Source organism: Nocardioides sp. T5 (assembly GCF_048161455.1).
Classification (GTDB): domain Bacteria; phylum Actinomycetota; class Actinomycetes; order Propionibacteriales; family Nocardioidaceae; genus Nocardioides.
Genome location: NZ_CP182415.1, coordinates 615,810 through 729,258, shown reverse-complemented (window position 1 = coordinate 729,258; position 113,449 = coordinate 615,810). Strand labels below are relative to the sequence as shown.

Sequence of the window (113,449 nt, the reverse complement as noted above, 5' to 3'; positions counted from 1 at the left end):
GCGCGACCTCCAGCGCATGGGGATGCCGTCGGTCGTGCCGCAGGGCGTCGTCACCGGGCGCCAGAACAGCGCCGGCGAGGACCTGCCCGCGGCCCTGATCACCCACCACCTCCGGTTCTCGCTGCCCTACCGCAGCCTGTTCAGCCGCGGGATGGACGCCGAGCACGTGCCGACGCTCATCGACGCCATCGTCGTGCTGCTGGTCCGGCTGCACCTCGCCGGCTTCTACTGGGGCGACGTGTCGCTGTCCAACGTGCTCTTCCGGCGCGACGCCGGCGCGCTCGCGGCGTACCTCGTCGACGCCGAGACCGGTGAGCTGCACGAGGCCGTGGGCGACCGGTTGCGGGACTACGACATCACGGTCGGGTGCGAGAACATCTTCGCCGAGCTGATGGACCTCAGCGCGAGCGGCGCGGTGCAGCGCCCCATCGACGGCTTCGCGATCATCGAGCACCTGCGCTCACGCTACGAGGCGCTGTGGCGTGAGCTGACCGACCTCGAGGAGTTCGGCGCCGACGAGATGTGGCGCATCGAGCGTCGCGTGGAGCGGCTCAACGACCTCGGCTTCGACGTCGACGAGCTCGACATCGTCACCGACCTCGGCGGCGACACGATCCGCATCCAGCCCAAGGTGGTGGACCTCGGCCACCACACCCGCGAGCTCCGCGACCTCACCGGCATGACCGTCGAGGACAACCAGGCGCGCCGGATCCTCAACGACATCGCGTCCTTCACCGCCCACTACGACCTCGGGCGCGAGGACCGCCACGTCGTGGCCAGTCGCTGGGTGCACCAGATCTTCGAGCCGATCATGGCGATGATCCCGCCCGACGCCACCGGCAAGCTCGAGCCGGCCGAGGTCTTCCACGAGATCCTCGAGCACCGCTGGTACCTGTCCGAGCAGGCCGGCCACGAGGTCGACATCCACGCGACCGCCCGCGACTACATCGACCGCTTCCTCACGACCAAGCCCGACGAGGCCATCACAGGTCAGGAGTGAACGACGCAGGGGCGATCGGCTCCCAGGCACCGACGCGCCACGATCCGTCGGTGCGCAACCGCACCCACTGCAGGCCGGTGGGTCGTCCGTCGGCGTAGGTGATCAGGCTGACATCGGCATTGCGACGAGGCTTGCTGCCCAGGGCGATGGCGTACGCCGCTCCGCCCGTCGTCCCGTTGGTCCATCGGTAGCCGATGGAACCGTCGTCGCCGACGACCGGGTCGGGCCCGGACTGGACGTGGGTGTGGCCGCCGACGACCAGGTCGACGCACCCCCGACTGAGTGCCTCCCGGCCGAGGTTGGCGTCGTGGACGAGCACCGTGCTCACGCGCTCGCCGTCCTCGGCCGCCGCGCAGGCCGAGTCGGCGAGCCGGGTCTCGACCTCGCCGAAGCTCAGGCCGGTCTCGTCGCGCCAGCTGCCCAGACCACTGCTCCGGGGGTCGTCGACGCCCAGCAGCGTCCCGCCCCAGGGTGCGTCGACGACCGAGCCGTCGAGCATGGTCCACCCGAGGTCGGCGAGGTAGGTGCTGACGAAGTCTCCGTGGTCGTGGTTGCCGGCGACGCCGATGCGCTCCCAGTCCTCGAACGCTGCGTGCAGCGAGTCGAGGCTGAAGGCCTCCCAGGGCTGGCCGGTCGAGGTGTCGTCACCGGCGTCGAGCACGACTGTCGCCCCTGCAGCCTCGCCGATGGCCCGCGCGACACGGTCCATGCCGATGTTGTCGTGGCGGTCGCTCACCAGCAGCGCGACGGTCTCGCCGTCCTCGGGCTGCCGCAGGCCGAGGTCCGCGGCCTCGTCGGCGGCGGTGGAGTAGAAGTCCTTGCTCCTGCTGTAGGTCCCGAGCGCGCTCAGCACCAGTCGCCTGCTCTGGTTGGTGACCGCATTGGTGCGGATCTCGATGTCTCGCACCTCAGGCGGCAGCGAGGCCTCCGGCCCGAGGAAGTCGGCGAGCGTCTCCCACGTGCCCTGGTCTGCCTGCGTCTCCTCCGACGACTCCCACGGCTGCCAGACCAGCACCGGCAGCGCCAGGAGGAGCACGAGGGCAAGAGCTCCTCGGCGGGTCCGTACGCCGCGGAAGAGCTCGCCGCGCCGGTGGCGCCCGAGGAGCAGGAAGACCGCCACCGGCAGCAGCCCGACCGCCACGCCGCGGAGGGCTGCCGTGAGCGCCATGTCGAGCACCACGTCCTCCACCTTGGCGATGGGCGCGGTCGGGTCACCGGCGATGAGGGCGTAGCGGTCCACCAGCTCCTCCACGGACCCGGCCTCGGTCTTGCCGAGCGTGAGGGTCACGCCGATCGGGGCCACGTCGCGCAGCCGGAAGTCGGGCAGCACCGGCCCGGTCCGGATCACCGCCTCCTGCGACAGCGTCGGGCGTACGACGGTGTCGTGGCCGACCAGCACGACGGTCCGGCTGCTGTTGAGGAACAGCGACACCGCGACGACCAGCCCCAGCGCCACGCTGCCCACGAGCAGGACCGCGCCGACGAGGAGCCGCCGTGGGGTCGCGCTGCTCATCGTCAGGCGCGCGCCTGGGAGATGGCGTAGAGGGCGACCGAGGCGGCGACGCCGGCGTTGAGCGACTCCAGCTGGCCGGCCATCGGGATCGACACGATCTGGTCGCAGGTCTCGGCGACCAGACGGCCCAGCCCCTTGCCCTCGGATCCGACGACCACGACGAGCGGTCCCTCGGCCAGGCCACCGGGTGCGACCAGCTCGGGGAGCGAGATGTCACCGTCGGCTGCCAGGCCGACGACCATGCAGCCCGCCTCCTGGTAGGCCTTCAGCTGCCGGGTCAGGTTGACCGTCTGGGCGATCGGGAGCCGGGCGGCGGCACCCGCGCTGGTCTTCCACGCCGACGCCGTCATGCCGGCCGCGCGGCGCTCCGGGATCAGTACGCCGTGGGCACCGAAGCCCGCCGCGGAGCGGACGACCGCGCCGAGGTTGCGCGGGTCGGTGACCGAGTCGAGGGCGACGACCAGCACCGGCTCCTTGGCCTCGTGCGCCCGGTCGAGCAGGTCGTCGGCGTGGGCGTACTCGTAGGCCGGCAGCCGGGCTGCGAGCCCCTGGTGGACGGCCCCGCCGGTCATCCGGTCCATCTCGTTGCGGGTCACCTCGAGCAGGGTCAGGCCCTGCTCGGCGGCCAGCTTGAACGCCTCGCGCATCCGGCCGTCGCGCTCGGTGCCCTCGGCGACGTAGACCCCCGCGACCGGCACGCCGGCCTGCAGCAGCTCGACGACGGAGTTGCGACCGGCCGCCCACTCGGCGTCCGCGGTCGTACGCCGCTTGGGGCGGGTGGTCTTGTCGCGCTCGGCGCGCTTGGCCGCCTTGTGGGCCTGGTGGTAGGGCCGGTCCTTGGCCTTGGGCGTGGGCCCCCGGCCCTCGAGCCCCCGGCGCACGCGCCCGCCCGAGCCGGCAGTGGGGTTGCCCTTGCCGGTCTTCTTGATCGCGCCCTTGCGCTGCGAATTACCGGCCATGTCACACACTCCACTTCGGGCCGGTCGGGGTGTCCTCCACCTCGACACCGGCCGCCTTGATCTGGTCGCGGATGGCGTCGGCGCGGGTCCAGTCCTTGGCCTCGCGTGCCGCCGTCCTCTCCTCGAGCAGGCCCTTCACCAACGCGTCGACGACCTCGGTCAGCCGGTCGTCGTTCCGCCCGGTCGCCCAGGCGGGGTCGGCGGGGTTGAGCCCGAGGACGTCGAGCATGGCGATCACCTCGCCGAACTTCTGGCCCAGCGCCTCCGACGACCCGTCGGCCAGCAGCCGGTTGCCCTCGCGGACCGAGTCGTGGATGACGGCGACCGCGGCGGGCGTGCCGAGGTCGTCGTCCATCGCCTCGCGGAACGCGTCGGGCACCGACGCGAACCACGTGCCGACGACCGGGGCGGCGCGGTCGAGGAAGTCCTCGATGCGCCGGAACGCCTTGGCCGACTCCTCGAGCGCCTCGAAGCTGAACTCGACGTGCGAGCGGTAGTGAGCCGCGACGATGTAGTAGCGCAGCTCGATGCCGCGCACCCGCTCGAGCACCGACGGGATGAGCATCGAGTTGCCCAGCGACTTGCTCATCTTCTCGCCGGCCGTGGTGATCCAGGCGTTGTGCAGCCAGTACGACGCGAACGGGCGGCCCGCGGCCCGCGACTGGGCCTGCTCGTTCTCGTGGTGGGGGAAGCGCAGGTCGACGCCGCCGCCGTGGATGTCGAAGGCCGGGCCGAGGTACTTGCCGGCCATCGCCGAGCACTCGATGTGCCAGCCCGGACGTCCTCGACCCCACGGCGACGGCCACGATGCCGTCTCCGGCTCGATGCCCAACTTCTGTCCCTTCCACAGGGCGAAGTCGCGCGGGTCGCGCTTCCCGCGCGGGTCGGCGTCACCGGCAGGCTCCATGTCCTCCACGCGCTGGCGCGTCAGCTCGCCGTAGGCCGCCCAGCTGCGCACGTCGAAGTAGACGTCACCGCTGCCGTCCTCGGCGGCGTAGGCGTGACCGCGGGCGATCAGCTGCTCGATCAGCTCGACGATCTCCGGGACGTGGCCGGTCGCGCCCGGCTCGTAGGTCGGCGGCAGCACGTTGATCGCGGCGAGGGCGATGTCGAGCTCGCGCTTCATCGCGGAGGCCAGTGCGTACCAGTGGACGCCCTGCTCGGCGGACTTGGCGAGGATCTTGTCGTCGATGTCGGTGACGTTGCGGATGAAGTCGACCTCGTGGCCGGTGGCGGCGAGCCAGCGGCGGAGCACGTCGAAGTTCACCGCGGAGCGCACGTGGCCCACGTGCGGCTCGGACTGCACGGTCAGTCCGCACACGTAGATGCCCACCCGGCCCGGGGTGAGCGGGACGAAGTCGCGGGTCTCGCGCGTCGCGGTGTCGTGGAGCCTCAGGGTCACCGGGCAAGTCTAGGGCGACGGAGGCGATCCGCCGGCTTCGCGGGGCGCCCCGCCTCCGCGGGGGATGTGACTCCTGAGACGTGTGGGACTTTCCGGGTTATCGTCGACCGGTGCTCCGACGTGTCGCGGTCCTCTCCCTTCCCCTGCTGCTGGCCAGCTCCTTCGCCCCTCCGGCCGGTGCCGTCGACGGCGAGCCCTCGGCGCGCAAGCGGGCAACGCCGCAGGTCGAGCTCGCCTCGTGGAGCAGCTACCGCGACCTCAAGGCCGGCCAGCGCAAGGGACTCAAGCTCGGGCGCGGACAGGTCTCCCTCCGGAAGGCCAAGCCCCGCACCGTCGCCGGCAAGTCCTACGAGGTCGGCACCTGGACCTCGCCGTGGGCCTCCCCGGGCTTCGGGGCGACCGCGATCATCCCGTCGTGGGAGGCCACCGTCCCGGGCCGCACCCTCGTGCGCGTCGAGCTGCGGGCGCAGGACGCCAGCGGTCGCACCGGCACGTGGGACACCGTGGCCGACTGGGCGCGCACCAACCGTCCCGTGCCCCGCCGGACCTACTCCGGCCAGGCCGACGACCTCGGCCGGGTCAGCGCCGACACCTGGTTCGCCACCTCCGCGGTGACGGCGTACCAGCTGCGCGTCACCCTCATGCGGCCGAAGGGCTCGAGCAAGGCGGTCAGCCTCGAGCGCGTCGGCGCGGTCGCCTCGGCGGACGCGACCGCGGCGCGGCCGACCTCGCAGCCCGGCCCGGCGGCCGGCACCGTCCTGCCCGTGCCGACGTACTCCCAGATGGTCCACAGCGGCCACTACCCCGCCTGGGGCGGCGGCGGGGAGGCGTGGTGCTCGCCCACGTCGCTGGCGATGGTGCTCGCCTACCACGGCATCTCGCCGACGCCCACGGGCATCACGGCCGGGCACGCCGACGCCGTCGTCGACCACACCGCCAAGATGGTCTACGACCACGGCTACCGCGGCACCGGCAACTGGGCCTTCAACACCGCCTACGCCGCCACGCTGGTCGGGGGCGACTCCTACGTCACCCGGATGCGCGACCTGCGCGAGGCCGAGGACTTCATCGCGGCCGGGGTGCCGCTGATCGTCTCGATCGCCTTCGGGCGCAACCAGCTCGCCGGAGCCCCGATCTCGGCCAGCAACGGCCACCTGCTGGTCGTCGTCGGCTTCGAGGCCGACGGTGACGTCGTGGTCAACGACCCCGCCGGCGCCACCAACGCCGACGTGCGCCGCGTCTACGACCGTGCCCAGTTCGAGCGGATCTGGATCGCCGCCTCCGGCGGGACGGCGTACGTCATCCGCAACGGCTGACACCGGGGAGCCCGGGCTCGCCCTGAGCGAGCCGGCACTCCCCGATCGATCGCCACCGCTCAGCCGGCGCTGAACTCCACCGCGTGCCAGCCCGTGGCCCCGTCGGGGTCCGGGGAGCGTACGACGCTGGTCTGGGTCTCGCCGTCCTTGCCGGTCGCCCGGACCCGGACCTCGTGGTCGCCCTCGGCGACGTCGATCGTCACCGACCACTGCACCCACGTGTCCACCGACGGGACGCCGCCGAGCTCGGCGGTGGTCCAGGCGCCGCCGTCGACCTGCACCTCGACGGACTCGATGCCGGTGTGCTGGTGCCAGGCCACGCCGCCGAACGTCACGGCCCCGGCCGGCACCTCGGCGCCGGAGCGCGGGACGTCGATGCGCGACGCGATCTTGACCGGCCCCTCCGCCGACCAGCCCCGCGTCGTCCAGTAGCCGGTCGAGCGGGCGAACGTGCTGACCTCGAGGTCGACGACCCACTTCGTGGCCGACACGTAGCCGTAGAGACCGGGCACGATGGTCCGCACCGGGAAGCCGTGCTCGATGGGCAGCGGATAGCCGTTCATCGCGACGGCGAGCATCGCGTCGCGATCGTCGGTCAGCGCCTCGAGGGGGGTCGCGCAGGTCCAGCCGTCGTGGGAGGTCTGGAGCACGCAGTCGGCCTCGGCGTCGACGCCCAGCCCGGCCAGCAGGTCGGCGAGGCGGATGCCGCTCCAGCGGGCGTTGCCCACGAGCCCGCCGCCGACCTCGTTGCTCACGCAGCTGAGCGTGATCCACGACTCCGTCATCTGGCGCGCGACGAGGTCGGAGTAGCTCAGCGTGAGCTCCCGCTCGACCATCCCGTGGATGCGCAGGGACCACTCGTCCGGCTCGATGGTCGGCTTCGCGATGGTCGTGTCGATCAGGTAGAAGTCGTCGGCCGGCGTCTGCCACTGCGCGACCCCGGCGAGCCCGACTGAAGTGCCGGCCGGGGGCTGGCGCCGGGTCACACCGGGGATGCGCAGCAGCCGGCGGCTGACCTCGACGTGGCGGCGACCCGCGCCGACCAGCCGGCCGGCGACCGCGATGCCGACGGCGGCCACCGACACCGCCCCGGCGACCATGAGGAACACCCGTCGCTCGCGCGAGGCCAGGTCGGGCCGGCCCCGGCCCCGGTGCAGGGCGTCGGTGAGGGCGGAGTGGAGCGTCACCCAGGTGAGCAGCCCGACGGCGACCGGCAGCGCGTCGACCGCGCCGGCGCCGCGCTGGCTCAGCACGGCGGCCAGGCCCAGCCCGGCGAGGGGCAACCAGACGAGCAGCGGCCGGTACCACCCGCCACGTCCCAGCAGGCCGGCCAGGGCGAAGCAGCCCAGCAGCAGGAGCAGGATGACGCCGACGAGGAACGGCTTGTCGTAGTGGCCCAGCACGGAGATGGCGCGTTCGGCCACCGGGCCGGGGGTGAGCCGGATGACCGACTCGGCCACCGCCACGACCGGCGCCTCCCGGATGGTGAGCACCATCGCGGTCGCATAGCTCGTCGCAAGACCCGCGAGACCGGCCACGACTCCGGCGAGCACCCAGGGAGTACGGCGACCGGTCACGCCCCCATTGTGACGGGCGTCCGGCATGATGCCGACGTGACCTCCCCCTTCCCCGTCCCGCGGATCGGCATCGGCACCGACGTGCACCGGCTCGTCGCAGGCGTGCCCATGCACCTCGCCGGCCTGGCGTGGCCCGACGAGCCGGCCGGCCTCGAGGGCCACTCCGACGCCGACGTGGCCGCCCACGCCGCGTGCGACGCGCTCTTCTCCGCGGCGGGGCTCGGCGACCTGGGCAGCAACTTCGGCACGTCCGCGCCCGAGTGGGCCGGCGCTTCCGGCGCGACGCTCCTGGCCGAGACAGCGCGCCGCGTGCGCGCCGAGGGCTGGGAGATCGGCAACGTCGCCGTGCAGGTCATCGGCAACGTCCCCCGCCTCGGTCCGCGCCGCGACGAGGCCGTCGCCGCCCTGTCTTCTGCCCTCGGAGCGCCTGTGAGCCTCTCCGCCACCACCACCGACGGCCTCGGGCTGACCGGCCGCGGCGAGGGCGTGGCGGCGATCGCCACCGCGCTCGTCACCCGCTGAGGCCGCGCGTGACCACCGCTGTCGTCATCCTCGCCGCCGGCTCCGGCAGCCGGGTCGGCGCCGAGGTCAACAAGGTGCTGCTCCCGCTGCGCGGGGTCCCGGTGCTCGTGTGGTCGGTGCGCGACGCGCTCGCCCTGCCAGACGTACGCCGTCTCGTGCTCGTCGTGCGCCCCGAGGACCGGGCCGCTGTCGAGGCCGCCATCGCCCCGCACCTCGGTGACCGCGAGGTGCTGGTCGTCGACGGGGGCGCCACCCGGCACGCCTCGGAGTGGGCCGCCCTCCGGGTCCTCGCCCCCGCCGTCGAGGCGGGCGAGGTCGACGTCGTGGTCGTCCACGACGGGGCCCGGCCGCTCGCCGGCCGTCCGCTGTGGGAGGCCGTGGTCTCCACGGCCCGCGAGGTGGGCGGCGCCATCCCGGTGGTCCCGGTGACCCACCTCCTGCGAGCGGACCACACGCTCGTCACCGAGCACGTGGGCGGGGTGCAGACCCCGCAGGCCTTCCGAGCCGCCGACGTGCTCGAGGCCTACCGGGCCGCCTCGGCCGAGGGGTTCGAGGGCACCGACACCTCGGCGTGCGTCTCGGCCTACCGCGACGTCGAGGTCGCTGCCGTCGCCGGAAGCCCGCTCAACCTCAAGGTCACCTTCCCCGAGGACGTCGCGCTCGCGGAGGAGCTCAGCCCGACCGGGTCGTGAGCGCGTCGAGGAGGCGTACGTCGTCGGCCGAGGACACCCGCCGCCCCTCGGGGGGTGCCTCCATCGTGTCGACCGCGTGACCTGCCGCGGCCAGGTCGGCGACGGCCCGGGCCAGGTCGGTCGACGGCCGCTGCGGCAGCGTGGCCAGGACCGCGGCGGGGAGCACGAGCGGGGACGCGACGGCGACCAGGGCGTCGCGGTCGAGCGTCTGCCCGACCAGCTGCCCCGCGTCGTCGCCGGTCACCACCTTGACGGTGTCGGTCACCGGGCGGGTGCCCACGACGGGGCGGCCCGACGCGCGGGCGTGCTCGAGGCACGCGGCGAGGAAGGCAGGCGGGGTCATCGGGCACAGCGCGTCGTGGAGGACCAGGTCCTCCCCCGACTCGACGAGCCCCTCCCAGGAGACCGTCGCATCGGCGAGGTCGACGCCGGACTCCCCGAGCGCCCAGGCGGCGCAGGCCACCAGCGCCTCGCCGTGGATGAGCGTGTAGGGCAGGGCTCCGCGGCCCTCCTCCAGAACGAGACCGAGGCCCCTGGGAACGTCGTCCCAGGGGCCTCGGCCAGCGTCGTCCACGCTCAGGAGGCGAGCACCTCGTCGAGCATGGCCTCGGCCTTGTCCTCGTTGGTCTTCTCGGCGAGCGCGAGCTCGGAGACCAGGATCTGGCGGGCCTTGGCCAGCATCCGCTTCTCGCCGGCGGAGAGGCCACGGTCACGCTCGCGGCGCCACAGGTCGCGCACGACCTCGGACACCTTCATCACGTCACCGGAGTGCAGCTTCTCCAGGTTGGCCTTGTAGCGGCGCGACCAGTTGGTCGGCTCCTCGACGTGGGCCGCACGCAGCACGTCGAAGACGCGGTCGAGGCCCTCCTTGTCGACGACGTCGCGGACGCCGACGAGGTCGAGGTTGCAGGCCGGGACGCGCACGACCAGGTCCTGCTGTGCGACGATCCTGAGGACGAGGTACTGCCGGTCCTCTCCCTTGATCGTCCGCATCTCGATGTCCTCGATGACCGCGGCCCCGTGATTGGGATAGACGACCGTTTCGCCAACGGTGAAAGTCATATGTTCAGTTCCCCTTCCTAGGTGAACATTCTAACACGGCTCCGAGACACCTCCTGACGCGTTTGCGCAGGTCAGAGGCCCTGTCCGGGCTTGACAGATCGCGTGGTGCTGTGGTGCGCGCCCTCCCCCGGACCCCGCTGGTCCATACTGCGCCCCATGCCTCGGGCCCTCGTGACGACTCCGTCGCTGCTCCTCGTCCGGGCAGCGCACCCACGCCAGGCCCTGGTCACCGCGGCCGTCCTGGGTGCCGCCGCGGCCGTCGCCGGGCGCCCGCTGCGCGAGGTCGGCCTGGTCGCCACCACGGTGCTCGTCGGGCAGTCGCTGCTGGGCTGGTCGGACGACCTCGTCGACCGGGAGCGCGACGCCCGGCGGAGCCCCGGCAAGCCGCTCGCCGGAGGTCGTCTCGACCCGGGGACGGTCTGGTTCGCCCTCACCTGCGCGGTGCTGCTCGTCGTGCCCCTCGCGGTGGCCAACGGACGCCGGGCCGGGGCGACGTACCTCGCCCTCCTCGTCGTGTCCGCGGTCGGCGACCGGTTCCTCCATGCGCGGGCGCTGTCGTTCGTGCCCTGGATGGCGAGCTTCGCGCTCTACCCCGCGTTCCTGGCGTACGGCGGCTGGGGCGGGGTCGGCGCCCCGACACCGCCGACGCCCGTGATGGTCGCCCTCGCGGCGGCCCTCGGACTGGGCGTCCACGTGCTGCTCGCGCTGCCGGGCCTGGTGAACGACCACGAGGAGGGCGAGAAGTCCTTCCCGATGCTGGTGGCGCTGCGCACCGGCACGCCGCGCCTCCTCCTGCTCGCGAGCGTGTGGACGGGGCTCGTCGTCGCCGCGATCCTGATCGCAGGGCGGACCGTCGGGCTGGCCTGAGCCGACGCTAGGCTGTCCGCCATGCGACTCCGATCCCTCGCGACCGCCGCCGCGGTCATCGCGCTCGCCGCACCACTGACCTCCTGCGGGTTCGACTACGCCACCGAGCGCGACTACACCCCCGCCGGCGGCTCCAACAACCGCGAGGGCGTGGTCGACGTCCTCTCCGCCGTGGTCGTCTCCGGCGCCGAGGGGTCCGGGACCTTCGTGGCCTCGCTGGCCAACAACGACGGCTCCGAGGAGCAGTCGCTCACCGGGATCTCCGGCGTCTCCGGGAGCGACGGTGCGACCATCGAGGCCGCCGAGTTCGAGCCCGTCACCGTGCCGGCCGACGGCCTGGTCAACCTGGCCGAGCCCCCCGCCGGCATCGGCCTGACCGGCGAGTTCACCGCCGGCGACTTCGTCCCGCTCGCGATCGACTTCGGCAACGGCGAGCGCATCTCGCTCAACGTCCCCGTCGTCTCGAACGACACCGGCTACTGGGAAGGCATGGACGCCTCATGACACACACGCTCGTCCTGCTCCGCCACGGCGAGAGCGAGTGGAACGCCAAGAACCTCTTCACCGGGTGGGTCGACGTCGACCTCACGGAGAAGGGCCGCGCGGAGGCGGTCCGAGGGGGCGAGCTCCTCGTCGAGACGGGCCTCCTCCCCGACGTCGTGCACACCTCGCTGCAGCGCCGCGCCATCACCACCGCGCACCTGTCGCTCGACGCCGCCGACCGCCACTGGATCCCGGTGAAGCGCTCCTGGCGCCTCAACGAGCGTCACTACGGCGCGCTCCAGGGCAAGGACAAGAAGCAGACGCTCGACCAGTACGGCGAGGAGCAGTTCATGCTCTGGCGCCGCTCGTTCGACACCCCGCCGCCGCCGCTCGACGACTCCTCGGAGTTCTCCCAGGCCTCCGACCCGCGCTACGCCGACCTCGGTGACGAGCTGCCGCGCACCGAGTGCCTCAAGGACGTCATCGCCCGGTTCCTGCCGTACTGGGACGCCGAGATCGTGCCGGACCTCCAGGCCGGCAAGACCGTGCTGGTGGCCGCCCACGGCAACAGCCTGCGCGCGCTGGTCAAGCACCTCGACGGCATCAGCGACGAGGACATCGCGGGGCTCAACATCCCCACCGGCATGCCCCTGGTCTACCGCCTCGACGAGGACATGCGTCCCACCGTCGCCGGCGGCGAGTACCTCGACCCCGAGGCCGCCGCGGCCGCAGCCGCGGCCGTCGCCAACCAGGGTCGCTGAGCAGCTCGGACAGACGGAGTCGGTCCGAGCGTGGGCTCAGCGAGATCGAGCAAGCCCCGCGGCTGAGGAACGAAGCCGCGACGGGCGCGTCGAAATCCGGCCACGTTCCGTATCGCGGTGAGTGACGCAGCTTTTCGGCGTCCGGAACCTGCGTCACTCACCGCTCGGCGGGCGAGAGGGGCGTACGTCAGTCGCGCGGGGGCATGTCGCCGGTGACGACGAAGACGACGCGGTTGGCGACCGAGACGGCGTGGTCGGCGATGCGCTCGTAGTAGCGCCCGAGGAGGGCGATGTCGACGGCGGCCTCGACGCCGTGCTGCCAGTCGTTGGACAGCAGCTCGGTGAAGCTCTTGCGGCGAAGCTGGTCCATCACCTCGTCGTCGCGACCGAGCTCGATGGCCGCCTCGACGTCACGGTCGATGATGATGCTACGCACCCGACGGACCATGTCCTCGGCGGTCGCGGCCATCTTCTCCATCGTCGGCCGCAGCTCGTCGGGGACCGCGACGGACGGCACCCGCAGGCGGGCGATCTTGGCGACGTGGACCGACAGGTCGCCCATCCGCTCGAGCTCGCTGACCATCCGCAGCGCCGAGACGATGACACGCAGGTCGCCGGCGACGGGCTGCTGGAGCGACAGCAGCGCGAACGCGGTGTCGTCGACCCGCTCGCGGGCCGCGTCGATCGCCTTGTCGTTGCCGATCACCTGCTCGGCGGTGTGCACGTCGCCGGTCATCAACGCCTTGGTGGCCTCGCGTACGGCGATCTCGACCTGTCCGCAGATCTCGGACAGGTCGGCGAAGATGCCGTCGAGCTGGTCATGGAAAGCCTCACGCATGTCGGGCACTGTAGGCAGCCGAAGCGAACAGATGTGCGTGCTCGATGAACGAGGGGTGAACACTCCGTGCCCCGTGTCCATCCGGTCAGGGCGCACGCTCGCGATGCGTACGATGAGAACGTGGATCCGACGACGCAGGCTGCCCTGGCCGCACTCGTCGGAGCCATCGTCGCCGGCGGCGCGGTGCTCGCGTGGCACATCAGCGACCGGCAGCGCCACACGCTCCCCGAGGCGGAGGAGCCCGTCGTCCAGGCCGGCGTCGCGGCCGTCCTGAGCATCCTGCGCTCCAGCGCCGTCGTCGTGGACGAGTCCGACCACGTCCGCAAGGCGTCGGCGCCGGCGTACGCCTTCGGGCTGGTGCGCGGCGACACCGTCGTGGTGCCGGAGCTGCTCGACCTGATCGCGCAGGTCCGCCGCGACGGACAGATCCGCGAGAGCGACCTCGACATGCCCGCACCCGACGGCGGGTTCACCCGCACGCTCACGGCCCGCGTTGCCCCGCTCGGTGCCCGGCTGGTGCTGGCCCTCGTCGAGGACCGCACCCGCGAGCGTCGAGTCGAGGCGGTGCGCCGCGACTTCGTGGCCAACGTGAGCCACGAGCTCAAGACCCCGGTCGGCGCGATCCGGCTGCTCGCCGAGGCCGTCACCGACGCCTCCGACGACCCCGAGGCCGTCCAGCGCTTCGCCGGCCGGATGCTCACCGAGAGCGACCGACTCTCCAAGCTGGTCCAGCAGATCATCGAGCTGTCGCGGCTGCAGGGCCACGACCCGCTGGAGACGCCCGTCATGGTCGACCTCGACGCCGCGGTCGCGACCGCCGTCGACACGAGCGCCATGGAGGCGGCCGCCAAGCAGATCACGGTGGAGTCCCGCGGCGAGCCCGGCCTGGAGGTCTTCGGTTCGCAGGAGCAGATCGGCGCGGCCATCAGCAACCTCGTCGCCAACGCCGTCGCCTACTCCAACGAGGGCTCGCGCGTCGTCGTCACGACCCGCTCCGTGGGGACCCAGGTGCAGATCTCGGTGGTCGACCAGGGCATCGGCATCCCGGCCGAGGACATCGACCGCATCTTCGAGCGGTTCTACCGCGTGGACCCGGCGCGCCACCGCTCGACGGGCGGCACCGGCCTCGGCCTCTCGATCGTCAAGCACGTGGCCGCCACCCACGGCGGCGACATCGCGGTGTGGTCGGTGCAGGGCCAGGGCTCGACCTTCACGCTCACCCTCCCCCACCACTCGGAGCCCGGCCAGGCCTCCGGTCGCACCACCACCCCGGTCGAGGTCGTCGCCCCGCGGCACCTGGACCCCGACCTCGATCCCGATCCCGCCTCGCGCACGACCCAGCAGGAGACCAAGACATGACCCGCGTACTCGTCGTCGAGGACGAAGAGAGCTACAGCGACGCCCTCGCCTACATGCTCCGCAAGGAGGGCTACGAGGTGGCGATCGCCGCCGACGGCAACACCGCCCTCACCGAGTTCGACCGCTTCGGCCCCGACATCGTGCTGCTCGACCTCATGCTCCCGGGGATCCCCGGCACCGAGGTCTGCCGGCAGATCCGCCAGACCTCCTCGGTCCCGGTGATCATGGTCAGCGCCAAGGACGACGAGGTCGACAAGGTGGTGGGCCTCGAGCTCGGCGCCGACGACTACGTCACCAAGCCCTACTCCCCGCGCGAGCTGGTGGCCCGCATCCGTGCCGTGCTGCGTCGCGGCCACGAGCCCGAGCTGATGCCCGACACGCTCGAGGCCGGTCCGGTGCGGATGGACGTCGAGCGCCACGTCGTCACGGTCGACGGCACGGAGCAGCGGCTGCCGCTCAAGGAGTTCGAGCTGCTCGAGATGTTCCTGCGCAACCCCGGGCGGGTGCTCACCCGCGGGCAGCTCATCGACCGCGTCTGGGGCTCGGACTACGTCGGCGACACCAAGACGCTCGACGTGCACGTCAAGCGGCTGCGCGCCAAGCTCGAGCCCGACCCGGGCGAGCCGAAGTACCTCGTGACCGTCCGCGGACTGGGCTACAAGCTCGACCTCTGACCGAAGGGAAGAGGTCCAGCGCGCCGGGCTGGGCAGCGATGCACGAGGAACGAGTGCAGCGCGTGGCCCAGGCGGATCGAGCAGTCCCGCTGCCGAGGAACGAGGCAGCGAGGGACGTGTCGAGATCTCCGACCTCGTGACGGGTCTCGTGACGGGACTTCGTCCCTCCTCGACCAGCGGCCCGGGCCCAGCGGCGGGATGTCGTCGTACGGCGTCCGAAATGCGCTGGCGGCCGGTCATGACCGTACCTAGCCTTGACCCGTGACGACCACGACCGAGACCGCCGGGACGCAGCCCACCGCCACCGCCCCGGCCCCCTGGCTGCCGGTTGCTGCAGGCGCCGTCACGCTCGTCATGTGGGCCTCGGCGTTCGTCGTCATCCGGCACGTGGCGCACGACGTCAGCCCCGGCGCGCTCGGCTCGGGTCGCCTGCTCGTCGCGGCCCTCGTCGTGCTGCCGCTCGTGCTGCGCCACGGCTGGGTGCGCCCCACCCGCCGCGAGTGGACGCTGCTGGCGGCCGGCGGCGTCGGCTGGTTCGGCGTCTACAACCTGGCCCTCAACGCCGGTGAGCGCCACGTCGACGCCGGCACCGCCGCGATGATCATCCAGATCGGCCCGGTCATCGTCGCCCTGCTCGCCGTCCCGCTCTTCGGCGAGCGCCTGCACGCGTGGCTGGTCGGCGGCATGGTCGTTGGGTTCGCCGGCGTCGCGGTGATCGCCCGCGGCTCCTCGACCGACGCGGACGCCAGCCTCCTCGGCGTGGGCCTCGTGCTGGTCGCCGCCGTGATGTACGCCGTCGGGGTGCTGACCCAGAAGGTGCTGCTGCGCCGCCTACCGTCCGTGCAGGTCGTCTTCGTGTCGTTCCTGACGGGCGCGCTCATCTGCCTGCCCTTCTCCGGCGACCTGCCCGGCATCGTCGCCGACGGTGGCGCCGAGCTGTGGTGGATCGTCTACCTGGGTGTCCTGCCGACCGCCGTCGCGTTCACCACCTGGGCCTACGCGCTGACCCACACCGACGCCGGCGCCCTGTCGCTCACGACGTTCCTCGTGCCCGGGATCGCCACGCTGGTGGCCTGGCTGACCATCAACGAGGTCCCGCCGACGCTGAGCTTCGTCGGCGGCGCGCTGGCCATCGTCGGCGTGCTGATGACGCGCCGGAGGCCAAGGGCCGGACGCTAGGTCGTGTCTCTCAAGTCTCGGCCGTCGCGAGCGGCGTCAGGGGCGTGCGATGGCAAGGCGGAGGAGGGAGACATGGCGGAGCCATGGCGACTGACGACAACGCAGCCAGCGTGCGTTCATGACGGCGCGCAGCAGGCCATGGACTTGAGGGACACGACCTAGGCCTCGAGCCAGCCGCGGAACGCCTCGAGGTTGCGCGTCGACTCCCCGCGGGAGATCCGCCACTCCCACTCCTTGCGGATCGAGGAGGCGAAGCCGAGCTCGAGGATGGCGTTGAACGACTCGTCGGCGTTGGCGAGCACGGAGCCGAGGATCCGGTCGAGCTCGTCGGGGTCGATCGAGGCCAGCGGCAGCCGCGCCTCGAGGTAGATGTCCCCGTGCCGGTCCACGGCGAAGGAGACGGCGTACATCCTGAGGTTGCGCTCGAGCAGCCAGCGGTGCACGCGCGCGTGGTTCTCGTCCGGGTTGCGGCACACGAAGGCGTGCACGCCGAGCGCGTGGGCGCCGACGTCGAGGCGCACGGGCGTCTGCAGCTTCTTCTCCCCCGGGAGCGTGAGAGAGAAGCTCGCGCCCTCGACGCCCTCGCGGGTCGTCTCGTCGTGCTCGATCTGGTTGGCGACCAGGTAGTCGCGGACGACGTCGACGGACGTCGCAGTGGCGGATGGCGAAGTGGCGCTCATGAGGCCATCTCAGCACTCATGCGCCCGCCGGCCCGCTCGTAGGCCGCCAGGGTGCGCTCCGCAGTGCGCTCCCAGGAGAAGTCCTGCGCGTGGGCGACCGCGCCTCGCCCGAGCCGCGCCACCAGCACCGGGTCGTCGATCAGGCGGCGCAGGCTCGCGGCCCAGTCGCGGGGCTCGTGGGTGTCGACGAGGAGCCCGCTCACGCCGTCACGGACCACCGTGGTGAGCCCGCCGACCGCGGCGGCGACCACCGGGGTGCCGGTGGCCTGCGCCTCGACGGCGACGAGGCCGAACGACTCGTTGTAGGACGGCACCGCCACCGCGGTGGCGGCGGAGGTCCACACGGCGAGCTCGGCCTGGCTGACCGGCGGGACGAACCGGACGACGTCGCCGATCCCGAGGTCGGCCGCCAGGTCGGCGAGGGCGGTGGGGTGCTCGAGCCCGGAGCCCGACGGTCCGCCCACGACGGGGACGACGAGCCGGTGGCGCAGCGACGGGTCCTGCTCGAGCAGCACCGCCACCGCCCGCAGCAGCACGTCGGGGGCCTTGAGGGGCTGGATACGACCGGCGAACAGGAGCACGGCCGCGTCCTCGGACAACCCGAGCTGGCGCCGGGCCTCTGCGCGCCCGCGAGGGGCGAAGACCGTGAGGTCGACCCCGGGATGGATCACCTCGACGCTGTCGGGTCGGGCGCCGTAGAGGTCGACCAGCTGGCGGGCCTCGGTGTCGGTGTTGGCGACGAGCAGGTCGGCCGCCTCGACCACCTGCTCCTCGCCGATCACGCGGGAGACGGGTTCGGGGCTGTCGCCGTCGGCGAGCGCCTCGTTCTTGACCTTCGCCATCGTGTGCATCGAGTGGACGAGGGGCACGTTCCAGCGATCGCGGGCCAGCGCGCCGACCTGGCCGGAGAGCCAGTAGTGGGAGTGGACCGCGTCGTAGTGGCCGAGCGGCTGCATCGCCTCGGTGCGCAGCACCTCCCGGGCGAACGTGCACAGCTGCCCGGGCAGCTCGACCTTGGCGAGCCCCTCGAACGGCCCCGCGGCCACGTGCCGGACGAGCACGCCGTCCGCCGCCTCCACGACCTGCGGCAGCGTGGAGGAGGTCGCCCGCGTGAAGACGTCGACCGCGATGCCCTGCTCGGCCAGACGCCGGGAGAGCTCGATCACGTAGACGTTCATCCCGCCGGCGTCGCCCGTCCCGGGCTGGTCCAGCGGTGAGGTGTGCAGGCTGATCATCGCGACCCGCTCGCCCACGTTGCCTCCTCGAGACCTCGACTGCGCGCCCTGGTCAGGGCACCTCAGGCACAACCACGGGAGGTGTCCCGGGATTCCCGGGCCGGGTCAGCGCCTCAACGGGCGTGGGCGCCGGCCGCGGTGCGGCGGCCGGTCGAGCGGCTGCGACCGCGCACCAGCGCGAGGCCGCCGAGGGCCGCCGCCACGACGCCCCAGAAGCCGTCGTACCACGAGGCGTCGGCAGGTCGGAACGCCTCGATCACCGACAGCGCCAACAGGCCCGAGGCCACGGCGACGACGGCCCGCACGGCCACGGCGTCGCCCTTGACCAGCGTGGTGCCGAAGACGGCCGACGCGACGAGCACGCATGCCAGACCGAGGAGGTGGAGGGTGTCGGCGAGGGGGCCGTCACCGCCACCGAGCAGCGCGTGCAGGATCCACAGCACGCCGCCCAGGAGAGCGAGCGACGCGGCGAGCTTCGCAGGAGGCATCGCACGAGTGTGCCACGACTCACCCCTACGGGCGGTCCCGGGGCGGCCCCAGGGCGGCCCCAGGTCGTGGGATCAGGGCTCGTCGGTGCCCTGGTGGTAGCGCTGCTGCCAGTGCCCGCCGGCGCGCACCCACAGGCTGCTCCGAAGCGTGGACCGGTCGTCGGCCAGCGCCCGCCAGAGGAGCAGGATCGTGTCGCGGTCGACCCGCTCCACGGACACCACGTCGAGGCCGACCGGTTCGATCGGACCGATCTCGGCGAGCACGTCGTCGCGGGTCCACAGCCGACCCGAGCGTCCGACCTCCTGCCAGGCGGGGTGGAGCAGGGCGGCCACGGCCGCCCGGTCGCCGCGCACCTCGTCGGTGAGCAGCGCGCGCTCGAGGGCGACGACGTGCTCCTCGTCGGTCGGCGCCGCCAGGCCCGACCGATCGGCGAGGTCGCTGAACAGGTCGGGCTCCTCCTCGACCTGGCCGACCTCGGCGGCGGGGTGGGCGACGCTGCTGCCGGCGAAGCCCGGCCCGGCATCGGGCTCGACCCCGCGCTGGTACGCCGACGCGGCGGCGTTGGCGCGCCGGTCCGCCGCCTCGTTGAGCTCGTGGCCCGCGTGGCCCTTGACCCACTCGAAGCGGACCCGGTCGCGCCGGCCGTCCATGGCGGCGTCGAGCGCCTTCATCAGCTCGACGTTGAGCACGGGCTTGCCGTCGCTCTTCTTCCAGCCCTTGCGCTTCCAGCCCGGCATCCACTTGGTGACGGAGTCGATGACGTACTTGCTGTCGCAGAAGACGTGCAGCTCGTCGTCGACGTGGGCGGTCTGCTGGAGGAGGTCGAGGACCGCCATCAGCTCCCCCATGTTGTTGGTGCCGCGCGGCCAGCCGCCGGACGCCCAGCAGTCGTCGTCGACGTACCACGCCCAACCGGCCGGGCCGGGGTTGCCGAGTGCCGAACCGTCGGCCGCCGCGATGATCACTGGCACATCTTGGCAGGATGGCCGCATGAGCGATGACAGCACCCGGGCCCGCACCGCCGTCGTGACCGGCGCCTCCAGCGGGATCGGCGCGGCGACCGCCCGCGCCCTGGCCGCGGAGGGCTTCCGCGTGGTCTGCGCGGCCCGCCGCAGCGACCGCATCGAGGAGCTCGCGGCCGAGATCGGCGGCGAGGCGATCACCTGCGACATCACCGACCAGGCCTCGGTCGACGCCCTCGCCGCGGCGGTGCCGACGTGCCACGTCCTGGTCAACAACGCCGGCGGCGCCGTCGGCGTCGACCGGGTGGACGGGGCCGACGTCGACGCCTGGCGCTGGATGTACGACGTCAACGTGCTCGGGCTGGTCCGGGTGACCAAGGCGCTCCTGCCCGCGCTCCGGGCCAGCGGCGACGCGGTGATCGTCAACGTCGGGTCGACCGCCGGGCGTTGGGCCTACGAGGGCGGCGCGGGCTACACCGCGGCCAAGCACGGCGTGAAGGTGGTCACCGAGACGCTGCGGCTCGAGCTCAACGGCGAGCCGGTGCGGATCAGCGAGGTCGCCCCCGGCATGGTGCGGACCGACGAGTTCTCGCTCGTGCGCTTCGGCGGCGACCAGGAGCGCGCCGACGCGGTCTACGCCGGCGTCGACCAGCCGCTGCTGGCCGAGGACGTCGCCGACGCCATCGCGTGGGTGGCCACCCGGCCCTCCCACGTCGACATCGACGAGCTCGTCATCAAGCCGCGTGCCCAGGCTGCGGCACACAAGGTGCACCGGTCCTGAGTCGTGGAAGACTGCCGCGCGTGAAGACCATCGGACTCGTCGGCGGCATGAGCTGGGAGAGCAGCGCGGTCTACTACCGCGACCTCAACCTCGGGATGCGGGAGCGGCTCGGCGGGCTGTCCTCACCGAAGCTCGCCCTCACCACCGTCGACTTCGCGGAGGTGACCCACCTCGAGGACGACGAGCGCTGGGACCAGGTCGGGCTGCTCCTCGCCGACGCCGCGCGCGGGGTCGAGCGGGCCGGCGCCGACTTCCTGCTGCTGTGCACCACGACGTTCCACAAGGTCGCCGACCAGGTCGAGGAGGCCGTCGGCATCCCGCTGCTCCACCTCGGCGACGTCGTGGCCGAGGCGGTCCGGGCCGCGGGCGTCGAGACCGTCGGGCTGATCGGCACGAAGGTCGCCATGTCGGAGTCGTTCTTCGTCGACCGGCTCGAGGACCGCGGACTCTCCGTGGTGGTGCCCGACGCCTCGCACCACGACTTCCTCAACGACGCGATCTACGAGGAGCTCGTGCACGGTGTCGTGCTGCCCCGCACGCGCAGCCGGGTCGTGTCGATCATCGAGGAGCTGTGGGACGCCGGCGCGGGCGGCGTGCTGCTCGGGTGCACCGAGCTCGAGCTGCTGGTCAAGCAGGCCGACGTCGAGCTGCCGGTCTTCCCCTGCACGACGCTGCACGTCCAGGCCGCGCTCGACGCGGCGCTGGCCTGAGGGTTTCGAGACGGTCGCTGCGCGACCTCCTCAACCAGCGGGCAGGGGCAGGGCGTACGCCGTCGCGAGCCAGCGCAGGCTCGTCCACGCCGGCGAGCGCAGGTCGGTCGCGCCCGCCGACGCCGGCAGGGCCACCCGGAGGACCTGCGACCGGGCTCCCTCGGTGCTGACGAGCAGACCGTCGCCGGCAAGGGCGACTCCTTCGCCCTGGTCCTGGTCGGGCAGCTCCCACGACGCGACGCCCTGCCACGACGGGAACGCCGACAGGTGGGCCTTCGTGTAGGTGCGCACGACCACCCCTCCCCCGCCGGGCAGGAACGTGGCGTCGGTGACGAGGCCCGGGGCGTCCCCGACCTCGGTGAGGAGGTTGGGCCGGTCGGCGCGCAGGCGCTGCGGAGCGGCGTACACGGTGCCGGCGAAGACGCCCTTGGTGATGACGTGGAGCCGGCCCGTCACGGGGTGGGTGACCAGCGCCTCCGCGTCGTGGGAGCCGTCAGGGTAGACGAGCTCGCGGACCTCGGGCGTGACCTGGCGGTCGCCGCGTCCGACGGGGACACGCAGCACCTCGACCGAGTCGCGCACGTGCCGGTTGTCGCCGATGTCGGCGACCCAGACGTGGCCGGGACCTGCGGGCGCGAGGGCCTCCACGTCCTCGGGGTCCGCGGCCCACGACGTGACCCCGACCGTCTCCCCGGTCGCGGGGTCGACGGTGAAGACGCGACCGGAGTCGCCGGAGTCGTTGGTGGTCACGACCAGGCCGGCGTCGCGCCCGTGGCCGGGCAGCACGACGAGCCCGCTCGACTCCACGATCTCGGGGTCGGCGAAGCGGAACACCGGGTGGTCGGCGGCGCCGGGCGCACCGGCTGCGGCGCCCAGCAGGAAGGGCACGAGCACGAGTGCTCCGACGGCGGCCCGGCGGGGATCAGCCATGGTCGAGCAGCTCGCCGAGCCGGGGCCGGACGCCCCAGGCTGCGAGCAGGTCGTCGTACTCGCCGGCCGACTCGGACCCGTCGGCACCGGTGCGCACCGCTCGCAGCAGCGTGTTGCGTGGCGTGTGGGCGCTCTCGACGAACTCCACGACGTCGACGCGGTAGCCCTCGCGGCGCAGGAGGGCGGCCCGCAGCGCGTCGGTGAGCGTGTCGGCGAAGCGCTCGCGCAGGATGCCGTGGCGGGTGAGCATCGCGTAGGGCTCGGGGACCGCCGAGGTGCGCAGCTGGGCGGCGATGTCGTGGTGGCAGCACGGCGCCGCGAGGACCAGGGGTGCCTCCCACTCGAGTGCCCGCCCGAGCGCGTCGTCGGTCGCGGTGTCGCAGGCGTGCAGGGCGAGCACGACGTCGGGGGCCTGCGCGAGCTGCGCGTCGGCGATCGAGCCGACGACGAAGTCCGCGTCGATGCCCAGGTCGGCGGCGACGCGCGAGTTGTGGTCGGCCGACTGCTGCTTGACGTCGACCCCGGTCATGCGGACCGGCAGCCGGTCGGTGAGGAAGGCGTGGGCGGCGAAGGTGAGGTAGGCGTTGCCGCAGCCGAGGTCGACCACGCGCAGCGGGTCGTCGGCCGTGGGGGTGCGCACCCGGCCCTGAGCGATCGCCTCGGTGAGGCTGGCGTCGAGCAGGCGGACGAACTCCTCCACCTGCCGGTACTTCGCCTGCCGCGTCGGCTTCACCCGCCCCTGGGCGTCGCTGATCCCGAGCGCCCTGAGCACCGGGTGGTCCTCGGGGAGCAGCCGGTCCTTGGGCCGGTCGTGGCCGCGCGAGGGCGCGACCTCCTCGTCCCGCGTCGAGGTGTGCAGCAGCGGCACGCCCTTCTTGGTCACCCGCAGCTGGTGGGTCTCGGTGGCGGTGTCGACGTGCCAGTTGGCGAACGGCTCCGCCAGCAACGCGTCCACCGCGGCCTCGGCCGCCTCACCGACGAGGTGGTTGGTGGTGTGCGCCTGCGTGGCGTCGTACGACGTCACCTGCAGGTGGCGCCCGGCCTTCAGGTCCACGACCCGGACCTCCACACGACGCACCTCACGTCCGTCCACGACCGGCACCGGCCGGCCCTTGCGTCGACCGGTCGCCAGCGCGCGCACGAGGCCGTCGGCGTCGAGGACCGCCGAGCGGAGGGTGGCGAGCCCCGCCTCCGGACCCGTGCTCACAGGACGGCGGCGATGACGACGATGAGGATCAGCGCCCCCAGTGCCACCGGGATCACGAGTCGGCGGTGGCGGGGGTTCATGACCTCATCGTAGGCGGCGGTCGGTCGGCCACCTACTCCGTCGCGCCGCCGGGCGGCAGGCCCCGGTCACCAGTGCTCGAGCGACTCCCGGAACACGGCAGCCAGGTCCTCGGCCGTGACCTCGACGGGCGCGGTGGCCAGCAGCCGCTGCTGCTGGAGCGCGCCCTCGACCAGGGCATCGACGTCGCCGGCGCCGTAGCCGAGCTCGGCCAGGCCGCTCGGCAGCCCGACGTCGCGCATCAGCCCCCGGAGCACGTCCGGGAGCGGCTGACCCGTGCCGCCGAGGAGCTCGGCGGCCCGGCGGTGCCGCTCGGGCGCGGCGTCGTGGAGCAGCGCGAAGGCGGCCGGCGCCGTCATCACGACAGCCATCCCGTGCGGGATGATCGGCTCGTCCGCCGGGTAGCCCGCAGGACGGTAGTCGCGGACCCGTCCGGCGATGGGGTAGGCACAGGCGTGGGGCACGTGGACGCCGGCGTTGCCGAACCCCAGCCCGGCGAAGGTCGCGGCGAGGGCCATCTGCTCGCGGGCCTCACCGTCGGACCCGTCGCGGACGGCACGCCGGAACGAGCCGGCGAGGAGGGACAGCGACTTCTCCGCCCACATGTCGGCGATCGGGTTGGCGCCGCAGTAGGGGACCCGCTGCTCGGGCCGCTTGGCGTCGAAGTCGGCGTACCACCGAGCCGTCCAGCTCTCGAGCGCGTGGCAGAGGATGTCCATGCCCGCCGAGGCGGTGACCATCGCGGGCTGCGTCATGGTGAGGTCGGGGTCCACGACGGCGAGGGTGGGCCGGAGCCGGGCGTGGGAGATGCCGGTCTTCACCGCCAGCGCCAGGACGTCGAGGACGCAGATGGTGGTCGACTCCGCACCCGTGCCGGTGGTCGTGGGCACCGCGACGAGCGGCAGGAGGGGGTGCTCGGGCGCCCGGCCCCGGCCGACGGGCGCGTTGACGTAGTCCATCAGCCCGCCGGGGTTGGTCAGCATCAGGTCGACCGCCTTGGCGGTGTCGATGGACGAGCCGCCGCCGACCGCGACCACGGCGTGGAAGGGTCCGCTCCCCCGGGCCGCGGCGACGGCCGCCTCCAAGGAGGCGTCGGTCGGCTCGACGTGGGCCTCGGCGTAGAGGACCACCTCCAGGCCGCGGGACCGCATGCCGTCGGCGATGCGGTCCGGGTGGCCGGTGGCGGCGACCCCGGGGTCGGTGACGAGCAGCACCCGTCGTGCCGCCTCGCCGGGTACGTCACGACACAGCTGCTGGACGTCCCACCCGATCTCGTCGCTGGCTCCGCGCCCGAACTTCAGCCCGGGGGCGGCGTAGGTGAAGACGGTCTCAGTCACGATCTGCTCCCAACGCGTAGGTGACCACGTCGAGCACGTCGACCTGCCCGGACGCGACGTCGGCCGTCGGCACCCACGCGACGGCGTCGGTGGTGCCGTCGACCTCGACCACCCGGGGCTCGCCGTCGGCGACGCTCGCGCGGTAGAGGAGGTGCACGCCGTGGTAGTCCTCGATCCGGCCGGACGGCGCGGTGCCGGCGAAGTGGGTGTCGTGCACGCCGAGCAGGGCGCCGACCTCGCACGCCAGCCCGCACTCCTCCTCGACCTCGCGCGCGAGCGCGACCGACGGGTGCTCGCCGTGGTCCACGCCCCCACCGGGCAGCGTCCACCGCCCGGGGTGCGCGGCGCTCCCGGAGAGCCGGGTCAGCAGCACCTGCTCGCCCCCACGGTGCCGGGTGACGACGGCGTACGCCGCGACGCGCTGCAGGCGGAACGGCTGGTGGTCGACGAGGGCCTCGGTCACCACCGACGACACCGGCACGACGCCCGAGGCGACCTCGTCGAGGGTCTTCCACGCGGCCTCGATCGTGGAGCCGTCGACCTCGACCACCCGCGGCGCCGGCGACTCCGGCGGCACCCAGCCCTCGTAGACCAGACGGATCGCGTGCGCGTCGACGAGCTGCCCGTCGCGGGGCGAGCGGGGCATGTGGGCGCTGTAGACCCGCGCCCGGTCGCCGACGGTCGCGTCCAGCCCGGTCTCCTCCTGCACCTCGCGGATCAGGGCGTCGCGCGGGTCCTCGCCGTGGTCGACCCCGCCACCCGGCAGCGTCCACAGCTCGGAGCGGGAGACCCGGGGCGCCAGGCGGCTCAGCAGGATCTCGACCGCACCGCCGCGCTCGCGGAGGATGACGGCGTAAGCCGCCACCCGCTGTCGCCTCGGCAGGGTTCCCATGCGTCCAACCTAGTGAAGCGGCCCGTGAAGTACGGTGAGCGCCGTGCCCCCCGCGTCCCGTGATCCGTGGCTCGACAACGTCAAGATGGTCCTGGTCACCCTGGTCGTCGTCGGGCACGCCATCGGTCTGGTCGAGGACACCGCGGGCAGCCACTGGGTCTACGACTTCATCTACCTGTGGCACATCCCGGCGTTCGTCTTCGTCAGCGGCTACCTCTCGAAGTCCTTCGAGTGGGACCGCCGCCGGTTGAAGAACCTGGTGTACACCCTCCTGGTCCCGTACCTGCTCTTCGAGCCGGCCCTGTTCTACTACCGCCGCGAGGTCGTCGGCGAGGACGTGACGGGTCCGCTGTGGATCGAGCCGCACTGGACCATGTGGTACCTCATCGTGCTGCTGATGTGGCGCCTGGTCACCCCGATCCTCAAGCGACACTGGCTCTTCCTGCCGCTGTCGGTGATCGTGAGCCTGGTCGGCGGGATCTGGGACACCGAGGCCCTGATGATCCCCCGCTTCCTCGGCCTGCTGCCGTTCTTCGTGCTCGGCCTGCACCTCAAGCCCCGCCACCTCGCGCACCTCGACGACGTGTGGGTCAAGGTCGCGGCGGTGCCGATGCTCGTCGGCATCGGGATCATGGCGCTCTACACCGACACGTGGGCGGAGTCGGCGCTGCTCTGGTACGACACCGGCTACTCCGAGATCCCGATCGACAACGAGTTCGTCTTCCAGACCCGGCTGACGGTGATGATGGTCGGCCTGCTCGGGGCCTTCGCGGCGATGTCGTTGGTGCCGCGGCGCAGCCTCGGCTGGTTCACCACGATGGGCACCGCCACCATGGTCGTCTACCTCTTCCACAGCTTCGTCATCAAGACGTTCAAGGCCCTCGGCTGGCCCGAGTTCACCGCCTCCTACCCGACAGCGGGCCTCGTCCTCACCGTCCTGGGCGCGATCGGCCTCGCGCTCCTCCTCGCGTCCCCGCCCGTGCGACGGGTGCTGGAGCCGTTCACCAACCCGTTCGGCTGGCTGGAGTCGCGCCGCCGGACCCGCACTGGCAAGGCCCCCACGTCGGCCTGACCGCGGCGCGCGGCACCACGTCGAGGTGGGCGGCCTCGGCGCGGGTCGGTGCGTGCCCGCCGAGGTGCGCGGGGTACCACGGAGCGTTCTCGCCCGGCTGCGGGCGGTGGTGCGGCAGTCGCTGGAGCTCCTCGAGCTGCACCGTCAGCACCTCCCCGATCCGTCGGGTCGCGTCGGTCAGGTCCTCCCCCGCCGCGATGCGGAGGGGCGGGCCGAACGACACGTCGACGCGGCGTCCGCGGGTGAGGTCGGGGCGCGGCCCGCGACCGCGCGCGTCGGGCAGGCCGACCGACCAGACGCGCTGCGGGCCCCAGACCGCGACCGGCACCACCGGGGCGCCCGTCTCGCGGGCGAGGCTCGCCACCCCGCGCATCAGCGAGCGCACGGTGTAGGAGTAGCTGATCCCCGCCTCGGGGAACGCACCGACCGCCTCACCGCCGCGCAGCAGCCCGCGGGCGACGACGTACGCCCCCGCGGGGGCCTCCCGGTCGACCGGGACGTGCCGCATCGCGGTCATCGCCCGCGCCACCCCGGGCACGTGCCAGACGTCGTGGCGGGTCATGAACCGGATGAAGCGACCCGAGGACCGGGCAGCGTCCTGCACGAACACGAAGTCGGGGTACGACACGTGCGTGGCCGCCAGCAGCACCGGGCCCTCCGTCGGCACGTGCTCGGCACCCGTCCCGGTCACCTGCATCCCGAGGGCGCGCATGGCGGTCCGCCCGAGCGCGACCGCGGCCCGGTAGGTGCGCTCCCGGCTCACGCGAAGGGTGGCCGGGCGTCGCGCGCCATCGACCGGCGGCCCGCCCAGCGCCAGACCCGGGCCGCGCGGTCGCGGTCGGCGTCGTCGACCAGGTTGCCCATCCAGCGCAGGGCCAGCGTCATCAGCCAGTCCGAGCGCATCCCGGCCGGGCCGAGCGCGGCCACGACCCGGGGCTGGGTCGCGATCCCGGCGAGGCGGCGGGCGATGGAGAACGCCTCGCCGTAGTGCTCGACCAGCGTCGAGCGCCACGCCTCGCCCAGCCCGACACCGCCGGCGATGTGCTCGGCGACGAGACGACCGGTCTCGAGGCCGTAGTCGATGCCCTCGCCGTTGAGCGGGTTGACGCAGGCCGCGGCGTCGCCGATCAGCGCCCAGTTGGGCCCGGCGACGTTGCTGACCGCGCCGCCCATGGGCAGGAGGGCCGAGGTCGGTTCGCGCAGCGCGCCCGAGAGCCCGAAGTCGGCGCCGATCGTGTCGGCGTAGGTCTGCATGAGCGGCTTGATGGCGACCTCGGCGGGACGCCTGCTGGTCGCCAGCGTGCCGGCGCCGAGGTTCACCGTGCCGTCGCCCAGCGGGAAGATCCAGCCGTAGCCGGTGACGAGCTCGCCCTGCTCGTCGCGCAGCTCGAGGTGCGAGCTGATCCACGGGTCGTCGCTCATCTCCGAGTCGACGTAGGACCGGCCGGCGACGGCGTAGACGGTGTCGCGGTGCCACTCGCGACCCAGCAGCTTGCCCAGCGGCGACCGGACGCCGTCGGCCACGACGAGCCACCGGCAGGCGATCTCGAAGGTGCCCTCGGCGTCGCGGAGCTCGACCGCCGCCACCCGCTCCCCGTCGCGTCGTACGCCGACCGCGCGGGCGCCGTCGACGGCACGGGCGCCGCTCTTGATGGCCACCGTGCGCAGGTGGTCGTCGAGCTCGGTGCGGGCGACCGCGGATCCCCAGTCGGGCAGCGAGCCGCCCGGCCAGGGCAGCAGGAGCGTCTGGCCGAAGCCGTGCGCGCGCAGGCCCTCGTTGACCGTGTGGGCGCGCAGCCAGTCCTCGAGGCCGAGCTTCTGCATCTCCCCGATCGCGCGCGGGGTCAGCCCGTCACCGCACGTCTTGTCGCGCGGGAACGTGGCCGCGTCGACCAGCACGACGTCGAGCCCGGCACGGGCGGCCCAGGCGGCGGCGGCGGAGCCGGCAGGGCCCGCACCGACGACGAGCACGTCGGCGGAGGAGGGGCGCGAGGAGGGGGTCGTCACGCCGGAATTCTGACAGGGGCACGGTCGGAGCCCGAAATGGGCACAGGCCCCGACTCCTGGACGGAGTCGGGGCCTGCGTGACGACGATCAGTTCTGGTAGGAACCGAAGTCGAAGTCGTCGAGCGCGACGGCCTGCGACGACGGACCGAAGTCGTAGTCGTAGGAGTCGTAGCCGGTGACCGAGTAGGCCGCGGCGCGCGCCTCCTCGGTGGGCTCCACCCGGATGTTGCGGTAACGCTCGAGGCCGGTGCCGGCCGGGATGAGCTTTCCGATGATCACGTTCTCCTTCAGGCCGCGGAGGCTGTCGGAGCGGCCGTTGATCGCGGCGTCGGTGAGCACTCGGGTGGTCTCCTGGAAGGAGGCCGCCGAGAGCCACGACTCGGTCGCGAGCGAGGCCTTCGTGATGCCCATGAGCACCGGGCGACCCGAGGCCGGCTTGCCGCCCTCGGAGACCACGCGCCGGTTCTCCTCCTCGAACCGCACCCGGTCGACCAGGTCGGACGGGAGCAGGTTGGTGTCACCGGACTCGATGACCGTCACGCGACGCAGCATCTGCCGCACGATGATCTCGATGTGCTTGTCGTGGATCGCCACGCCCTGCGAGCGGTAGACCTCCTGGACCTCGTCCACGAGGTGCTCCTGGGCCTTGCGGACACCGAGGATGCGCAGCACGTCCTGCGGGTCGGGCGTACCGGACGTGATGTGGTGACCGACGTTGATGTGGTCGCCGTCCTCGACGTTGAGGCGCGAGCGCTTCGACACCGGGATCTCCTGGACCTCGGAGCCGTCGTCGGGGGTGACCACGACGACGCGAGCCTTGTCGGTCTCCTCGATCTTCACGCGACCGGCGGACTCCGAGATCGGCGTACGACCCTTGGGCGAGCGGGCCTCGAAGAGCTCGACCACACGGGGCAGACCCTGCGTGATGTCGTCGGCGGAGGCCACACCACCGGTGTGGAAGGTGCGCATGGTCAGCTGCGTGCCGGGCTCACCGATGGACTGGGCGGCGATGATGCCGACCGCCTCACCGATGTCGACCAGCTTGCCGGTGGCCAGCGAGCGGCCGTAGCACTTGGCGCAGGTACCGGTGCGTGCGTCGCAGGTCAGGACCGAGCGGACCTTGACCTCGACGACACCGGCGGCCACGAGCTCACCGATCTTGACGTCACCCAGGTCCTCGCCGGCGGTGGCGAGCACCTCACCCGTCTCCGGGTGGAGGATGTCGACGGCCGAGGAGCGGGCGTAGGCCGCGGTCTCCACGTGCTCGTCGTCGATCCGCTTGGGCAGGCCACGCTCGGTGCCGCAGTCGTCCTCACGGATGATGACGTCCTGCGACACGTCCACCAGACGACGGGTCAGGTAGCCCGAGTCGGCGGTGCGGAGCGCGGTGTCGGCGAGACCCTTGCGGGCACCGTGGGTGGCGATGAAGTACTCGAGCACCGTCAGGCCCTCGCGGAAGTTGGCCTTGATCGGGCGCGGGATGATCTCGCCCTTCGGGTTGGCCACCAGACCACGCATGGCCGCGACCTGCCGGATCTGGTTCATGTTTCCGGACGCGCCCGAGTCGACCATCATGTAGATCGGGTTCTTGCGGTCGAAGTTGGCCTCCATCGCGCGACCGACCTCGGCAGCAGCCTGGGTCCACAGCTCGATGAGCTCCTGACGACGCTCGTCGTCGGTCATCACACCGCGCTCGTAGTTCTTCTGGACCTTCTCGGCCTGGGCCTCGTAGCGGGCCAGGATCTCGGCCTTGCTGTCGGGCGTGGTGACGTCGTCGATCGAGACGGTCACACCCGAGCGCGTGGCCCAGTGGAAGCCGGCGTCCTTGAGGGCGTCGAGCGAGGCAGCGACCTGCACCTTGGTGTAGCGCTCGGCGAGGTCGTTGACGATCGCGCCGAGGCGCTTCTTGCCGACCTCCTCGTTGACGAACGGGTAGTCCGCCGGGAGCGTGTCGTTGAAGTGGACACGGCCGAGGGTGGTGTCGAGCTGGAGCGCGGTCCGCTCCTCCCAGTCGGCGCCGAGCTCGAGGTCGAGCGGCGGAACCACGTCGGTGAGGCGGATGCTGATCTTGCTCTGCAGCGTGATCTCGCGACGGTCGAAGGCCATGATCGCCTCGGCCGGGCTGGAGAAGACGCGACCCTCGCCGGGCTCACCGTCACGCTCGGCGGTCAGCCAGAACAGGCCGATGATCATGTCCTGCGAGGGCATGGTCACCGGACGGCCGTCCGACGGCTTGAGGATGTTGTTGGTCGACAGCATCAGGATGCGGGCCTCGGCCTGCGCCTCCGCGGACAGCGGGAGGTGCACGGCCATCTGGTCACCGTCGAAGTCGGCGTTGAACGCGCCGCAGACGAGCGGGTGGATCTGGATGGCCTTGCCCTCGATCAGCTGCGGCTCGAAGGCCTGGATGCCGAGGCGGTGCAGGGTGGGCGCGCGGTTGAGCAGCACGGGGTGCTCGGTGATGACCTCTTCGAGGACGTCCCACACGACCGGGCGGGCGCGCTCGACCATCCGCTTGGCGGACTTGATGTTCTGCGCGTGCGACAGGTCGACCAGGCGCTTCATGACGAACGGCTTGAACAGCTCGAGCGCCATCTGCTTGGGCAGGCCGCACTGGTGCAGCTTGAGCTGCGGACCCGACACGATGACCGAACGGCCCGAGTAGTCCACGCGCTTGCCGAGCAGGTTCTGACGGAAACGACCCTGCTTGCCCTTGAGCATGTCGGAGAGCGACTTCAGCGGCCGGTTGCCCGGGCCGGTGACGGGACGACCGCGACGACCGTTGTCGAAGAGGCTGTCCACGGCCTCCTGCAGCATCCGCTTCTCGTTGTTGACGATGATCTCGGGCGCGCCGAGGTCGAGCAGCCGCTTGAGGCGGTTGTTGCGGTTGATGACGCGGCGGTAGAGGTCGTTCAGGTCGGAGGTGGCGAAGCGGCCACCGTCGAGCTGGACCATCGGACGCAGGTCCGGCGGGATCACCGGGACGGCGTCGAGCACCATGCCGATGGGCTGGTTGCCGGTCTTGCGGAACGCGTCGACGACCTTGAGGCGCTTGAGGGCGCGGACCTTGCGCTGGCCCTTGCCGTTGGCGATCGTGTCGCGCAGCGACTCCACCTCGGCCTCGATGTCGAAGTCCTGGAGGCGCTTCTGGATCGCCGTGGCGCCCATGTGGCCCTCGAAGTACTTGCCGAACCAGGTCTTCATCTCGCGGTAGAGCAGCTCGTCGCCGAGCAGGTCCTGGACCTTGAGGCTCTTGAAGGTGTCCCAGACCTCCTCGAGGCGCGCGATCTCACGGTTGGCGCGGTCACGGAGCTGGTTCATCTCGCGGTCGGCACCGTCGCGCACCTTGCGCTTGGCGTCGGCCTTGGCACCCTCGGCCTCGAGGGTGGCGAGGTCCTCCTCGAGCTTCTTGGCGCGGTCCTCCACGGAGGTGTCGCGGCGCTTCTCGAGGCGCTCGCGCTCCAGGCCGACCTTGTTCTCGAGGGAGTCCATGTCACGGTGACGGGCGTCCTCGTCGACCGAGGTGATCATGTAGGCGGCGAAGTAGATGACCTTCTCGAGGTCCTTCGGCGCCAGGTCGAGCAGGTAGCCCAGGCGCGACGGGACGCCCTTGAAGTACCAGATGTGGGTCACGGGCGCGGCGAGCTCGATGTGGCCCATGCGCTCGCGGCGGACCTTGGAGCGGGTGACCTCGACGCCACAGCGCTCGCAGATGATGCCCTTGAAGCGCACGCGCTTGTACTTGCCGCAGTAGCACTCCCAGTCCCGGGTGGGACCGAAGATCTTCTCGCAGAAGAGGCCGTCACGCTCGGGCTTGAGCGTGCGGTAGTTGATGGTCTCCGGCTTCTTGACCTCGCCGTGGCTCCACGTGCGGATGTCGTCCGCAGTGGCCAGGCCGATCTGAAGCTGGTCGAAGAAGTTAACGTCGAGCACGATGGCTGTAGTCCTTCGTTAGTACGTGGAAAGTGCAGCTGGGGGACCGAGGGGCCCGCCCGCTGGTCGGGGCGGCCGCGCTAGCGACCGGCCCGAGACCACCGGGCGGGCGTCACCTCAGACTTCTTCGACGGAGCTGGGCTCGCGGCGGGACAGGTCGATGCCGAGCTCCTCGGCCGCCCGGAAGACGTCTTCCTCGGCGTCCTTGAGCGAGATCGGGCTGCCGTCCTGCGACAGCACCTCGACGTTGAGGCAGAGCGACTGCATCTCCTTGACGAGCACCTTGAACGACTCGGGGATGCCGGAGTCGGGGATGTTCTCGCCCTTCACGATGGCCTCGTAGACCTTCACGCGGCCGGGCACGTCGTCGGACTTGATCGTCAGCAGCTCCTGGAGGGCGTAGGCGGCGCCGTAGGCCTCCATCGCCCAGACCTCCATCTCACCGAACCGCTGTCCACCGAACTGGGCCTTACCGCCCAGCGGCTGCTGCGTGATCATCGAGTAGGGGCCGGTCGAGCGAGCGTGGATCTTGTCGTCGACGAGGTGGTGCAGCTTGAGGATGTACATGTAGCCGACAGCCACCGGCTCCGGGAACGGCTCACCCGAGCGACCGTCGAAGAGGTTGGCCTTGCCGTCCTCCTTGACCATCCGCTCACCGTCACGGTTGGGCAGCGTGGAGCCGAGCAGACCGGTGATCTCGTCCTCGCGGGCACCGTCGAACACCGGGGTCGCGACCTTGGTGTTCGGGTCGGCCTGGTCGGCGCCGATCGCGATGAGGCGCTTCTTCCAGTCCGACTCGCCCTTCTCGCCGGACAGGTTGAGGTCCCAGCCCTGCTTGGCGAGCCAGCCGAGGTGCAGCTCGAGGATCTGGCCGATGTTCATACGACGCGGCACACCCAGCGGGTTGAGCACGACGTCGACCGGGGTGCCGTCCTCCATGAACGGCATGTCCTCGATCGGCAGGATCTTGGCGATGACGCCCTTGTTGCCGTGGCGTCCGGCGAGCTTGTCGCCGACCGAGATCTTGCGCTTCTGCGCGACGTAGACGCGGACCAGCTGGTTCACGCCCGGGGGCAGGTCGTCGCCGTCCTCGCGGTCGAAGACGCGCACGCCGATGACCGTGCCGGCCTCGCCGTGCGGGACCTTCATCGAGGTGTCGCGCACCTCGCGCGCCTTCTCGCCGAAGATCGCGCGGAGCAGGCGCTCCTCGGGGGTGAGCTCGGTCTCGCCCTTGGGCGTGACCTTGCCGACCAGGATGTCACCGGGGGTGACCTCGGCGCCGATGCGGATGATGCCGCGCTCGTCGAGGTCGGCCAGGCCCTCCTCGGAGATGTTCGGGATGTCCCGCGTGATCTCCTCGGGGCCGAGCTTGGTGTCGCGGGCGTCGACCTCGTGCTCCTCGATGTGGATCGAGGTGAGGACGTCCTCCTGCACCAGGCGCTGGCTGAGGATGATCGCGTCCTCGTAGTTGTGGCCCTGCCACGGCATGAAGGCGACGAGCAGGTTGGTGCCCAGCGCCATCTCGGCGTCGTCGGTGCAGGGACCGTCGGCGATCGGCGTACCGACCTCGAGGCGGTCGCCGGCCTTGACCAGCGGGCGCTGGTTGATGCAGGTGCCCTGGTTGGAGCGACGGAACTTGGCCAGCTTGTAGGTCTGGTAGGTGCCGTCGTCGTTCATCGTCTCGATGGCGTCGGCGGACACCTCCTTGACCACTCCGGCGTTGTCGGCGACGACCACGTCACCGGCGTCGACGGCGGCGCGGTACTCCATGCCGGTGCCGACCAGCGGGCTGTCGCTGGTGATGAGCGGAACGGCCTGGCGCTGCATGTTGGCGCCCATGAGCGCGCGGTTGGCGTCGTCGTGCTCGAGGAACGGGATCAGGGCCGTCGCGACCGACACCATCTGGCGCGGGGAGACGTCCATGTAGTCGACCTCGTCGCGCAGGATCGCGTCGACCTCGCCGTTCTTCTGGCGGACCAGCACGCGCTCCTCGACGAAGCGCATCTTGTCGTCGAGCGGCGCGTTGGCCTGCGCGATGACGTAGCGGTCCTCGTCGTCGGCGGTGAGGTAGTCGATCTGGTCGGTGACCACGCCACCCTCGACCTTGCGGTAGGGGGTCTCCACGAAGCCGAACGGGTTGATCCGTCCGTAGGAGGCCAGCGAGCCGATCAGGCCGATGTTGGGGCCTTCGGGGGTCTCGATGGGGCACATGCGGCCGTAGTGCGACGGGTGGACGTCACGGACCTCCATGCCGGCGCGGTCGCGGGACAGACCACCGGGACCGAGGGCCGAGAGGCGACGCTTGTGCGTCAGGCCGGCGATCGGGTTGGTCTGGTCCATGAACTGCGAGAGCTGCGAGGTGCCGAAGAACTCCTTCAGCGCCGCGACCACGGGGCGGATGTTGATCAGGGACTGCGGCGTGATGGCCTCGACGTCCTGGGTCGTCATCCGCTCGCGCACCACGCGCTCCATGCGGGCCAGGCCCGTGCGGAGCTGGTTCTGGATGAGCTCGCCGACCGTGCGCATGCGGCGGTTGCCGAAGTGGTCGATGTCGTCGGCCTGGACCTTGACGGGGGCGCCGTCAGGACCCTCGACGACGTTGCCCTCGGCGTCGACCAGGTCGGGCGAGTCGGCCTGGACACCCGCGGCGTGCAGCTGCACGACGTAGCGGATGGCGGCGACGACGTCGTCGATGGTCAGCGTCTGCTGGTCGAACGCCTCGTGGAGGCCGAGCTTCTTGTTGATCTTGTAGCGGCCGACCTTCGCCAGGTCGTAGCGCTTGGGGTTGAAGTAGTAGTTGTTGAGCAGCGTCTGCGCGGCCTCGGCCGTCGGCGGCTCGCCCGGGCGGAGCTTGCGGTAGATGTCGAGCAGCGCGAGGCGGGTGACCTCGTCGTTGACCTGCTCGGCGGTCGGGGCCTCGCCCCGCGCCTTCTTCTGCAGCTCTTCGTAGACGACCTCGTAGCGGACGCTGTCCTTCTCGAGGGTCAGCATCATCGACTCGTACTGGCCGAACTCCTCGCGGATCTGCTCGGTGGTCCAGCCGAGCGCCTTGAGCAGCACGGTGACGTTCTGCTTGCGCTTGCGGTCGAGGCGCACGCCGACGAGGTCGCGCTTGTCGATCTCGAACTCGAGCCAGGCACCGCGGCTCGGGATGAGCTTGGCGGTGAAGATGTCCTTGTCGGACGTCTTGTCGGGGCTCGACTCGAAGTAGACGCCCGGGGAGCGCACGAGCTGCGAGACGACGACGCGCTCGGTGCCGTTGATGATGAAGGTGCCCTTGCGGGTCATCATGGGGAAGTCGCCCATGAAGACCGTCTGGCCCTTGATCTCGCCGGTCTCGTGGTTCATGAACTCGGCCGAGACGTAGAGCGGGCGGGAGTAGGTGAAGTCCTTCTCCTTGCACTCCTCCTCGGTGTACTTCTCGTCGAGGAAGACGGGGTTGTCGAAGGAGAGCATCATCGTCTCGGAGAAGTCCTCGATCGGGGAGATCTCCTCGAAGATCTCCTGCAGACCGGTCTTCTCGGAGACGTCCTCACCGGCAGCCCTGCGGGCGGCCACCTCCGCCTCCCAGCGCTCGCCGCCGACCAGCCAGTCGAAGCTGCTCGTCTGGAGCGAGATGAGGGGGGGAACCTCGAGAGGTTCGGTGATCTTTGCGAAAGAGGTGCGACGGTGGTTACCAGCGGAGCTGCGCGCGGCCAAGAGGTGTCCTCACAAATGAGCAAGTGATCGGCGCTTGCCGACCACCACGACGACCGTCCGGAAGGCGTCAGGCATCTGAGGGCAGGCGCAAGGAGACACGATAGCGCAACTCAGGACACGCCACAAACGCGGGTCGCCATTTCTCCGGCACTGGGCCTGAGGGTCCGCTCCACGCGTTGGCCACGACTATGAAGGCCACATCGCCCCGGGTCAAGCAGAACGCGCCGATTGGCCGCCCCTCGCCCCGCCCCTACCTACCCCTGGGTGGGAGAGGTGGTGAGGTCGTCGACCAGCCAGTCGCCGTCCACGCGCTGCATCGAGACGGTGACCTGGTCCTTGTAGACGACCGGCTCGGCGTGGAGCTTGTTGGTCGTCGGACGGTCCACGAAGACCAGCACCTGCACCCGGTCCTCGCTCGCCCGCACGATCCCCGAGGCCACGACCGAGGCGGTGACCCGGGTCTGCGTCTGCGGCGCGTTCTCCTCCAGCACCGTGAAGAGCTTGTCGTACTCCTCGCGGTAGCCGCCCGTCATCAGCGCCTGGGCCTCGCGCTGGTCGGCCTCGAGCGACTCGTGGTCGTAGGAGAGCACGGGTACGACGGCGCGCTCCGCAGCCACCTGGGCGTCGCGGACCGACGGGTCGTCACCGGGGGCCTCGCCCCGGGTCCATGTCCACGCGGTCGCGACCACGAGACCGGCCGCGAGCACGCCCAGGCCCGCGAGGAGCCAGGTCGGCACGCCGCGGGAGGCGTCGGGTCTCGGGACGGGCGCCGGGGCGCCCTCCTCGACCAGCGGCTCCACGCGCTGCGCCGGCAGCGTCTCGTCGTACGCCGCGCGGGCGACCGGGTCGAGCAGCACCTTGGCCGCCCGGTTGAGGGTGTCGAAGCGCCGGTCGCCCGGCTCGAGGTCGGCGATGCGGCCCTTCCAGGCGGCGCGGACGTCCTCGGTCGGGGCGTCGTGCGGCACGTCGAGGACGTCGTACCAGGTGGGTGCGTCGGTCACGGCGTGCTCCCCCCGCCCGCGCCGGGCTCGGCAGCCGCGCCGGGCTCGTCGGGCGAGCTCACGGGGGTGAAGTCGTCGACGAGCCACTCCCCCTCGATCATCACCAGGTCCACGGTGAAGCGGAACGGCAGCGGCTCCTGGTCGACCGTCTGCTCCTTCTCCCCCTCGCCCTGGCGGTAGCTGTCGGTGAACGCCCCGGCCACGAGCACGCGCGCCGAGTCGTCGTCGACGGAGGAGACGGCGGTGGCGAAGACGTCGGCGGTGCGGGTGATCCGGCCCTGGGCGACGAGCTGCTCGGCGGTGGCCACCTGCTTGTCGAAGTCGGCCGCGAACTTCGGCGTGATGACCTCGCGGACCTGCTCGCGGTAGGCGGGCATCTGGCCGGAGTCGTCGAGCAGGTCCGGGCTGTAGGTGCCGAGCCGCTTCACGAACTGGTCGGTCAGGCTCATCACCTGCTCGCGCTCCTCCGGGTGGTCGAGACCGCCGTCGGCGGAGGTGCGTCCACCGGCGGTGAGCCAGACGAGCAGGGCCGTGCAGGCCACGACGACGAGCGCGAGCGCGACAGCCACGAGGCGCCGCCGGCGCGGCGGGGGTGCGGGGTCACGGGTGGTGGACCCGGTCCCGTCGGACCCGGCCTCGACGGACTCGCCCGGTCGGGCGAGGTCGGTCAGCACGGACATGTTCCCTCCCTGGAGCTCCGACCCCTCCTCCAAGGGGTCTGCAAGGCTCAACGACCACCGGCGCCGGTGGTCACGCCCTCACCGAGCAGCGGCTCGAGGTAGAGCCACTTCCAGCTGTCCTCGCCGAGCGTCCGTGGCGCCGCGGCACGCGCCCCGGTGAGCCGCTGGATCTCGGTCGGGTCGGACGTCACGGCACCCGTCTCCGGGTCGTACGCGAAGTCCGCGGCCCCCCAACCGGTGGCCGCCCGCGGCGCCTGGATGTTCTGCGCGCCACGAGCGTTGGACTTCGAGGCGGGCTCGGTGCAGCCGGCGCCCTCGTTCATGGCGGCGTCGCTGCCGTCGAGCGGAGAACGGCGGTCGGTGCCCTCGTAGCCGCCGAGGCACACGTGCGGCTCCTGGGTGAGGACCATGCCGAAGTGGGCGTCGTACAGCCCGGTGCCCGGCGACCTCGACACGACCGTGTAGCCGCCCTCGACGACGTACGGGTAGATGACCAGCAGCTGCTCGATGCCGTCGAGGTGCTTGACCACGACCTCGCCGGTCGTCACCAGGTTGTTGATGAGGTCGCCGAGCTCGACCTCGTTGTCCTCGAGGAAGACGCGCAGCTCGTTGGCGCCCAGCGAGCCGTCCTCGATGAGCCGGCGCAGGTCGCGGTCGTGGTCGGCCACCGTGGTGGAGAACGTCGAGAGGTCGCGGGCGAAGCGACGGAAGGAGCGCTCGGAGTCGATCTGGCCGTCGAGCACCGTGTTGCTGTCACGGATCAGGTCGACGGTGACGTCGAAGTTCTGCTCCGCCACGGTGATGAACTCGCTGCTGCTGTCGAGGATGGTCTGGAGGTCGGCACCGGCGCCCCTGAACGCCAGCCCGAGCTCGGAGGTCACGGTGCGCAGGTCGTCCTGGTCGACGCTGCGCACGGTCTCGTCGAGGTGCGTGAGCAGCGTGTCGGTCTGGATCGGTGTCGCCGTCAGGTCCCGGGCGATCTCCGACCCGTCCGCGAGGAACGGAGCGTCGTCGCTCTGCGGCTGCAGCTCGACGTACTGCTCGCCGACGGCCGACCGGTTGCCCACCAGCGCGTGGGCGTCGGCGGGGATGTCGTCGTGCTCCTCGTCGATGTCGAGCACGAGGTCGACACCGTCGTCGGTGAGGACGAGCTCGCTGACCTCTCCCACGCGGACCCCGCGGTACGAGACCTCCGCCCCGGCGAAGGCGCCGCCGGAGTCGGCGAAGTGGGCGACCACGGTGTAGCTCTGGTCCAGGACGAGGCGGTCGAGGCGCGCGTAGCGGGCGCCCACGAAGCTGACGCCCACGAGCGTGATGAGGGCGAACACGAGCAGCTGCAGCCTGGTGCGGCGGGTGATCATCGCGTCACCATCCCGGGGACGAGGAGGCTCACCAGCGCGGGGTCGTAGTGCTCGGTGAGCTCCCCCATCGTGGGCCCCCGACCGCGGTCGGGCGGGGTTCCGGCGACGTACGCACCGGGGCGGGGCAGGCCGGGCAGGCTGATCGTCGGCAGGGGCGGCACCGGGACCGTCGGGAGCGTCGGGTCGGGCAGCGGCACGGTGGGATCACCCGCACCGCCGCACAGCCCGGGCACGGGTGCCTGCTGGCACACCACGCTGATGACCGAGCCCGGGAGGCCGACGCACGCGGACGCGTCGCCGCGGCGCAGCCCCTCGAGGCAGTCGTTGATCGCGTCGAGGGCGTCCTGGCACAACCGGCTGGGGTCGGGGAGCGGGCCGTCCTGCGGCAACGCGCTCAGCGGGATGCACGCCTCGGTCGGCAACGTGGTCGGGATCGTCGTCGGGATCCCGGTCAGGTCGACGTCGAGGGTGATCGACAGGTTGGTGTAGTCGCCCATGTGCAGGTTGCGCGCCACCTGGGGGTCCCGCCCCACGACCTCGTCGACGAAGGGGTAGGTGAGGAAGACGTTGAAGGCGTTGGTGAAGTCGTCCCCGGACGCGGCGAGCTGGGTGAGCACCGGGTCGAGTCGCTCGAGCGAGGTGATCGTGGCGTCCTTGGACCGGGCGATGACGTCCACGGCGACCGACGACAGCTGGTCGAGGGCGGCCAGCATCTCGACGAGGTCGTCGCGCTGGCGGTCGATCGAGTCCAGCGCACTGGGCAGCTCCTCGAGCGCGCGGTCGATGGTGGGCAGCTGCTTCTCCGCCGCGAGCGCGAGCCGGTTGAGAGATTCGATCGCGTCGACGATGTCGGCCTTGTTCTCGTCGAGCTGGCCGGTGAAGGTGCGCAGGTTGCGCAGCACGGAGCGCGCGGAGTCCTCGCGGCCCTCGAGGGCCAGGTTGAGCTCCTGGGTGATGGTCTTGAGCTGGGCGACGCCTCCTCCGTTGAGCAGCAGGCTGAGGGCGCCCAGCACCTCCTCGACCTCCGGGTTGCGACCGGCGCGCTCGATCGGGATGACGGCCCCGTCCTGGAGCCGGGACGCGATGGCCCCCTCGGCGGGCGCGCTCAGCTCGACGAACTTCTCGCCGAGCAGGCTGGTCTGGCGCAGCTCGGCCACCGCGTTGCCGGGCAGGTCGACGTCGCGCCGGACCTCGAGCGTGACGAGCGCCTGGTAGCCCTCGAGGTCGATGGCACTGACCTTGCCGACGCTCACGTCGTTGACCTTGACGGTCGACTGGGGCACCAGGTCGAGGACGTCGGCGAACTCCACCTTCACCGTCATCGGGTCCTCCCCCACGTCGGGCCCGCCCGGGAGCGGCAGCGAGTAGACGCTGGCGTCGCAGGCGGAGAGGAAGAGCGTGGCGAGCACACCCAGCACGAGCACCTCGAGCCGCGTCATCACTGCACCTCCGGGTCTGCGGCGACCAGCCCGCCGAGGGACGGGTCGAACACGTCCTGCGCGGGGAGCGGCGCCGGCGTGCGGTCGAGGGCACCGGCGCGCGGCCGGGCGAGCAGGTCGGTGATGCGGTCGCACACCTGGCCCGAGCGCTCGACCTGGCCGACGAAGCCGCACAGGAACGCGGCCGGGTCGATCTCGAGCTGGTTGATCGACTCGCCGAAGTTGGCGCGGGTGTCGAGGGTGCCGGCCTGCGGGTTGTAGGTCAGCGCGAGGTTGTTGAGCGCGCCCGGAGCCACGTGCAGGATCTCGTCGAGCGCTGCGCGCTGGCGCACCAGCACCTTGGCGACCCGGTTGATCCCGGTGATGTTGCGGCTCAGCGAGCCCTTGTTCTCCTCCACGAACTCCTTGACCGCCGTGAGGGCCACCGACAGGTTCCTCGTCGCGGCGACCAGCTCCTCCCGCTCGCCCGCCAGCATCGTCGAGACGTCGGCGAGGGACTGGTTGAACTGGCGCACCGTCTGGTCGTTGTCGGCGAGGGTCTCCATGAAGCTCCCCAGCGCCTCGACCGAGCCGAACAGCTCGTCGGAGTTGCCGGCCAGCGTCGAGCTGAGACGGGAGTAGTCCTTGACGGTCTGCCGGAAGGTCGCACCCTGCCCGCCGAAGTTGTCGGCCGTGACCGACAGCAGGTCGGAGAGGGCGCCCGACTTGTTGGCGCCCCGCGGCCCGAGGGCGACGTTGAGCCGGTCGAGGCTCTCGTAGATCTGGTCGAGCTCGAGCGGCTCCGCGGTGTCCTCGACGGCGAGCTCCGCGCCGTCGGTGAGGACGTCACCGGTGCCGGGGTAGGCCGGGGTGAGCTGGACGTAGCGGTCGCCCACCACCGACGGCGCGACGATCACCGCGCGGGCATCGGCCGGCAGCCTGACCTCGTCGTCGTACGTCATCGTCACGGTCACGTCGGTGCCGGTGGGCTCGACGCGCGTGACCGTGCCGACGGGCACGCCGAGGACACGGACGTCGCTGCCCTCGTAGACGGAGATGGCACGCGGGAAGTGGGCGACGACGGTCTTGGAGGCGTCGCCGCCGAGGACGGTGACGGCCGCCGCGACGACGAAGCCGAGCACGACGAGCGGGGCGAGGAAGCGCTTCACGAGGTCCATGGCTCAGCCCACCTGCGGGACGGGTGGGAAGTTGGAGATCCAGGTGTCGAACCACGGACCGGTGCCGAGGGTGTTGGCGAAGACGCGGTAGAACGGCGCCATCAGTCGCAGGCTGCTGTCGAGGTTGTCCTCGTTCTTGTTGAGCACCGCCACGACGTTCTCGAGGTGGGCGAGGGCCGGCTCGAGGTCCGCGCGCGACTGGTCGATGAGCCGGGTGAGCTCCTTCGAGAGGGTCGTGCTGGAGACCAGCAGGTCGTGCACGGCCTCGCGGCGGGCGACGAGGGCCCGGAACAGCACGTCGCTGTCCTTCATCAGCGCGATGATGTCCTGGTCGCGCTCGTCGAGGACCGTCGAGACCCGCTCGAGGTTGACCAGCAGCGTGTTGAGCTGCTCGTCCTTGGCCGCGATGTTGGACGAGAGCCGGCTCAGGCCGTCGAGCGCGCCCCGGAACTCCTCGGGGGTGTTGCGGGTGAGGTCGGCGAGGGTGGTGAGCGAGTCGGCGAGCTGGTCGGTGTCGATCCGGTCCGAGGTCGAGGCGAGGCCCTCGAAGGCCTCGACCACGTCGTACGGCGAGGAGGTGCGCGCCGCGGGGATCGTGGCCCCCTCGTCGAGCCGGCCGCCTCCGGCGGGCTCGAGCGCGAGGAACATCGCGCCCAGGATCGTCTTCACCTTGATCGCGGCGCGGGTGTCACCACCGAAGTCGGCGGCGTCGTCGACCTTGAAGCTGACCCGCACCTCGTCGCCGGCGAGCGCGATCTCGTCGACCTTGCCGACCCGCACGCCGGCGATGCGGACCTCGTCGTTGACCTTGAGCCCACCGGCCTCGGTGAACATCGCGTGGTAGGTGTCTCCACCGCCGATGATCGGCAGGTCGTCGGCCCGCAGCGCGGCGACCAGCGTCAACGCGAGGACGACGAGGCTGATGGCCCCCACGACGACGGGGTTCCGTTCCCTGAACGGTTTCATCCGAGATCACACCTGTCGGAGCCGGTGGAGTACTTCACCGGGATCGAGACGTCGCGGGGCAGGTTGACGCGCCCCTGGAACTCGCAGAGGTAGAAGTTGAAGAACGAGCCGTAGATCGCGGTGCGACCGATCTTGGTGAGCTTGATCGGGAGCACCTGGATCGCACGGTCGAACTCGGCCTTGTTCTTGTCGATGTTGCCCGCGACGGCGCGCAGCTCCTTGATGTCCTTCACGAAGGGCTCGCGGATGCCGTCGATCAGGGAGGCGGTCTCGACCGACAGGGCGGAGACCTCCTCCAGCGAGCCGAGGATCGCGTTGCGGTCCTTCTTCAGTCCGCCGACCAGCGTGCGGAACGACTGGATCAGCCGGGTGAGCTGCTGGTCGCGGTCGGCGACGTGGTCGAGCACCAGCGACAGGTTGTCGATGAGGTCGCCGATGACCTCGTCGCGGTCCGCGAGGGTCGAGGTGACCGACGCGGTGTGCGCGAGCAGCCCCTCGAGGGTCCCGCCCTCCCCCTGGAACACCTGGACGAGCTCGTACGACAGCTGGTTCACGTCGTCGGGCGAGAGCGCCTCGAAGAGCGGCTTGAAGCCGTTGAAGAGCACGGTGAGGTCGAGCGCCGGCGTGGTCCGCGACACCGGGATCGTCGAGCCGGCCCGCAGCCTCCGGGTGTCGCCCACCTCCTGCGTGAGCGAGATGTAGCGCTGCCCCACGAGGTTGCGGTAGCGGATCGCGGCGTTGGTGCCGCCGTTGACCGAGGTGTCGCGGTCGACCGAGAACGTGATCAGCGCCCGGGTGCGGTCGACGATCTCCACCTCGCTCACCGTCCCCACGCGGACACCGGCCACGCGGATGTCGTCGCCCTTGGTGACGCCGGTGGCGTCGGTGAACTCGGCGCGGTACTCGCGCGACGAACCGAAGTCGAGGTTGCCGATGGTCACGACCAGCACGGTCGTGGCGAGCGACGTGACGACGACGAAGACCAGCAGCTTGACCAGGTCGATCGAGGTCCTCGCGTCCAGGATGCGGCTCATCGCAGCGACACCTCCGCCCCGCGCGCCATCGGCCCGACCAGGAGGACACCGAGGTCGGGTACGTCGTCGCCGCTGACGCCGAGCCCGGGCGCGAGCAGCGCCTTGAGCAGCGCCGTCTCGTCGCGCCCGCCCGCGAAGCCGGCAGCGGTGCCGGACCAGCCGGGACCGACGCGGCTGGTGCCCTTGCCGGTGGGCTCGTCGATCCCGTCGACGAAGTCGGGCTGGGAGGTCAGCGGGTTGCTCTGGGACCACGGTGGGGAGGGAAGCGTCCCGCAGTGGTAGCCGCGCTTGTCGCCGTAGACGGGGGCGTCCTGCGGGCCGTAGCCGCGCGGCTGGTTGGGCAGCGTCTCCAGCACGATGTGGAGGGTGAAGCCGCGGAACGCCTCGGCCTGGAGCTTGCCAGCACCGACGATGCCGCCGAGCAGGCAGGGGTAGCCCGGGGCGTAGCGCGCGAACACCTCGAGCTGCGCCGCGCCGAGGTCGGCGAGGCGCACCAGGTTGTCACCGTTGGCACGGGTGAAGCGCTCGGTGACGGCCGCGAACGCGGACACGTCGTTGAACAGCGCCTTCAGCTTGTCCTCACGGTCCTCGAGCGTCGACGTGGTGGTGATGGTGTTGCGCAGGATGGTGGCGACCTCCGGCAGCACGTCGGCGTACGTGTCGGAGACCCGCGCGGTGAGCCGCAGGTCCTCGACGAGGGCCGGGAGCTCGGGGTTGAACCGGGTCAGGTAGGCGTCCAACGTCTCCAGCGTCTCGCCGAGCTGTTCCCCGCGGCCCTCGAGGGCGGTGGCCACGGCGTTGAGGGTGGTGTTGAGGTCGGCGGGCTGCACCGCGCGCAGGAGGGGGTAGAGGTCGCTGAGCACCTCCTCGACCTCGATCGAGAGGTCGGTGCGCTGGATGACGTCCCCGTCGGCGATCGGCTGCGCCGACGAACCACCGTCGGGGACGACGAGCGAGACGAACTTCTCGCCGAAGAGGGTCTTGGGCAGGATCGAGGCGGTCACGTCGCGCGGGATGTCGGTGGTGCGGTCCTGGTAGAGGCCGAGCGTGATGTCGGCGCCCTCGACCGTCGGCTCGTAGTCGAGCACCTCGCCCACGATGACGCCCTTGATCTTGACGTCGGCGCGCTGCGGCAGCTGGAGCCCGATCTTCGAGGCCTTGACGGTGACCTCGTCGTAGTCGCTGAACTTCTGGGTGAACACGCCGTACGTCGCCCACCCCGCGGCGAGCATCAGCACCAGGAACAGCACACCCAGGGCCTTCGTCCTCATCACCCGCTCACCCCGCCAGCCGCACGGTGGTGGCCGCGCCCCAGATGGCCATGGACAGGAGCAGGTCGAGCACGTTGATGGCGACGATGCTGGTGCGGACGGCGCGGCCCACGGCGACGCCCACGCCGGCGGGTCCACCGGAGGCGTTGTAGCCGTGGTAGCAGTGGATGAGGATGACGGTCACGGCGAAGACGAGCACCTTGCCGAAGGACCACAGCACGTCGCCCGGAGGCAGGAACGCGTTGAAGTAGTGGTCGTAGGTGCCGGGTGACTGGCCGTAGAACTGGGTCACCACGAGCCGGCTCGCGAAGTAGGACGAGAGCAGCCCGACGACGTACAGCGGGATGATGGCGATCAGACCACCGACCACCCGGGTGGCGACGAGGAACGGCATCGACGGGATGGCCATCACCTCGAGGGCGTCGACCTCCTCCGAGATCCGCATGGCCCCCAGCTGCGCGGTGAAGCCGCAGCCGACCGTCGCCGCAAGCGCGATGCCGGCGACCAGCGGCGCGATCTCGCGGGTGTTGAAGTAGGCGGAGACGAAGCCCGAGAAGGCCGCGGTTCCGAGCTGGTTGAGCGCGGCGTACCCCGAGAGCCCGACCTGGGCGCCGGTGAAGAAGGTCATGCCGATGATCACGCCGACGGTGCCGCCGATGACGGCGAGCGCACCCGAGCCGAGGGTGACCTCGGCGAGGATCCGCATGATCTCGCGGGGGTAGCGGGTCACCGAGCGGGGAACGGCCTTGAGCACCGCGAGGTGGAAGGCCAGCTGGCCGCCCAGGCCGTCGAGGGAGGCGAGCGGCCTGGCGTAGACGTCTCGTAGCGGCATCGCTCATCCCCCCTTCGGGGGCACGACCTGCAGGTAGATCATGCTGAGGACGAAGTTGGCCACGAAGAGCAGCAGGAAGGTGATGACGACGGACTCGTTGACGGCGTCGCCGACGCCCTTCGGTCCGCCCTTGGCGTTCATGCCCTTGTAGGAGGCGACGACCGCCGCGATCAGGCCGAAGACGAGCGCCTTGATCAACCCGATCCACAGGTCGGGGAGCTGGGCGAGCGCCGTGAAGCTGGCGAGGTAGGCACCGGGCGTGCCGTCCTGGAGGATCACGTTGAAGACGTAGCCGCCACTGACCCCGACGACGCTGACCATGCCGTTGAGGAAGAACGCGACGAGCATGCACGCCAGCACGCGGGGGACGACGAGGCGCTGGATCGGGTCGATGCCCAGCACCATCATCGCGTCGAGCTCCTCCCGGATCTTGCGCGCGCCGAGGTCGGCGGCGATCGCCGAGCCACCCGCACCGGCGATCAGCAGCGCCGTGCCGATGGGGGCCGCCTGCTGGATCACCGCGAGGACCGACGCCGAGCCGGTGAACGACTGGGCGCCGAACTGCTTGATCAGGCCGCCGACCTGGAGCGCGATGACGGCACCGAAGGGGATGGCGACGAGGGCGGTCGGCACGATGGTGACCGACGCGATGAACCACGCCTGCTGGATGAACTCACGCAGCTGGAAGGGCCGCCGGAACAGCCCGCGGAAGACGTCGAGGGCGAAGGCGAAGAGGTTGCCGGCCACCCCGATGGGCGCGAGCGCGCGCGAGGACATGGACGTGGTCATCGACTCGTCAGGCTCCCGGGGCCAGGCCGGCGTTGCTGGACTCGAAGGAGCCGGGCGGCGGGGTGACACCGTGCTCGCGGCACCACTCCCCCGCCGGGCGCTGGCTGCGGCGCGGGATGCCGTTGGACGGGTCGAGCTGCAGCGGGATCGGGGGCAGCGGGGGCAGCTCCTGGCCGGCCTCGGCGGCGAGCTCGTCGGCGTCCTTCTCCTCCGACATGCCGATCGGGCCGACCCGCTGCGCGTTGAGGAACTGGCGTACGACCGGCTCCTCCGAGCTCAGCAGCTGCTCGCGCGGCCCGAACATCGCGAGGTGCCGGTGGTAGAGCAGCCCGATGTTGTCGGGCACGGTGCGCGCGGTGTTGATGTCGTGGGTGACGATCAGGAAGGTGGCGTCGATCTGGGCGTTGAGGTCGACGATCAGCTGGTTGAGGAAGGCCGTACGCACCGGGTCGAGGCCGGAGTCGGGCTCGTCGAACAGCACGATCTCGGGGTCGAGGACGAGCGCCCGGGCCAGGCCGGCACGCTTGCGCATGCCGCCGGAGATCTCCCCGGGCAGCTTGTCCTCGGCGCCGAGGAGGCCGACGAGGTCCATCTTCTCCATCACGACGTCGCGCACCTCGGACTCGGACTTCCTGGTGTGCTCGCGCAGCGGGAAGGCGACGTTGTCGTAGAGGTTCATCGAGCCGAACATCGCGCCGTCCTGGAACAGCACGCCGAACAGCTTGCGGATCTCGTAGAGCTCCCGCTCCGGGCAGCTCGCGATGTCGGTGCCCTCGATGATGATCGAGCCCTTGTCGGGCTTGAGGAGGCCGATGAGCGTCTTGAGGAACACCGACTTGCCGGTGCCCGACGGCCCGAGCATCACGCAGATCTCGCCGGCCGGCACGGTGAGCGTGACGTCGCCCCAGATGAGCTGCTTGCCGAAGGACTTCGTGAGGTCGTTGACCTGGATCTCGACACCCATGTGCACCCTCCTGCCGTCTCGTTCCCTGGCCCTGGGCGGGCTCCCGTCCCGTGCTGCTCCTGGGTGGACAACGCGGGAGGTCGCGAGAGGTTACGGGCGCGATGAGACGGCCGTCACTGCGGCTGCCAGCTCTGCGCGGTGGCTGTGGTCCACCGGGTGGACCACGGTCACCGCACTGTCGGGCCGGCTCAGCCGCCGTAGCGGTCGGCCACCTCGCCGAACCGCTCGCTCGACCTCGCCACGATCTGGCGGTAGTCGGCGTCGTCGAGCTGCAGGATCGTCATCAGGGGCGTGACCTCACGGCGTCGGGCCTCCTGGGTCTCCTGGTCCTCCGGGTCCGCGTCCCGGGCGGTGATCTCGACCGACATCGCGCACGCCAGCGCCACTGCCGCGCTCACGGCGGACAGGTCCTCGTGCGCCTCGTGGTGGTCCCGGATGCCGTCGACGATCGTCAACGGGAGTCCCCACGCCTCGGCCACTGCGCCGCCGATGTCGGCGTGCGTGAGCCCGAAGACCACCCGCTCGGTCTCGATCAGGTCCAGGCCGTCGGTGGCAGCGGCCAGGGCCAGCGTCTCCAGGACCTGCTTCCCGAAGTGCCGGGCCAGCACGATCTTGCCGAAGTCGTGCAGCAGCGCGGCGGTGCCTGCCTCCGCCGGGACCGGAACACGGGCGCGGGAGCGGATCACCTCGGCCGCGATCGACGCGGCCACCGAGCGCTCCCACAGCGCGCCCGGCTGGAGGCCGTACGCCGGCAGCGCCTGCAGCATCCTGCCGCCGACACGCGAAGCCATCGTCAGCGACAGCAGCGTGCTGGTACCGAGCCGCACCGCGGCGTCACGCACCGACGTGACGTTCGCGCGGTGGCCGAGTGCGGCCGAGTTGGCCAGGCGCAGCACGTCCGCAGTCAGCGAGACGTCGAGGGACACCACGTCGCTGATCTCGCGGATGTCGGAGTCCGGGTCCGCAACCAGCGTGGCCAGTCGGGCGACGGTGTGGGGCAGGGGTTCGACGGACTCGGCGGCGGCCAGCAGGTCCGCCGGGTCCACGAGCGGTGCGGTGGTCACGTCCGGGTGATCGGCACACCGGGGCAGGACCTGAGGGAGACGGGGGCGGCAGATCGCTCGGCGGGTCACAGATCCGCAACGACCGGACTTCTCAGGATGCACGGGGTGAATCCCTCAACGGTCCCTCAGGGACGCTTGGTGTAGTTCTCTCCGGCGGCGGTCCGATGGAACCCCCGAAACGTCGGGCCGCCGTCCCCCACCTGGAGCATCCCTACCGCGCTCCGTCCGAGGACATGCTCTGGCGTCCTTCACCGCGTGGTGGCGCCACGCCCGACGTCGTCAGGTGCAACGACGCCGGGCGACGCGACTAGCTGGCCTGCTGGAGCGCCTTGACCTCGTCGCGGGCAGCGACCACCGCAGCCTGCTGGCGTACGACGACCTCGCGGAAGCCGGCGCTGAGGTCCTTCTTCAGGGCGTCCTCGTACTCCGAGACCGCGTGGTCCTCACCGGTCAGGGCCGCCTTGAGCACGGCCTCGGGGTCGTCGCCGGTGAGGGCATCCTTCACCGCGATCCAGCCGCGGTGCACCGCCGCGGCGACAGTGCCGCTCTCGTCGACGTCGTCACCGTAGTCGTGACCCATGTCGACGATCTCGCGCCAGAAGCCGGCACGCTGGTCGGAGAAGCGCTGCAGGGTCGTGGCCCACTCGGGGTGCTTGCCGTCGCGGAGCTTCTCGGCCGCGTCGGCGAAGCCCCGCTCGCCGTCCTTCAGCGTCTCGACCAGTTCCTTGGCCGCCTTGGCGTCATCAGACATCTCTGCTCCTTCGTGGGATGGAAGTCCCCACCGTTGCGGACTCGTCGCGTCCACGAACCACCCGTGGGGATGCGACGGCTCCGCGGGCGCCACCACTGAGCCCACGCCCCGACCTAGCCGCGGCGGCGTCGGATCTCGGCGTTGATCGCCGGGACGACCTCGTGCAGGTCGCCGATCACCGCGTGGGTCGCCCGGGTGACCATCGGGGCGTCCGGGTCGGTGTTGATGGCGAGGATGGCCTTGGCGCTGCTGCACCCGGCCCAGTGCTGGATGGCGCCGCTGATGCCGCACGGGATGTAGAGGTCGGGCGAGATCCGGCTGCCCGTCTGGCCGACCTGCTCGTGGTGCGGTCGCCACCCGAGCGAGGTCACGACCCGCGAGACCCCGAGCGAGCCGCCGAGCAGCTCGGTGAGCTCGAGGATGTCGTCGAACCCCTCGGCCGACCCGGCGCCGCGCCCGGCGCCGACGACGACGCGGGCCGACTTCAGGGTGCCCGAGAGGTCGGGCTCCGGCTCCTCGGTCGAGACGACCCGGGCCAGCAGGTCGGCGTCGGCCACGTCGGGGGTCTCCACGACCAGCTCACCCGCACCGGCGGTGGCCGCGGGCGTGGCCTCCACCGCGTGGCCGGCCAGGGTGAAGATGGCCGGCCGCTGGGCCAGGCTCATCTCCTCGAGCGCGGCTCCGCCGACGACCTGGCGGGTCACGGTGAAAGGCGACAGGCTGCTGAACGACACCACGTTGGCGGCCATCGGCAGCCCCGACCTGGCCGCGACGTGGGCCAGGACCTCGTTGCCGCGCGCGGTGCCGGCGGCAGTGACCACCACCGACCCGGACCGCTCCCGCACCTCGAGCAGGCCTGCCGCCCATGCGGCCCCGGAGAAGGAGTCGTACGCCGGGCCGGTGAGGGCGTGGACGCGACGTGCGCCGTACGACGCGAGGGTGCCGACGAGCGCGTCGTCCGCGTGGCCGACGACCACCGCGTCGACGGGCACCCCTCCCCCGGCGCCGGCCAGGTCGCGCGCGAAGGTCATCGCCTCGCGCGAGGTCTCCACGACCTCGCCCGCCGGCGTCACCTCGACCAGGACGACGATCATCGCGCGAGCACCCCCAGCTCCTCGAAGAGGTCGACGACCGCGGGTGCGCTCGCCGGGCCCTCGCCCAGCACCTGCACGGTCGACGGCGACGGCGGCGGCAGCACCAGCCGGACGCGGGACGGCCCGACCGGGTCAGCGGTGGGCCGGCGCTCCTCGATCGGCGCCTTCTTGGCCTTCATCCGCCCCGGGACGCTCGGGTAGCGGGGGTCGACGCCGCCCTCGAGGACCGTGACCACGGCCGGCAGGGGGAGCCGGAAGGTCTCGTGCCCGTCGGGCCCGGAGCCGCTCGCGGTCACCACGCCGTCGGTCACCGAGACGGTGCTGACGCCGTTGACGACGGGCCAGCCGAGCTCGTAGGCGAGGCGGATGCCGACCTGGAAGTCACCGGTGTCGGCCGCGTCGTTGCCGAGCAGCACCAGCTCGTGGGGCGTGCCTGCCGCCTCGTGGTCGCGGACGACCGCGGCGATCTCACGCGCGACGTCAGCCGGGCCGAACGCCTGCGGGTCGGCCACCACGTGGGTGGCTGCGGCACAGCCGACGGCGAGCGCCGCGCGGAGCTGCTCCACGGCGTCGCCGTCGCCGAGCGTCATGACCGTCGCCGCACCACCGTCGGCGGCGATGCGGACGGCGAGCTCGACCGCGCACTCCTCGTGGGCGCTCGTCGTGAAGCCGGCGTACCGCCCGTCGACGCCCTGGGCGTCCTCGGTGAGGACGACCTCGCTCGTCGCGTCGACGACGCGCTTCACGCACACCAGCGGGTGGGTCATCGCACGCGCTCGTTGGCAGGGTCGAGGAGCGGGGTCGCGTCGACGGACCCTACGGTCACCCGGTAGAGCTCCTCCATGTAGGACACGGCGAGCTCGTTGCCGACCACCGCCTCCTCGGGAGGCAGGTAGGCGAGCAGCACGTGCTTGCCCAGCGACGGCGCGGACCCCGCGCTGGTGACGTACGGGTGGTGACCGTGCCCGTCGGTGAGCGTGCCGCCGTCGCGGGTCAGGATCGGCTCGCCGCCGAGCATGTAGCGCTTCGTGCCGGCAGCGGACGTGTGGTCGTCGACGGTGAGCGTGCAGAGCACCGACGCCGGGTCCGCCTCCCGCTGCGCGAGGTAGGCCTCCTTGCCGACGAAGTCGGCCGCCTTGACCTTGGGACGCTGCATCCCGGCCTCGACGATGGTCCGCTCGGAGTCGAGCTCGGCGCCGTAGGCCCGGTAGCCCTTCTCGATGCGACCCGTCGTGCCGTAGACGCCGATCCCGGCCGGCACCGCCCCGTGCGGCGCGCCCGCCTCGAGGAGCGCTTCCCACAGTCCGGCGGCGTGCTCCATCGGGACGTAGAGCTCCCAGCCGAGCTCACCGACGTACGAGATGCGGGAGGCGAGGACGGACGTGCCGGCGAGCTCGACCTCCCGGCAGGTGAGGAAGCCGAACCCGGTGTCAGAGACGTCGTCGGACGTCAGTGAGGAGACGATGTCGCGTGCCCGCGGCCCCCAGATGCCGATGGTGGACACGTCGTCGGTGCGGTCGGTCAGGGTCGTGGAGCCGGTCTCGGGCAGGTGCCCGGTGAACCAGGCCCGGTCGGCCATGCCGTGCGCGCCGCCGGTGACGACCCGGTAGTGCTCGTCGCCCAGTCGCATCACCGTGAGGTCGGACCGGAAGCCGCCCTTCGCGTCCAGGACCGGGGTGTAGACGACCTTGCCGACCGGGACGTCGCACTGCGCGACGCAGGTCGTCTGCACCACGTCGAGCGCCTCGGGTCCCTCGATGTCGAAGACGCAGAAGGCGGACAGGTCGATGACGGCAGCGGCCTCGCGCATGCGGAGGTGCTCGGCGTTGATGATCGGGCTCCACCACCGGGCGTCCCACTCGTGCTCGCGCGGCATCACCGCGTCGCCGTACTGCTCCAGCAGCGCGGCGTTGGACTCGTACCAGAAGGGTCGCTCCCAGCCGGCTGTCTCGAAGAAGACGGCGCCGAGCTTGGTCTGCGAGTCGTGCATCGGCGAGAGTCGCTGGTCGCGGTCGGACTCGTACTGCTCGGCCGGGTGGACGATGCCGTAGGTCTTGATGAACGACTCGGTGGTGCGCAGCCGGGTGTGCTCGCGGCGCTTCTGGTGCTGGTGGAAGCGAGCGATGTCGCTGTGGTGCAGGTCGATCTCCGAGTGGCCGTGGGTCATCCACTCCGCGACGGCGCGCCCGACACCCGGACCCTCCTTGATCCACACCGCGGCTGCGGTCCAGAGCCCGGCGACCTCGCTCTCGCCCAGGATCGGGTTGCCGTCGCAGGTGAGCGAGAGCAGGCCGTTGATGGCGTAGCGCATCTCCGCCCCCTCGGCCCCGAGCAGCTCGGGCATCAGCTCGTAGGCCTGCTCGAGCTGCGGGTCGAAGTCGTCCGAGGTGAACGGCATCTCGGTCGGCGACAGCTTGGCCTGCTCGATCGAGGGGATCTCCTCGGGCTCGTGCAGGATCGCGCGGTGGGCGTACGAGCCGACCTCCATGTCGGCGCCGTGCTGGCGCTCGTAGCAGAAGGTGTCCATGTCGCGGATGATCGGGAAGGAGATCTCGCCCTCCTTCTCCGCCAGCTGCGGACACGGACCGACGCTGATCATCTGGTGCACCGCCGGGGTGAGCGGGATGCTCACGCCGGCCATGTCACCGAGCTTGGGGCTCCACACGCCCGCCGCGATCACGACGGTGTCGGTCTCGATGTCGCCGCCGGTGGTGCGCACGCGGGTGATCCGTCGCCCCCGCGGGCCGTCCTGGGTGTCGAGTCCGACCACCTCGACGGTTGGCACCACCGTGAGCTCGCCGGTCGCGAGCGCCCGCTCGCGCATGATCGTGCCGGCGCGCAGCGAGTCGACCACGCCGACGCCGGGGGTCCAGAACGCGCCGATGAACTGGTCCTCCTCGATGAAGGGCACCTTCTCCTTCACGAAGGCCGGGCTGACCAGCTCGGCCTCGATCCCCCAGGCCCGTGCGCTCGACATGCGCCGCCGCAGCTCCTCCATCCGCTCCTCGGTGCGGGCGATCTCGAAGCCGCCGGACTGCGTGAAGACGCCCATCTCCTGGTACTGCGCGACCGAGTCGAGCGTCAGGTCGGTGATCTCGCGGGAGTGGTCGACGGTGAAGATGAAGTTGGACGCGTGGCCCGTCGACCCACCGGGGTTGGGCAACGCCCCCTTGTCGATCTGCACCACGTCCGTCCACCCGAGCCGGGTGAGGTGGTGCACGAGGCTGTTGCCGACGATGCCGGCTCCGATCACGACGACGCCGGCGGTCGCGGGGACATCTGCCATGGCTGGCTCCTGGTGCGGGAGGACTCACAATGAGTTGCGCATCGCGCAACAGGTTGCGCCATGTGCGACGCCTCGAAATGTACGCCGCCGCCCCGGCGCACTGTCAAGGGTGCGCAGGGGCGGCGGCTCGGTCCGTCGAGCGGGGCTCTGCGTCCGGGTCAGGCCCTCGAGTCGTCGTCCGGCCCCGGGCTGACGTCGTCGGGGTCGGCGCCGAGCGCGGCCAGGGCGACCGAGTGGTTCTCGACCGAGTCGTACTTCTGGGCGTGCAGCACCGCCTTGCGCACGCGCGACGGGAGGGTCGACTCGTACGGCTCGGCGCGCAGCGCCTTCATCAGGGACACGCACATCGCGCAGATCACCAGCATGAACGGCCCGGCCACGATGATCACCAGCGTCTGGAGCGCGCCCAGGCCGCCGGAGAACAGCAGCACGGCCGCCACCGCGCCCTGCGCGACGCCCCAGAAGATGACGAGCCACCGCATCGGCTCCTCCTTGCCGTGCTGGCTCAGCATGCCCATCACGATCGAGGCCGAGTCGGCACCGGTGATGAAGAAGATCGCCACGAGGAACACGGCGAGCACGACGGTGATGCTCGCGAGGGGGTACTCGCGCAGCGTCGTGAACAGCGCGCTCTCGGTGCCCTCCTCCGCAAGCACCGCGCCGAGATCCTTGGCGCCGGTGAGCTGCAGGTCGAAGGCGGAGCCGGCCAGGATGGAGAACCACACGAACGAGACCAGGCTCGGCACGAGGATCACGTAGACCACGAACTGCCGGATCGTGCGGCCCTTGGAGATGCGCGCGATGAACATGCCGACGAAGGGCGTCCAGGAGATCCACCACGCCCAGTAGAAGATCGTCCAGGCGTTCAGGAACTCGCTGCCCCCGAAGGCTCCGGTGCGGAAGGCCATCGTCGGCAGGTGGGTCAGGTAGCCGCCCAGGGACTCGGTGAAGGTGCTGAGGATGAACACCGTCGGGCCGACCACGAAGAGGAAGAGGACGAGCAGCAGGGCTGCGATCGCGTTGGCGTTGGACAGCAGCTGCACGCCCTTCTCGATGCCGGTGACCGCCGAGATCACGAAGCAGGCCGTGAGGAACCCGATCACGGCCACGGTCAGCCACCGGGAGTCCCCGGCGCCGAAGACGTCGTCGAGGCCGCCGGTGATCTGCAGGGCGCCGAGACCGAGGGAGGTCGCGGACCCGAAGAGGGTGGCGAAGATGGCGATGATGTCGATCGCCTTGCCGGGACCGCCCGTGGCGTGGCGGCCGAGCAGGGGACCGAAGGCGCCGGAGACCAGGTTGCCGGTGCCCTTGCGGTAGGCGAAGTAGCCGATCGCGAGGCCGATGACGGCGTACATCGACCACGGGTGGAAGCCCCAATGGAAGAAGGCGTACTCCATCGCGACGCGTGCGCTGTCGGGTGTGGACGGGTCCCCACGGCCCGGCGGGATGCTGCTGGCGTCGGTGGCGGTGAGGTAGGTGAGCGGCTCCGCGACACCCCAGAACATCAGGCCGATGCCCATGCCGGTCGCGAACATCATCGAGACCCAGGAGAACGTCGAGAACTCCGGGGTCGAGTCGTCCGGACCCAGCCGGATGTTGCCGTAGCGACTGATGGCGAGGTAGGCGGAGAAGGTGAGGAAGAGCGCGCTGACGAGGATGAACAGCCAGCCGAACAGCGACGTCAGCTTGCCGAGGATCGTGGACGTCGTCTCGCCCATCCCGGTCGAGTCGATCGTTCCCCACAGGAGGAACGCGACGGCCAGCCCGGCGGCGACACCGAAGGTCACCTTGTCGAGCGGGAAGTTCCCGTCCCTGCCGGCCGGTGGGACCAGGGACTCACCCACGGGTTCCTTGAGCGCCATGCCCGTCTCCCATCTGTTGCGCTCAGCGCAACGTTGTGCGTGACCTGCAACAACGAAGAGTGCTCCGGGCCCGTGCGCGTGTCAAGGGTGGCGGTTCGGGACCGCGGTCGTCGCTGGGTGGGTCACCGGGTACGTCACTCGGTACGTCACTGGGTGCGCAGGAACTCCAGGTGGCGCTCGTACTGGTCGAGGCAGTCGTGGATGACCTGGTCGCTCGTGTAGCCCATCACGTCGTAGTCCTGTCCCCCGTCGAGGAGGTGCACCTCGAGCCGCGCGTACTGGTCGCGGTCGCCGATCATCCGCCCGCCGTAGGTCGGCACCGGCGAGAGCCGCACCTGCACCCGGTAGACGAACTGCCCCTCGTCGCCGTCGGTGGTGAGCTCGGCGTAGGGGGCTCCTGCCACGTCGCCGTGGACCACCGAGGCCCGGACGCCCATCGACGTGAGCTCCTCGGCGACCTCGCGCAGGGCGGGCTCGACCGTCGAGCCGAGGTAGGCCGTGGCCGCCTCCTCGTCGACGAAGTTGATCGTCCTGGCGAGGCGCGACTTCCACGCCTTCCGCGTGTCGTGCCCGGCACCCGTGCGGGCCGAGAGCAACGGAGACATCCCGCGTACGCCGGTGTCGGCCTTGCGTCCCTCGTTGCGGATCGCGCGGAACAGGCCCCACATGACGAGCACAAGGACGAACGCGAACGGCAGGCCCATGATGATCGTGGCGTACTGCAGGGCGAGGATGCCGCCGACGGCGAGCATCGCGACCGTCAGCAGGCCGGTGGCGCTCGCCCAGGTGATGCGCAGCCACGACGCGCAGTCCTGCTGCACGTCGTGGAGCTCCGAGCAGAGGTTGCCCATCACCAGCGCCGCGGAGTCGGCCGAGGTGATGTAGAAGAGCAGGCCCACCATGAACGCGAGGAAGATGACAGCATCGGCGAACGGGTAGTCGCGCAGCAGGTCGTAGAAGCCGACGCCGGTGAAGTCGACGGCCGCCTCGGCGAAGCTCCCGTCGTCGTCGTTGCGCACCTTGTCGATGGCGGCGTTGCCGAAGATCGAGATCCACATGACGATGTAGCTGAACGGGATCACCATCGTGCCGAGCACGAACTGCCGGATCGTGCGACCGCGGGAGATCCGGGCCAGGAAGAGGCCCACGAAGGACGCCCACGCCACCCACCAGGCCCAGAAGAAGAGCGTCCAGAGCTGCATCCACTCCTGGGTGTCGGTGAAGGCGAAGGTCTCCATCGACTTGGCCGGGAACGACCGGATGAAGTCGCCGACGTTCATCACCACGGCGTTGAGCAGGAACGAGGTCCTGCCCGTGACCAGCACCCATCCGGCCAGGGCCAGGGCCAGGATGACGTTGAGCTGGGACAGGAAGCGGATGCCCTTGTCCACGCCCGTGGTCGCCGAGATCGCCGCCACCGTGACCGCCAGGACCGCCAGGGCGGCCTGCGCTCCGGTGCCCACCGGAACGCCGAAGATGACGTTGAGCCCCACGTTGAGGAACACGACGCCGATCCCCAGGCTCGTCGCGACGCCGAAGATCGTGCCGAGCACGGCGGCGGTGTCCACGGCGTGGCCCAGTGGCCCGTCGATCCGCTTGCCGAAGACCGGGTAGAGCGCGGACCGGACGGCCAGCGGAAGGTTCTTGCGGTAGGAGAAGTAGGCCAGGGCCAGACCCATCAGCGCGTACATCGCCCATCCCGTGACGCCGTAGTGGAACAGCGTCCAGACCGTTGCGTCGCGGGCTGCGTCGACGGTCCCGGGCTCGCCGACCGGCGGCGCGGTGTACTGGGAGACCGGCTCGATGACGGAGTAGAACATCACGTCGGTGCCGATGCCGGCGGCGAAGAGCATGCTCGCCCACGCGAAGGTCGAGAACTCCGGGCGCGAGTGGTCGGGGCCGAGGCGGATGCTGCCGTAGCGGGAGGCACCCAGGAAGATCACGAAGCCGACGATGACGGTGGCCAGCGCGACGTAGAACCAACCGAAGGCGGTGCCGACCCTCCCCACGAGGTCGCCGATGACGCTCTCGGCGTTGGTCGGCGCGACGATCGCCCACAGCGTGATCAGGACGACGCCCGCGAACGACGTGATGAAGACCGGCCACCGCACCGTGGGACGGGCGGCCCGCTCCGGGTGGGGATCACCGAGGGGGGCGGGTGCGTCGAGCTGTGCGGTCATGCGGACCTCCGGGCTGGGCGGGACGGGTCACGTGGCGTTGCGGGGATCTCCGGGCGGGTAGAGCGGGGACTGGTCGCGGTGGCGGTAGTAGGGCACGTCGGCGGGCGACAGCGGGGTGTTGCCGAGGACCAGGTCCGCGGCCTTCTCGGCGACCATCATCACCGGGGCGTAGATGTTGCCGTTGGTGACGTAGGGGAAGACCGAGGCGTCGACGACCCGCAGCCCCTCGGTGCCGTGCACCCGCAGGGAGAGGGGGTCCACGACCGACAGGTCGTCGGTGCCCATCTTCGCGGTGCACGAGGGGTGGAGGGCGGTCTCGGCGTCCTTCCGCACCCAGTCCAGGATCTCCTCGTCGGTCTCCACCGCACTGCCCGGCGACAGCTCGCCGCCGTTGAACGGCGCGAACGCCGGCTGGTTGAGGATGTCGCGCGCGACGTGCACCGCCTCGACCCACTCGCGCTTGTCGTTGACGGTGGAGAGGTAGTTGAAGAGCATCTTCGGCTTCTGGCGCGGATCGCTCGAGGCGATCCGCACCCAGCCGCGGGTGTCGGCGTACATCGGGCCGATGTGGACCTGGTAGCCGTGCGCGTACTTGTCCTGGCCCGCGGGCGCCGAGCCGTCGTAGCGGATCGCGATCGGCAGGAAGTGGAACATGAGGTTGGGCCAGTCGACGTCCTCGTTGGACCGGGCGAAGCCACCGCCCTCGAAGTGGTTGGACGCCGCGGTGCCGGTGCGCTTGAACAGCCACTCGAGCCCGACCAGCGGGCGGTTGCGCCACTTGAGGCCCTCGACGATCGAGACCGGCTGGAGCGAGGCGTACTGGATGTAGACCTCGAGGTGGTCCTGCAGGTTCTCGCCGACGCCCGGCAGGTCGTGCACCATCTCCACGCCGAGCGGCTGGAGGTGCTCCGGGTTGCCGATGCCGGAGAGCTGGAGCAGCTGCGGGGAGTTGATCGCACCCCCGCAGAGGATGACCTCGCCGGCATCGACGCGGTCGTGCCTGCGACCGGCGCGGAGGTAGTCCACGCCGACCGCGCGCCTGCCCTCGAAGCGGACCCGGGTGACGTGGGCGAACGTCTCGACGGTGAGGTTCTTGCGGCCCATCACCGGGTGCAGGTAGGCACGGGCCGCGGACATCCGTACGCCGTCGACGATGTTGCGGTCGAAGCGGCCGAAGCCCTCCTGCCGATAGCCGTTGACGTCATCGGTCAGCGGGTAGCCGGCCTGCTGGGCGGACTCGAAGAACGCGCTGAAGAGCGGGTTCGTCGCCGGGCTCCGCTCGAGCTTGAGCGGCCCGGAGCCACCGCGCCACGCGTCGGCACCGACCATGCCGTCGGGCAGGACCAACGACTCCATGCGCTTGAAGTAGGGCAGGCAGTGGCGGTAGTCCCAGGTCTCCATGCCCGGGTCGGCGGCCCAGCGCTCGTAGTCCATCGGGTTGCCGCGCTGGAAGATCATCCCGTTGATCGACGACGAGCCGCCGAGCACCTTGCCGCGGGCGTGGTAGACCCGGCGACCGCCCATGGCGGGCTCCGGCTCCGACTCGTACCTCCAGTCGTAGAGCGGGTTGCCGATCGGGAAGGGCAGGGCCGCCGGGGCGTGGATGAGCGGGTCGAACCGGTCCGTGCGGCCCGCCTCGAGCACCAGGACGCTCGTGGCGGGATCGGCCGAGAGCCGGTTCGCCAGCGCGCACCCGGCGGAGCCGCCGCCGACGATCACGAAGTCGTACGCCTTGCGCGTGCTCATGAGCCCGACCCTCCGAACCATCGCTGCGGCTCGGGGGCGATGTTGTGCCAGACGTGCTTCGTCTCGCGGTACTCCTCCAGCCCGGCTCGGCCGAGCTCGCGCCCGATGCCCGACTGCTTGTAGCCGCCCCACTCCGCCTGGGCGACGTAGGGGTGGTAGTCGTTGATCCAGACCGTGCCCATCCGCAGCCCGGCCGCGACGCGTTGGCCGCGCCCGGAGTCCTGGGTCCAGACGGCGCCGGCGAGGCCGTAGATGCTGTCGTTGGCGATCCGCACGGCCTCCGCCTCGTCGGTGAAGGTCTCGACCGTGAGCACCGGGCCGAAGGACTCGTCCTGCGTCACGCTCATGGAGCTGGTGCAGCGGTCGAGCACCGTCGGGAGGTAGTAGAAGCCGTCAGCCAGGGCGGGGTCGTCCGGGCGGGCCCCGCCACAGCGCAGCACCGCCCCCTCGGCGAGACCGGCCGCGACGTAGGCCTCGACCTTGTCGCGGTGCGCGGCACTGGTCAGCGGCCCGGTCTCGGCGGCCTCGTCGAACGGTCCACCGAGACGGATGTCGCAGGCGCGGGCGACGAGGTCGTCGACGAAGCGGTCGTGGAGCGACTCCTCGACGAGGAGGCGGGCGCCCGCCGAGCACACCTGGCCGGAGTGCAGGAACACCGCCGTCAGCGCGAAGTCGAGAGCGGTGTCGTAGTCGGCGTCGGCGAAGACGATGTTGGGGTTCTTGCCGCCGAGCTCGAGGGCCACCCGCTTCACGGTGGCCGACGCGGCGGCCATGATGCGCTTGCCGGTGGCCAGGCCACCCGTGAAGGACACCAGGTCCACGCGGGGGTCCTCCGAGAGCGGGGCACCGGCGGTCGGTCCCTCCCCCAGCACCAGGTTGGCCACGCCCGCTGGGAGCCCGGCCTCCTCCAGCACCCGCATGAGGTGGACGGCGGTGTGCGGCGTGATCTCGCTCGGCTTGAGGACGAACGTGTTGCCCGCGGCCAGGCACGGCGCGACCTTCCACGCGACCTGCAGCAGCGGGTAGTTCCACGGCGTGATCAGCCCGCAGACCCCGACGGGCTCGTGCACCACCCGGCTGACCACGGACGGGTTGCCGGTGTCGACGACCCGCCCGCCCTCCGCGTCGGCCGCGTGACCGAAGTGGCGGAACACCGACACCACGTCGTCGACGTCGTACCCGCCCTCGACCAGCCGCTTGCCGGTGTCGAGGGACTCGGCGCGGGCGACGGCGTCCCGGTCGCGCTCGAGCAGGTCGGCGACACGGAGCAACAGGTCACCGCGCTCCCGGCTCGACCACCCGGGCCACGGTCCCTCGTGGAACGCCCGGTGGGCCGCCGCCACGGCCAGCTCGGTGTCGCCGGCGTCCGCCTCGGCGACCTCGCCCACCAGTGAGCCGTCCGCCGGGCAGCGGATCTCCCGCCGACCACCCCCGCGGGCCGGGATCCAGCTGCCGTCGATGTACAGGTCGGCCACGGTCGCCTCGCTCTCTCTGCGGAAGGATCCTGCTGCCCGGGTCCGGGCGTCAAGGTCTGGGCTGGTCCGGCACTCCCCCCGTCGGCCGGTCCCCTACATCAGCGGTGCCCCCAGCCGAGGCGGTGGGAGACCTCGGACGCGGCCGCGACCACGCGGCGTACGACCTCCTCCACCTGCTCCTCGGGGAGCCGGAACGACGGACCGGACACGCTCATCGACGCGACCACGTCGCCATGCGCGTTGCGGACGGGCGCGGCAACCGCCGTGAGCCCGACCTCGAGCTCGTCGACCGCGACCGCGTAGCCCTGCTCACGCACGCGCGCCACCTCCTCGCGCAGCTCCCGGCGTCCGGTGATGGTGCGCGGCGTGTAGGTCGCCAGCGTGCCGAGGACGGCCTCGAGGCCGGCGTCGTCGAGACCGGCGAGGAGCACCTTGCCGTTGCTCGTCGCATGCAGGGGGATGTGCTGGCCGACCCAGTTGTGCGGCTGGAGGGCCGATGACCCCGCGACCTGGTCGAGGTAGAGCGCGGAGCTCTCGGCGAGCACCGCGATGTTGACGGTCTCCCCCGTGTCGGCGGCGAGCTGGCGGGCGATCGGCCGTGCCTCCTGCACGAGGTCGAGCCGGGCCGTGGTGGCACCGGCGAGTCGCAGGATGCCGACGCCGAGACGGTAGCGGCCCCGGTCGGCGGTCTGCTCCACGAGACGGTGCGCCTCGAGGGTGGCGACCAGGCGGAAGGCCGTGCTCTTGTGCACGCCGAGCTCCGCGGCGATCTCGGTGACGCCGGACTCGCCCGTGCGGGCCAGCACCTCGAGGATCCCGAGCGCCCGGTCGACCGACTGCACGCCGGCGCCCGTCACGGCGGGGCTGGAGACGGTGTCCACCATGGGGGGACACTAGCGCAGGCGCTGTTGCGTATCGCAGACTGCGTTTCGTCAAGCGCAACACCGCCTGTCACCCCAGCGCGGCCCCACCGCGCGAGGAGCCACCGTGCCGCCCACCGGCGAGGAGCCCGCCATGCAGTCCGACATCGAGATCGCCAACGCCGCCGTCCTCCGACCGATCCGCGAGATCGCCGAGGAGACGCTCGGGATCAGCGAGGAGCACCTCGTCCCCTACGGCCACCACAAGGCCAAGGTCGACGTCGGCTACCTCACCTCGCTGGCCGACCGACCGCTCGGCCGGCTCGTGGTGGTCACCGCCCTGTCCCCCACACCACCGGGCGAGGGCAAGACGACCACGACCGTCGGCCTGACGGATGCGCTCCACGGCCTCGGCCACCGGACCGTGGCGTGCCTGCGCGAGCCGTCGATGGGACCGGTCTTCGGCATGAAGGGTGGCGCGGCCGGGGGCGGCTGGAGCCAGGTCGTGCCGATGACCGACATCAACCTGCACTTCACCGGCGACTTCGCCGCCATCGCCGCCGCCAACAACCTGCTCGCGGCGCTCATCGACAACCACGTCCACCACGGCAACGAGCTCGACATCGACGTACGCAGCGTGACCTGGAAGCGCGTCGTGGACACCAACGACCGGGCGCTGCGCGAGGTCGTCGTCGCACTGGGCGGGCACGCCAATGGCTTCCCGCGGGAGGACGGCTTCGACATCGTCGTGGCCTCGGAGCTGATGGCGATCTTCTGCCTCACCGAGTCGTGGGCCGACCTCAAGAAGCGCATCGGCGACATCGTCGTCGGCTACACCCGGGCGATGGCTCCGGTCACGGCCCGCGACCTCGGCGCCGAGGGCGCCATGGCCGCGCTGCTGCGCGACGCCCTCGCGCCCAACCTCGTCCAGACCCTCGAGGGGGCACCCGCCTTCGTCCACGGGGGTCCGTTCGCCAACATCGCCCATGGCTGCAGCTCGGTGATGGCCACCCGCGCGGGCCTGCGCCTGGCCGACATCGTCGTGACCGAGGCCGGCTTCGGCGCCGATCTCGGTGCCGAGAAGTTCGTCGACATCAAGTGCCGCAAGTCCGGCCTGCGTCCGGACCTGGCCGTCGTGGTCGCGACCGTGCGCGCCCTGAAGTACCACGGCGGTGTCGCGCTGGCCGACCTCGGCCGCGAGGACGTCGCGGCCGTGGAGGCCGGCATGACCAACCTGCGCCGGCACCTCGCCAACATCCGTGACGTGTACGGCGTCCCTGCCGTCGTCGCCGTCAACCGCTTCCCCACCGACACCGACCGTGAGGTCGACCGGGTGGTCGCGCTCGTGGCCGACGAGGGCGTGCGGGCCTTCCCCGCCACCCACTTCGCCGACGGGGGCAACGGCGCGAAGGGCCTTGCGGAGGGCGTCCTGGCGTCCCTGGCCGAGCCGTCGCCGTACGAGTTCTCCTTCACCTACGACGACGACCTCTCCCTGACCGCCAAGGTCGAGGCGATCGCGACCCGGCTCTACGGCGCCGGTCTCGTGACGTGGGACGCCAGGGCGCGCCGGCGCCTGCAACGCATCGAGCGCGACGGCTACTCGCAGCTGCCGGTCTGCGTCGCCAAGACCCAGTACTCCTTCTCCACCGACCCGGCGGCGCTGGGCGCGCCGTCGGGCCACGAGCTGCACGTACGGGAGGTGCGTCTCTCCGCGGGCGCGGGGTTCGTGGTCGTCGTGTGCGGCGACATGATGACCATGCCCGGACTGCCCAGGGACCCCTCGGCCGCGCGCATCGACCTCGCGGACGACGGGACGATCCTGGGGCTCAGCTGACCCCAGCGTCGTCGCGGCTCAGTCGCCGAGCTCGGCGCGCCGGCGGATGACGTAGTCCTCGAGCTCCTCGCGGACCGCGTCGTCGATCGGCGGCTGCTCGTAGTCCTCGAGCACCTTCTTGTAGGCCACCCCGGCGCGGTCGTTGGCGTCGTGGCCGCCGTTGCGCATCCAGCGCTCGTAGTTCTCCGAGGACGAGAGCAGCGGGCGGTAGAAGCACGTGCGGAAGCGCTCCATCGTGTGCATCGCCCCGAGGAAGTGCCCACCGTGGCCGACCTCCTCGTGCGCCCCGAAGGCCATCGAGTCCTCGTCGATCTCCAGGGGCGTGAACTCGTGGCGGAGCATCTGGAGCAGCTCGACGTCGACGATGAACTTCTCGTAGCCGGCGACCAGGCCGCCCTCGAGCCAGCCGGCGGAGTGCATCACCCAGTTGGCACCGGCCAGGAAGGTCGGCATCAACGTCATCAGCGCCTCGTAGCCGGCCTGCGCGTCCGCCACCTGCGAGGAGGTGAGGCCGCCTCCGGTGCGGAACGGGAGCCCGAAGTGGCGGGCGATCTGCCCGGTGCAGAGCAGGCCGAGCCCCGACTCCGGCGTGCCGAAGGTCGGCGACCCGGACTGCATGTCGATGTTGGAGAGGAACGACCCGAAGATCACCGGCGTCCCGGGCCGGACCAGCTGGGACAGCGCGATCCCCGACAGCGCCTCGACGATCTGCTGGACCAGGGCGGCGGGGATGGTCACCGGTGACATCGCGCCCATCAGGATGAAGGGCGTCAGCACCACCGGCTGACCGGCGGCGGAGTACTCGAGCTGGGCCTCCAGCATGCGGTCGTCCCAGCGCAGCGGCGAGTTGCAGTTGATCAACGAGATCGTCGCCGGCGTCTCCTCGATCGCCTCGCGCGACCCGAACAGGATCGAGGTCATCGCGATCGTGTCCGCGGCATTGACGCCCGAGACGACGTTGCCCATGTAGACCTTGTCCGTCAGCGTCTGCAGGGCGTACGTCATGTCGAGGTGACGGCTGTCGAGCGGGGTGTCGTTGGGCTCGCAGATCACTCCCCCGGCGGAGTCGAGCACCGCGAAGGACTGCGCCAGCTTGGTGAAGCTGCGGAAGTCCTCCATCGTCGCGTCGCGGCGTACGTCGCCCTGCCGCACGAACGGCGGCCCGTAGACCGCGCCGAAGGCCATCGAGTCGCCGCCGATGTGGATGGTGTGCTCGGGGTTGCGCGCCTGCACGTCGAACTCGCGTGGCGCCTTGGCGACCTGCTCGAGCACGAAGTCGGGATCGAGGAAGACGGTGTTGTCCTCGACGCGCTGGCCCGCCCGGCGGAAGAGCTCGAGCGCTCGCTCGTCCATGAACTCCACGCCGATCTCGGTCATCAGCCGGCGCCACCCGCGATCGAGGGTCGCCATGGCCTCCTCGGACAGCACCTCGTAGCGCGGCATCGCGTTGCGGAACACCGGGACCTCCCTTGACCTCGACTGACGACGGCTTCTAGCCTCATGATGTGGAACCAAGGTTCCACATCATGGAACGACTGGGAACCCCTCCGGAAGAGGACTCACGCATGAGCGAGACGGCCACCGGCACCAGGGCGCTGGACCGCGCCGCCGACCTGGTCGCCACGGTCGTCCACGCCGACGAGCCGATGTCCTTCGCCGAGCTCCAGGATGCGAGCGGGCTCGCCAAGTCGACGACCTCGCGCCTGCTCACCGCGCTCGAGCGCTCCGGCCTGCTCGAGCGGGACCCCTCCGGGTCCTACGTCGCCGGCCGGCTCTTCTGGCTCTACGCCGCGCGCCACGACCCCTGGGAGGAGCTGGTCCGGCTCGCCCGGCCGGTGATGGACCAGCTCGGCGCCGACACCGGCGAGACCGTGCACCTCAGCGTCTCCCGTGGCGACCGGGTGGTGCAGGTGGCGCAGGTCGACTCGACCTTCCTGCTCGGCACCCGCGACTGGACCGACATCGAGGTGCCGGCGCACTGCTCGGCCCTCGGCAAGGTCCTGCTGGCCTGGGGTGCGCTGGAGCTCCCCGACGGCGAGCTCGAACGTCCGACGCCGGCCACGCTCCAGGACCGCGAGGCCGTACGCCGCGACGGCGTGCGGTGCCGCGAGCGCGGTTACGCGTTGACCGAGGACGAGCTGGAGATCGGCCTGACCGGAATCGCCGTACCCGTCTTCGGCGTCCGCGGCGACGTCGTCGCCTCGCTCGGGATCTCCGGTCCCACCCCCCGGCTGGCGCAGCGGCTCGACGAGCTCGGCCGCCGCCTGCTGGACCAGTCCACCGCGCTCTCCTCCCTGCTGCGCGGCCCCGCCCGTCCGACCGAGGAGGTGGTCGCATGACCCCCGAGGACATCCTGCAGGCCCTCTACGACGAGACACTGGTGGGCAACGCCCCGCGGGTGCTCGAGCTGACCAACCAGGGGCTCGACCTGTCGATGGAGCCGCAGACGCTGCTCTTCGATGCGTTGATCCCGTCGTTGGAGGAGGTCGGCGCCCGCTTCGAGCGCGGCGACTTCTTCGTCCCGGAGATGCTCATCGCCGGTCGCGCGATGGCAGGAGCCATGGAGCGGCTGCGCCCGCTGCTCGCCGAGACCGGCGTGGCCACTGTCGGCAAGTTCCTGATGGGCACCGTCAAGGGCGACGTGCACGACATCGGCAAGAACCTCGTCAACATCATGCTCGAGGGCGCCGGGTTCGAGGTGATCGACCTCGGCGTGCAGGTGGCGCCGGAGAAGTTCGTCAGCGCGATCGACGAGCACCAGCCCGACATCGTCGGTTTCTCGGCGTTCCTCACCACCACGATGCCGATGTTCAAGGCCAACATGAACGCCCTCGAGAAGGCCGGGATGCGCAACGACGTGATCGTCATGGTCGGCGGCGCACCCGTCACCCAGGAGTACGCCGACGCCGTCGGGGCCGACGGCTACGCGGCCGACGCCTCGCAGACGGTCAAGCGCGCGAAGAGCCTGCTCGAGGCGAAGCGCACGAAGGTCCCGGCCTGATGAGCGCGGCCGAGCCGCTGCGCACCGTCCTGCGCTCGGCCTCGCGCGAGGTCGTCATCGGGCACGACACCCGGTTCACGATCATCGGCGAGCGGATCAACCCCACCGGTCGCCGGATCTTCCAGGAGCAGCTGCGCGCGGGGGACTTCTCCGCGATCGAGCGCGACGTGAAGGCCCAGGTCGAGGGCGGCGCCGACGTCCTCGACATCAACATGGGCGTGCCGCTCACCGACGAGCCCGACCTGCTGGCGAAGGCCATCACGATGGTCCAGGGCCTCACGGACCTGCCCGTGTGCATCGACTCCTCGGTGGTCGAGGCCCTCGAGGCGGGCCTCACCGCCTACGAGGGACGGGCCTTGGTCAACTCCGTCACCGCGGAGGACGAGCGCCTCGCGCTGATCCTCCCGCTGGTGAAGAAGCACGACGCGGCGATCATCGCGCTGCCCAACGACCACGACGAGATCCCGATGGAGGCCGACAAGCGCCTCGAGCTCACCGCCAAGATCGTCCGGGTCGCCACCGAGGAGTACGGCATCGCGCAGGCCGACATCGTCATCGACCCGCTGGCGATGCCGATCGGCGCCGACACCACGACGAGCCTGGTGACCTTCGAGGTGATGCGCCGCATCCGGGACGACTTCGGGGTGAACATGACCTGCGGAGCCTCCAACGTGTCCTTCGGCATGCCCGGACGCCACACCCTCAACGCCGCCTGGCTGCCGATGGCGATGACGTCGGGCCTCACCAGCGCGATCATGGACGCGCGGACGCCGCAGGTGGTGGAGGCGGTCAAGGCCGCCGACCTGTTCCTGGGCCACGACGACTGGGGCATGGCCTGGATCTCCGCCCACCGGGCCAAGCAGGCAGCCGCCGAGGGCGCGTGACGGCGTCCCGATGAGCCGACCGCCCGACGGGCCGGACTTCTCGCTCGCCGACGTCGCCCGCGAGGGCCTGATCGAGCGGCCGGGGGCCGAGCCCGTGCCCCACGACGGCTCCGGTCGCGTCGACCTGTCCTTCACCGTCCACGGCACGGCCGAGGACGGTGCGGAGGTCCCGCCGACGCTGCGCGGCGTACGCGTGCCCCCGGGCGTGACCGTCTTCGACGCCGCCTCGTGGAACGGCATCGCCATCGACTCGACCTGCGGCGGCCACGGCACCTGCCACAAGTGCCGCATCCAGGTCACCTCGGACGGCGAGGTCCCCCTCACCCGCCACGACGTCCGGACGTTCACCCCCGACCAGCTCTCCGCAGGCTGGCGGCTCGGCTGCCTGCTCCACGCCACCCGCGACCTGGCCGTCGAGGTCCCGCCGCTGACCACGCGACCCAAGGCCGCGACGGTGGGCATCGGTCGCCAGGTCATCCTCCGGCCGGCCCTGCAGAAGCGCTACGTCGAGCTCGACGAGCCGACGCTCGCCGACCAGCGCACCGACCTCGTCCGGCTCACCGACGCCATCGACGACCTCGAGCTGACCGCCGACCTCCACGTCCTGCGCCGGCTCTCCACGGTGCTGCGCCAGGCCGACTTCAAGGTCACCGCCGTGGTCCTCGACGAGGCGCTCGTCGACGTCGAGCCCGGCGACACCACCGCCATCCGCTACGCGATCGCCTTCGACCTCGGCACCACGACCGTCGTCGGCACCCTCCTCGACGTCGGCACCGGGACCCCGCTGGCCGTCGCGTCCAGCCTCAACGCCCAGCAGCCCTTCGGCGGCGACGTGATCACCCGGATCAGCGCCACGATGATGGACCCGGATGCGCTCGGGCGCCTCCAGCAGGCCGCCGGTGCCACCCTCGCCGACCTGGCGCGGCGCGTGTGCCGCGAGGCGGGCATCGAGCCCACCGACGTCTACGAGGTGGCGGTCGCCGGCAACGCGACGATGACCGCCCTCGTGCTGGGCATCGACCCCGAGCCGCTGGGGGTCGCCCCGTTCGTCATGTCGGCGGCCCAGCCGCCCTCCGTGCTGGCCTCGGAGATCGGGCTCGTCCTCCATCCGCGGGCACGCGCGTTCTTCTTCCCGGCGCTCGGCGCCTACGTCGGCGGCGACATCGTCGCCGGCATGCTGGCCACCGGCATGGACCGCGACAAGCGCACCCGCCTGTTCATCGACGTCGGCACCAACTGCGAGATCGTGCTGAGCGACGGCGAGACGCTCCTCTCCACGGCTGCTCCCGCCGGCCCGGCCTTCGAGGGCGGCGCCATCCGCTGCGGCATGCGCGCCGCGGACGGGGCGATCGAGGTGGTCAAGGTCGACCCGCACACCGACGACCCGGCCGAGGCGGTCCGGCTCGGCGTGATCGGTGACGTCGAGCCCAGGGGGCTGTGCGGCTCCGGTCTGGTCGACGCCGTCGCCGAGCTGGTGCGGGTCGGACTGCTCGACCGCACCGGACGCCTGGTGCCCGACGAGGAGGCGAAGGGGATCGCTCCAGCGCTGGCCGACCGCCTGGCCCTCGTCGGCGAGGAGCGGGTCTTCCTGCTGCACCGGCCGGCTCCCGACGCCGAGCCCGCCGAGTGCGTCTACCTCTCCCAGCGCGACGTCCGCGAGCTGCAGTTCGCCAAGGCCGCGATCTCCACCGGCTGGTCGCTGCTGCTCGACGAGCTCGGGCTCGAGCACCGCGACGTCCAGCAGGTGCTGCTCGCCGGGTCGTTCGGCAGCTACCTCTCCCCCGCATCGGCCGTTCGCATCGGCCTGGTGCCGCGGCTTCCCGTGCTGCGGATCGTCGCTGCCGGCAACGTCGCCGGCGAGGGGGCGAAGATGGCCCTGCTGTCGGTGCGCGAGCGCGCCGGCGCCCTGGCGCTGCTGGAGGAGGTGACGTATGTCGAGCTCTCCGACCGTCCCGACTTCAACGACGCCTTCGTCGAGCAGCTCTCGTTCGGTCCGCCGTGACCGGGTCGCCCTGATCGCCTGCGGGGCCCTCGCCCAGCCCGCTGCGGCCGTCGTCGACCGCCACGGCTGGGCCGTGGACGTCCATCCGCTCCCACCGCTGCTGCACAACCACCCCGAGCGGATCGCGGGCGAGGTGCGCACGCTGGCGGCGCGGCTCGCGGCGACGTACGGCCGGGTCGCCGTCGGCTACGCCGACTGCGGCACCTACGGCGCCCTCGACGACGTGTGCCGCGAGCTCGGGCTCACCAGGCTCCCCGGCCTCCACTGCTACGACGTCTACGCCGGCGCGTCCCGCCTCGAGCGCTTCTTCGACGCGCAGCCCGGCACCTACCTGCTCACCGACTTCCTGGTGCGGTCCTTCGCCCGCACCGTGGTCCAGGAGATGGGTCTCGACCGCTACCCCGAGCTGCGGGAGGCCTACTTCGGCAACTACACCCGCGTCGTCTGGCTGGCCCAGGCACCCGACGACGAGCTGCGCGAGCTGGCCGACGGCGCAGCCGCGACGATCGGGCTGCCCCTCACGGTCGTGGAGACCGGCGACCACGGACTGGAGCAGGCCCTGGCCCACCTCGTGCTGGACACCTGACCTAGACACCCCGCAGTCGTTCGAGCATCTCGGTGCGCCAGGCCTCGGTCTCGGCGACCTGGTTGAACGTGAAGACGTGCAGGCCCTCGACGAGCGCCCCGTCCTCCCCCAGCGCGGGCGCGCACTTCTCCAGGAAGGACTCGCCGGTGAACCCGCCCGGTGCGGCGAGCCGGGCGAAGAGCCCCTTGTTCTTGGCGAGGAACTTCGTCGACTCGCCCACCCCGATCCTGGTCGCCATCGCCAGCAGCTTGGTGCGCTCGACCGGCCCGGGCAGGCCCAGCAGCAGCGGCATCGCGACGCCCCGGGCGCGGAGCCTGCGCACCCAGTCGCGCACGACCGCGGGGTCGAAGGTGAGGTTGCTGACGATGTGGGTGGCGTAGCGCCGCTTGTCCCACATGGACTGCACGGTGAGGTCGTCGTGGATGGTCGGGTGCGACTCGGGGTAGCCGGTGATCCCGACGTGGGCGAACGGCGAGCCGAGCTCCTTCAGGTCCTCGAGCAGCGCGAGGGCGTCCGGGTAGTCACCGACCGGCTCGGCGTCGCCGCCGGGCACGAACACCCGGCTGATGCCCTTGCCGCGCAGCCGTTCGGCGATCTCGGCCAGCTCGGCACGTCCGGACACCATGCGTGCGGCCAGGTGGGGAACGACGACGTACCCGTGCCCGGTGAGGCGCTCGGACAGGTCGAGCGTGGCCTCCAGCCCCTTGGACGGCGACGCGGTCACCGTGACCGCACGGTCGCGGGGCAGGTGGGTGAGGACCTTGTCCTCCGTGCTGGCGGTGGGCAGCACCTCGTAGCGGGCGTTCTCCAGCAGCCGGACCACGGTCGCCGCCGCTCGCTTGTTGCGCATGGAGCAACTCATTTCATGATGCGCATCAGATGCGCCTCATGGTAGTCCGTCGGCCACCTGAGGAGAAGTGGCGTCGGGCGCCCGAGCGGCGGCCGCCACGAGGAGTGGCGGCCGCCGGACGGGTGGGGGTCAGGCGCCGACCCGGTTGCGCTGCACCAGGCGCCAGCCGACGACGTACGACGGCGCGTAGCACAGCAGGGCGAGCCCGATGCCGATCGGACCGCCGACGACGCCGAAGGCGATCATCGGGAGCAGGCTGAGCGGCACGAGCCACCAGGCGATCACGCCGGCGCGGGCCAGCCCGGCGTAGAGCACCGGGAAGCCGAGCAGGGCGAAGACCTTCGCCGACATCAGCCACACGGCGACCGAGGGAGCGCCGGTGACCTCCTCGAAGACCGAGACCGCGGTCGCGGCCGGGAGCTGGTGGTCCAACGCGGGCAGGACCCAGTCGCTGTAGAGCAACCCGGAGAACTGGATGGAGCCGAACGCCGCAGCCAGCCCGCCGAGGACGGTGAGCATCCGTCCCCGGCGTCCGCGGACCAGGCCGATCGCGGCGATCGCCCCGAACGCCGCGAGCACCCACGAGTAGTGGAAGAGGTTGGCCGAGAGACCGGTGAGGAACGGGTCCGCGCCCAGGGACTCGATGTAGGCCCCGGCACTGCCGTCGTCCTGCGGGGGGCTGGTCGCCGCCCCGGCGACGAAGAGCAGCGACGACGACGCCAGGGCGACACCGCCGACGGCGCCCAGCAGGCCGGGCTGGCCGGCGGCTGCCGGTTGATCGGTGGACCGCGCGGTGGTCTCGGCGGCGTGACGGGTGGTCGCGGTGGGTGAGCTGGTCACGATCTGTCCTTCGGTGAGGTGGTGGTCTGACACCTCGAAGTCTTCGCCGTGGAGGACGTGCCGTGGATCGGCCGCGGAGCCCGTGACGGCCGCCCTCACGGACCCCTCCCCGCAGCTCGGGGTCCTCCCCCGGGAGGACCCCGGGTCGTCTGCGCGGACGACCCCGGGAGCGCCGACCGCTCCCTAGAGTGAGCGCATGGACAGCACGGCCCGCCGCACCGCGGCCTATCTCGTGGTCGCCACTGTCGTCGCGATCGCGGCGCTCCTCGAGGCCGGCTACGGCGGCCCCGGCGCGGCCCTGTCCCCCGTGACCGTCCTCGCCGCGCTGCTCACCGGCGTCTCGGTGGCGCTCGGTCGGTGGTTCCCGCTGGTCGGCGTCGTGCTGCTCAACGCGACCATGGTCGCCTCCCAGCTGATCAGCTCCTCCGGCCTCCCGATGGTCGGCGGGGCGCAGCTGATCGCCTGCGTCCTGCTCGTGGGCAACGCCGCCTACCTGCTTCCGCGCGTCCCGGCGCTGGTCGCCTACGGCGTCTCGGCCGTCGTCCCCCCGCTCTGCCTCGTCATCGAGGGCGAGTCGGTCTGGGAGTTCGTCTTCTTCGCCCTCATCCTGGCGCCGGCGTGGGCCGTCGGCGTCCTGCTGCGACGCGAGCAGCTCCGCTCCGCCGAGCTCGCCGCCCTCGCGGCCGAGCTCCACGCCGAGCGGGAGAAGCAGGCCGAGGTGGCGGTGGCCGAGGAGCGCACCCGGATCTCCCGTGAGCTCCACGACGCGGTCGCGCACACCGTCAGCGTGATGACCCTGCAGGTCGGGGTCGTACGCCGTCGGCAGGAGCCCGGGTCGGTCGAGGAGGAGACCCTCCTGCGGGCCGAGGGCCTGGGCCGTCAGGCCGTCGACGAGCTGCGCCGGATCGTCGGCATCGTGCGCCTGGGTGAGTCCGCCACGCTCGCTCCCGTGCCGTCGCTCGACCTGCTTCCCGACCTCGTGGAAGAGGTGCGCCGAACCGGGGCGGTCATCGAGCTGGAGACGTCGGGTGATGCCTCGACGGTCCCGCGGGCGGTGGCGATCTCGGCCTACCGGGTGGCGCAGGAGGGCCTGACCAACGCCCTGCGCCACGCGCCCGGGGCGCCCGTCGTCGTACGCGTCGACGTCCGTCCCGGCGAGGTCCGCGTCACCGTCGACAACGCGGCGCCCGACCAGCACGCGGAGGCACCGGTGGGCGATCCTGCGCACGGCGGGCACGGGCTGGCCGGACTGCGCGAGCGCGTCTCCGTGCTCGGCGGCGACCTCGTCGCCGGTCCCACCCCGGACGGTGGCCACCGGCTGGCCGCCACCTTGCCCACTGCCGTGCCCGCCTCGGTGTCCACCACCGCTCCGACTGCCGGGGCGGTGCCGCGGTGAGCGGTACGACGTTGCGCGTCGTGGTCGCCGACGACGAGGCGATGGTCCGGGCCGGGTTGCGTCTGCTCCTCGACGGCGAGGCCGACCTCGAGGTCGTCGGGGAGGCGGTCGACGGGGAGGACGCCGTCCGCGTGGTCCGCGACCTGCGACCCGACGTCGTGCTGATGGACGTGCGCATGCCCCGGCTCAACGGGCTCGACGCGGCGCGGGAGGTGCTCGCCGACGTGCCGGGCACGCAGGTCGTGGTGCTCACGACCTTCGACGAGGACGAGGTCGTCGACGAGGCCCTGCGGCGCGGCGTCGCCGGCTTCCTGCTGAAGAGCTCACCGCCGGAGGCCATGCTGGACGCCGTACGCCGGGCGGCCGCGGGGCAAGGGGTGATCGACCCGAGCGTCGTCCCCGGCGTGATCAGGAGGCTGGGCCACGCCCCCGCGGCCCGGCGGCGCGCACCCGAGCTCGACCTCCTCACCCCGCGGGAGACCGACGTGCTGCGCCTGGTCGGGCTGGGCCTGTCCAACGCCGAGATCGCAGCCGACCTCTATCTCGGCGAGACGACCGTCAAGACCCACCTCGGCCGGGTCCTCGACAAGCTCGGGCTGCGGGACCGGGCCCGCGCGATCGCGTGGGCCCACCGGTCGGGGCTGCTCGAGGACGACGGAACCACCCCGCCCTGACGGCGGCCCTGACAAGCGCTGACAAGCGCGCCGGGACAGCCGAAGGGCGGCCACCCCTGCTGGGGTGACCGCCCTTCGACGGTTGCTGCGGTGCTAGCCCAAGGGCCAGCGGAGCGTCACTTGACGGTGACGGTGGCGCCGGCGGCCTCGAGGGCCTCCTTCGCCTTGTCCGCGGCGGCCTTGTCGACGTTCTCGAGGATCGTCTTGGGCGCGGCCTCGACGAGGTCCTTGGCCTCCTTCAGGCCGAGGGAGGTCAGGGCGCGCACCTCCTTGATGACGTTGATCTTCTTGTCGCCGGCGGCCTCGAGGACGACCTCGAAGTCGGTCTTCTCCTCGGCGGCGTCGCCACCGGCAGCGCCACCGGCGGCCGGGGCGGCGGCCACGGCGACGGGGGCAGCGGCGGTCACGCCGAAGGTGTCCTCGAACTGCTTCACGAACTCGGAGAGCTCGATGAGGGTCATCTCCTTGAACGCGTCAAGGAGCTCGTCGGTGCTGAGCTTCGCCATGATGGCAAACCTTTCGTCAGTGGGCGGCAGCGTGGCGCGGAGCGACACGCTCGCCCGATGTGTTCTGTAGGTGGTGTACGTCGGCCTGGTCAGGCGTCGGTGGACTCGGCGGCCGGCTCGGCAGCCTCGTCGGTCGCCTCGGGCTCGGCGGCCTCCTCCGAAGAGGGGGCCTCCTCGACCGGGGCGTCCTCGGCAGCCGGAGCAGCCGGCGTACCGGCACCACCTGCGAGGATCGAGGGGTCCTGCTCGGCCTTGGCCTGCAGCGCACCCGCGAGACGGGCGGCCTGGGCGATCGGCGCGTTGAGCAGGTAGACGGCCTGGGAGAGGCTGGCGAGCATCGCGCCCGCCATCTTGCCCAGGAGCACCTCGCGCGACTCGAGATCGGCCAGCTTGGCGATCTCGGCAGCGTCGAGGGGCTTGCCGTCCAGGACTCCACCCTTGATCACAAGGGCGGGGTTGGCCTTGGCAAAGTCACGCAGACCCTTGGCGGCCTCGACCACGTCTCCATTGATGAAGGCGATGGCGGTGGGGCCGGTCAGCAGGTCGTCGAAGCCTTCGATGCCCACCTCGGTGGCGGCGATCTTGGCAAGCGTGTTCTTGACCACGGCATAGTTGGCGTTCTCGCCGAGGGCACGCCGCAGGTCCTGCAGCTGCTTCACGGTGAGCCCGCGGTACTCGGTCAGCACAGCGCCGGCGGAGCCGTTGAAGGACTCAACGATCTCTGCGACGGCGGCAGTCTTTTCTGGCCGCGCCATGGGTCTCCTTCCGGGGTTGACCACCGGCATCTGGCCCACAGACGACGAACGCCCTGAGCACAGGCTCAGGGCGTGGGTGCGGCCGGAGCCGCTGCTCTGAATCCTGCGCCGGCCGCCCGCTGCTGCGGACCTTCGGTCACGAGCGAGGAGCTCGTGACAACCTGCGGTCTCTGGTTTCGAGTGGAACAGTACGCGCCGGGGCGCGGACCAGACAAATCGGTGGGGTCGGCCCGCAAACCGCGCAATCGCCCCACCCCGGCCGCCCATCACTGGTCCAATGGCCCCGTGGATCACCAGCTCATGACCGTGGGGGCCTCCCTGGCCCGTAGCGACGAACGCATGCTCACCGGACGCAACGCGGCCGGGCGCCTCTGGAAGACCGGCTTCGGGGGGCTCGACCCCCTGATCGGCGGCGGGATGCGGGCCGGCTCCCTGGTGCTGCTCGCCGGGCCGCAGGGCCTCGGCAAGTCGACGTTCGCCCTCCAGGTCGCCCGCAACAACGCCGCCACCGGCCGCCCGGTCCTCTACTTCTCCTACGAGCACGACGCCGAGGACCTGACGCAGAAGCTCATCGCCATGGAGGCCGGCGAGCTCGACGACTCCGACCAGGTGCGGGTCACCAGCATCCGGTCCATCTTCGACGACCTCTGGGTCAGCTCCCTGGAGCACCGCCTGGAGTCGGTCCCCTCCGGTGTCGAGGCGCTGACCCGCGTCGCGCAGTACTCCGAGATGCTGTTCGTGCACCGCTCCACCGGCTCGCGCACCGACCTCGCCGCGATCCAGAACGCCATCGACGCCGTGCGCGAGCTCTCGGGCACGACCCCGCTGGTGGTCGTGGACTACCTGCAGAAGGTGAAGTCGGCCCACGAGGACGAGGAGTCCAGCACCACCGAGATCGTCGAGGGCCTCAAGGACCTCGCCATCGACATCAGCGCGCCGGTCCTCGCGATCGCCGCGGCCGAGAAGGAGGCGCTCCGCTCGGGCAAGCGGATGCGGGCCAACGACCTGCGCGGCTCGAGCGCCCTGGCCTACGAGGCCGACGTCGTGCTGGTGCTCAACAACAAGTTCGACATCGTCGCCCGCCACCACCTGACCTACGACCTCGGCAACGCCGAGCGCTTCCGCGACTACGCCGTCCTGACGGTGGAGAAGAACCGGTTCGGCCGCGACGGAGCGGTGCTGCAGTTCCGCACCCGCTTCGACCAGGGCCGCTACGAGCCGGAGGGCTCGGAGGTCAAGGAGCAGCTGATCGACGAGCGGGTCTTCCGGGAGTGAGGCGAAGCCGTCTCAGTCTTGGCGACCCGCCCGCCGTCGCTCACATCCCCGGCTGCTGGGTGACCTGGCTGGCCGGGGGCTCCTCGATCTCGACGTCGGTGCCGAAGTCGGAGTAGGTGCCCTCGGTGGTCGTGGTGGTCGGCTTGCCGCCGCCGACGGCCGGGATCTGCATGGTCTGGGTGAACTTGCGGGGAAGGTCGTCGGCGTCGACCCGCATCTCGGTCACGAGCTCGTCGGGGAGCATGTCGGCCATCGCGGCCGGGAACTCCATGGCCTTGAGGTACTGCGTCGGGTCGAGGGTGATCCGGTAGTGGTTGGTCTCGACGCCGTCGACGTCCTCGGACCCGATCAGCTCGAGCTTCTTCGGCGCCTCCATGGCCTTGAACATGACCTCGGGATCGGTCGCCTTGCCGATCATCCCGAACAGCGAGTTGGGGTCGCTCAGGTCGATCTTGAGCCACTTGTCGCCGGTGCCGAGGTCGGGCGACTTCATGTACATCGCCTTGCCCAGCAGGATCATCTCCATCGCCTGCGCGCCCGTGCTGGAGGCCTGCATCTCGACGCCGTCGGCACCGAAGCGGGCCTGGCCCGTCATGGTCTGCGTCTGGCCGGCGGAGCCCGAGGTGGTCTCGAACGCGAAGGTCTCGGCCTCGCGCATGGCCTCCATGACGGCGGGATAGAACTCGTCGGCGGACAGCTCGGCCAGCGAGGCCTCGGCAGGCTCCTCGGTCTCCTCACCGGTGGCCCCGTCGTCCGTGCTCTCGTCGGTGCTCGCGTCGGTGCTCTCGTCGGTCGCCGAGCTGGTGGACTCACCGGAGCCGGAGTCGTCGCTGCACGCGGCGAGCCCGACCCCCATGGTCAGCACCAGGGCGGCAGAGCCGAGGCGGCGGGCGAGGGGCGTGACGCGCATGTGTGTCTCCTGGGACGAGTGGTACGACGGTTCGGGTGGCAGGTGTGCCACTGACGTTCTACCCGATGCATCCCCAGCCAAACGGCGTACGGCCCCGGTAACCAGAATGGGAAGCAGGACGACCCGGCCGCCCCGAGGGGGCGACCGGGCCGTTCTGGCGGCGGTGGATCAGGCCTGGACGGCCTCGTCCTCCGACGCGACGTTCTTCACGCGGTTGGGGTCGACCTGGATGCCGGGGCCCATCGTCGTGGAGACGGTGATCTTCTTGATGTAGCGACCCTTGGAGCTGGCCGGCTTGAGACGCAGCACCTCCTCGAGGGCGGCGGCGTAGTTCTCCGCGAGCTGGGCCTCGGAGAAGGACGCCTTGCCGATGATGAAGTGCAGGTTGGCGTGGCGGTCGACGCGGAACTCGATCTTGCCGCCCTTGATGTCCGTGACGGCCTTGGCGACGTCGGGGGTCACCGTGCCGGTCTTCGGGTTGGGCATGAGCGAGCGCGGGCCGAGGACGCGGCCGAGGCGGCCGACCTTGCCCATCATGTCGGGCGTCGCGACGACGGCGTCGAAGTCGAGCCAGCCGCCGGCGACCTTCTCGATCAGCTCGTCGCCACCGACGAACTCGGCGCCGGCCTCGCGGGCGGCGTCGGCCTTGTCGGCGTTGGCGAACACGAGGACACGGGCGGTCTTGCCGGTGCCGTGCGGGAGGTTGACGGTGCCGCGGACCATCTGGTCGGCCTTGCGCGGGTCGACACCCAGGCGCATGACGACGTCGAGGGTCTCGTCGAACTTCTTCTTGGAGCCACCCTTGGCGATCTTGATGGCGGCCAGCGGCGCGTAGAGCTCGTCCTTGTCGAACGTCTCGGCGGCCGCGCGGTAGGTCTTGCTGCGCTGCATTGTCTTCTCGATTCTCTGGTGCGAAGGATGTGGTTAGCGAGCCAGCGCGGCTCTCCCACGTGTCAGTCGGTCGTGACGCCCATCGAGCGCGCAGTGCCCTCGACGATCTTCATGGCCGCGTCGATGTCGTTGGCGTTCAGGTCAGGCAGCTTGGTGGTCGCGATCTCGCGGACCTGGTCCTTGGTCAGCTTGCCGACCTTGTCCTTGTGCGGGACGCCCGAACCCTTCGACAGCCCGGCAGCCTTCTTGATGAGCTCGGCGGCCGGCGGGGTCTTGGTGATGAAGTCGAACGTGCGGTCCTCGTAGATGGTGATCTCGACGGGGATCACGTTGCCGCGCATGGACTCGGTCTGGGCGTTGTAGGCCTTGCAGAAGTCCATGATGTTGACGCCGTGCGGGCCGAGCGCCGTACCGACCGGCGGGGCCGGGGTGGCCGAACCGGCCTGCAGCTGCACCTTGACGAGTGCGGCGATCTTCTTCTTGGGAGGCATTGCCTTCTTCTTTCTCTCGTGTGGTCATGACGAGGGCACCTGCCCCCTGCCACGGGTTGTTGCTAGTTCATTGTCGCTTCTGCGCGGCCAGCGATGAAATCACGCCGCTCAGGTGGGTTTCGAGACGCGTCACGCATTCCCTCGCTCCGCTCGGGTCTACGTCGACGCTCCTCAACCTCTTCGTCCTGCGAAGTCCTCGCAAGCTCGGACTTCGGGACTCAGACCTTCTGGATCTGCGAGAACGACAGCTCGACCGGCGTCTCGCGGCCGAAGATCTCGACGAGGGCCTTGACGCGCTGGGACTCGGCGTTGATCTCGGTGATCGTCGCGTGGAGCGTGGCGAACGGACCGTCGACCACCATGACCGAGTCGGACACGTCGAAGTCGGCGACCTCGACCGGCTTGCGCGGCGTGGTGGAGGCACCCTTCTCGCCCGAGGCGGCGGCCTCGGCCTCGGCGACGGCCACGACGGCCGGCGCGAGCATGTCCTCGACCTCGCTCATGCTCAACGGCACGGGCTGGTGGCTGTGGCCCACGAAGCCGGTGACCGACGGCGTGTGGCGCACGGCGGACCAGGACTCGTCGGTGAGGTCCATGCGGACCAGGACGTAGCCGGGGAGGACGGTGCGGGTGACCATCTTGCGCTGGCCGTTCTTGATCTCCGCGACCTCCTCGGTGGGGACCACGATCTCGTGGATGTAGTCCTCCATGTTGAGGGAGATGATGCGGTTCTCGAGGTTGTGCTTGACCCGCTTCTCCATGCCGGAGTAGGTGTGCACGACGAACCAGTCGCCCGGCTTGGCCCACAGCTCGCGGCGGAAGGCCTCGAGGGGGTCGTTCTCCTCGGCGGCGGTGTCGGTGGACTCCTCGTCGGAGTCGGTGGACTCCTCGTCGACCGGCTCCTGGTCGGCGGCCTCGGTGTCGGACACCTCAGGGGCGTCGTCACCGGCCTCGTCGGTCACGTCCTCGGTGTCCTCGACGACGTCGGCGTCGGTGTCGGCGTCCTCGGGGGTCACCTCGTCGACGGACTCGACCTGGTCGTCGACCTGGTCCACGTCATGGTTGTCAGACACGTCTCACTCCGTAGTTCGTAGCTGGGGGCGGGGAACTGACTCCCCCGTCGTCACTGGACGCTGCTGCCGCCGGTGAAGACCTCGAAGACCAGCTTTCCGAAAGCCAGGTCGAGGACCGTCACGAGCGCCATCACCACGACGACGAAGACCAGCACGACGAAGAAGTAGGTGATCAGCTGCTGCTGGGTGGGCCACACCACCTTGCGGAGCTCGGCCACCACCTGGCGCAGGAACGTGGCGGGGCTGGTGCGCCCACGGTCGTCGCCGCGCGAGTCGCGCCGGTCCTGAACCGCGTTGCCGTCAGCCACGTCATCCACCTTCTCGTTGTTGCTGTGCAGTGTTCCTCGCAGGGCACGAGGGACTTGAACCCCCAACCTTCGGTTTTGGAGACCGATGCTCTGCCAGTTGAGCTAGTGCCCTCCGGTGGCCTCGTCCCCATCACTGGGGGCATGCCGAAGCATGTGGCGAAACCACCAATCCGGAAGCATACGGGGCGGCCCCGGTCCCAGTCGAACCGAGGCACCCCACCGGCCGGCGGGACGCGCACCGGGTCCCCCTACGATGCGGGCATGGCAGGTGCGGGGGGAGGGCCGGCGAAGCGTGCTGAGCAGCGCCGCGAGGTGTCCCGGCTCCCCAAGGCCCACCTCCACCTGCACTTCACCGGGTCGATGCGGCACGGCACGCTGCTCGAGCTGGCCGAGCGCGACGGCATCGCGCTGCCCGACTCGCTGGTCGAGGACTGGCCGCCGCGGCTGAGCGCCACCGACGAGAAGGGCTGGTTCCGCTTCCAGCGCCTCTACGACGTGGCGCGCTCGGTGCTGCGCACGCCCGACGACGTACGCCGCCTGGTGCTGGAGGCGGCCGAGGACGACGTGCGCGACGGCGGCCGCTGGCTGGAGATCCAGGTCGACCCCAGCGGCTACGCCGCGCGCTTCGGCGGCATCACCGCCTTCACCGACCTCGTCCTCGACTGCGTGCGCGACGCGTCGGAGCGCACCGGGCTGGGCATCGCGGTCGTCATCGCCGCCAACCGCACCCGCCACCCGCTCGACGCCCGCACGCTGGCGCGCCTGGCCGCTCAGTACGCCGGCCGGGGCGTGGTCGGCTTCGGGCTGTCCAACGACGAGCGGCGCGGGCGCACGGAGGACTTCGAGGGGGCGTTCCGGATCGCCGAGCGCGCCGGCCTGCTGCTCGTGCCGCACGGCGGCGAGCTGCGGGGGCCCGACCACGTGCGGCAGTGCCTCGACCGCCTCGGCGCCCACCGCCTCGGGCACGGCGTACGCAGCGCGGAGGACCCGGCACTGCTGGACCGGCTCGTCGAGTCCGGCGTCGCGCTCGAGGTCTGCCCGGTCTCCAACGTCTCGCTCGGCGTCTACAGCGACCTGACCTCGGTGCCGCTGCCGCAGCTCCTCGCCGCCGGCGCGACGGTCGCCCTGGGCGCCGACGACCCGCTGCTCTTCGGCTCCCGGCTCGCCGGCCAGTACGCCACGATGCGCGCCGCCCACGACCTCGACGACGCCACGCTGGCCCGGCTGGCGCTGATGTCGTTCGAGGCCTCGCAGGCGCCGTCCGACGTCGTGGCGGCGGCGAAGCGGGACATCGCCACCTGGCTCGCCTGAGCCTCCCGTACGCCGCACACGTGCGGCGGAATTGGGCCCGGATCCGCCGTTTCAAGGGCCACATCCGCCGCACGTGCTGACACGTGGGCCGCCGAGGCCTGGGGTCAGAGGGAGCAGCCGACCGTCACGGGCTCGTTGACGAGGGTGACCCCGAAGCGCTCGCGCACCCCGTCGCGCACCTCCCGGGCCAGGGTGAGCAGCTCCTCGGTGGTGGCGCCGCCGCGGTTGGTGAGGGCGAGCGTGTGCTTGGTGGACAGCCGCACCCGGTCCCCCGCGGCCGCGCTGGCGTAGCCCTTGCCGAAGCCCGCGTGCTCGATGAGCCACGCGGCGCTGGACTTCACCGAGCCGTCGGGCTGGTCCCAGCGCGGGGCGCCGTCGGGCAGCGCGGCGGCCTGCTCGGGGGTCAGGAACGGGTTGGTGAAGAACGAGCCCGCGCTCCAGGTGTCGTGGTCGTCGTCGTCGAGGACCATCCCCTTGCCGCCCCTGAGGGCGAGCACGGCGTCGCGCACCGCGGCCAGCGGGGCCCGTTCGCCCGGCTGGACGCCGAGGTGGCGCGCCAGCTCGGCGTACGCCACCGGCTCGGACAGGTCGCCCTGCCGCAGCTGGAAGGTCACCTCGAGCACGACGTAGCGCCCGGGCTCGGCCTTGAAGCGGCTGTGGCGGTAGCCGAAGGCGCAGTCCGCGGCCGCGAAGGTGCGCTGCGTGCGGTCGACGCGGTCCCACGTGCGGACCCGGGAGACGGTCTGCGAGACGTCCTGGCCGTAGGCGCCGACGTTCTGGATCGGCGTCGAGCCCACAGCTCCGGGGATCCCGGACAGCGCCTCGATGCCGGCCCACCCGTGGGCGACCGCCCGTGCCACCAGCGCGTCCCAGTCCTCGCCGGCCGCCACCGTGAGCACCACGCCTCCGCACTGGGCGAGGGCGTCCACGTCGCAGGTGTCGGTGTCGGCGTCGACGCCGGTGGTCGCGACCTGCACCACCCGGCCGTCGAAGCCCTCGTCGGCGACGACCAGGTTGGAGCCGCCGGACAGCAGGAGGACGGGCGTGCCGGCAGCGTCGGCGTCGGCGACAGCGGCGACGAGCTCGCGCTCGGTGGTGGCCCGCACCCACTCGCGGCCGGGGCCACCCAGCCGCAGGGTGGTGTGGTCGCGCAGGTCAGGCACGGACAGTGGCCTCGCGCACGACGGCCTTCGGCATGCCGAGCACCTTCTGGCCCTCGCAGGTCACCTCGAGCGCGAGGGTGACGAGTCCGTCCGCAACCGACTTCACGGTGCCGCCGACGACGACCTCCGCACCGCCCTCGGCGGGTACGACGACGGGGCTGGTGAACTTCGCCCCGAGGTCGACGACCTCCGCGCCGCCGGTCCACTCCGCGACCGCGCGGCCGACCAGGGCGAGGGTGTACATGCCGTGGGCGATCACGCCGGGGAGGCCGACGCTGCGGGCGACGTCCTCGTCCTGGTGGATCGGGTTGTGGTCGCCGCTCGCATCGGCGTAGGCGACGAGGTCGGCGCGGGTGACCGTGAAGGTCCTGGTCTCGAGCACGTCCCCGGCGATCACTGGCCTGCCTCCGACCCGGCGGAGTGGACGAGGGTGGCCTTGCCGGTGCAGACGACCGCTCCGGTGGCGTCGGTGATCTCGCTGGCCGTGGCGATGATGTCAGCCCCGCCGATCTGCCGCAGACCGGTCACCGTCAGGGTCGCGGCGAGCTCGTCGCCGACCGCCAGCGGGCGGGCGTAGGCGAAGCGCTGCTCGCCGTGCACGATGCGGTGCAGGTCGATCGCCTCGGCGTCGAGGAAGGCCTGCATCGCGTCGAAGGCGAGCACGATCGGGAAGGTCGGCGGGACGGCGTCACCGGGCTCCCCGGGGTGGCCGACGGCAGCGGCGAAGGCGCTGACCCGCTCGGGGGTCACGGACAGGGGGGCCGGCGCGGGGAACTCACGCCCCACCAGCGAGGGGTCGACGGGCATGTCACGACACTAGCCGGGCACGAGGGACGAGTGCGCGGCGTGGGGCGGGAGGTTGAGCAAGCGCGCGAGCGAGCTTGCGAGCTCACGACCGCGCGTCGAAACCAGAGCCTACAAACACGACAACCCGTCCGAGTGCTCGGACGGGTCGGGTGTGACGAAGAACGGCGTCAGCGGGTCTCGCGGTGGATCGTGTGCCGGCGGTCGCGCGGGCAGAACTTCTTCAGCTCGATCCGGTCGGGGTCGTTGCGCCGGTTCTTCTTGGTGATGTAGTTGCGCTCCTTGCACTCCGTGCACGCGAGGGTGATCTTGGGGCGAACGTCAGAGCTCTTGCTGGCCATGAGGAGATCCTTGGGTTGCGGGTGGTGCGGAGGCTGCTGCGATTTCGGGTGGTAGCGGGGGCGGGACTCGAACCCGCGACACCACGATTATGAGCCGTGTGCTCTAACCACCTGAGCTACCCCGCCGCGGAGGAAGGACCACCCCGGAGGGAGGACCGACCCAGAGCCCCTTTACGGAATCGAACCGTAGACCTTCTCCTTACCATGGAGACGCTCTGCCGACTGAGCTAAAGGGGCAACGACGGAGAACGATACACACGCCCCGCCACGATGAGAAATCGGCTCAGGCAACGCCCGGATCGGCTTGGATCCGGGGCCATCCGACGGCCTCCTCGAGCTCGTAGGCGAGCCCCAGGAGACGTGCCTCGCGGCCCGCTCCGGCGCCCAGCATCATGCCGTGCGGCAGCCCGGCGGCGGTGGTGGCGAGGGGCAGCGAGATCGCCGGCTCACCGGTCGCGTTCTGCAGTGGCGTGAAGGCCACCCAGTCCATCAGCCGGCCCATGATCTCGTCGTAGTCCTGGTCGGGACGCAGGTGCCCGACGCGCGGCGTCTCGGTCGCGAGGGTCGGCGTCAGCGTGATGTCGTACGACGCCCGGTGCCGCGCGGCGAGGCGCTGGGACCCCCGCAGCACCGCGATCGAGAAGGGCTGCTTGTGCAGGTTGCGCGCCGCGTGGCGGGCCAGGCCGAGGGTCAGGTTGTCGAGCTTGGTCGGGTCCCAGGTGGGCCCGAAGTCCTTCTTGCCGCGGCGCGCGATGGCCAGGGCGAGCATCGACCAGAAGCGGACGAAGTGCTCGGGGAAGCTGTCCGGCACCGGGTTGTCGACCTCCTCGACGTGGTGGCCGAGCTGCTCGAGCAGCGCGGCGGTGCGCAGCGTCAGCTCACGCACCTCGGGGCTGCACGAGCGGCCGATGCCCTCGGTCACCACCGCGACGCGGAGCCGGGCTCGGCTGGGCCGGGTGACGTCGCCCACGGGAGCGAGGAGCGGGTTGCGCCACACCTTCTCGGCCTCGCGGTAGAACGCGGCCGTGTCGCGGACGCTCCGGGTGAGGACACCGTCGGAGACGATCCGCACCGGCATGTCGCGCATCATCCGGTCCTGGGCGAGGCGCCCGCGGGTGGGCTTGAGGCCGACGAGACCGTTGACCGCGGCCGGGATCCGGATCGACCCGCCACCGTCGTTGGCGTGCGCGATGGGCACTGCCCCCGCCGCGACCAGGGCGGCGGAGCCGGCGGACGAGGCGCCGGCGTAGTGGTCGGGGCTCCACGGCGAACGCACCGGCCCGAGGCGCACGTGGTCGGCCGCCCCGGAGAAGCCGAACTCCGAGAGCTGGGTCTTCCCGAGCGGGATGAGCCCGGTGGCGAGGTACATCCGGGCGAAGTCGCCGTCGGCCTGCTGGGGCTGCGCGGTGAAGGCGTCGGAGCCGTGCTGGGTCGGCATACCGGCCACGTCGACGTTGTCCTTGACGAACGTCGGCACGCCGGCGAACCAGCCGCCGCGCGGGTGGCGCGCCTCGGCGCGGGCGCGGTCGTAGGCGGCGTACGCCACCGCGCCGAGGGCGGCGTCGACCTGCTCGGTGCGGGTGATCGCGGCCTCGACGACCTCGGGCACGGACACCAGCCCGGAGCGCAGGGCCTCGACGAGGCCGGTGGCGTCGAGGTGGGCGAGGGCGTCGTCGGCGGAGAAGGCGTGCACGCGCGTCATAGCGGGGCAGCCTACGGACTGCACCGGCGCGGCGGGAGGGGTCAGCGGTCGGCGCACCCGCGCCGGTGGCAGCCCTCGAGGTGGTCGTCGACGAGGCCGACGGCCTCCATCAGGGCGTACATGGTGGTGGGGCCGACGAAGGCGAAGCCGGCCTTCTTGAGCGCCTTCGACAGGGCGACCGACTCGGCCGAGGTGGTGGGAACGTCGGCCGTGGTGCGCGGCGGCGGACCGGGCTCGGGCCGGAAGGACCAGATGAACGCCTCCAGCCCGCCACGGTCGCGCAGGGCGACCGTGGCACGCGCGTTGGTGATCGCCGCGTCGACCTTGCGGCGGTTGCGGACGATGCCCGCGTCGGCCATCAGCCGTACGACGTCGCTGTCGTCGTACGCGGCGACCGCGTCGGCGTCGAACCCGGCGAAGGCGGCACGGAAGTTGTCGCGCTTGTCGAGGATCGTGCGCCACGACAGGCCGGACTGGAAGGCCTCGAGCGTCAGCCGCTCGAGGTGGGCGGCCTCGCCGTCGACGCGCAGGCCCCACTCGGTGTCGTGGTAGCCGAGGTTGACCGGGTCACCCGCCCCCCAGGGGCAGCGCGCCACCCCGTCAGGGCCGACGACAGGACCGGCGCCGCTCAGCGCCGTTCCTTGAGCCGCACGTTGGGCAGGACCGGGGCCGGGATGGGCGGCAGGTCGAGGTCGACCGTGCCGAAGCGGCCCGCGGACACCTCACGGCCGTCGGGGACGACGTCGTCGGGGCCGCCACCTGCCGCGATCTGGTCCTGCCACTCCTGGCGGTAGCCGGCGATCTCGTCGTGGCCGCGCCCGATGAAGTTCCACCACATCACGATGGGCTCGCCGAAGGGCGGCCCGCCGAGGAGGAGCAGCCGCGCCTCCTCCTGCGCGGTCAGGGTGAGGGTGGACCGCCCGTGCGGGAGGTGGGCGAGGTCGCTGGGTGCCAGCTCCTGGCCGTCGACGTCGACGGTGCCCACGTCGAGCAGGACGCCGTGCTCGAAGGTGGGGTCGACCTCCACCTCGAGGCTCCTGCCGGGGGCGAGCATGACCTCGGCCCCGAGGAGCGGGGTGTGCACGGCGACGGGCGAGCTCGCGCCGAGCAGCGAGCCGATGAAGACCCGGGCCTCCCACCCCGGCCCGCGGACCGGGTCGGGGGCGAAGTGCTCGAAGCGGGGCTCGACGTGACGGCTGTCGTCGGGCAGCGCGATCCAGAGCTGGGCGCCGTGGAGCGTGGTGGTGTCGCGCGTGGAGACCTCGGTGTGACTGATCCCGCGGCCGGCGGTCATCAGGTTGATCTCGCCCGGGCGCACGGTGGCCAGGCTGCCGACGGAGTCGCGGTGCTCGAGCTCGCCGTCGAAGAGCCAGCTCACGGTCTGCAGCCCGGTGTGCGGGTGGGCCGGGAGGACCATGCCGCCGGTCTCGTCCACCTCGTCGGGGCCGTAGTGGTCGATGAAGCACCACGCGCCGATCAGGGACCGGTGGCGCTGCGGGAGCGTGCGTCGTACGCGCATCGCACGCGGGCCCCCGAGCGGGACGTCACGCGGAGCGAGCACCTCGACATCGGTCATCGACCGCCACGCTACCCCCAGGGGTGAACGAGCGCAGGTGGCCGCGGTCCCTGCGGCTCCGGGCCGACCGTGACCAGGGTCACGGTGGACCGGGGCGCCGGAACAACCGACCGGTCGCGACGGTTGGCGGCTGGCGTGCCCTCCCTCTTCGAGCCCCTGTCCCTCGGCGCCGTCCGCGCCGACAACCGCGTGCTGATGGCACCGCTGACCCGGATGCGCGCCTCGGTGCCGGGCGACGTGCCCAACGACCTGATGCGCGAGTACTACGTGCAGCGCGCCGGCGCCGGCCTGCTCATCTCCGAGGGCACCCAGATCAGCCCCGAGGGCAAGGGCTACATGGACACCCCCGGCATCCACAGCGACGAGCAGGTCGCCGGCTGGCGCCGCATCACCGACGCCGTGCACGAGGCCGGCGGGCGGATCGCCGCGCAGCTGTGGCACGTGGGGCGGGTCTCGCACGAGTCGTTCCACGACGGCGAGCTGCCGGTCTCGGCGAGCGACGGGCCCTACCGCAACCGTACGACCGTGCGCGGCGAGGACGGCCGACCGACCCGGGTCAGCTGCCCGGTCCCCCGGCCGCTCGGCCTCGACGAGATCCCCCGGCTGCTGGAGGACTACCGGCGCGCCACCGTCAACGCCCGCGAGGCCGGCTTCGACCTCGTCGAGATCCACGGCGCCCACGGATACCTGCTCCACCAGTTCCTCGCCGCGGACAGCAACCTGCGCACCGACGAGTACGGCGGCTCGCTCACCAACCGGGCACGACTCATGCTCGAGGTCACCGACGCCGTGGTCGACGCCTGGTCCGCCGACCGCGTCGCGATCCGGATCTCCCCGATCGGCTCGTTCAACGGCACCGAGGACCCCGACGGTGCCGAGGCGGGTTTGTACGTCGCCGGCGAGCTCGGCCGGCGCGACCTGGCCTTCCTGCACCTCTCCGAGCCGGACTGGGCCGGTGGCCCGGCGCTCGACGACGACTACCGCCGCGCCCTGCGCGCGGCCCACCCCGGCCCGATCGTCGGCGCCGGCAGCTACGACCTCGCCAAGGCCGAGCGGCTGATCGACGCCGGGCTGATCGACGCCGCGGCCTTCGGCCGGTCCTTCATCGCCAACCCCGACCTGCCGCGCCGTCTCGCGGAGGGCCTGCCGCTCAACCCGCCGCGGCCCGAGACGTTCTACGGCGGCGACGCCGAGGGCTACACCGACTACCCGTCGTACGGCGCGGCGTGACCCCGGTCGATAACGGTTCGTGCCGAGGTGGCACCGGCGCCTAGGGTTCGACACGAGATGCAGGACTACCCACCTCGGATCGCGACGTTCTTCACGGGCACGGACGCCGCACCCACGCCGGACCCCGACACCCGGTCACCGTTGGCGTTCCTGCGCTGGATCCTCGGCCAGCAGAAGGCCCTGATCGCCCTCTCGTCGCTCTGCTACGCGCTGTGGTTCCTCCCGATGACGCTCGGGCCGTGGATCTTCGGTCGAGCCGTCGACGAGGGCATCGTCGGTGGGTCCGAGGCAGCGCTGCTGGGCTGGGCGGCGCTGCTGCTGGTCGTGGTCGTGATCGGCGGCGTGTTCGGCGTCGTGTCGCACACGCTGGTCGTGCGGAGCTGGCTGGTCGCGCTCTACGGGGCCCTGGAGATGGTCACCCGCAAGGTGGCCCAGATGGGCCACGTGCTGCCGCGCCGCTCGCCCACCGGCGAGGTGCTCAGCGTGGCCTCGAGCGACTCCGACGAGTTCGGTGCGCTCAGCGAGATCCTGGCGCGCACGGTGGGCCAGCTGGCGTCCTACCTCACCGTCGCCTTCATCGTGCTGACGATGTCGTGGCAGCTGGGGCTGCTGACCCTGGTGGCCGCGCCGGTCCTCGTGGGTGCGGCCCTGCCGCTGCTGCGCCCCCTGCACCGTCGCCAGCAGCTCGAGCGCTCCCGCACCTCCGACCTCACCTCGCTGGCCACCGACATCGTGGCCGGGCTGCGCATCCTGCGCGGCATCGGCGGCGAGCAGACCTTCGGCACCAACTACGCCCGCCAGTCGCAGTCGGCCCGCCGGGCCGGGGTGTCCGCCGGCATCTGGCAGGCCGTCGTCGAGGCCGTCGGCGTGCTTCTCTCGGGCATCTTCCTGGTGGCGCTGGTGTGGCTCGGCACCCGGCAGGTGCTGGACGGCACCCTCAGCATCGGCCAGCTCATCACCTTCCTCGGCTACGGCCTCTTCATGGTCGGCCCGATCCGCACCTTCTTCGAGTTCGCCCAGAAGAGCACCCGGTCGCTGGTCAGCGCCCGCCGGGCCGTCGCGATCTTCGACCAGCAGCCTCCGTGGCGCGATCCGGCCGAGCCCGTCGCCCTCGACGGCACCGCGCCGCTGCACGACGTGGCCAGCGGGCTCACCGTGCAGCCGGGCGTCCTCACCGTGGTCGTCAGCGCGGTGCCCGAGCAGAGCGCGGCCCTGGCCGACCGGTTGGGGCGCTACCTGCCCGCCGACACCGAGCCCGTCCCGCTCGCGGAGGACGACGGCACCAAGGGGCGCGCCGCCCGACGCTCGCGGGCCGAGCGGGCGGCCGAGCGTGCCCGGATCGCGGCGCTCGACGAGGAGCGGGTGCGTCGGGAGTGGGGCGTCACCCTCGGCGGCGTGGACCTCTCCCGCGCCCGCCTCGACGACGTACGCCGACAGGTGCTGGTCAGCGACACGACCAGCCAGCTCTTCGCCGGCACCCTGCAGGACGCCGTGGACCCCCATGCGCGGCTGACGCGCGAGCAGGCCGAGGAGGCGCTGCGGATCGCGAGCGCCGAGGACGTCTACGACGCGCTGCCCGAGGGCTGGCAGGGCCAGCTCGACGAGCGCGGTCGCGGACTGTCCGGCGGTCAGCGCCAGCGGGTGGTGCTGGCCCGCGCCCTGGCCGCCGACCCGCCGGTCCTCGTGCTGGTCGAGCCCACGTCCGCGGTCGACGCCCACACCGAGGCCCGCATCGCGGCCCGGGTCGCGGAGTCCCGCCGGGGTCGGACGACCGTGGTCACGACGGTCTCGCCGCTGTGGCTGCACCACGCCGACCGCGTCGCGCTGCTGCACGACGGCACCGTGGTCGCCGAGGGCCGCCACGCCGACCTGCTGGCCGACGACGAGGCCTACCGGCGCGTGGTCACCCGCGAGCTCGACGAGGAGGAGACGGTCCGATGAGCACCGACCTCCTCGCCACCTCCGCCGACACCTGGCGCGACCGGGCCACCGACCCGCCGGCGGTCCCGCCCGAGCTCGACCCTCCCGGCCGGGTCGGGCTGCGCGAGCGCAACCGCGCCCTCTGGCAGCGCCACGACCTCCGCCGGCAGCGGGCCGAGGCCGTGTACGACGCCTCCCGCAACCCCGTGCGCGGCTGGCCGGTCTCGGGCAACCGCGCGGTGCTGGCCTTCTTCGGCGACCTCGTGCGCCAGCGCAAGCGGTCCTTCGTGCTGCTGGTGGTCCTCAACGCGGCCGCCGCCGCGTCCGCGCTCGTCGTCCCGCGACTGCTCGGGTCGCTCGTCAACCGGGTGGACGCCCAGGGAGCCGCGGCGACCGGACTCGACACGCTCGCCCTGGCCGTGGTCGGCGTCGTCGTCCTGCAGGCGCTCTTCACCTTCGGCGCCCAGCGCACCTCCACCCACTTCGGCCAGGACCTCCTCGCCTCGGCGCGCGAGCACGTGGTGCGCACGATCCTGCGCCTCCCGGTCGGCCGGGTCGAGGGGGCCAGCACGGGCGACCTCGTCACCCGCGTCACCCGCGACGTCGGCACCATGGCCCGGTCGGTGCAGTGGGGCGTGCCGCGGCTGCTGATCTCGCTGATGACCGTCGTCCTGTCGGTCGTCGCGATGCTGCTCAACTCGGTCGTGCTGGCCGTCCCCGCCCTCGTGGTGTTCGCCCTCTGCACCCCGGCCGTGCGCACCTACCTGCGGCGCGCGCCCAAGGCGTACATCACCGAGGGCGCGACGTACTCCCGCATCAACACCACCCTCACCGAGACCGTGGAGGGCTCGCGCACCGTCGAGGCGCTGGGCCTGTCGCTGGCGCGGGTCCGGGCGGGCTCGGACGACATCGCCGTCTCGGCGCAGGCCGAGCGCTACGGCATGACCCTGCGCAACGTGCTCTTCGCGGCACTCAACGCGGCCTTCCAGGTGCCGCAGGTCGTCACGCTCGTCGTGGGCGCCTACGGCTACAGCCAGGGGTGGGTCGACCTCGGCCAGATCACCGCCGCGCTGCTGTACGTCGTCGCGCTGGCCGAGCCGCTCGACGCGGTGATCGGCGAGGTCGACCGCCTGCAGGTGGGCGCGGCCTCGACCAGCCGCCTGCTCGGCATCGCCGAGGTGCCGCCCGACCGGGAGCCCGGCGACCGGCGGCCGGACGGGGTCGACCTGGCCGCCGAGGACCTCCGGTTCGCCTACCGGGAGGGCCACGACGTGCTGCACGGAGTCGACCTGCGGCTGCGCACCGGCGAGCGGCTGGCGGTCGTGGGACCGAGCGGGTCCGGCAAGTCGACGCTCGGGCGCCTCCTGTCGGGGATCAACCGCCCCCGCACCGGCTCGGCGCGCGTCGGGGGAGTCGACCTCGTCGACCTCCCCCTCGAGGTGCTGCGCACCGAGGTCGCGCTCGTGACCCAGGAGCACCACGTCTTCATCGGCACCGTGCGCGACAACGTCGTGCTGGCCCGCGAGAACTCCCCCGACGACGCGGTGCGGCAGGCGCTCGCCGCCGTCGGCGGGTGGTCGTGGGTCGAGCGGCTGCCCGAGGGGCTCGACACGATGATCGGATCCGGCCGCTTCTCACTGACGCCGGCGCAGGCCCAGCAGGTGGCGCTGGCCCGGCTCATCATCGCCGACCCCCACACGCTCGTGCTCGACGAGGCCACCTCGCTCATCGACCCGCGCACCGCGCGCACGCTCGAGGGCTCGATGAACAACCTGCTCGAGGGCCGCACCGTCGTGGCGATCGCCCACCGGCTCCACACCGCCCACGACGCCGACCGCATCGCGGTGGTCCTCGACGGGCGCATCGTGGAGCTCGGCAGCCACGACGAGCTGATCGACCTCGACGGGGAGTACGCCGACCTCTGGCACGCCTGGACGTCCTGAGGCCGGTCAGCCGTCGAGGCTGCGGTCGAGGTTGATGACCGCGCTGATCAGGCTGAGGTGGGTGAAGCCCTGCGGGAAGTTGCCCAGCTGCTCGCCGTTGAGGCCCACCTGCTCGGCGTACTGCCCGAGGTGGTTGGCGTAGGTGAACATCTTCTCCAGCGCCAGGCGGGCGTCGGCGAGACGGCCCGCGCGGGTCAGCGCCTCGACGTACCAGAACGAGCAGAGGGAGAACGTGCCCTCCTCGACCGGGGCGTCACCGTCCTCACCGGCCGAGACCCCGTCGCCGAAGGCGCCCGGGTCGTAGCGCAGCACCAGGCTGTCGGAGACGAGCCGGTCCTCGATCGCGGCGAGGGTGGACAGGAAGCGCGGGTCGTCGGGGGCGAGCATCTTCACCATCGGCATCAGCAGCGCGCCCGCGTCCAGCACGTCGCTGTGCGCGAAGGCAGTGAAGGCGCCGAGGTCGTCGTTCCAGCACTCGGTCATCACCCGCGCGTAGATCTCGTCGCGGGTGGCGGCCAGCTCGGTGAGGTCGCCGGGCAGGCCGCGGCGGCGCGCGACGCGCATCATCCGCTCGACGGCGACCCAGCTCATCACGAGCGACGTGGTGTGGGTACGCGGCTCCGACCGGATCTCCCACATGCCGGCGTCGGGGCGCTGCCAGTTGTCCATCAGCCACGACACGATGCGGCTCAGGTCGGTCCACGCGTCGTGGCTGATGCCGCGCCCGTGCTTGTCGAAGAGGTAGACCGAGTCGACGATCTCGCCGTAGACGTCGAGCTGCAGCTGGTCGACCGCGCCGTTGCCGACCCGCACCGGGCGGGAGTCGCGGTAGCCGGCGAGGTGGTCGAGCTCGCGCTCGTGCGGCCGCCCGCCGTCGAGGTCGTAGAGCACCCGCAGCGGGCCGAGCTCGTCGTCGCAGTCGTCGGCCGCCTCGCCGAGCCGCTCGGAGAGGAAGCGCACGAACGCCGCCGCCTCCTCGGTGAAGCCGAGGCGCAGCAACGCGTAGACGCTGAACGCCGCGTCGCGGACCCACACGTAGCGGTAGTCCCAGTTGCGCGAGCCGCCGATGCGCTCCGGGAGGCTGGTGGTGGGGGCGGCGACGATGCCGCCGGTCGGCTCGTGGCACAGCAGCTTGAGGGTGAGCGCGGAGCGGTCCACCCACTCCCGCCACCGGCCGGTGTAGGTCGACTGCGCGAGCCAGGCCCGCCAGAAGGCCGCCGTGGACTCGAAGAGCTCGGACACGTCCGAGCGGGCGCACCCCTGCGCGGCCTCGCCGGGCGCCAGCACCTCGAGCACGAAGAGGGCGGACTCGCCGGTCGCCAGGCCCAGTCGCGCGGTCGCCGCGGTGGCGGCGACGTCGAGGTCGACGGTGCTCGACAGGGCGAGGTGGACGTCACCGTCGGCGAAGCGGACGACGCCGTCCTCGACGCTCAGGTCCGGGTCGGTGCTGCCGTAGTCGGGTCGCGGCGCCATGTGCATCGTCAGGTCGACCGTGCCGCGCAGGCCCACCACGCGGCGGACGAGCCGCTGCCGGTGGTCGGGGTCATGGGCGCGCAGGACGGGCATGAAGTCCTGCACCTCGACCACGCCGTGCTCGGTCATGAAGCGGGTGACGAGGATGTTGGTCTCGGGGTGGTAGTACTGCTGGCTGCGGGCGTCCGGGTCGTCCGGCCCCAGCCGCCACGAGCCGCCGTCGGGGTCGAGGATCGAGGCGAACACGCTCGGCGCGTCGAAGCGGCCGGGACAGAACCAGTCGATCGTGCCGTCCGTCGCCACCAGGGCTGCGGTGCGGAGGTCGCCGATCAGGCCGTGGTCCGCGATGGGCGCGGCGGGGCCACCTGCGCCCGGCGCGTCACTCGCCATCGGCGTCGCCACTCCCGAGGCGCCAGCCCCCCTCGGGCAGGTCGAGCGCCTCGGCCGGACCCCACGAGCCCTGCTCGTAGGGCAGCGGCGCGGGCCGGTCGTCGAGCACCGGCTGGCACACCTCCCACAGCCGTCGCGTCTCGTCGGCGTGGGCGAACAACGTGTGGTCGCCGTGGAGCACGTCGAGGAGCAGGCGCTCGTAGGCCTCGAGCGGCTCGTCGTGCGGGAGCTCCTCGCCCAGGTCGAGGCGCATGGTGGCCGGGGCCAGCTCCATCTCCGGGCCCGGCCGCTTGCCGAGGACGTCGACGTGGATCTGCGCCTCGTCGGCCAGCTCCAGCACCAGCTCGTCGCGAGCGCGTCCCACGCCGAAGACCGTCGAGTCGGGCGCGCGGAAGCGCAGCGTGACCGTGCGCCGGGTCTCCGCCATCGCCTTGCCGGTGCGCAGGAAGAACGGCACGCCTTGCCAGCGGTCGTTGTCGACCCGGGCCTCGAGGGCGACGAAGGTCTCGACGTCGGAGTCCTCGTTGACGTCGTCCTCGTCGCGGTAGCCGTCGTACTGGCCGAGCACGACGCGGGCCGGGTCGAGCGGGCGGACGTCGGCGAACACCGCGGCACGCGCACGTCGTACGGCCTCGGAGGACCACTCCCCCGGGTCCTCGAGGGCGACCGCGCCGAGGATCTGGAACAGGTGCGTGGAGACCATGTCGCGCAGTGCGCCGGTGGACTCGTAGAACGAGCCGCGGCCCTCCATCGCCAGCGTCTCGGGGACGTCGACCTGCACCGAGGCGATGCTGTGGCGGTTCCACGCCGGCTCGAAGAGGGCGTTGGCGAAGCGCAGGGCGAGCAGGTTCTGCACGGCCTCCTTGCCGAGGAAGTGGTCGATGCGGAAGACCTGCTCCTCCTCGAAGACCTCGTGCACGTCGCGGTCGAGCTCGTCGAAGGACTCGAGGTCGAGCCCGAACGGCTTCTCGATGACCAGGCGGGCCCGCTCGGCCAGCCCCTCGCGCCCGAGCATCCCGACCATCCCGGACATCGCGGTGGGCGGCACCGACAGGTAGACGACGCGGCGTACGTCGTCGCCGAGCCCCTCCTCGACCTCCCGCACCCGGGCGGCGAGGTCGGCACCGTCGTCGGCGTCGGAGGTCTGGAACGACAGCCGCTCGAGCAGGTCGCGTGCGACGTCGTCGTCGAGGTCGTCGACCGAGTCGCGCAGCCCCGCGCGCACCTCGTCGCGGAACTCGTCGTCCGAGCCCGGCGAGTGCCGGCCGCTGCCGATGACGGCGTAGTCCTGCGGCAGCCGTCCGGCCGCCGCGAGCCGGTAGAGGCCGGGGAACAGCTTGCGGGCCGCGAGGTCGCCGCGGGCGCCGAAGAGGAGGAAGACGCAGGGCGGGAGGTCTGCGGAGCTCATGCCGACCACGCTAGTGATCACCCGAAGAGAGGGGCCGCCTCGCGCCCGTGCCCGGCGGCGGCCTCAGCTGTTGCTGTAGACCGCCGGTCCCCCGTCGTCCCCGGCTGCGCCCTCCGGAGCGGCGGGTCCGCGTCCCGCCCACGTCCAGGCGTACGCCGGGTCCTCGACCGCGAGGCCGCCCTCACCCAGCTCGAGCGGGGCGAACGTGTCGACCATGACGGCCGACTCGTCGAAGTACTGCACGCCGAGGCTCGCCTCGATCGCGCTGGGCTGCGGGCCGTGCGCGTGACCACCGGGGTGCAGGCTGATCGAGCCGATGCCGATGCCCGATCCCTTGCGCGCCTCGTAGTCGCCGCCGACGTAGAACATGACCTCGTCGGAGTCGACGTTGGAGTGGTAGTAGGGCACCGGGATGGCGAGCTCGTGGTAGTCGACCTTGCGGGGCAGGAAGTTGCAGATCACGAAGTTCCAGCCCTCGAAGACCTGGTGGACCGGCGGCGGCTGGTGCACCTTGCCGGTGATCGGCATGTAGTCCTCGATGTTGAACGTGTACGGGTAGAGGCAGCCGTCCCAGCCGACCACGTCGAAGGGGTGGGTGGCGTACGTCATCCGGGTGCCGACGATCCCCGCGCTCGTGCGGTGCTTGACCAGCACCTCGACGTCTTCGCCCTCGGCCTGGAACGTCTCGGCGGGGCCGTGGAGGTCGCGCTCGCAGTAGGGGGCGTGCTCGAGGAGCTGGCCGAAGCGGGAGAGGTAGCGCTTGGGCGGGTGGATGTGGCTGTTGGCCTCGACGGCGTAGAGCCGCGACGGCTCGGCCGGGACCCAGCGGTGGTCGGTCGCGCGCGGGACGACGACGTAGTCGCCGGCGCGGTAGGGCACCACCCCGAAGACGGTCTCGACGGTGCCGCTGCCGGACTCGACGAAGACGCACTCGTCGCCGATGGCGTTGCGGTAGAGCGGGGAGGGGTCCGTGCCGGTGACGACGTACGCGATCCGGACGTCGTTGTTGCCCAGCACCAGCCGGCGGCCCTCGACCGGGCAGGCGCCTCCCCCGGAACCGGGATAGCGCAGGTCGTGCAGCTTGAGGTGGCGCGGCTTGAGCGGGTGATTGGGCGTGCGCGTCTGGTCGGGCAGCTCCCAGACCTGGCTGTCCACGATCGCGCTCGGCACGCCCCGGCGGTAGAGGAGCGAGGAGTCGGACGAGAACCCCTCCTCGCCCATCAGCTCCTCGCGGAAGAGGTGGCCGTCGTCGTCGCGAAGCTGGGTGTGGCGCTGGCGGGGCAGCCGGCCGAGTGCTCGGTAGTGGGCCATGGGTGCGTCCAATCATCCGACTATCGGACGCGAGCGTCCGCTATCTGGTGGCTAGAGTAGCCCCGTGACCCCGTCCCCCGCACCTGTCGAACCTCCCGGAGCAGCGGGCTGGCCCGAGGAGTGGCGCGGCTTCGTCGACGATGCCGCGATCTTCCCGCCGGGCGACGTCCCCCTGCACGACGCCACCGCCGCGCACATCGAGCGCCGCCGTGAGTGGTGGGGCGACCTGGTCGGCAGCTTCGTCCTGCGCGACACCGACCTCCCGCTCGTACGCGGGTTCGGCGCACCGCTGTCGGTGGTCGTCACCGGCGGAGCGGGCCAGCTCGCCGGTCCCCTCGGGGCGGCGACCAGGCTCGGCCTGCACGTGGCGGCCGTCGAGATCGCGGTCCGCGACGTCGACGACCCCGTGGGCAACGTCCGCCGGATCGACGCCGCCCTGCGGGCGGCCGAGGTCGACGTGCCGCTGTACGTCGAGCTCCCCGGCCCCGCGACCGCCCGCTGGCTCGCGGCCGCCGACGAGGTCGCGGCCTGCGGGCACCGGCTCAAGCTGCGCCTCGGCAACGTCGACCACGACCTGGTCCCCGACTCCGCGACCGTCGCCGGCTGGATCGACGCCGCGCTCGACCGCGAGACCCGCTTCAAGGCGACCGCCGGGCTGCACCGCGCGGTCCGCCACGACCCCGAGGGCGGTGGCGCGCACGGCTTCGTCAACGTGCTGGTCGCCACGAGGACGCTCTGGGACGGCGGCAGCGTCGTCGACGCCGAGGCCGTCCTCGAGCAGCGTGACGGTGCCGCGCTCGCGGCCGCCCTCGCCGACAGCGGGGTCGCCGCGACGCGTCGCTGGTTCACCTCGTTCGGCTCGTGCTCGGTCACCGAGCCGCGCGACGACCTGGTCGCCCTCGGACTCGTTCCCGCATCCACCGACTCGGAGGACAACGCATGAACCGCACCAGCTGGGTCGAGGGAGCCGCCGGCTCCGGCTTCGACGTCGACCACCTGCCCTACGGCGTCTTCGCGCGCTCCGGCGAGCGTCCGCGGGTGGCGGTGCGCATCGGCGACCAGGTGCTCGACCTCAGCGTGGTCGCCGCCGCCGACATGGTCGACACCCACGCGCTGTTCGACCAGCCCACGCTCAACCCGTTCATGGCGGCCGGGCCGGCGGTCTGGGAGTCCACCCGGGCCTGGGTGACCGGGCTGCTGACCGACCAGACCGAGCGCCTCGTCGAGCCGGCCCTGGCCCCGGTCGACTCGGTGACGATGCTGCTCCCGTTCAGCGTGGGCGACTACGTCGACTTCTACGCCTCCGAGCACCACGCCTCCAACGTCGGGCGGATGTTCCGCCCCGACTCCGAGCCGCTGCTGCCCAACTGGAAGAACCTCCCCGTGGGCTACCACGGTCGCTCGGGCACGGTCGTGGTGTCGGGCACCGACGTCGTACGCCCGTGCGGGCAGCGCAAGGCGCCCACCGACGACCTGCCGACCTACGGGCCCTCGCAGCGGCTCGACATCGAGGCGGAGCTCGGCTTCGTGGTCGGCGTGCCGTCGGCGCTCGGCGACCGGGTCCCGACCGCCGACTTCGCGCGCCACACGTTCGGCGTCGTGGGTCTCAACGACTGGTCCGCGCGCGACATCCAGGCCTGGGAGTACGTCCCGCTCGGGCCGTTCCTCGGCAAGTCGTTCGCCACGTCGATCAGCGCGTGGGTCACCCCGCTGGCCGCGCTCGACGCCGCCTGGACCGAGCTGCCCGGCCAGGACGACCCGGAGGTCCTCGACTACCTCCGCGTCGACGGGCCCGCCGGACTCGACATCGAGGTGGAGGTGGTGCTCGACGGCGAGGTCGTCGCGCGCCCGCCCTACCGCACGATGTACTGGTCGCCTGCCCAGATGCTCGCCCACACCACGGTCAACGGCGCCAGCCTGCGCACCGGCGACCTGTGGGGGTCGGGCACCGTCTCGGGCCCCGAGCGTGACCAGCGCGGCTCGCTGCTCGAGCTGTCGTGGGGCGGCAAGGAGCCCTTCACCGTCGCCGGGCGCGAGCGCACCTTCCTCGAGGACGGCGACGAGGTGACGCTGCGCTACACCGCGCCGGGCACCGGCGGTGGCCGGATCTCGCTCGGCGAGGTCACCGGGCGGATCCTGCCCGCCCGCTGACGTCCAGACCGCGCTCGCTGCCCGTTCACCTGCCTGGGCCAGCCTGCGCCCATGCGCATCGCCCAGCTGGCCAACTTCGTCGGACCTGCGTCGGGAGGCATGCGCACCGCCCTGCGCGCCCTGGGCAGGGGGTACGTCGCGGCCGGCAACGCCCGCCTGCTCGTCGTACCCGGCCCGGAGGACGCCCGGACCACGACCCCACTGGGCGACGTGGTGCAGCTGCGGGCTCCGCGGGTCGGTGGCGGCTACCGCCTGATCGTCGAGCCGTGGCGCGTCATCGAGGTCCTCGAGCAGTGGCGGCCCACGTCGGTCGAGCTCAGCGACAAGCTGACGCTGCTGCCGGTCGCCCGGTGGGCCGGGCGCAACGGGATCGGGTCGGTGCTGCTGTCGCACGAGCGCCTCGACGACATGCTCGCGCTGCGCACCGGCCTCGACACGACGTCCAAGGTCTCCGTGGGACTGCTCAACCGGCTGCTGGTGCGCAGCGTGGACACGGTCGTCGTCACCTCCGACTACGCCCGGCGCGAGTTCCAGCAGGTCGCCGACGCCGCGGACTGCCCGGTCGTCCGGGTGCCGCTCGGCGTGGACCTCGAGACGTTCCGGCCCCGGCCGTACGCCGCGGGCGACGTGCTGCGCCTCGTGCACGCCGGTCGCCTCTCCCGCGAGAAGAGCCCCCACCTCGCCGTCGCGACCGCGGTCGCGCTGCACCGCCGCGGCGTACCCGTGCGCCTGGACGTCTACGGCGTCGGACCGCACCGCGACGAGCTCGTCGAGGTCGCGGGTGACGCGCGGGTCCGCTTCCACGGCTACGTCGACTCCCCCGACCTGCTGAGCCGGGCCCTGGCGCACGCCGACGTCGCCCTGAGCGTGTGCCCGGGCGAGACGTTCGGGCTCGCCGTGCTGGAGGCACTCGCCTCGGGCACCCCTGTGGTCACCGCCGACCGCGGCGGGGCGCGCGAGCTCGTGGACGGGTCGTCCGGCGCCTGGGCGGCACCGGAACCGGAGCCGCTGGGCGACGCCGTCCTCGAGGTGGCGGCCCGCCCGGTGGCCGGGCGCCGCGCGGCGGCTCGGTCGCGTGCGGAGGACTACCCGTGGTCGACGACCGTGGCGTCGATGCTCGCGGTCCACTCCTCGGTCGCGATGCCGGAGAGCCGCTCGCGCGCCCGGCGGGTCACCAGCAGCACCACGGCCACGGCGGCCACCACGAGGGAGCCGACCACGATCGCCAGGTAGGCGCCGTGCAGGGAGGAGTCCATCGGCGCCACCAGGCCACCGACGAGCGAGACGGCGACCAGCGCCACGGTGGCTCCCCGGCCGAGCCGCTGGACCGCCACGAACGGCACCACCCACAGCAGGTACCACAGGTGCACCACCGGGCTCAGCGCGACGACGGCGAGCATGACCAGACCGAGCGCGCGGACCGCCGCTGCGGGGTCGCCCGTCGGGCGGGTGGCCAGCACGCGGACGACGACCGCGACGACCGCGGCCTGCGCCAGGGTGCGGACGAGGTCGAGGAACGTCGCGTCCGGCAGGCCCGAGCCCACGGCCCGGGCGAGGAGGTCGAGCCAGCCGCCGAGCAGTGTCGGCAGCGACAGCGGGGTGAGGACGCTGCCGGGCACGGACAGCGCCCCGACCCAGCCGACGCCCAGTCCCCACACCACGCCCGGCACGACGAGCGCGGCCACCGCCACGGTGGCGACGCGGGCCGCGTGGCGCACCCGGAGCACGAGCGGCGCCGCGGCGGGCAGCGTCAGCAGCACGACTGCCACGCAGGCCAGGCCTCCCGGCAGCTTCACCCCGGCCGCGAGCCCGGCGTCCAGGGCACCGGCGACCCACCCGTGGTCGCGGGCGAGGACGACGGCGGCCGCCATCAGCCCGACCATGAGGAGGTCGTTGTGCAACCCGGCGACACCGTTGGCGAGCAGCAGCGGCGAGGCCAGCACGAGGCCGGAGGCGAGGGCCGGGTCCGCCCCGCACCAGCGCGCCAGCCTCGGCACCGCCCACGCCAGCAGCACCAGCCCGACGAGCGCCAGGCCGCGGTGGGCCACCACGAGCAGCCACGGGTCGCCGGTCAGGCCCGCGGCGAGGTCGCCGCCGATCAGCGGCACGGGACCGTACGGCGTGGGCGTGCCCATCCAGCGCGGGTCGACGCCCTCCACGATCGGCCCCGGCACCGCGCGCGGCCCGACCAGGCTCCACGGCCCGTGCTCGTAGGGCGAGATCCCCCGGTCCGCCATCGTTCCCTGGGCGGCGTACGACCATCCGTCGCGGGAGAAGAGCGGCGGAGCCAGCAGGAGCGGCAGCGACCACGCGACGGTCGTGGCGCGCACCCGGGTCACCAGGGCCGGTCGGCTCGCGACGTCGGCGCGGGACGCGAGGCGGCACAGGCGGAGCCAGGCCGAGGCGAGCAGACCGAGACCCACCAGCACGACCACCAGCCCCAGCATCCGCCCGGTGGCCGAGCCCCGTACGGGCTGCAGCAGGCCCGCCACCGCGTAGCCGCTGGGGATGGTCGCGACCACCAGCCCGCCGAGCAGCACCAGCAGGCTGCCGACCACCCCGCGCGCCACCACGAGCGGGACGCTATTCGCGGACGCCGACCGCGACCCGACGGCCGGGTGAACGGCCGGCCAACCCCGGTGACGACGCGTCATGGCCCTTGTCGCTGGTCCTAGGCTGCTCCCCGTGAAGCAGCTCGGCCAGTACGCCGCCCCGCGGCACGTCGTCGCCCATCTGAGCGACCCGCACCTGATCGGTGGCGGCGGCCTCCACTACGGCGTGATCGACAACGACGCCAACCTGCGTCGCACGCTCGACCGGTTGGCGGCGGTGTCCCCGGCCCCGCAGGCGATCGTCTTCACCGGTGACCTCGCCGACCGGGCCGAGCCCGACGCGTACGACACCCTTCGCTCGATCGTCGAGCCCTTCGCCGCAGGGATCGGCGCGACGGTGGTCTGGACGATGGGCAACCACGACGAGCGAGCGCCGTTCGCGAAGGCACTCTTCGACTCCGACGACGCCGGCTGCCAGGACCGCGTCCACGAGGTCGACGGGCTGCGGATCGTCGCGCTCGACACCAGCGCGCCGGGCTACCACCACGGCGAGCTGCTCCCCGAGCAGCTGGCGTGGCTCGCCGACGTGCTGGCCACCCCTGCCGAGCACGGCACGCTGCTGGCGATGCACCACCCACCGCTCCCCCTGCCGATGATCCGCGCCGCCGAGCTGATCGAGCTGCACGACCAGCAGGCGCTCGCCGACGTCATCGCCGGGACCGACGTGCGCGGCATCCTGGCCGGCCACCTCCACCTGCCGACGTGGTCCACCTTCGCCGGCGTACCCGTCTCGGTGACCGCAGCCAGCTGCTACACCATCGACCCGGCGCCGGTCGACCGCTTCGTCTCGGGGGTCGACGCGGGCCAGGGGTTCACGATGGTGCACGCCTACGACGACCGCCTCGTGCACACCCAGGTGCTGCTCGAGCGCGGCACCGAGGTGAGCCACGTCGGCTCGGACATCGCCGCCGCCCTGGAGGACGTCCCGCTGGAGCAGGCGCGCGAGCTCGCGTCCAGCAAGACGTCCCCGTTCAACAGCTGACCCCTTCCGCCCGCCCTGCTGAGGAACCACTACCTTGCGACTCCTGCTCATGCGACACGGCCAGACCCACGCCAACGTCTCCGGCGAGCTCGACACCGCCCACCCCGGGCTCGACCTGACCGATCTCGGCCGCGCCCAGGCAGCGGCGGCCGCGAAGGCCATCGCCGACGAGCGCCTCGACGCGATCTACGTCTCCAGCCGGGTGCGTACGCACCAGACCGCCTCCCCCACCGCCGAGGACCGCGGCCTCGAGCCGGTCCAGCTCGACGGGCTGCGGGAGATCGACGCCGGCGACTTCGAGATGCGCAGCGACCACGACGCGGTCGCCGGCTACATCGGCGCCGTCGCCACGTGGCTCGAGGGCGACCTCGCCCACCGGATGCCCGGTGGTGAGACGGGTGAGGAGTTCCTCGCCCGCTACGACGCGGCGGTGCGCGCCATCGTCGAGGCCGGCCACGACGCCGCCCTCGTCGTCAGCCACGGCGCCGCACTCCGCACCTGGGTCTCGACCCGGATGGTCCCCCACCCCGACGCCCCGCCTGCGACCCAGCCGCTCCACAACACCGCGCTCATCGTGCTCGAGGGCGATCACGATTCCGGCTGGGAGATGGTGTCGTGGCAGGGCCACCCCGTCGGTGGTGACTTCCTCGACGACCCGACCGCCGAGGACCCCACCGGCGACCTCGACCCCGACGGCGACGGCGAGATCGGCTGACCCGATTCGCCGCACGTGCGGCGGTTGTGGCCCCCGAAACGCTCGGGCGAGGGCCACTTCCCACGCACGTGCGGCGGTTCTGGCCCCGCGCCCCGCGGGCCCACGCCCTGATGCCGTACGCCGGACCCGGCGGCAACGCCTGAACATGTCAGCCCGTGCACGGGCCGACAGGTTCAGGAACGGCCGGCTGACCGGGGATCACTGAAGATGTCAGGCAGTCCCGAAGGCGCCCCGAACGACTGAAGACCCCGCTACACGCCCTCGGTGCCGATCCCCGGGTGGACGAAGGGGTGCCCGGCCCTCATCTGCTCGACCGAGCCCGGGTGCATGCGGGCGAGGTGGGCCAGGCCGCGGCGGCGGTAGCGGAGCGTCTGGACGACGCCGAGCGTCCAGAAGACGTACTGCACGGCCAGCGCGAGCTTGAAGTCGCCGAGGGTGTAGGACTCCATGCCGCCCGGCGAGGACAGGTCGAGGACGACGCCGATCAGCGCCATGGTCAGCAGCGAGGCGGTGAAGCCGCCGATGTTGACGAGCCCGTTGGCGCGGCCGGTCTCGTGCGGGGGGGTGAACGAGCGGGCGAGGTCGAAGCCGACCATGGAGGCCGGTCCCCCGCTGGCCGTGGCGAACGCCATCACCACCACCAGCCACGTCGGCGCGACGCCGGGCCAGAGCAGGACCGCGGTCCACGGCACCACCATGGTGAGGACGACACCGACCACGATCCACGAGCGGTAGTAGGGCAGCCGGCCCACCAGTCGTGCGAGGACCAGCCCGCTCACCACGGCCCACGCCGTCATCGCCATCAGCAGGGTGCTGGCCTCGCGCGACGACCAGCCGAGGCCCTGCACCAGGAACGGGTAGCCCCACAGCAGGGTGAAGACCGTGACGGAGAACTGCGAGGAGAAGTGCGACCACATCCCCAGCCGCGTGCCGGGGTTGCCCCACACCGTGCGCACCGACTGGGCCAGCGCACGCAGCTTGATGGCCACCACGTCCGAGCGCCGGTAGGGCGAGTCCTTGACGAGGGCGAGGACCGCGACGAGCATCACGACTCCGAGACTGGAGGCCAGCGCGAACGTGCGCGTCCAGCCCAGCTCCTGGAGGAGGTACGCCAGCGGGCCGGCCGCGGCAATCGCGCCGAGCTGCCCGGTGAGGCCGGTGAGCTGGGTGACCATCGGCGCCTGCCGCACCAGGAACCAGATCGTGACGAGCCGGATCACGCTCACGAAGATCATCGCGTCGCCCGCGCCCACGACGGCGCGGGCCGCGACTGCTCCGCCGAAGGAGGTCGTGAAGGCGAAGGCCAGCTGGCCCGCACTCATCATCACCAGGCCGGCCAGCAGCATGGCGCGCGAGCCGTAGCGGTCCAGCAGGACCCCGACCGGCACCTGCATGCCGGCGTAGACCACCAGCTGCAGCACGGTGAACGTCGCCAGGCGGGTGGCGCTGATGTCGAACCGCTCGGACGCGATGATCCCCGCGACCCCGAGCGAGCTGCGGTTGAAGACCGCCAGCACGTAGACGGCGAGCGAGACCAGCCAGATGACCCAGGCCCGCCGCCTGCCGATGTCGTGGATCTGCTCCGCGCTCACTCCTGCCCGGCTTCGCGGCCCACGCCGAGCGCGGAGGAGAGCTCCGCGCGCGTCGGCGGGTCGGCGCCCGGTCGGGAGACGTTGATCGCCGCGCCCACGGCGGCGGTGGTGACGACGTCGAGCAGGTCGCGGTCGGTCAGCGCTGCGAGCGCCTCGGCGGCACCCTCTCCGTGCACGCCGAGCGCGAGGAGGGCGTCGATGAGCACGCCGCTGAAGGTGTCGCCCGCACCGACGGTGTCGGCCACGGCGACGGGCACGCCCGGCACCTCGAGCGCGGTCCCGCCAGGGCGTACGGCGACCGCGCCGGCGCCGCCACGCGTCACGACGACCAGTCCCGGGCCGGCGTCGGCCCACCGGGTGGCGGTCGCGACGGGGTCGTCTCCCGGGTGGAGCCAGTGGAGGTCCTCGTCGCTCACCTTGACCACGTCGGCGAGCGCGACGAGCTGCTCGACGCGGGCCACCGGGCCGGCGCGGTCGGGGGTGATCGCCGGACGCGCGTTGGGGTCGAGGGAGAGGAGCGCCCGTCCGCGGTGGGTGCGGAACGCCTCGAGCACCGTGTCGGCACCCGGGTCGAGGACCGTCGCGATCGAGCCCACGTGGAGCACGTCGCACGCCTCCTCGGGCACCGACCGCAGGTCCCAGTCGAGGTCGAACTCATAGGTTGCGGCGCCGGTCTCGTCGAGGGTCACCGCCGCGCTCGACGTGCGTCCCGAGCTGGTCGGGCCGGCCAGCACGGTGACGTCACTGGCCTCCAGCCACGCGCGGACGACGGCACCACGCTCGTCGTCGCCGAGCAGCGTGACGAGGCGTACGTCGCGCTCGAGCCGGCCGAGGGTGATCGCGACGTTGGCGGGGCTGCCGCCGGGGTGGTCGCGGGTCGTCCCGTCGGGAGCGGGCACCACGTCGACGAGCGCCTCGCCGACGACGAGGATCCGGGGCTGCGCGTCGGTCATGCGCCCATCATGCCCGGGCCGTCCGACCGTCCGACAGCGCCATCGCACGGGCGAGACTCGGCGCCAGCGGCATCCGTGGGAGGAGGGTCGCCTGGACCGCGTGGTAGAGGTCGGGCTTGCCGGGCCACACGCTGGCCTGCGGCTGGTTGGCCGCGTCGAGCTCGTGGTGCCACGACCCGCGCTCGCGGTCGAGGAGGTGCTCCCGGGCGTAGGCCCACCACTCGGCGTAGCGCCGTGCGTAGCGCTCCTCACCCGTACGCCGGTGCAGCGCCGCGGCGGCCGCGATCGCCTCGGCGCTCACCCAGTGCATCCGCTCGCGGACGACGGGCCGGCCCTCCCAGTCGGTCGTGTAGACGAAGCCCGGTGCTCCGTCGGCGTGCCACCCGTCCGCCACCGCGCGGTCGAAGAGCAGGCGCGAGGTGTCGAGGAGCCCGGCGGGTGCCGCCTCGCCCAGGGTCGCCTCGAGGTGGAGCAGCAGCCGCGACCACTCGAGGCCGTGCCCGACGGTCGCGCCGTAGGGCTTGAACGGGTCGTCGGGCCGGTCGCGGTTGAGGTCGAGGTCGACCGACCAGTCGGGGCCGAAGTGCTCGGGCAGCCGTCCGTCGTACGACGGTGCGAGCTCGACCACCAGGCCGGCCAGCCGGGCCGCCCGCCGGTGCCACACGTCGTCGCCGGTGACGTCGCCGACGGCCAGCATCGCCTCGAGCGCGTGCATCGTGGAGTTGAGGCCGCGGTAGGGCGCGGGCGTCGCCCAGGCCCGGTCCCACTCGTCGACCACGCGGCCGAGGCCGTCGTCCCAGAAGCGTGCCTCGAAGACCTGCGTCGCCTCGGCCAGCAGCGGCTCCGCGCCCGGCAGCCCGGCCGCCACGGCCGTCGACCCGGCGAGCATGACGAAGGCGTGCGCATAGCAGGACTTGGCACCGTCGGGCTCGCCATCGGGGGCGACGGCGCCGAACCAGCCGCCGTGCTCGTCGTCGTGCAACGTCGTACGCAACCCCGCGAGGGCGGCCGTGGCGATCGACGCGCTCCCCTCGACGCCCATCAGCGCACCGAGCCCGAAGACGTGGACCATGCGGCTGGTGATCCACGTGTGCACCGGGCGACCGAGGTCGGGCGCCCCGTCGTCGTCGAGCCACGCCGCGCCACCGCGTGGGTGCACGACACGGCGGCCGAAGCCGAGCAGGCGCCGGCACTCGGCGTCGAGCCAGGCGTCGTCGGGCGGGGCGGGATCGCTCACCCGGGCAGTCAAGCAGTCCCCACCCACACTGCACGAGGCCCCGGACGCACGAGACCCCCGCACACCGTGCGGGGGTCTCGCGACTGGACTGCGTCCAGTGGCAGGTAGAGGATTCGAACCTCTGTAGGCAATGCCGGCTGATTTACAGTCAGCTCCCTTTGGCCGCTCGGGCAACCTGCCGGGCCGTGCGGAACAATAGCAAGGCACGCACTTCACCACGAATCGCCGGGGCCCGCTCCAGGAGGCCCCCAAGGAGGCACAACGACATGGCTGACTCGAGCTTCGACATCGTGAGCAAGCTGGACCGCCAGGAGGTCGACAACGCCCTCAGCCAGGCGGCCCGCGAGATCGCGACCCGCTTCGACTTCAAGGGCACGGGGGCGTCGATCGAGTGGAAGGGCGAGCAGGCGATCGAGATCACCGCCTCCGCCGACGACCGCGCCAGCGCGGTGCTCAGCGTCTTCCAGGACAAGCTGATCAAGCGCAACCAGAGCCTCAAGATCCTCGACGCCTCCGAGCCGCGCCAGTCCGGCCAGGTCTCCAAGATCGACATCGCGCTCAAGGAGGGCATCACCTCCGAGGACGCGAAGAAGATCTCCAAGCTGATCCGCGACGAGGGCCCCAAGGGCGTCAAGGCGCAGGTGCAGGGCGACGAGCTGCGCGTCTCGTCCAAGAAGCGCGACGACCTCCAGGCCGTCCAGCAGCTGGTGAAGTCGCAGGACTACGACTTCGCGGTGCAGTTCACCAACTACCGCTGAGACCGGCGGTGTCGGGACGGTTCTGTCGGAAACGTCGAAGATCTGTCGAAGACCGGGACCGCCAGCGTCGCGCTGCCTAGGTTTGCTCGTACGCGGGTGGGAGTCGCACGGGGGACTGCCGCACCGCCAGAGGCGAGAGCGCCCCGCGACCAGGGGGTTGGTCGTGGGGCGTTCTTCATGCGGCGGGCGCCTTCCTGACCACCGTCACCAGCCACCGCGGAGCTGCGCCAGTGCGCCGACCAGCACCACGACGGCACGGACGGGGTCGGCCGGCAGCGGGAGCGCGCCGATCTCGGCGAGGGTCTGGTCGTCGGCGCCGCGCCCGGCGGCGTACAGCGGGTGGTCGGCGGCGAGCTTGCGCAGGGCCGAGGCGTGCGAGGTGAACATCGTCGGTCGCGTCGCTGCCAGCACGACCGCGTCGGCACCGGTGCCCCGTGCCGCGGTGAGGATGGCCGGCACGGGGGTGTCGGCCCCCAGGAACCGCACCCGTACGCCGCGCTCGCGCAGCATCAGCGCCACGCACAGCAGGACCATGTCGTGCCGCTCCCCCGGCGGGCAGGCGAGCAGGACGACCGGCGCGACCGCGGCGGCGTCCGCGAGAAGCGGGGCCGGGGGCACGGCGGCCAGCGCGGTCAGCTTGCGCCGCAGCATGTCGCTGACGAAGTGCTCGTGGGCGACCGACAGCGTGCCGGCCTCCCACCGGTCGCCGACCTCCTGCAGGAAGGGCAGGACGACACCCGTCACCGCGCCGGACAACGGCACGTCCCAGAGCAGCCGGGCGATGGCGACCTCCGCCGCCTCGGCGTCGAAGGTCTCGACAGCCGCCCACAGCTCGTCGGACGTGGTGGTCGTGATGGTCACAGTCGCACGCTAGCCCCGCCGACGTCCCACCGCAGACGTTCGCCCCGCCCCGCGGGGTGGTCGGACGGCCGCCGCCTTTGGCCGGGCCGCCACGGGTCCCGCCGCAGGGGTGAGCCAGACGGCGCTGCCGCTGCGAGCGTGTCGTGGGTCACGCACGCAGCGAACGGGGTACGGGAGAGGCGTCCATCACGTGGGGAGCGGCAGGAATCCGCTGGGCCCGCGACTATCGTGGGCAGCCGGGACAGGACTCTCGCGACACGTAGGAAGCAGGGCAGAGGTGACCCACACCGACAAGCAGGTCAAGCAGCTCGACCGCGTCATCATCCGGTTCGCAGGGGACTCCGGTGACGGCATGCAGCTGACCGGTGACCGGTTCACCCAGGAGACCGCGGCGTTCGGCAACGACCTGGTCACCCTGCCCAACTTCCCCGCCGAGATCCGGGCGCCCCAGGGCACCCTGCCCGGCGTGTCGTCGTTCCAGGTCCACTTCGCCGACCACGACATCCTCACCGCGGGCGACGCCCCCGACGTGCTCGTCGCGATGAACCCGGCTGCGCTGCGCGCCAACCTCGGCGACCTCCACAAGGGCGCGACGATCATCGTCGACACCCACGACTTCACCGCCCGCAACCTCACCAAGGCGGGCTACACCGCCAGTCCGCTCGACGGCGACACCCTCGCCGAGTACGCCCTCCACACCGTCGACCTGACCGGCATGACGGTCGAGGCGGTCAAGGAGTTCGGCCTCTCGCGCAAGGACGCCTCGCGCGCGAAGAACATGTTCGCGCTCGGGCTGCTGTCGTGGATGTACGGCCGTCCCACCGACCCGACGACGGCGTTCCTGACCAAGCGCTTCGCCAAGGTGCCCGACATTCGGGACGCCAACCTCGCGGCGTTCAAGGCCGGGTGGAACTTCGGCGAGACGACCGAGGCCTTCGCGGTCCAGTACGAGATCAAGCCGGCGGTGATGCCCCCCGGCACCTACCGCAACATCACCGGCAACCTCGCGCTGGCCTACGGCCTGGTCGCGGGCGGCGTGCAGTCAGGTCTCCCGCTGTTCCTCGGGACCTACCCGATCACCCCGGCCTCCGACATCCTCCACGAGCTGTCGAAGCACAAGTCCTTCGGCGTGACGACGTTCCAGGCCGAGGACGAGATCGCCGGCGTCGGCGCCGCCATCGGTGCGTCGTACGCCGGTCACCTCGGCGTGACGTCCACCTCCGGTCCCGGCGTGGCGCTGAAGTCGGAGGCGATCGGCCTGGCCGTGATGACCGAGCTGCCGCTCGTCGTCGTCGACGTCCAGCGCGGCGGCCCCTCGACCGGCCTGCCCACCAAGACCGAGCAGGCCGACCTGCTGCAGGCGATGTTCGGGCGCAACGGCGAGGCGCCGGTGCCGATCGTGGCGCCCCAGTCCCCCGGCGACTGCTTCGCCGCGGCCGTCGAGGCCACCCGCATCGCCGTCACCTACCGCACCCCGGTGCTGCTGCTCTCCGACGGCTACCTCGCCAACGGCTCCGAGCCCTGGCGCGTCCCGGCCGTCGACGACCTGCCGGTCATCGACCCCGCGTTCGCCACCGAGAAGAACCACGGCTCGGGCGACGACGCCGAGTTCTGGCCCTACCTGCGTGACGAGAAGACGCTCGCGCGCCCGTGGGCGATCCCCGGCACCGCCGGTCTCGAGCACCGCATCGGCGGCCTCGAGAAGGGCGACGGGCACGGCAACATCTCCTACGACCCCGCCAACCACGACTTCATGGTCCGCACCCGGCAGGCCAAGGTCGACCGGATCGCCGACTCGATCCCGCCGGTCGAGGTCGACGACCCGTCGGGCGAGGCCAAGGTGCTGGTCCTCGGGTGGGGGTCGACCTACGGCCCCATCGGCGCCGGCGTACGCCGCGTGCGCAAGGCCGGTTACCAGGTCGCCCAGGCCCACCTGCGCCACCTCAACCCCTTCCCGAGCAACCTCGGCGAGGTCCTCAAGGGCTACGACAAGGTGCTCGTGCCCGAGATGAACCTCGGCCAGCTCTCCCTGCTGCTGCGCGCGAAGTACCTCGTCGACGCCGTCGGCTACAACCACGTCCGCGGACTGCCCCTCAAGGCCACCGAGCTCGCCCACGCGATCGGCGAGCTGGTCGGACAGGCCGAGGGCGTCGACATCGACCTCGGCGTCTGGGGCGAGCCCTCCCAGAAGGAGCACATCTGATGAGCACCTCACCTCTCACGGACCTCGGCCTCCCCGGACTGCGCTCCGGCACCGAGCAGGTACCGGCGGCCGACGGGCCGCAGACCGGCAAGGACTTCACCTCCGACCAGGAGGTGCGCTGGTGCCCCGGGTGCGGCGACTACGCCGTGCTGAAGGCCGTCCAGTCGTTCCTGCCCGACCTGGGCCTGCGCCGCGAGAACATCGTCTTCGTCTCCGGCATCGGCTGCTCCTCGCGCTTCCCCTACTACCTCGACACCTACGGCATGCACTCGATCCACGGCCGTGCGCCGTCGATCGCCACCGGCATCGCCACGGCCCGCGAGGACCTGTCGGTGTGGGTCGTCACCGGTGACGGCGACGCGCTGTCGATCGGCGGCAACCACCTCATCCACGCGCTGCGCCGCAACGTCAACATGACGATCCTGCTCTTCAACAACCGGATCTACGGCCTGACCAAGGGCCAGTACTCCCCCACCTCGGAGACCGGCAAGGTCACCAAGTCGACCCCGATGGGATCGGTCGACCACCCGTTCAACCCGGTGTCGCTGGCGCTCGGCGCCGAGGCGTCGTTCGTCGCGCGCACGATCGACTCCGACCGCAAGCACCTCACCTCGGTGCTGGCCGCCGCCGCCGCGCACCGCGGCACCTCGCTGGTCGAGATCTACCAGAACTGCCCGATCTTCAACGACGGCGCGTTCGACGCGATCAAGTCGCCCGACACCAAGGCCGACGCGATCATCCCGCTCGTGCACGGCGAGCCGATCACCTTCGGCGCCCAGCTGGAGGACGGTCGTGGATCCAAGGCCCTCGTACGCGACCCGGCGTCCGGCGGCGTGAAGGTCGTGGCGACCACCGACGTGGCAGCCGACGACGTGCTCGTCCACGACGCGCACTGCGACGACCCGACGATGGCGTTCGCGATCTCGCGCCTGACCGCTGCCGACTACCTCGACCAGTCGCCGATCGGGATCTTCCGCCAGGTGGAGCGGCCGACCTACGACGACCAGGCCCGGGAGCAGGTCGCGTCCGCCACGACCGACGCCGGAAATGGCGCCACCGCCGACCCCTCCGCCCGTCTGGCGGAGCTGATCGGCGGTGGCGACACCTGGACGATCATCTGATCGTCCGTCAGGTCGTCGAGGCGCGGTGACCGGGGCTCAGTCGAAGTAGAGCGTCCAGACCTTGCCCTTGGTGTTGCCGAAGCCGTTGGAGTTGTCGACCTTCGAGCGCCACTTCCAGCGACCGCGGTCCGGGGCGTAGATGCGGGTCTTGAAGACGCCGCTCTCGTTGGTCTTCACCTTCTTGACGGTCTTCCACTTGCAGGTGCCGCACTTCTTCTTGAGGATCTTCACCTTCTGCTCGGCGTAGGGCAGCAGGGTGCCGTCGAGCTGCGGCTCCATGACGGTGCCCTTGAGCTTGAAGGCGTTGTAGGAGACCTGCTTGGTCTTCGGCGGGATCTCCTCGATGATCCGCTTGGGCTGCGACCCGGCGCCGGCGCTCGTGCTGAGCGCTCCGACGACGAGCAGTGCGGCGACGAGCGCCGCCAGGACGGTGCGGAGAGTCCGCATGGTGAGTTCCCCCTCAGTGGTGATGACGTTTCTGACCTGCCGGGGTCCCGCCCCCGAGGCCACCCCATCGTAGGCGACGGGCCACCTCTAGACTCCCGGAGTGCCAGATAGCCGACGCGGACTGATCTTCGGCGCGCTGGCCTACACCCTCTGGGGCACGTTCCCTCTCTACTGGACGCTGCTCGAGCCGGCCGGTGCGCTCGAGATCCTCGCCCACCGCATCGTCTGGTCGGTGCTGACAATGCTCGTCATCCTCGTGCTGGCGCGGCGCGTCCCGCAGTTCCGCGCCCTGCTCCGCGACCGGCGCAAGCTCGTCCTGATCAGCTGCGCGGCCGTCGTCATCACCGTCAACTGGGGTGGCTACATCTGGGGCGTCAACAACGACCGCGTCGTCGAGACGTCACTGGGCTACTTCATCAACCCGCTGGTGACCGTGCTCATGGGCGTCCTCGTCCTCGGCGAGCACCTGCGACGGCTGCAGTGGGCCGCGATGGCGATCGCGTTCGTCGCGGTCGTCGTGCTCACCCTCGACTACGGCCGCCCCCCTTGGGTCGCCCTCGTGCTCGCCTTCTCCTTCGGCACCTACGGCCTGCTCAAGAAGCAGGCAGGCGTCGGAGCCGTGGAGAGCATCACGCTGGAGACCATGATCATCGCGCCGTTCGCAGCGGCGTACGTCGCCTGGCTCGTCGTGACCGGTGCCTCGAGCTTCGGCAGCCACGGGATCGGGCACGCGCTGCTCTTCACCACCACCGGCATCATCACCGCCGTGCCCCTGATGCTCTTCGGGGCCGCGGCGATCCGGGTCTCGATGGTGTCCCTCGGACTGCTGCAGTACCTCGCCCCCACCATCCAGTTCGCCCTCGGCATCCTCGTCTTCCAGGAGGACATGCCCGCCAGCCGCTGGATCGGCTTCGGCCTCGTCTGGGTCGCCCTCGTGATCT

Annotated in this window: 100 protein-coding genes, 4 tRNA genes and 1 pseudogene (2 of these 105 only partly in view); 35 read left to right on the top strand and 70 right to left on the bottom strand. The window is 71.7% G+C overall.

Annotated elements, in window-relative coordinates; genetic code table 11:
• Positions 1 to 1,000, top strand: partial view of a DUF4032 domain-containing protein gene (locus ACNKF0_RS03495; RefSeq protein WP_416955792.1) — the 3' portion only. Its footprint begins 209 nt before the window's first position; only the last 1,000 of its 1,209 coding nucleotides appear in the window; its start codon lies off the left edge, out of view; its stop codon occupies positions 998 to 1,000.
• Here ACNKF0_RS03495 and ACNKF0_RS03490 read toward each other — a convergent pair.
• Genes ACNKF0_RS03490 through cysS form a run of 3 tightly spaced genes read right to left on the bottom strand, consistent with a single transcriptional unit; the run spans position 984 to position 4,874 of the window.
• Entirely contained in the window at positions 984 to 2,513 is a 1,530-nt protein-coding gene (locus ACNKF0_RS03490; protein WP_416955790.1) for a metallophosphoesterase, read from the bottom strand. The two genes, ACNKF0_RS03495 and ACNKF0_RS03490, sit on opposite strands and share 17 nt — an antisense overlap.
• 2 nt (positions 2,514 to 2,515) lie before the next feature.
• The gene (gene rlmB / locus ACNKF0_RS03485; protein ID WP_416955788.1) at positions 2,516 to 3,472 is read right to left on the bottom strand and encodes a 23S rRNA (guanosine(2251)-2'-O)-methyltransferase RlmB; all 957 of its coding nucleotides are present in this window, start codon (positions 3,470 to 3,472) and stop codon (positions 2,516 to 2,518) included.
• A 1-nt stretch (position 3,473) separates the two neighbouring features.
• Positions 3,474 to 4,874 (bottom strand): cysteine--tRNA ligase, encoded by a 1,401-nt coding sequence (cysS, locus tag ACNKF0_RS03480; protein ID WP_416955786.1) that lies wholly within the window; start codon positions 4,872 to 4,874, stop codon positions 3,474 to 3,476.
• Between the two features lie 110 nt (positions 4,875 to 4,984).
• On the opposite strand from cysS, the gene ACNKF0_RS03475 reads away from it, so the two are divergent.
• A complete protein-coding gene (locus ACNKF0_RS03475; protein ID WP_416955784.1) occupies positions 4,985 to 6,190 on the top strand; it encodes a peptidase C39 family protein in 1,206 nt (401 codons plus the stop codon).
• Between the two features lie 59 nt (positions 6,191 to 6,249).
• Here the strand turns inward: ACNKF0_RS03475 and ACNKF0_RS03470 are convergent, their stop codons facing one another.
• Positions 6,250 to 7,767 (bottom strand): molybdopterin-dependent oxidoreductase, encoded by a 1,518-nt coding sequence (locus ACNKF0_RS03470; protein ID WP_416955782.1) that lies wholly within the window; start codon positions 7,765 to 7,767, stop codon positions 6,250 to 6,252.
• A 108-nt stretch (positions 7,768 to 7,875) separates the two neighbouring features.
• On the opposite strand from ACNKF0_RS03470, the gene ispF reads away from it, so the two are divergent.
• Both ispF and ACNKF0_RS03460 read left to right on the top strand, forming a co-directional pair.
• Positions 7,876 to 8,289 carry a 2-C-methyl-D-erythritol 2,4-cyclodiphosphate synthase gene (gene ispF / locus ACNKF0_RS03465; RefSeq protein WP_416958415.1) on the top strand — a complete coding sequence of 138 codons (414 nt, stop codon included), beginning with the start codon at positions 7,876 to 7,878 and terminating at the stop codon, positions 8,287 to 8,289.
• Between the two features lie 8 nt (positions 8,290 to 8,297).
• The gene (locus ACNKF0_RS03460; RefSeq protein ID WP_416955780.1) at positions 8,298 to 8,981 is read left to right on the top strand and encodes an IspD/TarI family cytidylyltransferase; all 684 of its coding nucleotides are present in this window, start codon (positions 8,298 to 8,300) and stop codon (positions 8,979 to 8,981) included.
• Here ACNKF0_RS03460 and ACNKF0_RS03455 read toward each other — a convergent pair.
• On the bottom strand, positions 8,962 to 9,555 hold the full coding sequence (locus ACNKF0_RS03455; RefSeq protein WP_416955778.1) for a 2-C-methyl-D-erythritol 4-phosphate cytidylyltransferase: 594 nt from the start codon (positions 9,553 to 9,555) through the stop codon (positions 8,962 to 8,964). The two genes, ACNKF0_RS03460 and ACNKF0_RS03455, sit on opposite strands and share 20 nt — an antisense overlap.
• 2 nt (positions 9,556 to 9,557) lie before the next feature.
• On the bottom strand, positions 9,558 to 10,043 hold the full coding sequence (locus ACNKF0_RS03450) for a CarD family transcriptional regulator (RefSeq protein ID WP_056602200.1): 486 nt from the start codon (positions 10,041 to 10,043) through the stop codon (positions 9,558 to 9,560).
• Positions 10,044 to 10,199: 156 nt separating this feature from the next.
• Between ACNKF0_RS03450 and ACNKF0_RS03445 the strand changes: the two genes are divergently transcribed.
• Genes ACNKF0_RS03445 through ACNKF0_RS03435 form a run of 3 tightly spaced genes read left to right on the top strand, consistent with a single transcriptional unit; the run spans position 10,200 to position 12,154 of the window.
• A complete protein-coding gene (locus tag ACNKF0_RS03445) occupies positions 10,200 to 10,910 on the top strand; it encodes a UbiA family prenyltransferase (protein WP_416955776.1) in 711 nt (236 codons plus the stop codon).
• Positions 10,911 to 10,931: 21 nt separating this feature from the next.
• Positions 10,932 to 11,414: a hypothetical protein gene (locus tag ACNKF0_RS03440; RefSeq protein WP_416955774.1), complete on the top strand. Its 483-nt coding sequence runs from the start codon at positions 10,932 to 10,934 to the stop codon at positions 11,412 to 11,414.
• Positions 11,411 to 12,154: a phosphoglyceromutase gene (locus tag ACNKF0_RS03435; protein WP_416955772.1), complete on the top strand. Its 744-nt coding sequence runs from the start codon at positions 11,411 to 11,413 to the stop codon at positions 12,152 to 12,154. The genes ACNKF0_RS03440 and ACNKF0_RS03435 overlap by 4 nt, the downstream gene beginning before the upstream one ends.
• Positions 12,155 to 12,341: 187 nt before the next feature.
• On the opposite strand, the gene phoU is transcribed toward ACNKF0_RS03435, so the two are convergent.
• Positions 12,342 to 12,992 carry a phosphate signaling complex protein PhoU gene (gene phoU / locus ACNKF0_RS03430; RefSeq protein ID WP_416955770.1) on the bottom strand — a complete coding sequence of 217 codons (651 nt, stop codon included), beginning with the start codon at positions 12,990 to 12,992 and terminating at the stop codon, positions 12,342 to 12,344.
• Positions 12,993 to 13,112: 120 nt separating this feature from the next.
• Between phoU and ACNKF0_RS03425 the strand changes: the two genes are divergently transcribed.
• The 3 genes from ACNKF0_RS03425 to ACNKF0_RS03415 all read left to right on the top strand — a co-directional run bounded on the left by ACNKF0_RS03425 (position 13,113) and on the right by ACNKF0_RS03415 (position 16,204).
• Positions 13,113 to 14,351: a sensor histidine kinase gene (locus ACNKF0_RS03425; RefSeq protein ID WP_416955768.1), complete on the top strand. Its 1,239-nt coding sequence runs from the start codon at positions 13,113 to 13,115 to the stop codon at positions 14,349 to 14,351.
• Complete coding sequence (locus ACNKF0_RS03420; protein WP_254180847.1) at positions 14,348 to 15,025, top strand: response regulator transcription factor; 678 nt, start codon at positions 14,348 to 14,350, stop codon at positions 15,023 to 15,025. The genes ACNKF0_RS03425 and ACNKF0_RS03420 overlap by 4 nt, the downstream gene beginning before the upstream one ends.
• Positions 15,026 to 15,286: 261 nt before the next feature.
• Entirely contained in the window at positions 15,287 to 16,204 is a 918-nt protein-coding gene (locus ACNKF0_RS03415; RefSeq protein ID WP_416955766.1) for a DMT family transporter, read from the top strand.
• A gap of 158 nt (positions 16,205 to 16,362) precedes the next feature.
• Here the strand turns inward: ACNKF0_RS03415 and ACNKF0_RS03410 are convergent, their stop codons facing one another.
• The 4 genes from ACNKF0_RS03410 to ACNKF0_RS03395 all read right to left on the bottom strand — a co-directional run bounded on the left by ACNKF0_RS03410 (position 16,363) and on the right by ACNKF0_RS03395 (position 19,573).
• A complete protein-coding gene (locus ACNKF0_RS03410) occupies positions 16,363 to 16,884 on the bottom strand; it encodes a YbjN domain-containing protein (protein WP_416955764.1) in 522 nt (173 codons plus the stop codon).
• Positions 16,881 to 18,137, bottom strand: coding sequence for a D-inositol-3-phosphate glycosyltransferase (gene mshA, locus ACNKF0_RS03405; RefSeq protein WP_416955762.1), 1,257 nt, complete (start codon positions 18,135 to 18,137; stop codon positions 16,881 to 16,883). Before mshA ends, ACNKF0_RS03410 begins: the two co-directional genes overlap by 4 nt.
• A 95-nt stretch (positions 18,138 to 18,232) precedes the next feature.
• Entirely contained in the window at positions 18,233 to 18,607 is a 375-nt protein-coding gene (locus tag ACNKF0_RS03400; protein ID WP_416955760.1) for a hypothetical protein, read from the bottom strand.
• A gap of 72 nt (positions 18,608 to 18,679) precedes the next feature.
• Entirely contained in the window at positions 18,680 to 19,573 is an 894-nt protein-coding gene (locus ACNKF0_RS03395) for an RNase H family protein (protein WP_416955758.1), read from the bottom strand.
• A 25-nt stretch (positions 19,574 to 19,598) separates the two neighbouring features.
• On the opposite strand from ACNKF0_RS03395, the gene ACNKF0_RS03390 reads away from it, so the two are divergent.
• Both ACNKF0_RS03390 and ACNKF0_RS03385 read left to right on the top strand, forming a co-directional pair.
• Positions 19,599 to 20,351, top strand: a complete 753-nt coding sequence (locus ACNKF0_RS03390; RefSeq protein ID WP_416955756.1) for an SDR family NAD(P)-dependent oxidoreductase — start codon at positions 19,599 to 19,601, stop codon at positions 20,349 to 20,351.
• A 20-nt stretch (positions 20,352 to 20,371) separates the two neighbouring features.
• Positions 20,372 to 21,061 carry an aspartate/glutamate racemase family protein gene (locus tag ACNKF0_RS03385; RefSeq protein WP_416955754.1) on the top strand — a complete coding sequence of 230 codons (690 nt, stop codon included), beginning with the start codon at positions 20,372 to 20,374 and terminating at the stop codon, positions 21,059 to 21,061.
• Positions 21,062 to 21,091: 30 nt separating this feature from the next.
• Here ACNKF0_RS03385 and ACNKF0_RS03380 read toward each other — a convergent pair whose 3' ends face one another.
• From ACNKF0_RS03380 to ACNKF0_RS03365, 4 genes are all read right to left on the bottom strand, one after another.
• Complete coding sequence (locus ACNKF0_RS03380; RefSeq protein WP_416955752.1) at positions 21,092 to 21,991, bottom strand: hypothetical protein; 900 nt, start codon at positions 21,989 to 21,991, stop codon at positions 21,092 to 21,094.
• On the bottom strand, positions 21,984 to 23,198 hold the full coding sequence (locus ACNKF0_RS03375; RefSeq protein ID WP_416955750.1) for a class I SAM-dependent methyltransferase: 1,215 nt from the start codon (positions 23,196 to 23,198) through the stop codon (positions 21,984 to 21,986). The genes ACNKF0_RS03380 and ACNKF0_RS03375 overlap by 8 nt, the downstream gene beginning before the upstream one ends.
• Positions 23,199 to 23,344: 146 nt before the next feature.
• Positions 23,345 to 24,613 (bottom strand): hydroxyacid-oxoacid transhydrogenase, encoded by a 1,269-nt coding sequence (locus tag ACNKF0_RS03370; protein ID WP_416955748.1) that lies wholly within the window; start codon positions 24,611 to 24,613, stop codon positions 23,345 to 23,347.
• Positions 24,606 to 25,505, bottom strand: a complete 900-nt coding sequence (locus tag ACNKF0_RS03365) for an NUDIX domain-containing protein (RefSeq protein ID WP_416955746.1) — start codon at positions 25,503 to 25,505, stop codon at positions 24,606 to 24,608. Before ACNKF0_RS03365 ends, ACNKF0_RS03370 begins: the two co-directional genes overlap by 8 nt.
• A 43-nt stretch (positions 25,506 to 25,548) precedes the next feature.
• Here ACNKF0_RS03365 and ACNKF0_RS03360 point away from each other — a divergent pair, with 43 nt between their 5' ends.
• Positions 25,549 to 26,577: an acyltransferase family protein gene (locus ACNKF0_RS03360; protein WP_416955744.1), complete on the top strand. Its 1,029-nt coding sequence runs from the start codon at positions 25,549 to 25,551 to the stop codon at positions 26,575 to 26,577.
• Here ACNKF0_RS03360 and ACNKF0_RS03355 read toward each other — a convergent pair.
• The 25 genes from ACNKF0_RS03355 to ACNKF0_RS03235 all read right to left on the bottom strand — a co-directional run bounded on the left by ACNKF0_RS03355 (position 26,507) and on the right by ACNKF0_RS03235 (position 62,052).
• Positions 26,507 to 27,340, bottom strand: coding sequence for a lysophospholipid acyltransferase family protein (locus ACNKF0_RS03355; RefSeq protein WP_416955742.1), 834 nt, complete (start codon positions 27,338 to 27,340; stop codon positions 26,507 to 26,509). The two genes, ACNKF0_RS03360 and ACNKF0_RS03355, sit on opposite strands and share 71 nt — an antisense overlap.
• Positions 27,337 to 28,584 (bottom strand): geranylgeranyl reductase family protein, encoded by a 1,248-nt coding sequence (locus ACNKF0_RS03350; protein WP_416955740.1) that lies wholly within the window; start codon positions 28,582 to 28,584, stop codon positions 27,337 to 27,339. The genes ACNKF0_RS03355 and ACNKF0_RS03350 overlap by 4 nt, the downstream gene beginning before the upstream one ends.
• A gap of 87 nt (positions 28,585 to 28,671) precedes the next feature.
• Positions 28,672 to 32,517 carry a DNA-directed RNA polymerase subunit beta' gene (locus ACNKF0_RS03345; protein WP_299922995.1) on the bottom strand — a complete coding sequence of 1,282 codons (3,846 nt, stop codon included), beginning with the start codon at positions 32,515 to 32,517 and terminating at the stop codon, positions 28,672 to 28,674.
• Positions 32,518 to 32,634: 117 nt separating this feature from the next.
• On the bottom strand, positions 32,635 to 36,216 hold the full coding sequence (locus ACNKF0_RS03340; protein ID WP_299922997.1) for a DNA-directed RNA polymerase subunit beta: 3,582 nt from the start codon (positions 36,214 to 36,216) through the stop codon (positions 32,635 to 32,637).
• 254 nt (positions 36,217 to 36,470) lie between these two features.
• The gene (locus ACNKF0_RS03335) at positions 36,471 to 37,217 is read right to left on the bottom strand and encodes a J domain-containing protein (protein ID WP_416955737.1); all 747 of its coding nucleotides are present in this window, start codon (positions 37,215 to 37,217) and stop codon (positions 36,471 to 36,473) included.
• A complete protein-coding gene (locus ACNKF0_RS03330; protein WP_416955736.1) occupies positions 37,214 to 37,897 on the bottom strand; it encodes a hypothetical protein in 684 nt (227 codons plus the stop codon). Before ACNKF0_RS03330 ends, ACNKF0_RS03335 begins: the two co-directional genes overlap by 4 nt.
• A gap of 47 nt (positions 37,898 to 37,944) precedes the next feature.
• Positions 37,945 to 39,258 carry an MCE family protein gene (locus ACNKF0_RS03325; protein WP_416955734.1) on the bottom strand — a complete coding sequence of 438 codons (1,314 nt, stop codon included), beginning with the start codon at positions 39,256 to 39,258 and terminating at the stop codon, positions 37,945 to 37,947.
• Positions 39,255 to 40,697 (bottom strand): MCE family protein, encoded by a 1,443-nt coding sequence (locus ACNKF0_RS03320; protein WP_416955732.1) that lies wholly within the window; start codon positions 40,695 to 40,697, stop codon positions 39,255 to 39,257. Before ACNKF0_RS03320 ends, ACNKF0_RS03325 begins: the two co-directional genes overlap by 4 nt.
• Positions 40,697 to 41,854: an MCE family protein gene (locus tag ACNKF0_RS03315; RefSeq protein ID WP_416955730.1), complete on the bottom strand. Its 1,158-nt coding sequence runs from the start codon at positions 41,852 to 41,854 to the stop codon at positions 40,697 to 40,699. The genes ACNKF0_RS03320 and ACNKF0_RS03315 overlap by 1 nt, the downstream gene beginning before the upstream one ends.
• Positions 41,855 to 41,857: 3 nt before the next feature.
• A complete protein-coding gene (locus tag ACNKF0_RS03310; protein ID WP_416955728.1) occupies positions 41,858 to 42,787 on the bottom strand; it encodes an MCE family protein in 930 nt (309 codons plus the stop codon).
• Positions 42,788 to 42,816: 29 nt separating this feature from the next.
• Complete coding sequence (locus ACNKF0_RS03305; RefSeq protein WP_416955726.1) at positions 42,817 to 43,854, bottom strand: MCE family protein; 1,038 nt, start codon at positions 43,852 to 43,854, stop codon at positions 42,817 to 42,819.
• Complete coding sequence (locus ACNKF0_RS03300; RefSeq protein WP_416955724.1) at positions 43,851 to 45,125, bottom strand: MCE family protein; 1,275 nt, start codon at positions 45,123 to 45,125, stop codon at positions 43,851 to 43,853. The genes ACNKF0_RS03305 and ACNKF0_RS03300 overlap by 4 nt, the downstream gene beginning before the upstream one ends.
• Positions 45,126 to 45,132: 7 nt before the next feature.
• Entirely contained in the window at positions 45,133 to 45,957 is an 825-nt protein-coding gene (locus tag ACNKF0_RS03295; protein WP_416955722.1) for an MlaE family ABC transporter permease, read from the bottom strand.
• 3 nt (positions 45,958 to 45,960) lie between these two features.
• Entirely contained in the window at positions 45,961 to 46,734 is a 774-nt protein-coding gene (locus ACNKF0_RS03290; RefSeq protein WP_416958413.1) for an MlaE family ABC transporter permease, read from the bottom strand.
• Positions 46,735 to 46,753: 19 nt separating this feature from the next.
• A complete protein-coding gene (locus ACNKF0_RS03285) occupies positions 46,754 to 47,710 on the bottom strand; it encodes an ABC transporter ATP-binding protein (RefSeq protein WP_299923019.1) in 957 nt (318 codons plus the stop codon).
• A 188-nt stretch (positions 47,711 to 47,898) separates the two neighbouring features.
• Positions 47,899 to 48,774, bottom strand: coding sequence for an HDOD domain-containing protein (locus ACNKF0_RS03280; protein WP_416955719.1), 876 nt, complete (start codon positions 48,772 to 48,774; stop codon positions 47,899 to 47,901).
• A 307-nt stretch (positions 48,775 to 49,081) separates the two neighbouring features.
• Positions 49,082 to 49,525, bottom strand: a complete 444-nt coding sequence (locus tag ACNKF0_RS03275) for a ferritin-like domain-containing protein (protein ID WP_416955717.1) — start codon at positions 49,523 to 49,525, stop codon at positions 49,082 to 49,084.
• Positions 49,526 to 49,638: 113 nt separating this feature from the next.
• Positions 49,639 to 50,619, bottom strand: a complete 981-nt coding sequence (locus tag ACNKF0_RS03270; protein WP_416955715.1) for an electron transfer flavoprotein subunit alpha/FixB family protein — start codon at positions 50,617 to 50,619, stop codon at positions 49,639 to 49,641.
• Positions 50,616 to 51,386 (bottom strand): electron transfer flavoprotein subunit beta/FixA family protein, encoded by a 771-nt coding sequence (locus tag ACNKF0_RS03265; RefSeq protein ID WP_416955713.1) that lies wholly within the window; start codon positions 51,384 to 51,386, stop codon positions 50,616 to 50,618. The genes ACNKF0_RS03270 and ACNKF0_RS03265 overlap by 4 nt, the downstream gene beginning before the upstream one ends.
• The gene (locus ACNKF0_RS03260) at positions 51,383 to 53,905 is read right to left on the bottom strand and encodes a GcvT family protein (RefSeq protein WP_416955711.1); all 2,523 of its coding nucleotides are present in this window, start codon (positions 53,903 to 53,905) and stop codon (positions 51,383 to 51,385) included. Before ACNKF0_RS03260 ends, ACNKF0_RS03265 begins: the two co-directional genes overlap by 4 nt.
• Before the next feature lie 158 nt (positions 53,906 to 54,063).
• Positions 54,064 to 55,767, bottom strand: coding sequence for a BCCT family transporter (locus ACNKF0_RS03255; protein WP_416955709.1), 1,704 nt, complete (start codon positions 55,765 to 55,767; stop codon positions 54,064 to 54,066).
• Between the two features lie 146 nt (positions 55,768 to 55,913).
• Positions 55,914 to 57,947 carry a choline BCCT transporter BetT gene (betT, locus tag ACNKF0_RS03250; RefSeq protein WP_416955707.1) on the bottom strand — a complete coding sequence of 678 codons (2,034 nt, stop codon included), beginning with the start codon at positions 57,945 to 57,947 and terminating at the stop codon, positions 55,914 to 55,916.
• Positions 57,948 to 57,974: 27 nt separating this feature from the next.
• Entirely contained in the window at positions 57,975 to 59,693 is a 1,719-nt protein-coding gene (gene betA / locus ACNKF0_RS03245; RefSeq protein ID WP_416955705.1) for a choline dehydrogenase, read from the bottom strand.
• Positions 59,690 to 61,168, bottom strand: a complete 1,479-nt coding sequence (locus ACNKF0_RS03240; protein WP_416955703.1) for an aldehyde dehydrogenase family protein — start codon at positions 61,166 to 61,168, stop codon at positions 59,690 to 59,692. The genes betA and ACNKF0_RS03240 overlap by 4 nt, the downstream gene beginning before the upstream one ends.
• A gap of 98 nt (positions 61,169 to 61,266) precedes the next feature.
• The gene (locus ACNKF0_RS03235; protein ID WP_416955701.1) at positions 61,267 to 62,052 is read right to left on the bottom strand and encodes an IclR family transcriptional regulator; all 786 of its coding nucleotides are present in this window, start codon (positions 62,050 to 62,052) and stop codon (positions 61,267 to 61,269) included.
• Between the two features lie 130 nt (positions 62,053 to 62,182).
• On the opposite strand from ACNKF0_RS03235, the gene ACNKF0_RS03230 reads away from it, so the two are divergent.
• Positions 62,183 to 63,862, top strand: a complete 1,680-nt coding sequence (locus tag ACNKF0_RS03230) for a formate--tetrahydrofolate ligase (RefSeq protein ID WP_416955699.1) — start codon at positions 62,183 to 62,185, stop codon at positions 63,860 to 63,862.
• 18 nt (positions 63,863 to 63,880) lie between these two features.
• On the opposite strand, the gene ACNKF0_RS03225 is transcribed toward ACNKF0_RS03230, so the two are convergent.
• On the bottom strand, positions 63,881 to 65,320 hold the full coding sequence (locus ACNKF0_RS03225) for a trimethylamine methyltransferase family protein (protein ID WP_416955697.1): 1,440 nt from the start codon (positions 65,318 to 65,320) through the stop codon (positions 63,881 to 63,883).
• A gap of 107 nt (positions 65,321 to 65,427) precedes the next feature.
• On the opposite strand from ACNKF0_RS03225, the gene ACNKF0_RS03220 reads away from it, so the two are divergent.
• The 5 genes from ACNKF0_RS03220 to ACNKF0_RS03200 are packed head-to-tail and all read left to right on the top strand — an operon-like array spanning position 65,428 to position 70,335.
• The gene (locus ACNKF0_RS03220) at positions 65,428 to 66,201 is read left to right on the top strand and encodes an IclR family transcriptional regulator (RefSeq protein WP_416955695.1); all 774 of its coding nucleotides are present in this window, start codon (positions 65,428 to 65,430) and stop codon (positions 66,199 to 66,201) included.
• A complete protein-coding gene (locus ACNKF0_RS03215) occupies positions 66,198 to 66,863 on the top strand; it encodes a corrinoid protein (RefSeq protein WP_299923041.1) in 666 nt (221 codons plus the stop codon). Before ACNKF0_RS03220 ends, ACNKF0_RS03215 begins: the two co-directional genes overlap by 4 nt.
• Positions 66,863 to 67,747 (top strand): dihydropteroate synthase, encoded by an 885-nt coding sequence (locus ACNKF0_RS03210; RefSeq protein ID WP_416955692.1) that lies wholly within the window; start codon positions 66,863 to 66,865, stop codon positions 67,745 to 67,747. The genes ACNKF0_RS03215 and ACNKF0_RS03210 overlap by 1 nt, the downstream gene beginning before the upstream one ends.
• 10 nt (positions 67,748 to 67,757) lie before the next feature.
• On the top strand, positions 67,758 to 69,749 hold the full coding sequence (locus tag ACNKF0_RS03205) for an ASKHA domain-containing protein (protein ID WP_416955690.1): 1,992 nt from the start codon (positions 67,758 to 67,760) through the stop codon (positions 69,747 to 69,749).
• Positions 69,679 to 70,335, top strand: a complete 657-nt coding sequence (locus ACNKF0_RS03200; protein WP_416955688.1) for a DUF1638 domain-containing protein — start codon at positions 69,679 to 69,681, stop codon at positions 70,333 to 70,335. Before ACNKF0_RS03205 ends, ACNKF0_RS03200 begins: the two co-directional genes overlap by 71 nt.
• Before the next feature lies 1 nt (position 70,336).
• Here the strand turns inward: ACNKF0_RS03200 and ACNKF0_RS03195 are convergent, their stop codons facing one another.
• A complete protein-coding gene (locus ACNKF0_RS03195) occupies positions 70,337 to 71,185 on the bottom strand; it encodes a methylenetetrahydrofolate reductase (RefSeq protein ID WP_416955686.1) in 849 nt (282 codons plus the stop codon).
• Between the two features lie 129 nt (positions 71,186 to 71,314).
• A complete protein-coding gene (locus tag ACNKF0_RS03190) occupies positions 71,315 to 72,025 on the bottom strand; it encodes a hypothetical protein (protein ID WP_416955684.1) in 711 nt (236 codons plus the stop codon).
• 196 nt (positions 72,026 to 72,221) lie between these two features.
• Between ACNKF0_RS03190 and ACNKF0_RS03185 the strand changes: the two genes are divergently transcribed.
• Together ACNKF0_RS03185 and ACNKF0_RS03180 are read left to right on the top strand one after the other, a co-directional pair.
• Positions 72,222 to 73,421, top strand: coding sequence for a sensor histidine kinase (locus tag ACNKF0_RS03185; protein ID WP_416955682.1), 1,200 nt, complete (start codon positions 72,222 to 72,224; stop codon positions 73,419 to 73,421).
• Entirely contained in the window at positions 73,418 to 74,095 is a 678-nt protein-coding gene (locus ACNKF0_RS03180; RefSeq protein ID WP_299923048.1) for a response regulator, read from the top strand. The genes ACNKF0_RS03185 and ACNKF0_RS03180 overlap by 4 nt, the downstream gene beginning before the upstream one ends.
• A gap of 116 nt (positions 74,096 to 74,211) precedes the next feature.
• Here ACNKF0_RS03180 and rplL read toward each other — a convergent pair whose 3' ends face one another.
• The gene (rplL, locus tag ACNKF0_RS03175) at positions 74,212 to 74,601 is read right to left on the bottom strand and encodes a 50S ribosomal protein L7/L12 (RefSeq protein ID WP_299923049.1); all 390 of its coding nucleotides are present in this window, start codon (positions 74,599 to 74,601) and stop codon (positions 74,212 to 74,214) included.
• 89 nt (positions 74,602 to 74,690) lie between these two features.
• Positions 74,691 to 75,356: a 50S ribosomal protein L10 gene (gene rplJ, locus ACNKF0_RS03170; protein WP_416955679.1), complete on the bottom strand. Its 666-nt coding sequence runs from the start codon at positions 75,354 to 75,356 to the stop codon at positions 74,691 to 74,693.
• A 285-nt stretch (positions 75,357 to 75,641) separates the two neighbouring features.
• On the opposite strand from rplJ, the gene ACNKF0_RS03165 reads away from it, so the two are divergent.
• Entirely contained in the window at positions 75,642 to 76,631 is a 990-nt protein-coding gene (locus ACNKF0_RS03165) for a DnaB-like helicase C-terminal domain-containing protein (RefSeq protein ID WP_416955677.1), read from the top strand.
• 40 nt (positions 76,632 to 76,671) lie between these two features.
• Here ACNKF0_RS03165 and ACNKF0_RS03160 read toward each other — a convergent pair whose 3' ends face one another.
• The 6 genes from ACNKF0_RS03160 to ACNKF0_RS03135 form a co-directional block, all read right to left on the bottom strand.
• Entirely contained in the window at positions 76,672 to 77,541 is an 870-nt protein-coding gene (locus tag ACNKF0_RS03160; RefSeq protein WP_416955675.1) for a hypothetical protein, read from the bottom strand.
• Positions 77,542 to 77,709: 168 nt separating this feature from the next.
• Positions 77,710 to 78,432, bottom strand: coding sequence for a 50S ribosomal protein L1 (gene rplA / locus ACNKF0_RS03155; RefSeq protein ID WP_299923057.1), 723 nt, complete (start codon positions 78,430 to 78,432; stop codon positions 77,710 to 77,712).
• A 62-nt stretch (positions 78,433 to 78,494) separates the two neighbouring features.
• Positions 78,495 to 78,923 carry a 50S ribosomal protein L11 gene (rplK, locus tag ACNKF0_RS03150; RefSeq protein ID WP_056907132.1) on the bottom strand — a complete coding sequence of 143 codons (429 nt, stop codon included), beginning with the start codon at positions 78,921 to 78,923 and terminating at the stop codon, positions 78,495 to 78,497.
• Between the two features lie 218 nt (positions 78,924 to 79,141).
• A complete protein-coding gene (gene nusG / locus ACNKF0_RS03145; RefSeq protein ID WP_416955673.1) occupies positions 79,142 to 79,996 on the bottom strand; it encodes a transcription termination/antitermination protein NusG in 855 nt (284 codons plus the stop codon).
• Between the two features lie 50 nt (positions 79,997 to 80,046).
• Positions 80,047 to 80,304: a preprotein translocase subunit SecE gene (gene secE, locus ACNKF0_RS03140; RefSeq protein ID WP_299923064.1), complete on the bottom strand. Its 258-nt coding sequence runs from the start codon at positions 80,302 to 80,304 to the stop codon at positions 80,047 to 80,049.
• Between the two features lie 39 nt (positions 80,305 to 80,343).
• Positions 80,344 to 80,416 (bottom strand) — tRNA-Trp (locus ACNKF0_RS03135).
• 149 nt (positions 80,417 to 80,565) lie between these two features.
• Here ACNKF0_RS03135 and ACNKF0_RS03130 point away from each other — a divergent pair.
• Positions 80,566 to 81,615 carry an adenosine deaminase gene (locus ACNKF0_RS03130; protein WP_416955670.1) on the top strand — a complete coding sequence of 350 codons (1,050 nt, stop codon included), beginning with the start codon at positions 80,566 to 80,568 and terminating at the stop codon, positions 81,613 to 81,615.
• Positions 81,616 to 81,719: 104 nt separating this feature from the next.
• On the opposite strand, the gene ACNKF0_RS03125 is transcribed toward ACNKF0_RS03130, so the two are convergent.
• From ACNKF0_RS03125 to ACNKF0_RS03085, 9 genes are all read right to left on the bottom strand, one after another.
• Positions 81,720 to 82,778: a UDP-N-acetylmuramate dehydrogenase gene (locus ACNKF0_RS03125; protein ID WP_416955668.1), complete on the bottom strand. Its 1,059-nt coding sequence runs from the start codon at positions 82,776 to 82,778 to the stop codon at positions 81,720 to 81,722.
• Positions 82,771 to 83,175 carry a MaoC/PaaZ C-terminal domain-containing protein gene (locus ACNKF0_RS03120; RefSeq protein WP_416955666.1) on the bottom strand — a complete coding sequence of 135 codons (405 nt, stop codon included), beginning with the start codon at positions 83,173 to 83,175 and terminating at the stop codon, positions 82,771 to 82,773. The genes ACNKF0_RS03125 and ACNKF0_RS03120 overlap by 8 nt, the downstream gene beginning before the upstream one ends.
• The gene (locus ACNKF0_RS03115; protein WP_299923073.1) at positions 83,172 to 83,585 is read right to left on the bottom strand and encodes an FAS1-like dehydratase domain-containing protein; all 414 of its coding nucleotides are present in this window, start codon (positions 83,583 to 83,585) and stop codon (positions 83,172 to 83,174) included. Before ACNKF0_RS03115 ends, ACNKF0_RS03120 begins: the two co-directional genes overlap by 4 nt.
• 167 nt (positions 83,586 to 83,752) lie before the next feature.
• Positions 83,753 to 83,923 (bottom strand): 50S ribosomal protein L33, encoded by a 171-nt coding sequence (gene rpmG, locus ACNKF0_RS03110; RefSeq protein ID WP_056907127.1) that lies wholly within the window; start codon positions 83,921 to 83,923, stop codon positions 83,753 to 83,755.
• Between the two features lie 49 nt (positions 83,924 to 83,972).
• Positions 83,973 to 84,049, bottom strand: a tRNA-Met gene (locus tag ACNKF0_RS03105).
• Between the two features lie 38 nt (positions 84,050 to 84,087).
• Positions 84,088 to 84,160, bottom strand: a tRNA-Thr gene (locus tag ACNKF0_RS03100).
• A 46-nt stretch (positions 84,161 to 84,206) separates the two neighbouring features.
• Positions 84,207 to 85,625: an amidase gene (locus ACNKF0_RS03095; protein ID WP_416955664.1), complete on the bottom strand. Its 1,419-nt coding sequence runs from the start codon at positions 85,623 to 85,625 to the stop codon at positions 84,207 to 84,209.
• Positions 85,626 to 85,666: 41 nt separating this feature from the next.
• A complete protein-coding gene (locus ACNKF0_RS03090) occupies positions 85,667 to 86,221 on the bottom strand; it encodes a DNA-3-methyladenine glycosylase I (protein ID WP_416955662.1) in 555 nt (184 codons plus the stop codon).
• A 32-nt stretch (positions 86,222 to 86,253) separates the two neighbouring features.
• Entirely contained in the window at positions 86,254 to 87,201 is a 948-nt protein-coding gene (locus ACNKF0_RS03085; RefSeq protein ID WP_416955660.1) for a pirin family protein, read from the bottom strand.
• Between the two features lie 135 nt (positions 87,202 to 87,336).
• On the opposite strand from ACNKF0_RS03085, the gene nemA reads away from it, so the two are divergent.
• Genes nemA through ACNKF0_RS03070 form a run of 3 tightly spaced genes read left to right on the top strand, consistent with a single transcriptional unit; the run spans position 87,337 to position 92,294 of the window.
• Complete coding sequence (gene nemA, locus ACNKF0_RS03080) at positions 87,337 to 88,431, top strand: N-ethylmaleimide reductase (RefSeq protein WP_416955658.1); 1,095 nt, start codon at positions 87,337 to 87,339, stop codon at positions 88,429 to 88,431.
• A 57-nt stretch (positions 88,432 to 88,488) separates the two neighbouring features.
• Positions 88,489 to 90,372 carry an ABC transporter ATP-binding protein gene (locus ACNKF0_RS03075; protein WP_416955656.1) on the top strand — a complete coding sequence of 628 codons (1,884 nt, stop codon included), beginning with the start codon at positions 88,489 to 88,491 and terminating at the stop codon, positions 90,370 to 90,372.
• Positions 90,369 to 92,294 carry an ABC transporter ATP-binding protein gene (locus ACNKF0_RS03070; protein WP_416955654.1) on the top strand — a complete coding sequence of 642 codons (1,926 nt, stop codon included), beginning with the start codon at positions 90,369 to 90,371 and terminating at the stop codon, positions 92,292 to 92,294. Before ACNKF0_RS03075 ends, ACNKF0_RS03070 begins: the two co-directional genes overlap by 4 nt.
• A 6-nt stretch (positions 92,295 to 92,300) precedes the next feature.
• On the opposite strand, the gene ACNKF0_RS03065 is transcribed toward ACNKF0_RS03070, so the two are convergent.
• From ACNKF0_RS03065 to ACNKF0_RS03055, 3 genes are all read right to left on the bottom strand, one after another.
• On the bottom strand, positions 92,301 to 94,157 hold the full coding sequence (locus ACNKF0_RS03065) for a glycoside hydrolase family 15 protein (RefSeq protein ID WP_416955652.1): 1,857 nt from the start codon (positions 94,155 to 94,157) through the stop codon (positions 92,301 to 92,303).
• Entirely contained in the window at positions 94,147 to 95,565 is a 1,419-nt protein-coding gene (zwf, locus tag ACNKF0_RS03060) for a glucose-6-phosphate dehydrogenase (protein WP_416955650.1), read from the bottom strand. Before zwf ends, ACNKF0_RS03065 begins: the two co-directional genes overlap by 11 nt.
• 63 nt (positions 95,566 to 95,628) lie before the next feature.
• Entirely contained in the window at positions 95,629 to 96,876 is a 1,248-nt protein-coding gene (locus ACNKF0_RS03055) for a homogentisate 1,2-dioxygenase (protein ID WP_416955648.1), read from the bottom strand.
• Between the two features lie 64 nt (positions 96,877 to 96,940).
• Between ACNKF0_RS03055 and ACNKF0_RS03050 the strand changes: the two genes are divergently transcribed.
• From ACNKF0_RS03050 to ACNKF0_RS03040, 3 genes are read left to right on the top strand one after another with little or no spacing between them, the layout of a single operon-like run.
• Positions 96,941 to 97,819 (top strand): hypothetical protein, encoded by an 879-nt coding sequence (locus tag ACNKF0_RS03050; protein ID WP_416955646.1) that lies wholly within the window; start codon positions 96,941 to 96,943, stop codon positions 97,817 to 97,819.
• Positions 97,816 to 99,027 (top strand): fumarylacetoacetase, encoded by a 1,212-nt coding sequence (gene fahA, locus ACNKF0_RS03045; protein WP_416955644.1) that lies wholly within the window; start codon positions 97,816 to 97,818, stop codon positions 99,025 to 99,027. The genes ACNKF0_RS03050 and fahA overlap by 4 nt, the downstream gene beginning before the upstream one ends.
• 51 nt (positions 99,028 to 99,078) lie before the next feature.
• Entirely contained in the window at positions 99,079 to 100,260 is a 1,182-nt protein-coding gene (locus ACNKF0_RS03040; RefSeq protein WP_416955642.1) for a glycosyltransferase, read from the top strand.
• Here ACNKF0_RS03040 and mptB read toward each other — a convergent pair.
• A pseudogene (gene mptB / locus ACNKF0_RS03035) lies at positions 100,245 to 101,681 on the bottom strand (polyprenol phosphomannose-dependent alpha 1,6 mannosyltransferase MptB); the annotation flags it as partial. The gene ACNKF0_RS03040 and the pseudogene mptB sit on opposite strands and share 16 nt — an antisense overlap.
• Before the next feature lie 31 nt (positions 101,682 to 101,712).
• On the opposite strand from mptB, the gene ACNKF0_RS03030 reads away from it, so the two are divergent.
• Together ACNKF0_RS03030 and ACNKF0_RS03025 are read left to right on the top strand one after the other, a co-directional pair.
• Positions 101,713 to 102,621, top strand: coding sequence for a phosphodiesterase (locus tag ACNKF0_RS03030; protein ID WP_416955640.1), 909 nt, complete (start codon positions 101,713 to 101,715; stop codon positions 102,619 to 102,621).
• A 34-nt stretch (positions 102,622 to 102,655) separates the two neighbouring features.
• A complete protein-coding gene (locus tag ACNKF0_RS03025) occupies positions 102,656 to 103,336 on the top strand; it encodes a histidine phosphatase family protein (protein WP_416955638.1) in 681 nt (226 codons plus the stop codon).
• A gap of 251 nt (positions 103,337 to 103,587) precedes the next feature.
• On the opposite strand, the gene ACNKF0_RS03020 is transcribed toward ACNKF0_RS03025, so the two are convergent.
• The 4 genes from ACNKF0_RS03020 to ACNKF0_RS03005 all read right to left on the bottom strand — a co-directional run bounded on the left by ACNKF0_RS03020 (position 103,588) and on the right by ACNKF0_RS03005 (position 107,298).
• Positions 103,588 to 104,928: an MFS transporter gene (locus ACNKF0_RS03020; protein ID WP_416955636.1), complete on the bottom strand. Its 1,341-nt coding sequence runs from the start codon at positions 104,926 to 104,928 to the stop codon at positions 103,588 to 103,590.
• On the bottom strand, positions 104,925 to 105,881 hold the full coding sequence (locus tag ACNKF0_RS03015; protein ID WP_416955634.1) for a carbohydrate kinase family protein: 957 nt from the start codon (positions 105,879 to 105,881) through the stop codon (positions 104,925 to 104,927). Before ACNKF0_RS03015 ends, ACNKF0_RS03020 begins: the two co-directional genes overlap by 4 nt.
• 7 nt (positions 105,882 to 105,888) lie before the next feature.
• On the bottom strand, positions 105,889 to 107,118 hold the full coding sequence (locus ACNKF0_RS03010) for an AGE family epimerase/isomerase (protein ID WP_416955632.1): 1,230 nt from the start codon (positions 107,116 to 107,118) through the stop codon (positions 105,889 to 105,891).
• Between the two features lie 98 nt (positions 107,119 to 107,216).
• Positions 107,217 to 107,298, bottom strand: a tRNA-Tyr gene (locus tag ACNKF0_RS03005).
• A gap of 86 nt (positions 107,299 to 107,384) precedes the next feature.
• On the opposite strand from ACNKF0_RS03005, the gene ACNKF0_RS03000 reads away from it, so the two are divergent.
• Complete coding sequence (locus tag ACNKF0_RS03000) at positions 107,385 to 107,876, top strand: YajQ family cyclic di-GMP-binding protein (protein WP_172258000.1); 492 nt, start codon at positions 107,385 to 107,387, stop codon at positions 107,874 to 107,876.
• Between the two features lie 204 nt (positions 107,877 to 108,080).
• On the opposite strand, the gene ACNKF0_RS02995 is transcribed toward ACNKF0_RS03000, so the two are convergent.
• Complete coding sequence (locus tag ACNKF0_RS02995; RefSeq protein ID WP_416955629.1) at positions 108,081 to 108,737, bottom strand: cobalamin B12-binding domain-containing protein; 657 nt, start codon at positions 108,735 to 108,737, stop codon at positions 108,081 to 108,083.
• A gap of 277 nt (positions 108,738 to 109,014) precedes the next feature.
• Between ACNKF0_RS02995 and ACNKF0_RS02990 the strand changes: the two genes are divergently transcribed.
• Positions 109,015 to 110,940 (top strand): 2-oxoacid:acceptor oxidoreductase subunit alpha, encoded by a 1,926-nt coding sequence (locus tag ACNKF0_RS02990; protein WP_416955627.1) that lies wholly within the window; start codon positions 109,015 to 109,017, stop codon positions 110,938 to 110,940.
• A complete protein-coding gene (locus tag ACNKF0_RS02985) occupies positions 110,940 to 112,061 on the top strand; it encodes a 2-oxoacid:ferredoxin oxidoreductase subunit beta (RefSeq protein ID WP_416955625.1) in 1,122 nt (373 codons plus the stop codon). Before ACNKF0_RS02990 ends, ACNKF0_RS02985 begins: the two co-directional genes overlap by 1 nt.
• A 36-nt stretch (positions 112,062 to 112,097) precedes the next feature.
• On the opposite strand, the gene ACNKF0_RS02980 is transcribed toward ACNKF0_RS02985, so the two are convergent.
• A complete protein-coding gene (locus ACNKF0_RS02980; RefSeq protein ID WP_416955623.1) occupies positions 112,098 to 112,508 on the bottom strand; it encodes a hypothetical protein in 411 nt (136 codons plus the stop codon).
• 100 nt (positions 112,509 to 112,608) lie between these two features.
• Here ACNKF0_RS02980 and rarD point away from each other — a divergent pair, with 100 nt between their 5' ends.
• Positions 112,609 to 113,449, top strand: partial view of an EamA family transporter RarD gene (gene rarD / locus ACNKF0_RS02975; protein ID WP_416955621.1) — the 5' portion only. 68 nt of this gene lie beyond the right edge of the window; the window shows 841 of its 909 coding nt (coding positions 1-841); it begins with the start codon at positions 112,609 to 112,611; its stop codon lies off the right edge, out of view.

Excerpts from the sequence above, each read along its gene's own strand:
- ACNKF0_RS03195 (WP_416955686.1), bottom strand. The coding sequence starts at position 71,185 with ATGCGCAACAAGCGAGCGGCGGCGACCGTGGTCCGGCTGCTGGAGAAC.
- ACNKF0_RS03255 (WP_416955709.1), bottom strand. The coding sequence starts at position 55,767 with ATGGCGCTCAAGGAACCCGTGGGTGAGTCCCTGGTCCCACCGGCCGGC.
- ACNKF0_RS03320 (WP_416955732.1), bottom strand. The coding sequence starts at position 40,697 with ATGACGCGGCTCGAGGTGCTCGTGCTGGGTGTGCTCGCCACGCTCTTC.
- betT (WP_416955707.1), bottom strand. The coding sequence starts at position 57,947 with ATGACCGCACAGCTCGACGCACCCGCCCCCCTCGGTGATCCCCACCCG.
- ACNKF0_RS03260 (WP_416955711.1), bottom strand. The coding sequence starts at position 53,905 with ATGGCAGATGTCCCCGCGACCGCCGGCGTCGTCGTGATCGGAGCCGGC.
- rplK (WP_056907132.1), bottom strand. The coding sequence starts at position 78,923 with ATGCCTCCCAAGAAGAAGATCGCCGCACTCGTCAAGGTGCAGCTGCAG.
- ACNKF0_RS03055 (WP_416955648.1), bottom strand. The coding sequence starts at position 96,876 with ATGGCCCACTACCGAGCACTCGGCCGGCTGCCCCGCCAGCGCCACACC.
- ACNKF0_RS03285 (WP_299923019.1), bottom strand. The coding sequence starts at position 47,710 with ATGGGTGTCGAGATCCAGGTCAACGACCTCACGAAGTCCTTCGGCAAG.
- ACNKF0_RS03330 (WP_416955736.1), bottom strand. The coding sequence starts at position 37,897 with ATGTCCGTGCTGACCGACCTCGCCCGACCGGGCGAGTCCGTCGAGGCC.
- ACNKF0_RS03085 (WP_416955660.1), bottom strand. The coding sequence starts at position 87,201 with ATGACCGATGTCGAGGTGCTCGCTCCGCGTGACGTCCCGCTCGGGGGC.
- ACNKF0_RS03490 (WP_416955790.1), bottom strand. The coding sequence starts at position 2,513 with ATGAGCAGCGCGACCCCACGGCGGCTCCTCGTCGGCGCGGTCCTGCTC.
- ACNKF0_RS03200 (WP_416955688.1), top strand. The coding sequence starts at position 69,679 with ATGTCGAGCTCTCCGACCGTCCCGACTTCAACGACGCCTTCGTCGAGC.
- ACNKF0_RS03445 (WP_416955776.1), top strand. The coding sequence starts at position 10,200 with ATGCCTCGGGCCCTCGTGACGACTCCGTCGCTGCTCCTCGTCCGGGCA.
- rlmB (WP_416955788.1), bottom strand. The coding sequence starts at position 3,472 with ATGGCCGGTAATTCGCAGCGCAAGGGCGCGATCAAGAAGACCGGCAAG.
- ACNKF0_RS02985 (WP_416955625.1), top strand. The coding sequence starts at position 110,940 with ATGAGCACCTCACCTCTCACGGACCTCGGCCTCCCCGGACTGCGCTCC.
- ACNKF0_RS03450 (WP_056602200.1), bottom strand. The coding sequence starts at position 10,043 with ATGACTTTCACCGTTGGCGAAACGGTCGTCTATCCCAATCACGGGGCC.
- ACNKF0_RS03265 (WP_416955713.1), bottom strand. The coding sequence starts at position 51,386 with ATGACCCACCCGCTGGTGTGCGTGAAGCGCGTCGTCGACGCGACGAGC.
- ACNKF0_RS03220 (WP_416955695.1), top strand. The coding sequence starts at position 65,428 with ATGAGCGAGACGGCCACCGGCACCAGGGCGCTGGACCGCGCCGCCGAC.
- ACNKF0_RS03305 (WP_416955726.1), bottom strand. The coding sequence starts at position 43,854 with ATGAGCCGCATCCTGGACGCGAGGACCTCGATCGACCTGGTCAAGCTG.
- ACNKF0_RS03400 (WP_416955760.1), bottom strand. The coding sequence starts at position 18,607 with ATGCCTCCTGCGAAGCTCGCCGCGTCGCTCGCTCTCCTGGGCGGCGTG.
- ACNKF0_RS03440 (WP_416955774.1), top strand. The coding sequence starts at position 10,932 with ATGCGACTCCGATCCCTCGCGACCGCCGCCGCGGTCATCGCGCTCGCC.
- rpmG (WP_056907127.1), bottom strand. The coding sequence starts at position 83,923 with ATGGCCAGCAAGAGCTCTGACGTTCGCCCCAAGATCACCCTCGCGTGC.
- betA (WP_416955705.1), bottom strand. The coding sequence starts at position 59,693 with ATGAGCACGCGCAAGGCGTACGACTTCGTGATCGTCGGCGGCGGCTCC.
- ACNKF0_RS03070 (WP_416955654.1), top strand. The coding sequence starts at position 90,369 with ATGAGCACCGACCTCCTCGCCACCTCCGCCGACACCTGGCGCGACCGG.
- ACNKF0_RS03365 (WP_416955746.1), bottom strand. The coding sequence starts at position 25,505 with ATGGGAACCCTGCCGAGGCGACAGCGGGTGGCGGCTTACGCCGTCATC.
- ispF (WP_416958415.1), top strand. The coding sequence starts at position 7,876 with ATGCACCTCGCCGGCCTGGCGTGGCCCGACGAGCCGGCCGGCCTCGAG.
- ACNKF0_RS03270 (WP_416955715.1), bottom strand. The coding sequence starts at position 50,619 with ATGATCGTCGTCCTGGTCGAGGTGACGCCGGCGGGCGAGGTCGTGGAG.
- ACNKF0_RS03015 (WP_416955634.1), bottom strand. The coding sequence starts at position 105,881 with ATGACCGACGCGCAGCCCCGGATCCTCGTCGTCGGCGAGGCGCTCGTC.
- ACNKF0_RS03040 (WP_416955642.1), top strand. The coding sequence starts at position 99,079 with ATGCGCATCGCCCAGCTGGCCAACTTCGTCGGACCTGCGTCGGGAGGC.
- ACNKF0_RS03130 (WP_416955670.1), top strand. The coding sequence starts at position 80,566 with ATGGCAGGTGCGGGGGGAGGGCCGGCGAAGCGTGCTGAGCAGCGCCGC.
- ACNKF0_RS03095 (WP_416955664.1), bottom strand. The coding sequence starts at position 85,625 with ATGACGCGCGTGCACGCCTTCTCCGCCGACGACGCCCTCGCCCACCTC.
- ACNKF0_RS03115 (WP_299923073.1), bottom strand. The coding sequence starts at position 83,585 with ATGCCCGTCGACCCCTCGCTGGTGGGGCGTGAGTTCCCCGCGCCGGCC.
- ACNKF0_RS03290 (WP_416958413.1), bottom strand. The coding sequence starts at position 46,734 with ATGTCCTCGCGCGCGCTCGCGCCCATCGGGGTGGCCGGCAACCTCTTC.
- ACNKF0_RS03075 (WP_416955656.1), top strand. The coding sequence starts at position 88,489 with ATGCAGGACTACCCACCTCGGATCGCGACGTTCTTCACGGGCACGGAC.
- ACNKF0_RS03435 (WP_416955772.1), top strand. The coding sequence starts at position 11,411 with ATGACACACACGCTCGTCCTGCTCCGCCACGGCGAGAGCGAGTGGAAC.
- ACNKF0_RS03390 (WP_416955756.1), top strand. The coding sequence starts at position 19,599 with ATGAGCGATGACAGCACCCGGGCCCGCACCGCCGTCGTGACCGGCGCC.
- ACNKF0_RS03315 (WP_416955730.1), bottom strand. The coding sequence starts at position 41,854 with ATGGACCTCGTGAAGCGCTTCCTCGCCCCGCTCGTCGTGCTCGGCTTC.
- ACNKF0_RS03215 (WP_299923041.1), top strand. The coding sequence starts at position 66,198 with ATGACCCCCGAGGACATCCTGCAGGCCCTCTACGACGAGACACTGGTG.
- ACNKF0_RS03230 (WP_416955699.1), top strand. The coding sequence starts at position 62,183 with ATGCAGTCCGACATCGAGATCGCCAACGCCGCCGTCCTCCGACCGATC.
- ACNKF0_RS03205 (WP_416955690.1), top strand. The coding sequence starts at position 67,758 with ATGAGCCGACCGCCCGACGGGCCGGACTTCTCGCTCGCCGACGTCGCC.
- ACNKF0_RS03185 (WP_416955682.1), top strand. The coding sequence starts at position 72,222 with ATGGACAGCACGGCCCGCCGCACCGCGGCCTATCTCGTGGTCGCCACT.
- rplJ (WP_416955679.1), bottom strand. The coding sequence starts at position 75,356 with ATGGCGCGGCCAGAAAAGACTGCCGCCGTCGCAGAGATCGTTGAGTCC.
- ACNKF0_RS03160 (WP_416955675.1), bottom strand. The coding sequence starts at position 77,541 with ATGCGCGTCACGCCCCTCGCCCGCCGCCTCGGCTCTGCCGCCCTGGTG.
- ACNKF0_RS03380 (WP_416955752.1), bottom strand. The coding sequence starts at position 21,991 with ATGGCTGATCCCCGCCGGGCCGCCGTCGGAGCACTCGTGCTCGTGCCC.
- ACNKF0_RS03295 (WP_416955722.1), bottom strand. The coding sequence starts at position 45,957 with ATGCCGCTACGAGACGTCTACGCCAGGCCGCTCGCCTCCCTCGACGGC.
- phoU (WP_416955770.1), bottom strand. The coding sequence starts at position 12,992 with ATGCGTGAGGCTTTCCATGACCAGCTCGACGGCATCTTCGCCGACCTG.
- ACNKF0_RS03300 (WP_416955724.1), bottom strand. The coding sequence starts at position 45,125 with ATGAGGACGAAGGCCCTGGGTGTGCTGTTCCTGGTGCTGATGCTCGCC.
- fahA (WP_416955644.1), top strand. The coding sequence starts at position 97,816 with ATGAACCGCACCAGCTGGGTCGAGGGAGCCGCCGGCTCCGGCTTCGAC.
- ACNKF0_RS03275 (WP_416955717.1), bottom strand. The coding sequence starts at position 49,525 with ATGTCTGATGACGCCAAGGCGGCCAAGGAACTGGTCGAGACGCTGAAG.
- rplA (WP_299923057.1), bottom strand. The coding sequence starts at position 78,432 with ATGCAGCGCAGCAAGACCTACCGCGCGGCCGCCGAGACGTTCGACAAG.
- ACNKF0_RS03325 (WP_416955734.1), bottom strand. The coding sequence starts at position 39,258 with ATGATCACCCGCCGCACCAGGCTGCAGCTGCTCGTGTTCGCCCTCATC.
- ACNKF0_RS03410 (WP_416955764.1), bottom strand. The coding sequence starts at position 16,884 with ATGAGCGCCACTTCGCCATCCGCCACTGCGACGTCCGTCGACGTCGTC.
- zwf (WP_416955650.1), bottom strand. The coding sequence starts at position 95,565 with ATGAGCTCCGCAGACCTCCCGCCCTGCGTCTTCCTCCTCTTCGGCGCC.
- ACNKF0_RS02980 (WP_416955623.1), bottom strand. The coding sequence starts at position 112,508 with ATGCGGACTCTCCGCACCGTCCTGGCGGCGCTCGTCGCCGCACTGCTC.
- ACNKF0_RS03065 (WP_416955652.1), bottom strand. The coding sequence starts at position 94,157 with ATGGCGAGTGACGCGCCGGGCGCAGGTGGCCCCGCCGCGCCCATCGCG.
- rplL (WP_299923049.1), bottom strand. The coding sequence starts at position 74,601 with ATGGCGAAGCTCAGCACCGACGAGCTCCTTGACGCGTTCAAGGAGATG.
- ACNKF0_RS03000 (WP_172258000.1), top strand. The coding sequence starts at position 107,385 with ATGGCTGACTCGAGCTTCGACATCGTGAGCAAGCTGGACCGCCAGGAG.
- ACNKF0_RS03210 (WP_416955692.1), top strand. The coding sequence starts at position 66,863 with ATGAGCGCGGCCGAGCCGCTGCGCACCGTCCTGCGCTCGGCCTCGCGC.
- ACNKF0_RS03420 (WP_254180847.1), top strand. The coding sequence starts at position 14,348 with ATGACCCGCGTACTCGTCGTCGAGGACGAAGAGAGCTACAGCGACGCC.
- ACNKF0_RS03235 (WP_416955701.1), bottom strand. The coding sequence starts at position 62,052 with ATGGTGGACACCGTCTCCAGCCCCGCCGTGACGGGCGCCGGCGTGCAG.